Origin of the sequence: Marinomonas rhizomae (genome assembly GCF_003315485.1) — a bacterium.
In the GTDB taxonomy this organism is placed as follows: Bacteria; Pseudomonadota; Gammaproteobacteria; order Pseudomonadales; family Marinomonadaceae; genus Marinomonas; species Marinomonas rhizomae.
Window position 1 is genome coordinate 1 of the sequence record NZ_QNSE01000015.1, and the last position, 92,075, is coordinate 92,075.

General features: G+C 42.7%; 99 protein-coding genes. 54 read left to right on the top strand and 45 right to left on the bottom strand.

All coding sequences use genetic code 11. The features are described from left to right. Positions 1-164: 164 nt before the first annotated feature. The 4 genes from DFP80_RS17445 to DFP80_RS17460 are packed head-to-tail and all read right to left on the bottom strand — an operon-like array spanning position 165 to position 3,015. On the bottom strand, positions 165-467 hold the full coding sequence (locus DFP80_RS17445; RefSeq protein ID WP_113918098.1) for a DsrE family protein: 303 nt from the start codon (positions 465-467) through the stop codon (positions 165-167). A 20-nt stretch (positions 468-487) separates the two neighbouring features. Next, positions 488-1,219 (bottom strand): ABC transporter ATP-binding protein, encoded by a 732-nt coding sequence (locus DFP80_RS17450; protein ID WP_113918099.1) that lies wholly within the window; start codon positions 1,217-1,219, stop codon positions 488-490. After that, positions 1,204-1,986, bottom strand: coding sequence for an ABC transporter permease (locus tag DFP80_RS17455; protein ID WP_113918100.1), 783 nt, complete (start codon positions 1,984-1,986; stop codon positions 1,204-1,206). The genes DFP80_RS17450 and DFP80_RS17455 overlap by 16 nt, the downstream gene beginning before the upstream one ends. A 9-nt stretch (positions 1,987-1,995) precedes the next feature. Continuing rightward, entirely contained in the window at positions 1,996-3,015 is a 1,020-nt protein-coding gene (locus tag DFP80_RS17460) for an ABC transporter substrate-binding protein (RefSeq protein ID WP_113918101.1), read from the bottom strand. A gap of 369 nt (positions 3,016-3,384) precedes the next feature. On the opposite strand from DFP80_RS17460, the gene DFP80_RS17465 reads away from it, so the two are divergent. Beyond that, on the top strand, positions 3,385-3,633 hold the full coding sequence (locus DFP80_RS17465) for a hypothetical protein (protein ID WP_113918102.1): 249 nt from the start codon (positions 3,385-3,387) through the stop codon (positions 3,631-3,633). A gap of 123 nt (positions 3,634-3,756) precedes the next feature. On the opposite strand, the gene cysK is transcribed toward DFP80_RS17465, so the two are convergent. Further along, on the bottom strand, positions 3,757-4,722 hold the full coding sequence (gene cysK / locus DFP80_RS17470) for a cysteine synthase A (RefSeq protein ID WP_113918103.1): 966 nt from the start codon (positions 4,720-4,722) through the stop codon (positions 3,757-3,759). 265 nt (positions 4,723-4,987) lie between these two features. Here cysK and hrpA point away from each other — a divergent pair, with 265 nt between their 5' ends. The 3 genes from hrpA to DFP80_RS17485 all read left to right on the top strand — a co-directional run bounded on the left by hrpA (position 4,988) and on the right by DFP80_RS17485 (position 10,836). Further along, positions 4,988-8,863: an ATP-dependent RNA helicase HrpA gene (hrpA, locus tag DFP80_RS17475; protein ID WP_113918104.1), complete on the top strand. Its 3,876-nt coding sequence runs from the start codon at positions 4,988-4,990 to the stop codon at positions 8,861-8,863. 62 nt (positions 8,864-8,925) lie between these two features. Next, positions 8,926-9,792, top strand: coding sequence for an MlaA family lipoprotein (locus DFP80_RS17480; RefSeq protein ID WP_113918105.1), 867 nt, complete (start codon positions 8,926-8,928; stop codon positions 9,790-9,792). A gap of 18 nt (positions 9,793-9,810) precedes the next feature. Beyond that, positions 9,811-10,836: a GGDEF domain-containing protein gene (locus tag DFP80_RS17485; protein ID WP_241560338.1), complete on the top strand. Its 1,026-nt coding sequence runs from the start codon at positions 9,811-9,813 to the stop codon at positions 10,834-10,836. A 26-nt stretch (positions 10,837-10,862) separates the two neighbouring features. Here the strand turns inward: DFP80_RS17485 and DFP80_RS17490 are convergent, their stop codons facing one another. The 6 genes from DFP80_RS17490 to DFP80_RS17515 all read right to left on the bottom strand — a co-directional run bounded on the left by DFP80_RS17490 (position 10,863) and on the right by DFP80_RS17515 (position 16,122). Then, positions 10,863-11,981 carry a PQQ-dependent sugar dehydrogenase gene (locus DFP80_RS17490; RefSeq protein ID WP_113918106.1) on the bottom strand — a complete coding sequence of 373 codons (1,119 nt, stop codon included), beginning with the start codon at positions 11,979-11,981 and terminating at the stop codon, positions 10,863-10,865. Positions 11,982-12,189: 208 nt separating this feature from the next. After that, a complete protein-coding gene (locus DFP80_RS17495) occupies positions 12,190-12,720 on the bottom strand; it encodes a sugar O-acetyltransferase (RefSeq protein WP_113918107.1) in 531 nt (176 codons plus the stop codon). Positions 12,721-12,835: 115 nt separating this feature from the next. Next, on the bottom strand, positions 12,836-13,786 hold the full coding sequence (gene tal, locus DFP80_RS17500; protein ID WP_113918108.1) for a transaldolase: 951 nt from the start codon (positions 13,784-13,786) through the stop codon (positions 12,836-12,838). Between the two features lie 5 nt (positions 13,787-13,791). Further along, positions 13,792-14,817, bottom strand: coding sequence for a tRNA dihydrouridine(20/20a) synthase DusA (dusA, locus tag DFP80_RS17505; RefSeq protein WP_113918109.1), 1,026 nt, complete (start codon positions 14,815-14,817; stop codon positions 13,792-13,794). Between the two features lie 311 nt (positions 14,818-15,128). Beyond that, positions 15,129-15,326: a carbon storage regulator CsrA gene (csrA, locus tag DFP80_RS17510; RefSeq protein ID WP_100188010.1), complete on the bottom strand. Its 198-nt coding sequence runs from the start codon at positions 15,324-15,326 to the stop codon at positions 15,129-15,131. A 142-nt stretch (positions 15,327-15,468) separates the two neighbouring features. Next, complete coding sequence (locus DFP80_RS17515; protein WP_113918110.1) at positions 15,469-16,122, bottom strand: LexA family protein; 654 nt, start codon at positions 16,120-16,122, stop codon at positions 15,469-15,471. Positions 16,123-16,213: 91 nt separating this feature from the next. Here DFP80_RS17515 and DFP80_RS17520 point away from each other — a divergent pair, with 91 nt between their 5' ends. The 16 genes from DFP80_RS17520 to DFP80_RS17600 all read left to right on the top strand — a co-directional run bounded on the left by DFP80_RS17520 (position 16,214) and on the right by DFP80_RS17600 (position 28,474). Next, a complete protein-coding gene (locus DFP80_RS17520; protein ID WP_113918111.1) occupies positions 16,214-16,393 on the top strand; it encodes a Cro/CI family transcriptional regulator in 180 nt (59 codons plus the stop codon). A gap of 54 nt (positions 16,394-16,447) precedes the next feature. Further along, the gene (locus tag DFP80_RS17525; RefSeq protein WP_113918112.1) at positions 16,448-16,768 is read left to right on the top strand and encodes a hypothetical protein; all 321 of its coding nucleotides are present in this window, start codon (positions 16,448-16,450) and stop codon (positions 16,766-16,768) included. A gap of 104 nt (positions 16,769-16,872) precedes the next feature. Beyond that, positions 16,873-17,412 carry a hypothetical protein gene (locus DFP80_RS17530; RefSeq protein WP_113918113.1) on the top strand — a complete coding sequence of 180 codons (540 nt, stop codon included), beginning with the start codon at positions 16,873-16,875 and terminating at the stop codon, positions 17,410-17,412. 240 nt (positions 17,413-17,652) lie between these two features. Continuing rightward, entirely contained in the window at positions 17,653-17,871 is a 219-nt protein-coding gene (locus DFP80_RS17535; protein ID WP_113918114.1) for a hypothetical protein, read from the top strand. Continuing rightward, on the top strand, positions 17,852-18,436 hold the full coding sequence (locus tag DFP80_RS17540; RefSeq protein ID WP_113918115.1) for a hypothetical protein: 585 nt from the start codon (positions 17,852-17,854) through the stop codon (positions 18,434-18,436). Before DFP80_RS17535 ends, DFP80_RS17540 begins: the two co-directional genes overlap by 20 nt. Positions 18,437-18,528: 92 nt before the next feature. Then, positions 18,529-19,098: a GNAT family N-acetyltransferase gene (locus DFP80_RS17545; RefSeq protein ID WP_113918116.1), complete on the top strand. Its 570-nt coding sequence runs from the start codon at positions 18,529-18,531 to the stop codon at positions 19,096-19,098. A 342-nt stretch (positions 19,099-19,440) separates the two neighbouring features. Further along, a complete protein-coding gene (locus DFP80_RS17550; RefSeq protein ID WP_113918117.1) occupies positions 19,441-20,073 on the top strand; it encodes a Rha family transcriptional regulator in 633 nt (210 codons plus the stop codon). A 145-nt stretch (positions 20,074-20,218) separates the two neighbouring features. Then, the gene (locus tag DFP80_RS17555; RefSeq protein ID WP_113918118.1) at positions 20,219-21,316 is read left to right on the top strand and encodes a hypothetical protein; all 1,098 of its coding nucleotides are present in this window, start codon (positions 20,219-20,221) and stop codon (positions 21,314-21,316) included. Between the two features lie 81 nt (positions 21,317-21,397). Next, positions 21,398-21,790 carry a phage tail protein gene (locus DFP80_RS17560; protein WP_113918119.1) on the top strand — a complete coding sequence of 131 codons (393 nt, stop codon included), beginning with the start codon at positions 21,398-21,400 and terminating at the stop codon, positions 21,788-21,790. Next, complete coding sequence (locus DFP80_RS17565) at positions 21,774-21,983, top strand: tail protein X (protein WP_113918120.1); 210 nt, start codon at positions 21,774-21,776, stop codon at positions 21,981-21,983. The genes DFP80_RS17560 and DFP80_RS17565 overlap by 17 nt, the downstream gene beginning before the upstream one ends. Further along, the gene (locus tag DFP80_RS17570; RefSeq protein WP_241560339.1) at positions 21,974-22,711 is read left to right on the top strand and encodes a contractile injection system protein, VgrG/Pvc8 family; all 738 of its coding nucleotides are present in this window, start codon (positions 21,974-21,976) and stop codon (positions 22,709-22,711) included. The genes DFP80_RS17565 and DFP80_RS17570 overlap by 10 nt, the downstream gene beginning before the upstream one ends. 464 nt (positions 22,712-23,175) lie before the next feature. Next, on the top strand, positions 23,176-23,976 hold the full coding sequence (locus DFP80_RS17575) for a hypothetical protein (RefSeq protein WP_113918121.1): 801 nt from the start codon (positions 23,176-23,178) through the stop codon (positions 23,974-23,976). Positions 23,977-24,361: 385 nt separating this feature from the next. Further along, a complete protein-coding gene (locus tag DFP80_RS17585; RefSeq protein WP_158601378.1) occupies positions 24,362-25,222 on the top strand; it encodes a BRCT domain-containing protein in 861 nt (286 codons plus the stop codon). Positions 25,223-25,261: 39 nt separating this feature from the next. Beyond that, positions 25,262-26,830 (top strand): AAA family ATPase, encoded by a 1,569-nt coding sequence (locus DFP80_RS17590; protein WP_113918123.1) that lies wholly within the window; start codon positions 25,262-25,264, stop codon positions 26,828-26,830. Between the two features lie 41 nt (positions 26,831-26,871). After that, the gene (locus DFP80_RS17595) at positions 26,872-27,597 is read left to right on the top strand and encodes a TIGR02391 family protein (protein WP_113918124.1); all 726 of its coding nucleotides are present in this window, start codon (positions 26,872-26,874) and stop codon (positions 27,595-27,597) included. 277 nt (positions 27,598-27,874) lie between these two features. Continuing rightward, the gene (locus DFP80_RS17600) at positions 27,875-28,474 is read left to right on the top strand and encodes an antA/AntB antirepressor family protein (RefSeq protein WP_206610622.1); all 600 of its coding nucleotides are present in this window, start codon (positions 27,875-27,877) and stop codon (positions 28,472-28,474) included. Positions 28,475-28,607: 133 nt separating this feature from the next. Here the strand turns inward: DFP80_RS17600 and DFP80_RS17605 are convergent, their stop codons facing one another. From DFP80_RS17605 to DFP80_RS17620, 4 genes are read right to left on the bottom strand one after another with little or no spacing between them, the layout of a single operon-like run. Then, positions 28,608-29,387, bottom strand: coding sequence for a LytR/AlgR family response regulator transcription factor (locus tag DFP80_RS17605; RefSeq protein WP_113918125.1), 780 nt, complete (start codon positions 29,385-29,387; stop codon positions 28,608-28,610). Next, the gene (locus DFP80_RS17610; protein WP_113918126.1) at positions 29,374-30,483 is read right to left on the bottom strand and encodes a sensor histidine kinase; all 1,110 of its coding nucleotides are present in this window, start codon (positions 30,481-30,483) and stop codon (positions 29,374-29,376) included. The genes DFP80_RS17605 and DFP80_RS17610 overlap by 14 nt, the downstream gene beginning before the upstream one ends. After that, positions 30,476-31,141, bottom strand: a complete 666-nt coding sequence (locus DFP80_RS17615) for a hypothetical protein (RefSeq protein WP_113918127.1) — start codon at positions 31,139-31,141, stop codon at positions 30,476-30,478. The genes DFP80_RS17610 and DFP80_RS17615 overlap by 8 nt, the downstream gene beginning before the upstream one ends. Before the next feature lie 27 nt (positions 31,142-31,168). Then, positions 31,169-31,918, bottom strand: coding sequence for a MipA/OmpV family protein (locus tag DFP80_RS17620; RefSeq protein ID WP_158601379.1), 750 nt, complete (start codon positions 31,916-31,918; stop codon positions 31,169-31,171). 153 nt (positions 31,919-32,071) lie between these two features. Here DFP80_RS17620 and DFP80_RS17625 point away from each other — a divergent pair, with 153 nt between their 5' ends. From DFP80_RS17625 to proX, 10 genes are all read left to right on the top strand, one after another. Next, the gene (locus tag DFP80_RS17625; RefSeq protein WP_241560311.1) at positions 32,072-32,272 is read left to right on the top strand and encodes a hypothetical protein; all 201 of its coding nucleotides are present in this window, start codon (positions 32,072-32,074) and stop codon (positions 32,270-32,272) included. Between the two features lie 105 nt (positions 32,273-32,377). Next, positions 32,378-32,683 carry a type II toxin-antitoxin system TacA family antitoxin gene (locus DFP80_RS17630; protein ID WP_113918129.1) on the top strand — a complete coding sequence of 102 codons (306 nt, stop codon included), beginning with the start codon at positions 32,378-32,380 and terminating at the stop codon, positions 32,681-32,683. Next, a complete protein-coding gene (locus DFP80_RS20580; RefSeq protein ID WP_147243855.1) occupies positions 32,652-32,915 on the top strand; it encodes a hypothetical protein in 264 nt (87 codons plus the stop codon). The genes DFP80_RS17630 and DFP80_RS20580 overlap by 32 nt, the downstream gene beginning before the upstream one ends. After that, positions 32,916-33,155, top strand: a complete 240-nt coding sequence (locus DFP80_RS20585) for a hypothetical protein (RefSeq protein ID WP_147243856.1) — start codon at positions 32,916-32,918, stop codon at positions 33,153-33,155. It begins immediately after the preceding gene. Then, positions 33,107-33,277, top strand: a complete 171-nt coding sequence (locus tag DFP80_RS21015; RefSeq protein WP_277749272.1) for a type II toxin-antitoxin system RelE/ParE family toxin — start codon at positions 33,107-33,109, stop codon at positions 33,275-33,277. Before DFP80_RS20585 ends, DFP80_RS21015 begins: the two co-directional genes overlap by 49 nt. Next, positions 33,277-33,570 carry a HigA family addiction module antitoxin gene (locus tag DFP80_RS17640; RefSeq protein WP_113918131.1) on the top strand — a complete coding sequence of 98 codons (294 nt, stop codon included), beginning with the start codon at positions 33,277-33,279 and terminating at the stop codon, positions 33,568-33,570. The genes DFP80_RS21015 and DFP80_RS17640 overlap by 1 nt, the downstream gene beginning before the upstream one ends. Before the next feature lie 283 nt (positions 33,571-33,853). Next, positions 33,854-34,219: a VOC family protein gene (locus DFP80_RS17645; protein ID WP_113918132.1), complete on the top strand. Its 366-nt coding sequence runs from the start codon at positions 33,854-33,856 to the stop codon at positions 34,217-34,219. 813 nt (positions 34,220-35,032) lie between these two features. Then, the gene (gene proV, locus DFP80_RS17650; RefSeq protein ID WP_113918133.1) at positions 35,033-36,229 is read left to right on the top strand and encodes a glycine betaine/L-proline ABC transporter ATP-binding protein ProV; all 1,197 of its coding nucleotides are present in this window, start codon (positions 35,033-35,035) and stop codon (positions 36,227-36,229) included. Continuing rightward, the gene (proW, locus tag DFP80_RS17655; RefSeq protein WP_113918134.1) at positions 36,226-37,287 is read left to right on the top strand and encodes a glycine betaine/L-proline ABC transporter permease ProW; all 1,062 of its coding nucleotides are present in this window, start codon (positions 36,226-36,228) and stop codon (positions 37,285-37,287) included. Before proV ends, proW begins: the two co-directional genes overlap by 4 nt. Before the next feature lie 44 nt (positions 37,288-37,331). Then, the gene (gene proX / locus DFP80_RS17660) at positions 37,332-38,318 is read left to right on the top strand and encodes a glycine betaine/L-proline ABC transporter substrate-binding protein ProX (protein ID WP_113918135.1); all 987 of its coding nucleotides are present in this window, start codon (positions 37,332-37,334) and stop codon (positions 38,316-38,318) included. A 428-nt stretch (positions 38,319-38,746) separates the two neighbouring features. On the opposite strand, the gene DFP80_RS17665 is transcribed toward proX, so the two are convergent. The 7 genes from DFP80_RS17665 to DFP80_RS17695 all read right to left on the bottom strand — a co-directional run bounded on the left by DFP80_RS17665 (position 38,747) and on the right by DFP80_RS17695 (position 44,340). Continuing rightward, positions 38,747-39,886 (bottom strand): ABC transporter ATP-binding protein, encoded by a 1,140-nt coding sequence (locus DFP80_RS17665; protein WP_113918136.1) that lies wholly within the window; start codon positions 39,884-39,886, stop codon positions 38,747-38,749. 10 nt (positions 39,887-39,896) lie between these two features. After that, the gene (locus tag DFP80_RS17670; protein WP_113918137.1) at positions 39,897-40,703 is read right to left on the bottom strand and encodes an ABC transporter permease; all 807 of its coding nucleotides are present in this window, start codon (positions 40,701-40,703) and stop codon (positions 39,897-39,899) included. Positions 40,704-40,705: 2 nt separating this feature from the next. Further along, on the bottom strand, positions 40,706-41,557 hold the full coding sequence (locus DFP80_RS17675; RefSeq protein WP_113918138.1) for an ABC transporter permease: 852 nt from the start codon (positions 41,555-41,557) through the stop codon (positions 40,706-40,708). A 79-nt stretch (positions 41,558-41,636) separates the two neighbouring features. Beyond that, a complete protein-coding gene (locus DFP80_RS17680; protein WP_113918139.1) occupies positions 41,637-42,656 on the bottom strand; it encodes an ABC transporter substrate-binding protein in 1,020 nt (339 codons plus the stop codon). A 323-nt stretch (positions 42,657-42,979) separates the two neighbouring features. Then, positions 42,980-43,273: a DUF1330 domain-containing protein gene (locus DFP80_RS17685; RefSeq protein WP_113918140.1), complete on the bottom strand. Its 294-nt coding sequence runs from the start codon at positions 43,271-43,273 to the stop codon at positions 42,980-42,982. A 27-nt stretch (positions 43,274-43,300) separates the two neighbouring features. Then, positions 43,301-43,681: a carboxymuconolactone decarboxylase family protein gene (locus tag DFP80_RS17690; RefSeq protein ID WP_113918141.1), complete on the bottom strand. Its 381-nt coding sequence runs from the start codon at positions 43,679-43,681 to the stop codon at positions 43,301-43,303. Next, on the bottom strand, positions 43,678-44,340 hold the full coding sequence (locus DFP80_RS17695; protein WP_113918142.1) for a GntR family transcriptional regulator: 663 nt from the start codon (positions 44,338-44,340) through the stop codon (positions 43,678-43,680). The genes DFP80_RS17690 and DFP80_RS17695 overlap by 4 nt, the downstream gene beginning before the upstream one ends. 142 nt (positions 44,341-44,482) lie before the next feature. On the opposite strand from DFP80_RS17695, the gene DFP80_RS17700 reads away from it, so the two are divergent. The 8 genes from DFP80_RS17700 to DFP80_RS17735 all read left to right on the top strand — a co-directional run bounded on the left by DFP80_RS17700 (position 44,483) and on the right by DFP80_RS17735 (position 53,656). Then, entirely contained in the window at positions 44,483-45,082 is a 600-nt protein-coding gene (locus DFP80_RS17700) for an amino acid synthesis family protein (protein ID WP_113918143.1), read from the top strand. Then, positions 45,054-45,887 carry an alpha/beta fold hydrolase gene (locus DFP80_RS17705; RefSeq protein ID WP_113918144.1) on the top strand — a complete coding sequence of 278 codons (834 nt, stop codon included), beginning with the start codon at positions 45,054-45,056 and terminating at the stop codon, positions 45,885-45,887. The genes DFP80_RS17700 and DFP80_RS17705 overlap by 29 nt, the downstream gene beginning before the upstream one ends. Further along, entirely contained in the window at positions 45,880-46,788 is a 909-nt protein-coding gene (locus tag DFP80_RS17710; protein ID WP_113918145.1) for a flavin reductase family protein, read from the top strand. The genes DFP80_RS17705 and DFP80_RS17710 overlap by 8 nt, the downstream gene beginning before the upstream one ends. Then, on the top strand, positions 46,785-47,819 hold the full coding sequence (locus DFP80_RS17715) for an LLM class flavin-dependent oxidoreductase (protein ID WP_113918146.1): 1,035 nt from the start codon (positions 46,785-46,787) through the stop codon (positions 47,817-47,819). Before DFP80_RS17710 ends, DFP80_RS17715 begins: the two co-directional genes overlap by 4 nt. Before the next feature lie 11 nt (positions 47,820-47,830). Further along, positions 47,831-49,321, top strand: coding sequence for an aldehyde dehydrogenase (locus DFP80_RS17720; RefSeq protein ID WP_113918147.1), 1,491 nt, complete (start codon positions 47,831-47,833; stop codon positions 49,319-49,321). Between the two features lie 222 nt (positions 49,322-49,543). Then, entirely contained in the window at positions 49,544-51,184 is a 1,641-nt protein-coding gene (locus DFP80_RS17725) for a BCCT family transporter (RefSeq protein WP_113918148.1), read from the top strand. A 35-nt stretch (positions 51,185-51,219) separates the two neighbouring features. Next, positions 51,220-52,683 (top strand): NAD-dependent succinate-semialdehyde dehydrogenase, encoded by a 1,464-nt coding sequence (locus DFP80_RS17730; RefSeq protein WP_113918149.1) that lies wholly within the window; start codon positions 51,220-51,222, stop codon positions 52,681-52,683. A gap of 337 nt (positions 52,684-53,020) precedes the next feature. After that, positions 53,021-53,656 carry an SDR family oxidoreductase gene (locus DFP80_RS17735; RefSeq protein WP_113918150.1) on the top strand — a complete coding sequence of 212 codons (636 nt, stop codon included), beginning with the start codon at positions 53,021-53,023 and terminating at the stop codon, positions 53,654-53,656. A 113-nt stretch (positions 53,657-53,769) separates the two neighbouring features. Here DFP80_RS17735 and csrA (DFP80_RS17740) read toward each other — a convergent pair whose 3' ends face one another. Beyond that, positions 53,770-53,979, bottom strand: coding sequence for a carbon storage regulator CsrA (gene csrA, locus DFP80_RS17740; RefSeq protein ID WP_113918151.1), 210 nt, complete (start codon positions 53,977-53,979; stop codon positions 53,770-53,772). A gap of 133 nt (positions 53,980-54,112) precedes the next feature. After that, positions 54,113-54,754, bottom strand: coding sequence for a LexA family protein (locus tag DFP80_RS17745; protein ID WP_113918152.1), 642 nt, complete (start codon positions 54,752-54,754; stop codon positions 54,113-54,115). An 81-nt stretch (positions 54,755-54,835) separates the two neighbouring features. On the opposite strand from DFP80_RS17745, the gene DFP80_RS17750 reads away from it, so the two are divergent. Together DFP80_RS17750 and DFP80_RS17755 are read left to right on the top strand one after the other, a co-directional pair. Further along, on the top strand, positions 54,836-55,033 hold the full coding sequence (locus tag DFP80_RS17750) for a YdaS family helix-turn-helix protein (protein ID WP_113918153.1): 198 nt from the start codon (positions 54,836-54,838) through the stop codon (positions 55,031-55,033). A 105-nt stretch (positions 55,034-55,138) separates the two neighbouring features. Continuing rightward, entirely contained in the window at positions 55,139-55,576 is a 438-nt protein-coding gene (locus DFP80_RS17755; protein ID WP_113918154.1) for a S24 family peptidase, read from the top strand. A 121-nt stretch (positions 55,577-55,697) separates the two neighbouring features. On the opposite strand, the gene DFP80_RS17760 is transcribed toward DFP80_RS17755, so the two are convergent. Further along, positions 55,698-55,913: a hypothetical protein gene (locus tag DFP80_RS17760; RefSeq protein ID WP_113918155.1), complete on the bottom strand. Its 216-nt coding sequence runs from the start codon at positions 55,911-55,913 to the stop codon at positions 55,698-55,700. A gap of 471 nt (positions 55,914-56,384) precedes the next feature. On the opposite strand from DFP80_RS17760, the gene DFP80_RS17765 reads away from it, so the two are divergent. Then, positions 56,385-56,939 carry a YaeQ family protein gene (locus tag DFP80_RS17765; protein WP_113918156.1) on the top strand — a complete coding sequence of 185 codons (555 nt, stop codon included), beginning with the start codon at positions 56,385-56,387 and terminating at the stop codon, positions 56,937-56,939. 34 nt (positions 56,940-56,973) lie between these two features. Here DFP80_RS17765 and DFP80_RS17770 read toward each other — a convergent pair whose 3' ends face one another. Continuing rightward, on the bottom strand, positions 56,974-57,717 hold the full coding sequence (locus tag DFP80_RS17770) for a dienelactone hydrolase family protein (protein WP_113918157.1): 744 nt from the start codon (positions 57,715-57,717) through the stop codon (positions 56,974-56,976). 141 nt (positions 57,718-57,858) lie between these two features. Between DFP80_RS17770 and DFP80_RS17775 the strand changes: the two genes are divergently transcribed. The 5 genes from DFP80_RS17775 (at position 57,859) to DFP80_RS17800 (ending at position 62,830) form a co-directional block, all read left to right on the top strand. Then, positions 57,859-58,986 (top strand): tRNA-queuosine alpha-mannosyltransferase domain-containing protein, encoded by a 1,128-nt coding sequence (locus tag DFP80_RS17775; RefSeq protein ID WP_113918158.1) that lies wholly within the window; start codon positions 57,859-57,861, stop codon positions 58,984-58,986. A gap of 285 nt (positions 58,987-59,271) precedes the next feature. After that, positions 59,272-60,588, top strand: a complete 1,317-nt coding sequence (locus tag DFP80_RS17785) for a YjiH family protein (RefSeq protein WP_113918160.1) — start codon at positions 59,272-59,274, stop codon at positions 60,586-60,588. A gap of 189 nt (positions 60,589-60,777) precedes the next feature. Then, entirely contained in the window at positions 60,778-61,233 is a 456-nt protein-coding gene (locus DFP80_RS17790) for a carboxymuconolactone decarboxylase family protein (RefSeq protein ID WP_113918161.1), read from the top strand. A 38-nt stretch (positions 61,234-61,271) separates the two neighbouring features. Next, positions 61,272-62,039: a helix-turn-helix domain-containing protein gene (locus tag DFP80_RS17795; protein ID WP_113918162.1), complete on the top strand. Its 768-nt coding sequence runs from the start codon at positions 61,272-61,274 to the stop codon at positions 62,037-62,039. A gap of 56 nt (positions 62,040-62,095) precedes the next feature. Beyond that, entirely contained in the window at positions 62,096-62,830 is a 735-nt protein-coding gene (locus DFP80_RS17800) for a hypothetical protein (protein ID WP_113918163.1), read from the top strand. Between the two features lie 78 nt (positions 62,831-62,908). On the opposite strand, the gene DFP80_RS17805 is transcribed toward DFP80_RS17800, so the two are convergent. After that, on the bottom strand, positions 62,909-63,442 hold the full coding sequence (locus DFP80_RS17805; protein ID WP_113918164.1) for a glutathione peroxidase: 534 nt from the start codon (positions 63,440-63,442) through the stop codon (positions 62,909-62,911). A 97-nt stretch (positions 63,443-63,539) separates the two neighbouring features. Further along, complete coding sequence (locus tag DFP80_RS17810; RefSeq protein WP_113918165.1) at positions 63,540-64,883, bottom strand: alpha/beta fold hydrolase; 1,344 nt, start codon at positions 64,881-64,883, stop codon at positions 63,540-63,542. 273 nt (positions 64,884-65,156) lie between these two features. Between DFP80_RS17810 and DFP80_RS17815 the strand changes: the two genes are divergently transcribed. Beyond that, positions 65,157-65,714, top strand: coding sequence for a CBS domain-containing protein (locus DFP80_RS17815; protein WP_113918166.1), 558 nt, complete (start codon positions 65,157-65,159; stop codon positions 65,712-65,714). A gap of 72 nt (positions 65,715-65,786) precedes the next feature. On the opposite strand, the gene DFP80_RS17820 is transcribed toward DFP80_RS17815, so the two are convergent. The 12 genes from DFP80_RS17820 to DFP80_RS17875 all read right to left on the bottom strand — a co-directional run bounded on the left by DFP80_RS17820 (position 65,787) and on the right by DFP80_RS17875 (position 79,946). Beyond that, positions 65,787-67,178 carry an NAD-dependent succinate-semialdehyde dehydrogenase gene (locus tag DFP80_RS17820; RefSeq protein WP_113918167.1) on the bottom strand — a complete coding sequence of 464 codons (1,392 nt, stop codon included), beginning with the start codon at positions 67,176-67,178 and terminating at the stop codon, positions 65,787-65,789. Positions 67,179-67,190: 12 nt separating this feature from the next. Beyond that, positions 67,191-68,468 (bottom strand): ectoine hydrolase, encoded by a 1,278-nt coding sequence (doeA, locus tag DFP80_RS17825; RefSeq protein WP_113918168.1) that lies wholly within the window; start codon positions 68,466-68,468, stop codon positions 67,191-67,193. Then, positions 68,465-69,724 (bottom strand): aspartate aminotransferase family protein, encoded by a 1,260-nt coding sequence (locus DFP80_RS17830; RefSeq protein ID WP_113918169.1) that lies wholly within the window; start codon positions 69,722-69,724, stop codon positions 68,465-68,467. Before DFP80_RS17830 ends, doeA begins: the two co-directional genes overlap by 4 nt. Before the next feature lie 54 nt (positions 69,725-69,778). Then, positions 69,779-70,951, bottom strand: a complete 1,173-nt coding sequence (doeB2, locus tag DFP80_RS17835) for a N(2)-acetyl-L-2,4-diaminobutanoate deacetylase DoeB2 (protein WP_113918170.1) — start codon at positions 70,949-70,951, stop codon at positions 69,779-69,781. A gap of 561 nt (positions 70,952-71,512) precedes the next feature. After that, on the bottom strand, positions 71,513-72,958 hold the full coding sequence (locus DFP80_RS17840) for an aldehyde dehydrogenase (protein WP_113918171.1): 1,446 nt from the start codon (positions 72,956-72,958) through the stop codon (positions 71,513-71,515). 13 nt (positions 72,959-72,971) lie between these two features. After that, positions 72,972-73,757: a coniferyl-alcohol dehydrogenase gene (locus DFP80_RS17845; RefSeq protein WP_113918172.1), complete on the bottom strand. Its 786-nt coding sequence runs from the start codon at positions 73,755-73,757 to the stop codon at positions 72,972-72,974. A gap of 10 nt (positions 73,758-73,767) precedes the next feature. Beyond that, the gene (locus DFP80_RS17850; protein WP_113918173.1) at positions 73,768-74,772 is read right to left on the bottom strand and encodes a branched-chain amino acid ABC transporter permease; all 1,005 of its coding nucleotides are present in this window, start codon (positions 74,770-74,772) and stop codon (positions 73,768-73,770) included. Further along, positions 74,769-75,674 (bottom strand): branched-chain amino acid ABC transporter permease, encoded by a 906-nt coding sequence (locus tag DFP80_RS17855; protein ID WP_113918174.1) that lies wholly within the window; start codon positions 75,672-75,674, stop codon positions 74,769-74,771. Before DFP80_RS17855 ends, DFP80_RS17850 begins: the two co-directional genes overlap by 4 nt. Beyond that, positions 75,674-76,393: an ABC transporter ATP-binding protein gene (locus DFP80_RS17860; protein WP_113918175.1), complete on the bottom strand. Its 720-nt coding sequence runs from the start codon at positions 76,391-76,393 to the stop codon at positions 75,674-75,676. Before DFP80_RS17860 ends, DFP80_RS17855 begins: the two co-directional genes overlap by 1 nt. Beyond that, the gene (locus tag DFP80_RS17865; protein ID WP_113918176.1) at positions 76,377-77,126 is read right to left on the bottom strand and encodes an ABC transporter ATP-binding protein; all 750 of its coding nucleotides are present in this window, start codon (positions 77,124-77,126) and stop codon (positions 76,377-76,379) included. Before DFP80_RS17865 ends, DFP80_RS17860 begins: the two co-directional genes overlap by 17 nt. Positions 77,127-77,136: 10 nt before the next feature. Next, positions 77,137-78,435 (bottom strand): ABC transporter substrate-binding protein, encoded by a 1,299-nt coding sequence (locus DFP80_RS17870; protein WP_113918177.1) that lies wholly within the window; start codon positions 78,433-78,435, stop codon positions 77,137-77,139. A 47-nt stretch (positions 78,436-78,482) separates the two neighbouring features. Further along, entirely contained in the window at positions 78,483-79,946 is a 1,464-nt protein-coding gene (locus DFP80_RS17875) for an aldehyde dehydrogenase (RefSeq protein WP_241560312.1), read from the bottom strand. A gap of 143 nt (positions 79,947-80,089) precedes the next feature. Here DFP80_RS17875 and DFP80_RS17880 point away from each other — a divergent pair, with 143 nt between their 5' ends. After that, positions 80,090-80,977 (top strand): helix-turn-helix domain-containing protein, encoded by an 888-nt coding sequence (locus DFP80_RS17880; protein ID WP_113918179.1) that lies wholly within the window; start codon positions 80,090-80,092, stop codon positions 80,975-80,977. 21 nt (positions 80,978-80,998) lie between these two features. On the opposite strand, the gene DFP80_RS17885 is transcribed toward DFP80_RS17880, so the two are convergent. Then, the gene (locus tag DFP80_RS17885; RefSeq protein ID WP_113918180.1) at positions 80,999-81,349 is read right to left on the bottom strand and encodes a hypothetical protein; all 351 of its coding nucleotides are present in this window, start codon (positions 81,347-81,349) and stop codon (positions 80,999-81,001) included. 223 nt (positions 81,350-81,572) lie between these two features. Continuing rightward, entirely contained in the window at positions 81,573-82,478 is a 906-nt protein-coding gene (locus tag DFP80_RS17890; RefSeq protein ID WP_113918181.1) for a LysR family transcriptional regulator, read from the bottom strand. A 110-nt stretch (positions 82,479-82,588) separates the two neighbouring features. Here DFP80_RS17890 and fahA point away from each other — a divergent pair, with 110 nt between their 5' ends. From fahA to DFP80_RS17920, 6 genes are all read left to right on the top strand, one after another. Next, a complete protein-coding gene (fahA, locus tag DFP80_RS17895; protein ID WP_113918182.1) occupies positions 82,589-83,848 on the top strand; it encodes a fumarylacetoacetase in 1,260 nt (419 codons plus the stop codon). Positions 83,849-83,858: 10 nt separating this feature from the next. Then, complete coding sequence (maiA, locus tag DFP80_RS17900) at positions 83,859-84,503, top strand: maleylacetoacetate isomerase (RefSeq protein ID WP_206610623.1); 645 nt, start codon at positions 83,859-83,861, stop codon at positions 84,501-84,503. Between the two features lie 17 nt (positions 84,504-84,520). Continuing rightward, entirely contained in the window at positions 84,521-85,081 is a 561-nt protein-coding gene (locus DFP80_RS17905; RefSeq protein WP_113918183.1) for a VOC family protein, read from the top strand. 163 nt (positions 85,082-85,244) lie between these two features. After that, on the top strand, positions 85,245-86,291 hold the full coding sequence (locus DFP80_RS17910) for a TRAP transporter substrate-binding protein (RefSeq protein ID WP_113918184.1): 1,047 nt from the start codon (positions 85,245-85,247) through the stop codon (positions 86,289-86,291). A gap of 47 nt (positions 86,292-86,338) precedes the next feature. Further along, entirely contained in the window at positions 86,339-86,818 is a 480-nt protein-coding gene (locus tag DFP80_RS17915) for a TRAP transporter small permease (protein WP_241560313.1), read from the top strand. Then, complete coding sequence (locus tag DFP80_RS17920) at positions 86,815-88,140, top strand: TRAP transporter large permease (RefSeq protein ID WP_113918186.1); 1,326 nt, start codon at positions 86,815-86,817, stop codon at positions 88,138-88,140. Before DFP80_RS17915 ends, DFP80_RS17920 begins: the two co-directional genes overlap by 4 nt. An 83-nt stretch (positions 88,141-88,223) precedes the next feature. Here DFP80_RS17920 and DFP80_RS17925 read toward each other — a convergent pair whose 3' ends face one another. The 3 genes from DFP80_RS17925 to DFP80_RS17935 all read right to left on the bottom strand — a co-directional run bounded on the left by DFP80_RS17925 (position 88,224) and on the right by DFP80_RS17935 (position 91,881). Further along, on the bottom strand, positions 88,224-88,859 hold the full coding sequence (locus DFP80_RS17925) for an ATP-binding cassette domain-containing protein (RefSeq protein ID WP_113918187.1): 636 nt from the start codon (positions 88,857-88,859) through the stop codon (positions 88,224-88,226). 2 nt (positions 88,860-88,861) lie between these two features. Beyond that, positions 88,862-90,592 (bottom strand): ABC transporter permease, encoded by a 1,731-nt coding sequence (locus tag DFP80_RS17930; protein ID WP_113918188.1) that lies wholly within the window; start codon positions 90,590-90,592, stop codon positions 88,862-88,864. Positions 90,593-90,666: 74 nt separating this feature from the next. After that, the gene (locus DFP80_RS17935) at positions 90,667-91,881 is read right to left on the bottom strand and encodes an ABC transporter substrate-binding protein (RefSeq protein ID WP_113918189.1); all 1,215 of its coding nucleotides are present in this window, start codon (positions 91,879-91,881) and stop codon (positions 90,667-90,669) included. Positions 91,882-92,075 lie beyond the last annotated feature (194 nt).

Below are 92,075 nucleotides of genomic sequence, written 5' to 3' on the forward strand. Positions count from 1 at the left end.
TCTCCCCTACAGCATCAAAGTGCTTGGGCTAGGAACATACTTACCAGACTAGAGTGAATTACTAGCTAAGCAATTCACTTAGAAAGATACAAGGGCTAGGGTGGGGTTATATCTTGCCCTTGTCTGTCGAAATTTATTGCTTATCGATTGATTTAAAAAATAGCTTAGGCGCGAATGTATGACCAGCCTTTTGCTTGTTGATGGGCAAGGTATTGAACCGCTGCGTCGACTTGCTTAACTTGGTCTTGAGCGGAAAGAGTTTGAGCTTGCAGGCTATTTCGGCAAATTACCAGACGACTTAAAATATCTTCATCACTTAATGTGACAGCCAAAGCTGTTGCTGGGCCATTGATGACAATCTCTATTTGGGCATCAGGTTCTAATTTCAGCAAATTGCGTGCATTATTCTGTGCTCGTTTCAGCGCATCAACAGTTGGAGCGTGAATCAATAACTGAGTAATAGCCATGAGTTTATCCTTTTAAAAAATTAAAGTGCGTTGGCAATGTCTTGAGCCAGTTTCTGTAGAGTGTCTGTGCCGCGATGACGAGGGCGTGGCAGCTCAATGCATTGATCAAGTACTATGTTAGCTGGCGAACCAGACAGTACTAGCACACGATCCGCCAAATATACCGCTTCTTCTATGTCATGGGTGATAAACATTACTGCTTTACGTGTTTGTTCCCAAATTGCTAGTAACTGATCTTGTAAATGCTGGCGTGTGATGGCGTCTACTGCACTGAAAGGTTCATCCATTAATAATAAATGGGGCTTGACCGCTAGTGCTCTGGCAATGCCGCCTCGCTGAACTTGACCGCCAGATAATTGGTGGGGCCAACGTTCAGCTAATTCGTCAAGTCGAGCCAATTTTAACACTTCATCTACTCGAACGCGTTTCTCTTCTGCCGTTAATTTAAGTCCTTTTAGTCCATACGCTATATTGCTACGCAAACGACGCCAAGGCATTAAACGACCATCTTGAAATACGACCCCACGAGAGCGTCGTGTGTCATCTTCTTCAACATGAAGAGCAATGTTGCCATGACTTGCTTTAGCCAACCCAGCTACACAGCGTAACAGGGTCGATTTTCCGACGCCAGATCCGCCCACAACGGCAATGAACTCACCGTCTTCCAATCGAAGGTTTAAACCCGCAAAAACAGGGTCAGGGTTGTTGCCATAATGATAGGCTAAATCTTCAATATTTAAGATGGACGCCATGTTAACACTCGCTTTTCAATCAAACCAAATAGGGTATCGCTTAAGGTGTAAACCAGAGAAATAATGAGCATATACACGACAACGACTTCGTAAGCACCGACACCAGCGGCGGAATTCATTTCTTGTCCCATACCTGGAACGCCGAGCAACTCGGCTGCAATCAAGGTCATCCAAGCTTGGCCAATTCCCGTTCTGATGCCAGAAAAAATGCCTGTCGCAGCTCCTGGTAGCGTCACTTGAATCGCCTGACGAAAGTGCCCGTTTTGGCCAAAAGCACGCGCTAGTTCGTAAAAGCGAGTATCCACATTACGTACGGCAGAATACGTGGCAAAGTAATTGACCCAAAACACGCCTATTGCAATCACAAAGGCCGCACCCGCATGGCTTACTTTGAACCAAGCAATAGCAAAGACAACCCAAGCTAAAGGAGGAATGGGGCGTAGAATTCGCGCTAACCAGGCGTGTAAAGCATCTAGTAGTGATGAAGAGGCCGCCAATGTGCCGATTAAGAAACCAAGGGATGTGCCAATAGCTAGCCCCCAAATATAGTGAACCAAACTAGAAAGAACCGCCGGCATTAAGCGCTCTGATGTCCATTCATCGGCCAGTGCTTGTGGCAATCTAAATGGATCTGGTATGGTTCCTGCTGCCGCCCAACCTGCTGATTGAGCGTACTTCCAGAGCATGACAAATGCTGCCACACCGATGATTCCTAATAAGGCACGGCCTAATCGAGAGCCTGTTAAAGTATGGGCCTGTAATGGCATGATTAGAGCTTACTCCTTAACAATATCGTTATAAAAACGAACATCAAACAAAGCATCAAGGTCGACATTGACTTTCAGTGTGCCTTGGCTAGCTTGAAAGTCATGCATAGTACGAGTGCCATCAATAATGGTATTCGGATTTGCTTCAAATTGATTACGTGAGTTTTTCAACGCATTTAATACGATTTTCGTGGCTAAGCGACCACCACCAACATATTTTTTTACGGATTTTACTGCTTTTTCCGGGTTGTTATGCAATTCGTCGGTTGCTGCGATATGTGCTTTTACCAATGCTTTTACTAGCATTGGATCCTCATTGATTAAGGATTCACGTACAACTAATACTGCGCCGGGTTGATGTGGGAACATACCAGAACCCGATGCGACGACTTTTGCATCAGACTTTCGATCTCGAATGATGCTGACGACAGGCTCTAAAATCGCTGCTCCATCTACCGCTTCGGTCATCAATGATTGCTGAACTTGGGCGGCGCCTTGATAGATGATATCGATGTTTTGTTTGATGTCATCATTACTCATACCTAACTGATTTTGCAACCAATACTGCAATACCGTTTCTGGTACAGAGCCTCTTGGAAATGTAGATATAACCGCTTTACGGCCGTTGTCTGCTTTGAAACGAGCAAACGCTGTTTTTGCATCGCCTTTATCAAAGTAGGACGACAAGCTGCCTAATGCAACCATGCTGATTTGCTCTACAATATTGGAGGCGACAACTTTAATATCCGCTCCTTTAGCACGAGCAACCATTGCAGGTCCAATACCAAGATAAGCAACATCTAATTGACCAGCCAATAGTGCTTGTACTATGGCTGGTCCGTTTTGAAATTGAAATAATTTAGGCTCGCTAACACCTGCCTCGTCTAATGTGTCACCTTCCAAAACAATAAACGCTTGGGAGATCGGGATAATAGGCATATAGCCAATTTCAAGGCTTTTGTCGGCTGCCGTAACTAAGCTGCTCCAGCTACCTAAAAGTAAAGCGGTGAGAGTTATCAATAGGCGCATCAGAGCACTCCAAATAATTAAAATTTAGAGCGATTATATATAAACTAAAGGAATATTGAAGTTAATTTAAAGAACTTTTTAAACTAAGTAAATAAGACATTCTTAAATGAAATATCAAATGGGAGGTTTGGTGAACCTAGACTCGGCTGTTGTGCCGAAGGGCAATGTTTATAAGGACAATGTTTATAAGGACAATGTTTATAAGGACAATGTTTATAAGGACAATGTTTAAAGGCTTTTGTTTGTGATGCGACCCGAAAGAAAACGGCAAAAAATGAATTGTATGATTTGGGGTAGGCGTTTCCTGTTTTTCTCTCGTTGCGATAACTGTTATTCTAGCACCATTATTGATGTAACAGAGTAAAACGAATGATTAATGATAATGATGTAATTGAAACCTTAGGTGAGCTTGAAACGTTTTTGCGTTTGGTTGAAATGGGTGGTTTAGGGTTGGATAACGTATCTGGTGTAGCGCTAGCGACAAATAATGCAAACGGTCGCCCGTTTGTGGCTGTGCTGGATGATAACCAGCAGTTGGTGCTGGGACGTTGGGTGACGACTGATGTGTTCGAAAATGGCAAAGACATAGTTCGTTACGGGGCTAAGAAGCCGCATTAATTACGCTTTGCTCTAAGACATGACCCTCCCAACCCTCGCCTTGAAAGGCATAAGAACAAGCAGACTGTTTGCTTCACCCCCTTAGTAAGGGGGTGAACGGGAGGGGTTATCAATGGAAATAAATTACTGAACCAATTCGTTGTCAGTGAATTCACCTTCAAATAAAGCCGTAGATAAGTAACGCTCACCAGAGTCAGGTAGTATCACGACGATTTTCTTGTCTTTAAATTCGTCTAGATTACTCAAACGCTCTGCCGCAACGACAGCGGCTCCACAAGAAATGCCACACAAGATACCTTCTTCACGCATCAGGCGTTTCGCCATGGCAATGGCATCTTCGTTGGATGTTTGTTCAACACGGTCTACAATGGAAAGGTCTAGATTCTTCGGTATGAAACCTGCACCAATACCTTGAATTTTGTGTGGTGAAGGGGTCGGAGCTTCGCCATTAATCGTTTGCGTAATGACAGGCGAAGTGGTTGGTTCAACGGCTACGCTTGTGATGGCTTTGCCTTGGGTATTTTTAATGTAGCGACTTACGCCAGTGATGGTGCCACCAGTGCCAACACCAGCGACGAAAACGTCGATTTCACCATTGGTGTCTTGCCAAATTTCTGGGCCAGTGGTTTTTTCATGGATTTCTGGGTTGGCTGGGTTTTCGAATTGTTGCAGCAATACAAAATTATCGTCTTGAGCGATTTCTTCTGCTTTGGCAATAGCCCCTTTCATTCCTTTCGCTGGTTCAGTAAGAACGATGGTTGCACCTAAGGCTTTCATGACTTGGCGGCGTTCTACACTCATGCTGGATGGCATCGTAATAGTAATTGGGTAGCTTCGAGACGCAGCAACGAAACATAAGGCAATGCCTGTGTTACCACTAGAGGCTTCGACGATGGATTTACCTTTGCTCAGAATGCCTTTCTTTTCTGCATCCCACACCATGTTGGCGCCAATGCGGCATTTTACTGAGAAAGCCGGGTTACGAGATTCGAGTTTTGCCCAAATATTTCCATTCCCGATACGATTTAAACGTACTAGTGGCGTGTTGCCAATGGTAAGAGAGTTATCTTCAAATATTTGATGAGACATACCATTTCCTTTTTGTTGTTGATCTGTAGTTAGTTGATCTTTTAGAGAATAATGACAACATCATATTAGATGCGCCGCGAATGTTGTTCACTATAACCCTTACCTTGGGATTGATGTTAGAATTTACAACTATATAGATAGAGGTTTTCGTACAACAACCTTGCTTGACTGAAAGCTTGGTACTTAAAGCTTCTAATACAAACGGCGCGTTATGTATTACCACTATTTTTTGCGCCAAGTAATCAAGGATACAAGTTTACCTATCATGTCGACAAATGCCGTAATGACGCGCGATCGTCATCTAATTGATCAAAAACAAGTACAGCTTAGTAAGCGTCAAAAGGATGGTTTGCCTTTTGATCGTATGCAGTCTGAATTGAATGTACTCATCGAAAAATCAGAAACCTTATATCAAGCTCGTTTGTCTCGCATGCCAAAAATTACTTACGATGAGAGCTTGCCCGTTGCTAACCGTGCAGATGAAATTATTAAGGCGATTCAAGAAAATCAAGTGGTGATTATTGCCGGGGAAACAGGGTCAGGGAAAACCACGCAATTACCAAAAATGTGCTTGCAAGCCGGTCGAGGCATTGCGGGTTTGATTGGTCATACGCAGCCAAGACGAATTGCCGCTCGTAGCGTCGCTGAACGTATTAGTGATGAGTTGCAAGTTAATCTCGGTGAACAAGTGGGTTTTCAGGTTCGTTTTAATGACGAAAGTAATGAAGAAACCCTGATTAAACTGATGACTGATGGCATATTGTTGGCAGAAATCCAGCAAGATAAGCGACTTTATAAATACGATACCATTATCATCGATGAAGCCCATGAGCGTAGTTTAAACATCGATTTCTTGCTTGGTTATTTGAAACAAGTATTAGCAGCTCGCCCAGACCTAAAAGTCATTGTTACCTCGGCAACCATAGACGTCGAGCGTTTTTCTGAGCACTTTGAAAACGCGCCGATTATCGAGGTATCTGGTCGAACCTATCCTGTTGAAGTGCGATACCAACCATTACTAAGCAAGTCTGACTCGGAAGAGTTAGATGAAGACCAAAGTATGGAACAAGGTGTTTTAGACGCGGTAGAGCTATTAATAGCCGAAGAACGTCAGTCTGGCTATCGTGGTGCCGGAGACATTCTCGTGTTTTTACCAGGTGAAAGGGAGATTCGTGAGACAGCTGAGATCCTACGTCGCGCTGAGTTGCGAGGCACTGAAGTCTTACCCTTGTATGCGCGATTGAGCGCCAGCGAACAACAGCGTATTTTCAAATCTCACTCAGGTCGCCGTATTGTATTATCGACCAACGTGGCAGAAACCTCATTGACTGTGCCGGGTATTCGTTACGTTATTGACCCTGGCTTGGCGCGCATTAGTCGCTACAGCGTGCGTTCCAAAGTGCAACAATTGCCGATTGAAAAAATCAGCCAAGCCAGTGCTAACCAAAGGGCAGGGCGTTGTGGCCGTGTGGCGGACGGTATTTGTATTCGTTTGTATGACGAGGAAGATTTTAACCATCGCTCTGAATTCACCGATCCGGAAATCTTCCGGACTAACTTAGCATCGGTCATTTTGCAGATGGCTAACCTAAAGCTTGGTGCGGTTGAAAAATTCCCTTTCGTTGAAATGCCTGAAAAACGCATGATCAATGATGGTTATCGTGCTTTGACGGAACTGGGCGCATTGAATAAAGAGCGCCTCACTCCTATTGGTCGCCAGTTGGCTAAGTTGCCAATTGACCCTAAATTAGGTCGCATACTTATTGCTGCCGAGCAACATAGTGTTCTTAAAGAAGTCGGGATTATTGTCAGTGCCTTGTCAGTGCCTGACCCCCGTGAGCGTCCGCAGGATAAGAAAACTCAGTCAGACCAAGCGCATGCCGTTGATAAAGACGAAGATTCAGATTTCATCGTGTTCTTGAATTTGTGGGAGCGTTTTGAGGAACAGCGCCAAGCCTTATCGCAAAATCAATTGCGCCAATATTGCCGCAAGCAGTTTTTGAATTTTATGCGCATGCGTGAGTGGCGTGATATTCATCGTCAAATTATGATTGCTTGTAAACAGCTTGGCTTTAAAGAAGTGCAGCATGAAGAGCGTCATTATGAAGCCATTCATCGTTCTTTGTTGGCCGGTATGTTCACGCAAGTCGCGAATAAAATGGAAGACAGCAAAGAAATGCTTGGCTGTCGTTCACGCAAATTGGCGATTTTCCCAGGCTCCATGTTATTTAAGAAGCCTCCGCAATGGATTATGGCCGCTGAGTTGGTCGAAACGACGAAGCTTTATGCACGAGTGACTGCGCGTATTGATTCCACTTGGATCGAAGAATACGCAGCACCATTTGTAAAACGTCAATACTTTGATCCACATTTTGAGCGTAATCAAGGTCGTATTATGGCCAACGAGCAGGTCTCACTGTATGGTCTAATTATTGTGGCGAAGCGTCGTATCGACTATGGTCATGTAAACCCAGAAGAAGCGCGTGAAATTTTCATTCGCTCTGGGCTGGTGGAAGGAGAGCTTCGCACCAAACAGACCTTCTATCGTAAGAATAAAGCTTTAATTGAGTCGTTGGAAACCCAAGAAGCTAAGTTGCGTAAGCGTGATATTTTGGTGGATGACGAAACAGTATTTACGTTCTATGACTCTCGTTTGCCAGATCACGTACGTAATTTAAAAAGCTTAGAGCACTTTGTCAAAACGTCACCAGATGCGTTATTGATGACTCGCGATGATTTGATTAATCAGGATGTGGCAGTCGACGATCATGCTTTTCCTGACTCTTTTGGTTTAAATGGCGTCGCTCTACCGATTGATTACAAATTCGACCCAGGTCAAGAGGCTGATGGTGCGACGTTAAAAGTGCCAGTGGGGTTGTTGCGCCAGCTCAGCTTAGAAGACTTAGGGTGGGCCGTTCCTGGGTTTATCAAAGAACGTTGTGAAGCCTTGTTACGGGCTTTGCCAAAAGCGTTGCGTCGTCGTTTTGTGCCGATTCCACAGTTTGTGGATCGCGTATACCCTAATTTGTCGAAAGACAAAGGCGATTTGCTTGAGCAACTTAGTTTGCAGATTAAGCGTGAAACACTGATTGATATCCCATTAAATGAGTGGAATGCTGAAAAGCTAGATTCTCATTTAACCTTGAATTTGGAAGTGGTGGATGAACGTGGCAAAGTGCTTGGCGTTGGTAAAAACCTAGCACAGCTGCAGACTCAATTTAGCGATTTAGTCGAAGAAAGCTTTGCAAAATTTGGTACCAAACAACATGAACAGGAAGGCTTAACGGCTTGGCCAGATCAGGACATTCCTGAGCGTCAAGAAATCAAGCAAGCGGGTATTAAAGTCACAGCATTTCCTGCGTTAGTTGCTGACGGCGAAAACGTTTCTTTAAAGATGTTTGATGATAGAAATACTGCTGTTGAAACTCACAGAAAAGGTGTGATCACACTGCTTAAGCTAACCTTGAGCAAAGAAATGCGTTACTTACAAAAGAATCTACCGCATCTTAAAGAGTCTATGCTGATTTTTTCTCCATTGGGGCAAAAGGAAGCCTTGCTGAACGATTTACTGAATGCAGTTTTGGACAAGGTTTTTTTGGATGGTCGGGCTTTACCGCGAACAAAAGCAGAATTCGAACACTGTATTTTGAATCATAAGCCGGAATTAGTTAGTGTTGCGAATGATATGGCGGGACAGCTCTATCGCGTACTCTCGTCTTACCAAGGCGTGGCTAAAAGAATGAAAGGCAGCATTCCTTTACCTTGGACGCGAGTTTACGGCGACATTAAAACTCAATTAGAGCAGCTTATTTATCCTGGTTTTATTGGCAACACGCCACTGTTTTGGTTGGGGCAGTTACCGCGTTATTTTAAAGGCATTGAAGTGCGTTTGGAGCGTTTTCAGAATCATTTGAACAAAGAGAATCAATATGTGTCTGAGTTGGAAGGTCTTTGGCTGGCCTATTCTAGACAGAAAAAAGCTCATGACGAGAAAGCCTTGTATGATCCAGAACTGATCAAATATCGATGGATGCTAGAAGAATATCGTATTTCTTTATTTGCACAGTCAGTTGGCACGTTAGAGCCTATTTCAGAAAAACGCTTGTCTAAACAGTGGCAAGAAGTAAAGAAACTAGTTTAGCCAGTCATTACTCTGTTTTTGAATAGACTGACTATAATGTAAGGATATATGGTGAATATAAAATGCTGAATGTAATAGGTTCTTTATTTCTAAGCTTGATTTTCATGTTTTCTCAAGCTGTATCTGCAGCTACGGAAGAAGACCCATGGGAAGGCTTTAACCGTTCTATGTTTATCTTTAATGACACTATTGATGGTGCTGTATTAAAACCAATTGCGAAAGGCTATAAAGCGATAACACCCAATCCCGTGCAAAAAGGTGTGAGCAATTTTTTCTCTAATCTTGGCGAAATTGGAAATATAACCAATAATCTATTTCAGGGGAAATGGGATGAAACTGCGTCATCCACTTTCCGTTTTCTTATCAATAGTACAGCAGGTTGGTTCGGTATTTTTGATGTTGCTAGTGAGCTTGGCTTAAAACAGTACGACGAAGACTTTGGTCAGACGTTAGGCTACTGGGGAGTGTCATCTGGCCCGTATTTAGTATTACCGTTTTTAGGTCCCTCTACCGTCCGTGACGGTTCTGGATTGGTGGTTGAATACACCTATATTGATGAAACAGGCATGCTTGATTTAAATAGTGATGAAAAACTTGGTCTGCTAGGGCTTGATGTTATTGAAACGCGAGCACGTTATTTAAATGCGGAAGGCATGATTGTTGGTGATAGATACAGCTTTATAAGGGATGTCTATCTACAGAGTCGAGCTTATGAAGTTTACGATGGCAATCCACCGCAGAAGAAAAAAGCGGCCGATAAAACCGATTCTGCAGACGATAGCTGGGGTGATGACTCAGGTAGTGACAGCTGGGGCGACGAGACCGCTAGTGACAGCTGGGGTGATGACTCAGGCAGTGACAGCTGGGGCGACGAGACAGCTAGTGACAGTTGGGGTGATGAGCCAACCAGTGACAGTTGGTCTGAATAATTAATTTGATGGAAATAAATGAGAAAGCAATTAGCGACACCACATTGGTTTAATGAAGAGGCATTTAACAACTCGTTATTAAATGCCTTTTTGATTGTGATTGGTAGTTCTTGCCTGTTGCTAATAATGCTTAATATTTATTCAACGCAGTATTCAATTGCCTTTTTTGAATTCTTGCTTTTCATTTTGACAGTATGTGTCTGGTTTTGCCCTAAAGATCGAAACTATTACCAATGGGTTAAATTTATTTATGTCGCTTTTATTTTTGGCTGCATTTTACTGGGTATTGCTTTTTCCTCTTTGTATTCAGGTCGACAAGTCTGGGTGCTGATTTTCCCAATGGGCTCCTATCTTTTACTCGGTAAACGAGCCGGATTTTGGTTGACTGGTGTGTGTTTCTGCCTCACTACTGCCATTCTATTTATACGGTTTTATGAAGATTATGGTATGGGTCTTGTCCGCATTTTTGTGAATTTGGCATTTACCTATTTTGTCGCTTGGGGTTTAACGTCTGGTGCTCATTTCACACATAAAAGAATGCTGAAGGCGTTAAAGAAAATAGCAACAACAGACCCCTTAACTGGATTAGCTAATCGTAGAGGTGTTACGGCAAGCTACCGTGATCAACTCTCTAAGACTGAAGCGTCTGGTGATGGTTTAGCGTTTATTTTAATCGATTTAGATCACTTTAAAAAAATAAACGACGCCTTCGGTCATGATGTCGGTGATGCCGTTCTAGTCGACTTTGCGAACCATTTAAGAAGCTATGTTGATGATAATGGGCAGCTATTTCGTATCGGAGGAGAAGAGTTTTGTGTGTTTATGCCTGCTGCGCAAAGTCAGCATTGGGCAGAGACATTTTGCCTGTTCATTAACAACAATACTTTTGAATCCGAAGGCGTGGAGATTCACTATACTGTCAGTATTGGTGTGGCAGCAAGTCACAAAGAAAGCCGTGATTTTACCCATTTATATGCAGTAGCAGATAAACGTTTATATCAAGCGAAGAGCAATGATCGAAACTGTGTTGTTGCTGAAGGATAAAGGTGCATTAATGAATGCACCTTATTCTATTGCTTTAGTTCGGTATCCATTGCTAGGGTAATCCTCAAAAGTTTCCCTGAGTCTGTGCCAATATATAGGACACCCGTTGAATCCTGAGCAATTGAGCGAAGGCGTTCATCTAAGTGTTGAAGATAACGTGTTTCGGTTGTCTCGCCATTTTTATCTATTTTGATCTTATTCAAATGCCTTAAAGCGAGCGCAGTGGATAGAAAATCACCGCTCCAGTTTGAAAACAACATGCCCTTGTAGCGAATTAAACTGCTTGGCGCGATAGAGGGAATAAACACCTTGGCAGGGTTGTCTATGCCGTCTTTTGTTTGGCCTTCTCCCACATTAATAGGACCCCAATATTCCTTTCCGTAAGATACGATTGGCCAGCCATAGTTAGCACCTGGACGAATAAGATTTATTTCGTCACCGCCTCTTGGGCCATGTTCATTTGACCAAAGAGTATGTGTATCTGTGTCGTAAAAAAGGCCTTGAGGGTTACGATGTCCATAGCTCCAGATTTCATTACGTATATTCGCATGAGTCACAAACGGGTTGTTCGCTGGCACGCTTCCATCTAAATTTAAACGAATCACGCTGCCGGCATGGTTTGTTAAATCTTGCGCATTTTCACGAACGCCTCGATCACCAACCGAGAAAAAGACATGTGCATGATCATCAAAGGCGATACGTCCACCATAATGTTTTGATGTATTGCTCGCAGAATCTGTGGCCAATAAATCTTGCCATTTGGTTAGTGAGTTGCCAATTAGCTTTGCTCTGGCTAATGTGGTCTTTGAACCCTCGTCTGTTGGCTTGGAATAGGTGAAATATAACCAACCCTGTTCATTAAAAAGAGGAGATTTTGCTACATCAAGCAAGCCACCTTGGCCTCGCTTATCAACGTCAGGAAGACCTGTCAGGGCGAGTTTTTTGCCGGTAGTTAAATCCACCTTGTAAGCAGCCCCTTTTTTAATGGTGACGATAGCTTCTTGATCATTAATGATGGAAATCCCCCAAGGAATGCCGTCAAACTGTGTGACAGTCTGCACATCCAAAGAGTTATCTGTGATAGCGTCTGAGGCACTAACATTTAGCGCCATCAGGCTAGCTAAAAATAGAATCCAAGTTTTCATAAAGGCGACCTCTTACCGCGAATTTCAGTGAAGTATATACAAAATAGTCGCAAAATGAGGGCTTGGACAGGTATTTCCTTTGCAATTGCCGATTGCTTACCTAGTTGGATGAAGTGTTCAGTGACGCGCTAATTAAGGCGTCAAATCGTGTTTTTTCGTGTGATAATGCAAGAAGTAACGACCTGAGCTTACTTGTTAGAGTTGCGATCTAACGCGATGGTCCAAAATAACGCTCATTCTCAGTGACATTTCGAGTAACCACTGCGTTGGCTGCGATAATGGCGTTATTTCCAATTTCAATGCCGGGGAGGATTTTGGCTCCACCGCCTATCCAGACGTTGTTACCAATACTAATAGGGCGAGCAAAACATTTGCCAGAAGCACGGCAGTCCGCATCTCTTGGATGATCCACTGTATAAAGATGGACACCTGGGCCGATCAATACATCGTCACCGATATAAATTGTAGCGCTGTCTAAGAAGATGCATTGAAAGTTAATAAAGACACGTTCTCCAAGATGAATTTGCGAACCATAGTCGCATTGAAAACCTGGTTCAATCACTACACTGCCAAACTCTGCAAATAAACGCGTAACATGACGAAGGTTGCCCTTGCTTGGGTGTGCATTGAATTTAGCGCAAGCAAGGCGCGCAGCTTCTCTGCGTAGACGAAGGTCAAGATCGATAGCGTTAAAGGCTTCGCCACGGATCATTTTTGCTAACTCTGTTGTTTCGTTCATCGTTTGTTCTTCTTTTGATACATAAAAAACGCGACCTAGGTCGCGTTTTTAGCATAACTTACTTGCTACTGTTTAATGGTTTATAACCAATAAATGCTAAGCGCAGTCGCTATAATTAAAGCATAGAAGCTAGAGTAACTTCCAACTTACGCTGATCTGCTGCGAAGTTGCGAATGCCTTCAGATAGTTTTTCTGTCGCCATTGCGTCTTCGTTCATCGCCCAACGGAATGCCGCTTCTGTGATAGAAGCTGGAGCAGGTTTTACATCAGTTGTTGGAACCAATTTACGTTCAAGTTTGCCTTCGTCTTTTTTCAACTCTTCCAGTAGGTTAGGGCTGATAGTCAAACGATCACAACCAGCAAGTTGCTCGATTTCGCCAATGTTACGGAAGCTCGCGCCCATAACCACGGTGTTGTAACCATGCTGTTTGTAGTAGTTGTAGATTTCTGTCACAGACACAACACCTGGATCTGTTTCTGCAGTGTATTCTTGGCCAGTGGACTTTTTGTACCAATCAAGGATACGACCAACAAATGGAGAAATCAGATAAACGCCCGCTTCAGCACACGCTTGTGCTTGAGCGAAAGAGAATAGCAACGTCAGGTTACAGTTGATGCCTTCTTTTTCTAGCTCTTCTGCGGCCTTGATGCCTTCCCAAGTAGACGCCGCTTTAATAAGAACGCGGTCACGAGAAACGCCTGCTTCTTCATAGAGTGCAATCAATTTGCGTGCTTTCGCTAGTGTCGCTTCTTTATCAAAAGACAAACGCGCATCAACTTCAGTAGAGATACGGCCTGGAACATATTTAAGAATTTCAGTGCCAACAATAACAGCAAGCTTGTCACCAGCGTCAAGAATTTGTTGGTCTTTATCGTTGCTTTGCGTTTTTGCCCAAGCAACGGCTTGGTCAAGGAAAGGGGCGTATTCTGGAATTTGCGCAGCTTTAAGCATCAAAGATGGGTTAGTTGTGGCATCTTCTGGTAAAAAATCTTTGATCGCCGTGATATCACCGGTGTCGGCTACAATGGTCGTGAACTCTTTTAACTGAGATAACTTGTTGCTCATTGCTCTTATCCTTTGCGTTGATGATGTTTGACCAATTCAATGGCCTCTAATAATACATTTACCTTTGCGTCAGCTTTGTGACCATTTTCAGATAGGTAGCGACGGAACTGTTTGCCGCCGGCTTCACCCTGAAAAATACCCAAAATATGTCGGGTTAGGTGCATCAAGCGTTCGCCTTCTTCTAGCTTACGTTCAACATAGGGAACGAAAGCTTCTAACGCTGCATAGCGATCATGAACTAACGGATGACCGCCAAATAATACTTCGTCGACTTGGCTTAAAATCCAAGGGTTATGGTAAGCCTCACGGCCAACCATCACGCCATCGACGTGCACCAATTGTTCTTGGCATTCTTCTAGTGTTTTTATGCCACCGTTTAAAATGATTTCAAGGTCAGGAAAATCTTTCTTCAACTGATGTACATAATGGTATTTTAACGGTGGTACTTCACGGTTTTCCTTCGGGCTTAAGCCTTCCAAAATTGCATTACGTGCATGGACAATAAAGGTCGTTACGCCCGTTGTTGCCACATCACCGACAAAATCACGTACCACGCTGTAATCTTCTTGGTCATCTAAACCAATGCGGTGTTTGATTGTGACTGGAATGTCGCAGTTGTCCTGCATCGCACGCATGGCGTCTTTTACCTTATCAGGGTAAGCCATCAAACATGCACCGATTAAACTGTTTTGTACTCTGTCGCTTGGGCAGCCCACATTAAGGTTAACCTCGTCAAAGCCCGCTTGCTGAGCCATTTTTGCGCATTTACCCAAGGCAACCGCGTCAGATCCGCCTAACTGCAAGGCAATAGGATGTTCACAATCATCATAACGTAAGAATCTTTCAGGATGATTACCTTGCAGCAAGGCTCCAGTTGTCACCATTTCGGTATAAAGCAGTGTATTTTTACTCAATTTTCTAGCGAAAACTCGGTAATCGGATGTAGTCCAATCCATCATGGGTGCAATGCTAAAGCGACGATCAAGCTTACTGCTTGGGTTTACTGGGGTTACCCCGTTATCTATTGACATGCTTCTACTATCGAATTAATTCAAAAAAGCGCCGCGACATAAGGGAACAACTCCCTGCGACTGATGCACCACATTATGTCATAAAATTACAAGATATCTAAGAGCTTGAGGAAAACATTGAGGTTTATAGAGCAAAAGTGAAATCAAACTCGTCGCAGCCATCAATAAACAAGCCAAGGCAAAGCGAGTTTTCTTCATGACGCAATTACTCCATGGCACCCGAAAAGGCGAAACCACCTTAGCAGAATGGCGGTACTTTTGTTTCTTTGTATTTTCCTAGGTTAGCCATTGTTTCTATTTTAGTAATGCCATCACGGCCAATAAGATTCAGGTTCTACTCTTTGTTTTTCTGCCGCAATGCGTTTATAAATTTCCTCGCGATGTACCGTCACGTCTTTGGGTGCTGTTACACCGATTCGGACTTGTCCGCCTTTTATGCCTAAAACAGTTATTTGAATGTTATCGCCGATATTGATGGTTTCATTAGAGCGTCGAGTCAGGATTAGCACATTATATATCCTTACATAGTTTATTTTTACAAACATAAAGTTTAGTTAAATATATTTAATTTTGTCAATAAAAATATACTATGATTGAAGTAGGCAAAAACATAAATGTTAGAGGCGGGAAGTGAAGCGGGCTGACTGCCCGCTAAAAAAGGTATTTGGCTTCTACAACGACGCCAATAATTTGGCATTCATTATTAAATTCAGTAGGGCGATAATCTGGGTTTAATGGTTTTAAATACGTTTGTCTGGCATCAATCACCAGTTTTTTGAAAGTGATGTCACGGGTATTGTTGAATTTTGCTACGACGAAACTATCGTTTCTAGCAGGGAGCTGTGGATCTACTAAAATTAAATGGCCTTCACCAATACTTGGACCATTTGGAGAGATCATGCTGTCACCAACCACTTCTAGCCAAAATGCTTGCTGGCTTACAGTAGATGGGCCATGTTCCCATAGTACGTCTTTCCCTATGGACGAATAATTACTGTCTTTATCCCATGTAAAAGCCATTTCATGGCTAATAACAGGTATCGGTTTAGTGGTTGGTTGAGTGTTCTCGTGTGAGAGGCTCAACGCATGTGCATATCTTGGTGCAGCGGTGATGCCTGAAAATAACCAGTTTGCATCACAATGTAGCGCCTTTGTGAGAGATACAATGTACTTTCCGCCAGGCGAAGAAATACCATTGAGCCATTGACTGACAGACCCTTTAGTCGCACCCGTCATTCTCGCTATGTCGACGGCTTTTAGATTTTGCTCCGTCATTTTTTGTCTGATTCTATCTGAAATATCCATGTTAAGAATACTAAACTATCTTGAGTTTATTTTTATTTACTTGTAATGTTTATAAAAGTGAACTTTTGGTGGTTTTTCGTAAGGATTGGTTATGTATAAGGAAAAAGTGATTAAACACTTTGGGAGTCAGCGGCGTTTAGCGCAGTCATTAAACATTACTCGAAGCTCTGTTTCTCAATGGGGATCAGTGATTCCAGAGAAGCAAGCTTTGAGAATAGAAAAGCTAACTCGTGGCGTATTGGAATACGATGCCAAGCTTTATTCGCGTTAAGCCTAGTCAACCATTAGAAAAGGTGCCTTTTTTGTGTTTTCAGGAAAGAAGACCGTGAGCGAGCGACTTTTGGGCATTCAGGCCGATCCAAATTTATTGCGAACGGCTAAAGCCTTATCAAGATTAAGTGCTGAATGCTCATCGACTATTCGCCAGCTTTACCGTGCTGGTTTGCAAGAGAAAGCAAACTGCCGGCAGCTTGTTACTACCTTAGAGCTAATAGACACTGCCATGAAAGATATAGACACACTTAAAGCGGTATCTCACATCCTTGATGCTCTCACGGCGGATATCCAATTTCACCATCTTAACTTTGATGTACAGCTTGCCATGCGCGTCCGTGAACAGTTTTTAAAACAGAAGAGCGATGCTTAATAACGAAGAAAGTGCTTTAACGCCTTAGTTGGTAGCGTAAGACAAGACCTTTCCGGCTAAGCGGACGTTTTCGTCTGGGCAAATATGGCCGACTCGCTGGCGGCATGCTAAAAGGCGCGGGGAAACTCTTTCGTCCATTAGACATCTCCCTTCAAGGCGCAGGCCTTGCTTCCACCATATCCCAAGGTAACAGCACGCAAATCGGTGCCACCGCTGGCGACATGGCAGGGGGCTTGGGTGGTGCAGCCGCTGGCGGGTTAGCCGGAGCCGCCATTGGTTCCGTCGTGCCCATTATCGGCACCGCTATTGGGGGAATCGTCGGCTCTATTGCAGGTGGCATGGGCGGTGGTTTCCTAGGGGAGAGTGCAGGGGAATGGATCGGCAGCAAAATTGGCGGATGGTTTGAAGACGACAAAACCGACCAACCCGCACCAGAAGCCATCGCCCAGCAAAGCCAACAGCTCCAAAACAACAACAAAAGCATGACCTTCGCGCCAATCATCCACCTAACGCCAACAGGCAACCCAGCCTACGACCAACAAATCAGCGACCAAGTAATAGAAAGACTCAAGGCCGAATTTGCACAAGGCATGATGGGCAATATGGACGTCGCCACAAGAGCCGATGGGAGCTTTGACGGATAAGCTGGGGAGTTAGGTAAAAGCCTTTGCATGCACAGTGTTAGAGGTGTCAAAAAATAAGAGACCCGCTTAATTGAGTTAATATAAAAAAATGTTGACGACTCCGTCACTTTAGTGCGAAATACACATTGTGTGTAGGTAACTAGTTCCATCGTTTTTGTCTGTTATGTAGCTAGTTACCCTAAGTTTTGCCAGTTTATTTGCCCATATAGTGCATATTAGATTGACCATGGAGTACGTGATATGAGTAATTTCTTAAAAGGAATGGGAAGCATTTTTAACCTTTTCCCTGAAACAGATTACATGGCAATGGTGCCCAAAGAGGGTGAGCTATTAGAGCTTTCTGCTCGTGACGTTAGAGTGACAATGAATGAGGCTTACGAAAGCTTAGCCCAACAATATGGTTATTCTGTAGCACCTTCTAAAAAAGTTGTAGTTCTCAATGAAAGAAAATCCAGATAAAAGCTCTCATACAGAAAGAGATACTAAAGCTGCCTTGCTTGATTTGCTTGAGAAACAAAATCCTGAAATTGGGGAGATGATCGAAAAGGATCCTGCCTTAAAGGGAGATTTGCTAAAGAATGAAGAGTTACTGTCTCGTTTAGCGTTCTCTATTCAGACTCGCAGTACAATGGTTCGATCCGGTCCCTTTCCTCCTGCCGAAGAAATGATTTTGGTAGAGGAAAAGCATGCAGGATATATTGCCCACTTAATGGCTGTTCACAAACAATCCATTGACACAAGGAGTGATTTGTCTAATAAAGCAATGAACTTCAAATTTTACGAGCGAATTGTAAGTCAGTTGTCTGGCCTTACATTAGGCATTTTATCTTTAGTATTGGCTGGATATCTGGGAATTAATGGGCATGATGTGCTGGGAGGTGTTATTGGTGGCACAACTGTAATCGCTTTGGTAACAGTTTTTGTAACAGGTAGGGAATATAAGCCAAAATCATCAAAAAAGAATCAATCTCTAGCTAAAGATAATCAACCGCCAACTGAGAAAGACGATTCGACAGATGTTTAAAGATCACGTAGTCGTTCAGCAGGTGGTTGTAGTTACGGTTTCGCTACCGTAACCCTGCTAGTAGTTACATTTCCTCAAGAACGGAGCCCTGCATGGAATACACCGCTGATTATTTCCTAAATGACATATATGATCTTGAATCTGTGGGTATGCTCTCAGACTTAGCTTTGAGTCCTAGCCTTCTTACATATTTCATTATGTTTGATGAGGGTGACCGTAAAAACGCATTGGCTTATATAGTCTCAGTGCTGGATGAATGCTATAAAGCTGGCCATTTGAGAATTGCAATTTCACATAATGATCAGGAGCTATATGGGTATGCCATGCTCTTCGTGCATCCAGATCCTAAATTTCCAAAGTATCTCCACAAAATATACGTAAAAGAAGAGTTCCGTGGGCATGGTATAGGTGGGCAAATACTAACATCTCTTGCAGAAAATGAACCCATGATCTCTTTGCTCTGTCCTTCGGACAAAGTAGCCTTCTATGAGAAGTACGGTTTTCACTTCACGCAACCCTTTGAGGTTCCAGAGGGTGATAATTTTATCTTGTCTAAAGGACTATATTCAGAGTTGTGTGTCATGAACAACTACAATGAAGCTCTTGGTGCTCCAATCTTTCTCCTCAATGATAAAGATATTAAGAATATTGTTGGTATATAAAATATAACAAGGCACTGTAGCCGCTGCACTGAAATCTTCGTTTTGCTAAGTGCGGCGTTATTTGAAAATTTATCCCATTGACCCGTACCCAATCTTGATCTAACATTCTCCTTGCACTGGCAAATTCCAGTGCTCGGGATTAGTACCCCGTCTTACACAGCGGCCTAAAACACGCAGAGCGTGTTTTTTTGTGGCCAAGATTTGCCTGTTATGGTGGGTCTTTGTTGGGCTAGCTTCGGCTAGGCCGTTCCTGTGGCGGTAGTACTAACCTGATTTAGATCCACCACCTTACTGAGATTAGTACCTCACGAGGTGGCCAACATCATACACAGGAGGCCAAACATGGCTACGGACATTATCTCAAGCATTGATGCACCCGTTGTTCAAATCATCAACGACCAAATCACTACCACCTCGACCGATCTTGCCAAGTGCTTTGGCAAACGTCACTCAGACGTATTACGTCGTGTAGAAAAGCTTGAATGCAGTGCTGAATTCAACGAACGCAATTTTGCGTTGGTTGAATATGAAGATGGAAAAGGCGAATCTCGCCCTATGTATCGCATCACCCGCGACGGCTTCGTCTTCTTGGCCATGGGCTTCACCGGCGCAAAAGCCGCCCAGTTCAAAGAAGCCTACATCAACGCCTTTAATCAAATGGAAAAGCACCAAATAGAAAAACAGCTCAACGAGCAAAAACACCTCCCCGCGACCACCGACAGCACCGCCGTCGCAGAAACCGACAGCTATTCCCTCCAAGGAAGGCAACTGCTCAACAACATCGTCAAATCCATGCAGATACAAAGCGACCCCGTCGTCGTTCCCTCAAAAGAACTCATCGACCTAATCCAAGCCGTCCGTTTGCACCAAACGCAAATAGCCCAACTAACTCTCTCACTCAGACAAGCCTACTGGGTAAACGACAACATCGACCGTATGAAAGACTACGCCCAACGCAGCTTCGTCGACTTTTAAGCAACAAACAACTAAAGCCTACATAAGTGGGCTTTAGTTGTTGTTTTTATTGGGGTAAAGGGATAGATTTTGGGGATTGGTTAGATGGAATTGATTGTCTTTTGAATGTAAATTAGTACTGCTTTACAAAGAATGGAGTCAGGTTATGGATAATTGCAGAAAAGCTTATGTTTCTAGTAAGTTATTGGAACAAATTCTAGAAGGTATTCTTAAGCATAAACGTTTAAATGAACTTCTTCCTTGGTATAAAGAGTTATGGTCTTTACCGGGTAGAGAGATTATTCCGTGTATGGAATGCCCATACTGTTATGATTATATATTTTATAATGAAACGCTGACGGATCTAAGTGGCGAGCGTGAAATTGACCGTGATAGTTTAAGGGAAAAACTTCATGTTTGGAAAAAAACAAAAAAGCGTGATGATGCTTTGTATGCCATAAATAATGGCGAGTCGATTTTTAACTATTCTGAATACGAAGCTGAAAGAGAAGTTATATATTTCGATCAGAATATGCTATCTGATTATGATCAAAAAAAAATAGTTTTTGATCAGGTTAGTGAACTTAAAAAAAAGTATGATTTTTGTTATAGTCCTTCTCATTTAGAAGAAATTAATAAAATAATAAATGAAATGGATGTTGATAGGTTACTTTCAAAAGTATCGAAACTAACTGATAATATATTTGTTCTACCTCGTGTAGATGGTTATTATTTTGTAAAGGAAGAACCTAAATATGGATTTCAACGTGTTAGAGCATATCCGGGTAGCACAGAAGCAATTGAAGCACTTAAAGTAATATCATCATCCGATAGAGAAATATTTTTAGATAAATATAATGATGAAATTCACAAAAAAGATATCGGTAATAGTGTAGATATATTCAACTCGTTAAGCGATGAAGCGTTTCAAGAATTGTTATTTTATACGCATTCAAGCTTTAAAAATAAAAATGATATAAAAGAACATTTTAAGCGTGATGATTTGTTGCATGCGATTTATACGCTTTACAATTCATTAGATTTATTGTCATATAAAGTTGATACAAAGGAACGAACGATTAAAAGTAGTGTTCATGATATAGAACATATTTTATCTGCAACGAAATCAAATTATTTCGTAACTAAAGATAAAAAATTATATCATCGTACAAGGCAAATATATGGATTTTTGGGTATTAAAACAATAGTGCTGAATCATAATGACTACATTGAAGTACTAACATCAAATAAAAATCTCTCTTAACTTCTTAAGAACCAAACACCCCCAAGCCCATCCTTCGATGGGCTTTTTCGTTTCTGTTCCCCACAAAATCAAGGAATCCCTATGCCTCAAATGATGTCTCTCGGTGGCTTTGTCTTTTCGCTCAGCGAGGGCACGCCTTACGAAGGGCTGCAACGCACGAGCGATGGCGGTTGGGTTGCGGTGTCCCGTTATGGGCAAAAGCCGCTCAGCCAGAACACAGGCCAACAGCTCGAAAATATCACCCTAACAGGGACGTGGTTTCACTCCCAAGGTATGAGCCACCTTACCGCCTTGCGCACTTTGCAAAACAAACGTCAACCGCTGGTGCTGGCGGATGGCTACGGTAACAACTTAGGTCAGTGGACCATTAAACGCCTGCAAGAAAAACAAGACAGGATCATCGACGACGGCACGGCCTTTGTCCTTGGTTTCACCATCGAATTAGAGGAATACGCCAATGACGACCCTTCGTAGCCGCGACGGCGACACCATTTCCAACATTCTTTGGATCACCCTAAAACGCAACGACGACGAGGCGGAAGAAGCCCTGTTCGAACTCAACCCCGGCTTAGAACAATACGGGCCAGTGCTGCCCGCTGGCGTCGTGATCGAGATCCCCACATTGCCTGAAAAGGCCGCAGAAAAGGTCATTAACATATGGGACTAGACAATCCATCCAACTACTTACCCCGCGTGCGCGTCAGCGGAGCGGGTGAGGGCATCATCAATGCTCGGCTCACCTCGTGGGAACGCATCGACGCCGCTGGCACACAAAGCGACCAACTCACCTTGCACATCGACACTACAGGGCAAACGGGCTTGCCGAAAGAGGGCGCAGTGCTCACATGGCGAGAAGGCTACGGCGATAACCTGATCGACAAAGGCCAGTTCAAAATCACCCGCATCGTGCCGAAACTGTTTCCGCCCAGCATTACCATCGTCGCCACCGCCGCACCCTTTCAGGTGGAAGACACCACCGGCTTTAAAGAGCGTCGCACTCGCACCTTCGAAAACACCACACTGGCCGCCTTGTTTCGGGAGATCGTCACCGCCCACGGATTCAGCCCACGGGTGGCCAAAGAGTTTGAACACAGCCAGATCGACCACCTAGACCAAATCGACGAGACCGACAGCGCCTTTTTAGCCCGACTCGCAAGAGAACGCGACGCCATCGCCAAACCCGTCAACGACCTGTACGTACTCGCCAAACGGGGCCAAGTCAAAACCATCACAGGGCAAGCCATCCCGCCCGTCGTCGTCGGATTGCCCGTGCAAAACGCCCCAAGCAACCAACACCGCTTTACCAACTGCCAAATGGACAACCCAAGCCGCAGTCGCTTCAATGGCGTGAAAGCCAACTGGACAGATAACAACACAGGCCAGAAGCCACCATAGAAGTAGGCGAAACCCCGTACAAAAAACTCCGCCAAACCTACCAAACCCCAACCGACGCCATCGCCGCCAGCCAAAGCGAACTCACCAAACTAAAACGCCAAGGCGCCAGCGTCACCCTAGACACACTTATTTACTAGGTATGGGCAACCCAGACCTAGTCGCCGAAGGCATCCTCACCCTAAACGACACCTTCCCACCCGAAATGAAAGGCAACTGGTCCATCGACAAAGTCACCGCACGAGGCGATGGGAAAGCAGGGTATAGGTGTGTCGTGGTGGCGAGTGAGGTGGTTTGAGTTAGGGGTGATTGGAAAAAGTGTACTTTGTACTGGTGGTATCAAAGAAAGTCTTTTAGTATCGAGTGATAAGTGTTCATGCTATGGAAATATCCAGCTATGTATAAATATCTAAGCGCGTGAACGCACGATTCAAAGGCTATTTTTCTAATTAAATATTGAGGGTTGTATGGGATGCTATTTTTGTGGTGGAGAAGTAACTGGAGTAGAGCATATTCCACCAAGAAGTTTTTTCCCTAAGGGAAAAAGAAGTGAACTTATAACAGTTGATTCTTGTGATATCCACAATCAAAAAAAATCTAAAGAAGATGAATATATTCGTTCCATTTTATTACATTCAATAAAACTTGACGAAAAAAAAGAAGTAGAAGAGTTAAGAAATACAGAAATAAGAGCGCTTAAAAGATCTGTGGAGCGTGCATTTGAAAGAGGGATAACTAAAGATCAAGCAAAAGAAGTTATGGACATTATTGAAAAATACGAGGATGACCCAATTGCTGGTGCAAAAGCATTTAGCGAGATTGAATCCAAAGGTATTATGAATTTAGGATTGATGGGGCTCTTGAATAAAGATACAAGAGAGGAAATTATTATTGGCAGAGACGGTGAAAATATTGTAACTGCTTCATTTATCTACGATCAAAATCGTCTCAATTCATTTATGGAGTGTTTGGCTAGAGGGATTTTCTTTCATGACCTTGGAAAACGCTGGGAAGGAAGGATTAATATCTTACCACATACATTTTTGAAAGAAGATGCGGCTCAAAGAGATAAAGAATTAAGTAATGAATTTTTACAATATTTTGATTTATCAAAAGCTAAAGGTGCCCAACAAGAGTATTTTTGCTATGAAGGCGCAAATAGAATGAATCCTATGACTTCAAAGGTAGACTGTATATATTATAATTTTAGTCTTTTTAACACTTTTTATTTCACAGCTATATTTCCTTTTTCAGAATTTGGGATCTGATAAAAATTAGCATCTAATCTTCATCGATCCAAAATAACTACGCCAAAGCTACGACAACCCAACCACCGCCCAACAAGCCTGCCAGACGACCTCATCAAAAGCCAAAGACAAGGCACCAGCGTCACCCTCGACGCTCTTATTTACTAGGTATGGGCAACCCAAACCTCGTCGCCGAAGGCATCCTCACCCTAAACGACACCTTCCCACCCGAAATGAAAGGCAACTGGTCCATCGACAAAGTCACCGCACGAGGCGACGGGAAAGCAGGGTACAGGTGTGTAGTTGTTGCTAGTGAGGTTGTTTAGCGGTAAGTGCCAGCCGTTTCTTCTTTTTCTTTCTCTCTCATATGTGTATATTTCTTGTAAAGATACTAAGGAGGGGTTCAATGGATGCGGTTAGTTATTACTGTTTAGACCGAAATAGAAAAAAGGCTGTGATCTCACTAAAAGGAATACTTCAAGGAATAGCAGCAGATCAGCAGCTAAACGAAGTTGAAGTGCTATTTTTAGATGTTTGGCTAAAATCACAAGAGCACTTACGAGACGATCCCGATGCGATTGACCTTATTGATGCTGTTGACGATATTCTTGCCGATGGCATTGTCACTGAAGAAGAAATAGAAGATCTAAAATGCCTAGTGAACGACATTGTTGAGTTTAAGGACTTTCCTAGGCAAAAAGACATTGATCGTGTCAATGAATTCTTAGGTGTTCTATCTGGCGTTGTTGCTGATGATGTTCTGAACTACGAAGAAATGTCATCACTAATCGAATGGCTAAACTCCAACGATGATCTATTCGATTCTTTCCCTATCAACTTAGTTGTGAAGCAACTCGATCAACTTAATAATTCTGTCGCAGAGCAGTCGTCTCCAGATGACTTGTTAAATTTCCTTAAACAAGTATCAGGCGCTAAATTTAGTGAAACAGGCAGCGCCGACGTTCACCCTTTATCTTTCATTGAAGACATGCTAGAAGCCATGACACATCATAATTCAACCATATGTGTGTCTGGAGAGTTCGATTTTGGTAGCCGTGATGATGTTATGGAAGTGGCAACTGCAAGAGGCTATAGAGTTACTGGTTCAATCAGTAAAAAGACAGACTATTTAATTTTTGGCTCCAAGGTTTCTCCTAACTGGGGGTCGTCCAATTTTGGCGGCAAAATTGAAAAAGCAGTAAAGCTTCGTCTTGAAGGTCACCCGATTAAAATTGTATCTGAAAGTCAGTGGTTGGGTTTTCTTTAAATTATCCAAGTGTATTTAATTTTTATATTAAGTTCTATTATGAAGTATAAAGAAAGTAATCTAGATAGAAGTCTAAAAAAATGGTTTATAAATGATAACGACCATAATCTTTTGAGAGTAATAAAATTGACAGAAGGAAATATGAGGGGGCTTTCATCATTTTCAATGTCATTTGATTATCCTATTACAGCAATTTCTGGAAAAAATGGTTCGGGGAAATCGACTATTTTAGCTTTGGTTTGCTGCGCGTTCCATAATTCTAGTAATGGTTTTAAACTTCCTAATAGAAAGCAACCATATTATACTTTTGCAGATTTTTTTGTTCAACATGCAGAAGATATTCCTCCAGAAGGTCTACAGGTTTTTTATGGTATTGCCCATAATAATTGGAAAAAAACGGATATTAATTCGAGTAAAAAAGGGGTTAGGTTTCAAAAAAGAGTGAAAAAAAAAGGTGGAAAATGGAACAATTACGATCAGCGCATTAAAAGAGAAGTTGTCTTTTTAGGCATAGATCGGATAGTTCCTCATAGCGAAAAAAGTCAATCTAAAAGCTATTCGAAGTCCTTTTTAAATCTTGGTGATAACGGATGGGAGAATGATGTAAAAGAAATAGTTGGAAATATAATTGGAAAAAAATATGACGATTTCAAATATGTTTCTTACTCGAAGTATAGACTTCCTTTAGTTACTTCTAATGGGAAACGGTACTCTGGTTTTAATATGGGGGCTGGTGAAAACGCATTGTTTGAAATGTTTTCAGTGATTTTTTCTGTGTCAGAAGGAGCGCTTGTTGTAATTGATGAAATAGAACTTGGACTGCACTCTGAAGCACAAAAGAAATTTATTAGACATTTAAAAGAAGTTTGTAAGAAGCGAAAAATTCAAATCGTTTGTACTACGCATTCTAAAGATATATTTAATGAGCTTCCTGATGAAGCAAGAATGTTTATTGAAAATATAAATGGAAAAACGATAGTGACTGATTCTATTTCATCAGATTTTGCATTTTCAAAATTAAGCGCGGAAAATCAATGTGAAATTAGCTTGTTAGTTGAAGATGTAGTTGCAAAGAAACTATTGCTTAATGTTTTACCAAGTTCAATAAGATCAAGAGTAAGTGTTGAAGTTATTGGTTCTGCCACTTCGCTTTCTCGTCAGCTGGCAGCAAATTATACAAGAGAGAAGAGAGAAAAAATTGTAGTGGTTTTTGATGGTGACCAAGTTAGAAAAGAAAAAAGTAACTTAGAATATGGCCATAAAATGGCTGAAACTAAAGATAAATTAGAAGACGTTAAGGTTTGGATGAGAAGTAATATCGAATATTTGCCTGGTGATACTTGGCCAGAATCTTGGATAATACAAACGTGCTCGGAAACGATAGATATTCTTTCTAGCCATCTTCGTGTAGGTGAGGATGAACTGACGGATATAATTGAACAAGGATTAGGAGCTGGAAAGCATAATGAATTTAATGAAATAGGAAACCTTGTTGGCCTCGATGAACAAGAGGTGTTAAATAGATTTTGTGCAACTATAAGTCAGGCGCATCACTTTCATTTTAGAGATATTATCAATTCGATTGAGAATAAATTAGATGGAAATTAAATTTTTATAATATTATTTAGATCTTTGTTTGTTGGAATTTTATGAATTATAGATTAATTGCTATTGAAGTTGGTGATTTGCTTAAATATGATCAAACGATAAATAAAATTGATCGTGTTGGACAGGCCATTTTTCCTTTTGATAAAGAGTGCTTTCCAAATGACTCAATTACATCGTCGCGGGCTAAAATAGTTTACGATTGGATTCTTTCTTTAGCAAAGTACAGAATAGAAAATGAGAAAAGAAATGAACTTCTTATTTCATTCTGTAGAAAGCTTTGTTCAGGGAGCCATGACTATGAACTTGAAAGAATCCTAGAAAGTAATGGCTTAAATTCAACTTCGGTGAATAGAGAAATAATATCTAACTTTATGTCCCACTCTTTTCATGCTGAAATTGTTTTACATTCCAAAAAATTATTTATACAAGGTCATTATTTTCATGCAGTTTTTGAAGCATGCAAGGTCTACAATAAAAAAGTTCAAGAAAAGGCACAATCAGAGAAAGATGGCCAAAATCTAATGCTAGATGTATGGGGTGCAGATAATGGAGTTTTAAAAATAACTCCTTGTCAAACAGAGACTGATAGAAATACTCAAAATGGCATAAAGTTTCTATCTGCTGGTCTTATGCAAGCTATTCGTAATCCAACAGCTCATGAACCAGCTATTGATTGGCCTGTTAATAAACAGGATTGCTTAGATTTGTTAGGTTTTTTATCCTATTTATTTAGACAATTAGACAAGTCTACTTATTATAAGGCATAAGAGTTGTATTGACCCCATCCGCATCTTGATCTAACATTCTACTTGCACTGGCAAAATCCAGTGCCGGGATTCGAACCCCGTTTATACCGTAGCGGCCTAAAACACGCACCGCGTGTTTTTTTGTGGCCGGAGTCCGCCTGTTATGGTGGGTCTTTGTTGGGCAACCTTCGGGTTGGCCGTTCCTACGGGCGGTAGTTCGAACCTGATTTAGATCCACCACCTTATTGAGATTCGAACCTCACGAGGTGGTCAAAACTTTGACCGTAGGAGGCCAAGTATGGCTATGCAACTGATTCCGCTTCACACTCGCTCTATCAACGAGCAAACCCTCGATACCGTAAATGCCCGTGATCTTCACACCTTTCTTGAGCTAGGTCGCGATTTTTCCAATTGGATAAAAGCTCGCATTGCTCAATATGGCTTTGAAGAAGGTGAAGATTTTACGGTTATTTCCCGCTCGCCAAAATTGGCGAGCGGGAATCGTGGTGCAACGAAAGAGTATTTCGTCACCCTAGACATGGCAAAAGAACTGGCCATGGTTGAACGCAACGAGAAGGGCAAGCAAGCCCGCCGCTACTTCATTGACTGCGAAAAACAACTCCACGAACAAAAACACCTTCCCGCCACCACGCCCAACACAGCAACCCTCGAAACAGGCCTTCACGAGAAAGAAAAATACCAACTCCTCAACGACATGATCAAATCCCTAAAACTCGACAGCAACCCCGTCGTCATCCCCTCCATAGAAATGGTCAACATGATCCATGCCATCCGCATGTACCAACAACAAATAGCCCAACTCCGCACACCAGACTGGGTAAACGACAACGTCGACCGCGTCAAAGACTACGCCCAGCGCAGCTTCACGGATTTCTAAATTTATAGCTCGTTTTCGTTATTTAGTGACAGGTTTGTGGGGCCTTATTGATATATACGTAGTTTTTTAAAGTCGTTTTTGATTTTTGTATGAGCTATCCGAGAAGTCAAAAATAATGGCGTCCCATGCCAACCTACATTTGTTTGAATAAATGCGCGTTATTTCGACTTACTGGTAATACTCTATCAATTCCTTTGAGTAAAACGTTTAAGTAACCGTTTTCGTCTTTGAGCACTTGTTTTATATGACTAACCTGAATGATAACTGAGCGATGAATGCGCCAGAACTCATTAGGGTCTAGTTCTTCTAACAATTGTTTGATCGATTTTTTAATTAAAAAGCTACCTTGCTCAGTCACTACCGTGGTGTATTTATCCTCCGCAATGAAGCAGCTCACATCACTGACTTTAATGACATGGATACCATTTCCCAGAGAAGCATTAATCCATTGCAGTGACTGATGTGTATGTTGGGGGAGTAACTTAGTCAATTGTTTGGCGTCAAGCTCATATTTGACTGTTGTTTGCGAACGTTTCTTTAATCGCTGAATGCACTCTAGTAAACGCTTTTCATCTACAGGCTTTAATAAATAATCCAAAGCTTCATGTTCGAACGCAGCGACCGCATGTTCATCATATGCGGTAACAAATACCAGATTACCACTATAGCCCGATTCACGGAGTGCTTTGGCCGTTTCAATCCCGCTAATTCCGGGCATTTTTATGTCCATAAAAATAGTGTGAATATTAAGTTCATTCGCGACATTCAACGCTTCAACGCCGGAGCCGACCGCGATAGTTTGGTCAATATCTTCCCAAAGCTCTTGCAATAGCTTCTGTAGGTGAAAACGTAATAATGGTTCATCATCTACCACCATAACATGTACCAACTTTTCTGATTTAGTGTCCGGCATTTCCCATTCCTAACATGGCAGAAGGTTGCAAGCTCAATGGCCAACTAAGTTGAACTTGGCAACCTGAAATCTGTTTATGTTCATTTAATACATTATTGATCTCAAAACGAGCGTGCTCCCCATAAATCAAGAGCAGCCTTTGGCGAATATTTTTTAAAGCTATACCATGCTTATTGTCTGTAGTATCGGATTCTTGCCAGTTCGGCTTTAATCCAGCACCCGTATCACGAATGGAGACATAGCAGTTTTCATCATCAATACGCACAGAGACGGCAATGAATCCTCCTTCTAAACTTGGTTCAATGCCGTGGACAATCGCATTTTCAACCAATGGTTGTAGTAAGAATGGAGGGCACTCGGCCTTTTCTATAGCTCCAGGTTTTTGTATTTGAAAATTTAGACGATTCCCCATTCGCACCTTTTGAATAGATAGATACGCGGCGACTAGGTCCAATTCTTCAACTAATTTAATACGCGGCTGTTTTATCTTGCTCATAGAAACTCTTAGCAAGCTGGTTAAATCGTCTAGCATGCGTTTGGCATCATTAGGCCGAATGTCAATTAAGACCAGAATGTTAGCAAGCGTATTGAATAGAAAATGCGGCTCAATTTGAGATTGCAGCATTTGGTAATTAGATTCTGCCAGTTGTTTTTCTTGCATGAGCGCTTTCATTTTCTGCTCTTGCAGCTCTTGCTCTTTTCGACTGAGTCTATGAGCATTATAAAAAATGTAAGTTACCAGCATGCTAAAAAGCACTTTTAAAAGCAGGTCTGACCAAGACGCATTCAGCACAGCATCAACGGAGTCATAAACTTGGTATAGTAAATAGCACATACCAATAATAACGCCGCCTAAGTAGCCTAATATTGTCGCCTTAAGGATAGATAACTTATCTTTTAAATAATAAAGACTCAGCCGAATACAGGAAAAACAGGCTGCACCAAATACCAAAGATATTTGCAAGGTCATCCAGAACTCACCCGCTTTGGTGATCCAGATAACCACGGCAATCAAGGTACAATAAATCAGTACGGTTAAAGTGTCTTTGAGTAATTCATGACGGTGCCAAAACGTCTTAAAAGGAAGTTTATGCATAAGCTATTTCTCGTTTGTATTTTACTAACTTATAACTGCCCATCACGAAAAACCATAGCATGCACCCAACCCCAAAAATGCCTCCCAAATACTCTAACATAGGTGCGGCTGTTAACACTCCTACACAGCCAAACACAAGAGCGATACTTCTTAATAAAGGCGTAAGTGAGCAATGTATATTCAAACTGAGCCCCATTGCAATCAACCAAAGGCCACCAACAATTTCATTACCACCACCCATACCATTAATCAGCATTTGTAGGTTGTACCATTGCGAAATAGCCAGTTCTTGATGTTGACCCATAAGCTCCAGAAGCATATGAGTCCCCACGTTGGCTAACATGCCCGTAACAATGGTAATACCAGCCCAGAGATACCCTAAAATTAAGGCAAAGGACCGAAAAAAACCTGTTACTAGGTGTGTTTTTATACTGATTTGAAAGCCAATTAATGCCAAACCAAATAGAATATAAATAACAAAGTACCATACATAAAGTAAGGTTGAATAAGAGGCTATAAATTCCAACTGAGGTAGGACTGCTTGTGCAGTATCCCCATATGATACATAGGAAAGTAAGGCTACATAAACAATCATACCCACTAGAAAGCTAAGCCCAGCGATCCAACTCGTTGTGCCGGTTAATAAGTTATTTTTCATCTTGGTGCGCCTATTGTTATTCATTGTTTAAAACTGATAAAAAACAGAGAACGCGCCACTCCAGTAATTCGAGCGCTTAACGATTGGACTATCAGCGATTGCTTCTCCTAAATGGTCATACGCTACTCTTGTCGCAAGATGCCATTTAGTTGTAATCGGGTAAACATGCGTTAACGAAAGGTTGGTATTCGTTACGGCTTCACCTTTGTAAGCTGAAAAACGGCTATTGCTTTCTTTGGAACTTACGCCGTAATAATAGTCCACCAATTCATCAGATTGATGTTGTATCGCTGCAGCAGGGATGAATGTTCCTAATCTGGTTTGAAGCTTTTTAGAGAGCATAAGTTTAGCTTCATAGCCTTCGTGAGTATTAGATACATCCGTTGATATAGCCGTTGTTATGTCTACAATGGGAGTGTAATGAGTCCATTGTAGTGCTAATTCGGTCGCGTCATCACGTTTGTCAAAATGTTTTAGAAGGCTGTTATCCTCTTTATCAAAGACCGACTCTCGCATTAGAAATACACTGCTAAATTGATCGTTTGTTCCTATTTTCTTCGTTAAACCTATTCCCTCTGGTCCCACGATGAACATACCGTACTGAACATTCAAATACGGGTGAATTTTGACATCATTGTCTTCGCCAATGACATGATTTTGTTCGCCTAATAATGAAAGCCCAAGGTTGGCATTTAACTCGGTTGCATTGGCAAACAGGCTAACACTTGCTAACAGAATAGGGGCACTCCATTTAGTTGTTGTTACTAAGGTACGCATTTTCATCTCTTTACTCTTTTTTCTTTGTTGATAGGTATTTTTAAAGAATGCACTTCAAAAGTGCGGGCTAAAGATCACATAAAATAAACTGGGCGAAATGATCAGGTGACGAAAGGTCGTATTAAGAGATAAGTGGAAAAATACGGGGATCTAATGGCTAATAGAATTCGGGAGAAGATGAAAAACAGCTTAATTTTCACCTTCCCCCTAATAAATTTTGTAGAAGGCATCCTCACCCTAAACGACATCTTCCCATCGGAAATAAAAGGCAATTGGAGCATAGACAAAGTCAGCGCACGAGGTGTCAGCAAAGCAGGGTGTCGGTGTACTGTGGTGGCAAGCGAGGTGGTTTGAGGTTTTGTTGTGCTACTTTGGTAGTATGTGGTTTTTTTTAATTTATGGTGCCATTATGGCACCTAATATTATAGATTTGGTGTATCACCCGCCAAGGAGAAAGCGATGACGACATCTCATATACAAGAAAATGTGCGGCTCGTTGCCAGAGCGCCTAAAGAGGTTCAAGAGATCATTATTAACGCGGCGGAGCTATCCGGTGCTTCAATGTCTCAGTTTATGATTGATGCCGCCTTAGATAAGGCAAAGGAAGTGGTAGAGCGTAATAGACTATTAAAATTGTCGATGGAAGGAGCGGATCGATTTTTTGAAGCATTAGATAATCCGCCAGAAATTCAACATCTTGATGACGCTTATGAAGCGCTAAAGGGTTATGAGAATGGCGCTGTCACTTTTAAAAGAAAGCCATAATCGAAAACGCTTTAATTGCGGCAATGAGCGAATTAACAAATTTCTAAAAGAGTCTGCGAATAGTGCGGCAAAGCGAAATCTATCTAGGACATTTGTTTTAGAGGGGAGCGATGAAACAGACATTGTGGGCTATTACTCGCTCAGTAATATCGAGGTCAAAGTTCCTGTTCCTCATAAACTGTACAAGAAATACCCCAACCCATTGCCCGGCGTAACATTAGCCAGGATGTGAGTGGATGAAGGTTGCCAAGGGCAGGACATCGCCAAGATAATGGTAGTCGATGCAATGAGGCGAACATTGCTGATAAACGAGAACATGGGCGTCGTTGGACTGTTTGTCGACGCCAAAGACGATGATCTCGTTACATTTTATCAACATTGTGGCTTTATCTTCCTTCAGAAGGAAGAACTCACCGCCAAATTTTGGATGCCGATCGACTCCATTGTAGCCTTCTTCAAAGATCGAAAATAACCGAATTTGGGGAAGGCAGTCGAGATGGGATTTGGTCTATTACTGTGAACGGGAATTGGTGTATTACTTTCGAATTTGTTGATGGTAATGCTTACATTCTCAACTATGAGGATTATCACTAATGAGTATGTACAACCCTCCGCACCCAGGTGAATTTATTTACGATGTTTATCTTGAACCTGCGGGTTTTAGTTGCCGCTTTTTAGCTAAGCAATTGGATGTCGCTTCGTCCACGTTAAGTCGTGTGCTGAAAGGGCAGAGCGCTGTGTCACCTGAAATGGCATTACGTTTGTCTAAAGCGCTTGGTAGAACACCAGAAAGCTGGCTGGCCATGCAAGATGCCTACGATCTTTGGCAGGCTAAGCAACATCTAAATTTAGCCAATGTTCATCCTGTTAATTTTGCAGTGGCTTAGACCAAGCTGTCCGTACTTTCCTAACAAAAAAAGCAACTGCAAATAGCACGACTAGCTTTTTTAATTTAGCTTTCTAATCTGGGGAAGTCAGACTGGGTAAACGACAACATCACCCGCGTCAAAGACTTCGCCCAATGCAACTTTGTCGACTTCTAAGTGGTAAGCAGTTAAGTGGGCTTTGGTTGTTTTTTAGATTGGTAGGAAACGAGAAAGTCTTTTAGTATCAGTTGATGTGTAAACGCGGATGCGTATTATTAAACTGTAGGCCATCAAGGGGAATGATTTGAGTAATCTGAAAACGGTAGAATTAAAGGCGTTTATTCCTTCAAAAGACTTTGACACGTCAAAGAGTTTCTATTCAGAAATAGGTTTTACAAAAGCCTCTGATGAAGGTGGAGTTGCCTATTTTCACTCTGGTAGCTGTAGTTTTTTACTCCAAGATTTTTATGACAAATCTTTAGCCGAAAATCTGATGATGCACCTGCTTGTCGAAGATATCGAATCTTGGCATGATCAGATTACAAAATCGGGTGTGGCAGATAAATATCATGTTAATGTCTCGGATATCACTAAACAGCCGTGGGGTATGCTAGATTTCGTTGTTCATGATCCAAGCGGTGTATTGTGGCGGTTTGGTCAAAATATATAGCCTAACAAACATGTCAACCGGATGACTTTTTGTTCCACTCTTTTGTGAATGTCGCTGGGCTATATTTTTTCATAAAAGCTCTACACAAAAAATTGCGCGGTTACATGGGCGTTAAGTTTAGAGTCTGACAAAAAATAACCCTTAATCCTCCCAAACCCATCCTTCCGATGGGCTTTTTCGTTTCTTTCCTTCCATTTTTATCTAAGTAGTATTCATGCGTCAAATAAGGAAAGCCATAAACTGTCGCACAAAAAGGAACCGACAATGACGAACTCCATACCAATGATTTTACCAAGTAAAACCGTCTCAAAAAATGCTTTTTTACTTTTGGCAGATAATTTGCATTAGTTATCACTAGCAAGCATTAGGCTAATGAAAAAGACAACTACTGCTTGAGTAAAGCAATGGTTCGGCTAAGCAAATTAGTATAAATGACCCGCTTGTTATCCCAATAGAGAGGATGAGTCAAAGCCAGCCATCATCAGCTTTCAGGTGAAATGATTACGGCTCTAATTTTCAACCTTGTCGGTTCATAGTATTAAAAATTTGTTGCTAGGCAGTTAAGGTGCTGAAATTAGCTAAACAGTTCAAAAATATAGTAATTAAATGGGTTAATGAGCAAAAAAGATGCATTTGATAAAGGTTATTTACAGACTTAGATAGTGGCGATTTGATGTGGGTAAGTTTTCAGGATGTTAAGTAAATCGTAAATATTTAGACTTGTAAGTAATAATTTTTATCTTTATGCTAAATAAACGTTAAGTCGTTCTTCAATAACGATTTACGCATTGTGTTTAACAACAGAGAGCCATTATGGTCACAAAACTCGAAGTTAAAAATTTGTACAAAATTTTTGGAGAACATCCCAAGAAAGCATTAAAGATGCTTGAACAAGGTATAAACAAAGACGAAATTTTTAAAAAAACGGGTCAGACAGTCGGTGTTAAGAATGCCAGCTTGGCAATCGAAGAGGGTGAAATATTTGTTGTAATGGGCCTCTCTGGTTCAGGTAAATCTACACTGGTCCGCTTGTTAAATCGCCTTATTGAACCTACCCAAGGCCAGGTGCTAATTGATGGCCATGATATTACTAAAGTAGATGATAAAGCCTTACGCGATGTTCGTCGTAGTAAAATCAGTATGGTTTTCCAGTCCTTTGCTTTAATGCCTCACATGAATGTGCTTGATAATACGGCTTTTGGTTTAGAGCTTTCCGGTGTTGATGTACAAGAACGTCACGAAAAAGCGCGTGATGCATTGGCTCAAGTTGGTTTGGAGTCTCACGCAAACAGTTACCCTGACGAATTGTCTGGTGGTATGCAGCAGCGCGTTGGCCTTGCTAGAGCATTGACCAATAACCCTGATATTCTACTTATGGATGAGGCATTTTCAGCCCTCGATCCACTTATCCGAACGGAAATGCAAGATGAATTAGTTCGTTTGCAGTCTGAGCACCAGCGTACGGTTGTGTTTATTTCACATGACCTTGATGAAGCTATGCGCATTGGTGATCGCATTGCCATCATGCAAGGTGGTGAAGTGGTTCAGGTCGGTACACCGGATGATATTTTGCATAATCCTGCCAATGACTATGTTCGTTCCTTCTTCAAAGGCGTTGATGTCAGTAATGTTTTCTGCGCCAAAGATATTGCTTCTAAGTCAAGTCTTACTCTTATTAAGAAAGACTCTAGTGAGGGGCTAATAAGCGGTTTGAAGTTATTAAACGAGAATGAACGCGATTATGGCTATGTCATTGATAAAAGTAAGCGCTTTTTAGGGGTGGTATCTGCTAGTTCATTGCACGATGTGATTAAGAATAAGCAAACGCTTGCTGAAGCTATTATTGATGAAGTTCAACCCATTGCTGCAGATACTTCTATCGGGGATATTATTTCGATTGTGGCTCATTCTCCGTGTGCTGTGCCAGTTATTGATGATCAGCAGAAGTACGTTGGTGTTATCAGTAAAGCGCGTTTACTAGAAACATTGGATAGGGAGGCTACTGTATGAGTACCGAATCAAATCCTTGGGCAACGGCGTCAGATGATACGGGTGCTGCGGAATCGACAGCTAGCAATCCTTGGGGAGGAGCATCGACACCAAGTTCTGATGCTACTTCTCTGTCTGCCAGCGGGACTCCTGTTGAGCAAACTGATTTTAGTTTACTTCACCCTTTTCAGGAAGTCTGGGTCCCTCTTGATAGCTGGATCGAAACAGGCGTTAATTGGGTAGTGACGCACTTTCGTCCTTTCTTTACTGCAGTCAAAGCTCCTGTAGATGCAACTTTGACAGCGATAGACAGTACATTCAATGCCGCACCGCCGCTTCTGGTTATTGTTCTGTTTGGTTTGATTGCTTGGCAATTGTCTGGACGACGTTTAGCTATTGGGTCTGTTGCTGGTCTGATCACGCTTGGCGCTATTGGTGCTTGGCAAGAATCGATGACGACGTTGGCGTTGGTTATAACATCTGTGTTGTTCTGTATTTTATTGGGGATTCCTACGGGGATTGCGATGGCGCGGAGCGATCGCACAGCAAAAGTGATTCGCCCAGTCTTAGATATTATGCAGACCACACCCGCTTTCGTGTATTTGGTCCCCATTGTTATGCTTTTCGGTATTGGTAATGTGCCAGGGGTTATTGTGACCATTATCTTTGCTGTTGCGCCCGTTATTCGTTTAACCAATCTTGGTATTCGACAAGTTCCTAGTGACTTAATAGAAGCCGCGAACTCGTTTGGTGCGGATAAGAAACAGATGTTGTTCAAAGTTCAGCTACCACTTGCTATGCCGACGATCATGGCGGGGGTTAACCAAACCTTAATGCTTGGTTTGTCTATGGTGGTTATTGCATCGATGATTTCGGTCGGTGGCTTAGGTTTGATGGTGTTACGAGGCATTGGACGTTTAGATATTGGTCTCGCGACCATTGGTGGCATTGGTATTGTTATTCTAGCTGTTATTTTAGATCGCATGACTCAGTCACTGGGACAAGATGCTCGTCAGCGTGGCACACGTCATTGGTATGAAACTGGACCAATTGGCTTACTGCTCGCTTTTAAAAAATGAAAATCAAAACGGTTACACAACATTCATTCAAAGGAGATGTTCCAATGAAAAAGGTAGTTACACTAACTTCACTTGCTGCACTGTTTAGTGGTGCTGTTTTAGCGGATGGCCACTTGCCCGGCGAAGGCGTAAAAGTCACTGCAGTACAAAGCCCAATTGCAGAAGAGACATTTCAAACAGTTGTTGTTAATAAAGCACTAGAAAAATTAGGCTACAATGTACAGCCAATTAAAGAAGTAGACTACAGCGCAGGCTATACTTCTGTAGCCAATGGCGATGCTCAGTACCTCGCGGTGAACTGGTACCCACTTCATAATGCTATGTATAAAAATGCTGGTGGTGACAATAAATTTTACCGTGGTGGCAACTACATACAAGGTGCCGCGCAAGGTTACCTGATTGATAAGAAAACCGCAGACAAGTATAAAATTACCAACATTGCAGATTTCAAAAAGCCAGAAATCGCCGCTTTATTTGATACGAATGGTGATGGTAAAGCTGACTTAACTGGCTGTCAGGCTGGTTGGGGTTGTGAGGGGGTGATTGAGCATCAGCTAGATGCGTTCGGGTTGCGTGATAAAATTACTCATAATCAAGGCCAATACGCGGCGATTATTTCTGACACCATTGCTCGTTTCAATGAAGGTGGATCCATCTTTTATTACACTTGGACGCCTTACTGGGTATCGGGCAAACTTGTTCCAGGTCGTGACGTTGTATGGTTAGAAGTGCCTTATTCGTCTAATCCAAACGGTACTGACACGGCTTTACCGAATGGTAAAAACTACGGTTTTGATATCAATAGTGAGCGAATTGTTGCGAACAAGGCGTTTGCTGAAGCTAACCCTGCCGCTAAAAAATTATTCGAGATCATGAAATTACCGATTAATGCGGTAAGTGCTGAGAACATGCTAATTGCCGATGGTGAGGATTCTCAGCGTGAAATTGCTATTCATGCTGATAATTGGATCAGTGCCAATCAGTCGACGTTTGATGGCTGGATCTCTGAAGCCAAGAAAGCGGCGAAATAAAAACGTTTTGCTAGTCAGGTTTTGACGCTTCTAGGTTATAAAATATGAGCGTCTTAACGCGCTAGTGATAGTAAAAATCCTCGCCACTCGGCGGGGATTTTTTATAATCAGTACTGTTTACAGAAGGATTCCAAAATCAGTTTACTTTAGCGTTCCTTCCATTAATGAATTCTTCTGATTTACAAAGGGCTGCATGGTTTCAGCTAGAGCCTGTAAATTATAAAAGTGATTGGATTGGGTTAAATATAGAATCAGAACAGAAATTCAAAGCATTCTGGACAAGCAATGACATGGCAGAATGGTTTGGAAGAAAGACATAAGGTTCTAAAAAGATAAAACCCCAGAAAAGCTGAGGTTGATCCGTAACCTTAGCCTACATAAAGTAGGCGTCAGGCTGCTATTTAAACATCTTAAACATTCGATGATTATTAGGCGGCATTTTTATTAATGTCACTTTGCTCCCATTTTGAATAGAGAGAGCTAAGCTTGCTGTTCCAACGGATGAATACTGTTGAGCCAGGCGCTAAGTCAGGTTGCTCTGTCGCAATATTTTTACTGACGACTTTTTCACCAGATGGAATGGTGATGCTACAGGTTAGGCTTTCACCAAGAAAGACAGATTCATTCACTGTGCCTGATAGCTGATTAAATCCGGCCATTAATGGTTCTTTCTCGGCTTGTTCTGGAGTAAGTATATGAAGGTTTTCTGGCCTAATCATTAAGACTGCTTTTTGGTCGATTGGCACTTCATGTACATTCTCTACTTCAATGTGCTGCTTATTTAGCATTGCTGAAGCGCTTCCCGTTACACTTACTTTTAAGAAATTTGAATTGCCCAAAAATGAAGCAACAAAGGCATTGGGCGGTTTACGGTATAAATCTTTACCTGTTCCCAAGCCAACGATTTCACCTTCTTTAAAAATGGCAATTCGTTCTGACAATCGCATGGCTTCATCTTGGTCATGGGTGACGTATACGATGGTTATGCCAAGCCTTTTATGCAGTAAGCGAAGTTCATCCTGCAGCTCTTCTCTTAATTTTTTGTCTAGTGCGCCTAAGGGTTCATCCATTAATAGTATCTCTGGCTCGTAAACTAAAGCTCTAGCAATGGCAACTCGTTGCTTTTGCCCGCCAGACAGCATAGATGGGCGACGATCCGCGAAAGCTTCGAGCTGAACGAGTTTTAGTATTTCATCCACTTTTTGGTCGCGCTCATCTTTTGCCACCTTACGAATATCAAGCGGGAAACCGATATTGTCTCTCACTGTCATATGTGGGAACAATGAATAGTGCTGAAAGACCATACCAATACCTCGCTTATGGGAGGGGATGTGGATTAGGGATGCGTCATTCAATAGTATTTCGCCAGATGTTGGCGTTTCAAAACCTGCAATCATGGAAAGCGTAGTGCTTTTTCCTGATCCACTGGAGCCTAGAAAGGTTAAAAACTCGCCTTTTTTTATGTCCAGATTAATGTGATCAACAGCAGTGAATTTCCCATATTCTTTATTTAATTCTCGTAAACAAACTAAAGGGGATTGAGTCATTGAATTTGTCTGTAAGCTCATAAGGTGTCTCCTAACGATGATTACTTTGTTTACGAACAAAGCTGGCAATAATCATGATGAACAATGAAAGTAGAATCAGTAGTGTGGATGCAACGGCAATCACGGGCGTTAGATCTTGTCGAAGGGTTGACCACATTTTGACTGGAAGCGTTTGTAGATTTGGGCTGGCCATCATCACACTAATCACAACCTCATCCCATGAAACCAAAAATGAGAATAAGGCAGCAGAAATTACCCCAGGTTTAATGACCGGAAATGTCACTTTTAGTATTGCTTGAATTCGATGTGCACCGCAGATGACAGCGGCGTCTTCGATGGACTTATCAAACAATCGCAGTGAGTTAATAATTGAAATAATGGCGAAGGGTAGAGCAATGATCACATGGCTCGTCACGAAGGCAAATAAAGTTCCAGTGAGCCCTAAGTTGAGAAAGGTCCCATAGACGGCTACTGCGATAATAACCACTGGAACGACCATTGGCAGCGTGAAGAATGTATATAGATAGTCTCTTCCCCGAAATTTACCTCTAACCAGTGCGAAAGACGCTGGTATGGCGAGCAGTGTCGCTATGATTGAGGTAAGACTTGCTACTTGTAAGCTTGTCCAAGCTGATTCTATCCACTGTGGATTATCGAAAAATCGTTCGTACCATTTTAGCGTCCAAGACGGTGGTGGAAATACGAGCCATTGAGACGATCCGAATGACAAAGCCATAATGAAGAAAATAGGCAGTGCTAAAAATGCGGCAATAACCCCCGTAATGACGTAAAGAGAAGATTTAAGTTTCCAACCAAGTGAACCATGGGAAAGTAACATAGCTAGGCTCCAGTATTCGAAGAAACGGGTGAATCTGTTTGAACTTTTAAATAGAGATAAAACAGGACGAGTGTGATCAGAATTAGAAACACAGCGGATGCACTTGCCATGCCCCAGTTCAAGAAGTTTTGTATTTGTTGAACGATGAATTCGGGCAGCATCATATCGCTCACTCCTCCAAGCAATGCTGGCGTAACGTAGTAGCCTAATGACATCACAAAAACCATTAACGCCCCGGAGAAAAGTCCTGGTTTACACAATGGTAAGAAAACACGGAAAAACACGGTTCGAGCAGAAGCACCGCAAATAGAGGCTGCTTGTAACACCATAGGATCAATTGCCGACATACAGGCTTGCAAAGGCAAAACAATAAAAGGAACCATGATATAGCTCATGCCAATAATGACGCCTGTGAGGTTGTGAACCATTTCTAGCGGCTGATCGATGATGCCAATCGCCATCAATGTTTTATTAATAATGCCTGATGACTGTAGTAGAACCAGCCAGGAGTAGGTTCTTGCCAATAAACTCGTCCACATGGAAAGTAGGATAATGCTAATTAAAAATCGTCCCCAGCCTTTTGGCATTAAGGTAATACACCAAGACAAAGGAAACCCAATGAGCAAAGAGATTACCGTCACGAGAGTGCCAACAAGAAAGGTGTTAAATAGCACTTGCATGTATGTAGATGTGGCTAATAATTGCGCATAGTTTTGTAGCCCAAACGTTGGCTCGGTTAAGCTGCGAAGTAGCAGGCTTGCCAAAGGCATTAGAAAAAACAGAAACAAGAATAGAATGATTGGAAATAACAATGTGATGTTGTTCCATTTCTTTCTTGAAGAAATTATAAGCATCGTGAAAATCCCCTAAAGTTAGAGGATGGTGGGTGAGCACCATCCAGAAGAAGGTTAAATTAGAGTGAGGATTTATCTGTTATTGTAATAACCAATTATTCCAGCGTTGGGCAATTTGAGGGCCATTCTTTGCCCAGTATTGATAGTTTAGGGAGACCTGATCTGCTGTGTAGTTTGTTGGCAGGTAAGCCGATAAGCCTTTATCTAATAATGCTTCACTTTTTGTATTGATAGGCGAATAGGCTGTGATGGTTGCAAAATCCGCTTGTCCTTGAGGGCTAGATGAATACGCTAGGAATTTCATTGCGGCCTCTTTATTTTTCGCGCCTTTTGGAACGACTAGAAAATCAGACATGACTAAATTTTGCTTCCAGCTGTTGCCTATCGGTAAACCGTCAGCTTGCAGTGAGAATATACGCCCGTTCCAGAATTGACCCATTGAAACTTCACCAGATGCGATAAGCTGCTGAGACTGAGCCCCGCCTCCCCACCAAACGATATCTTTTTTAATGGTATCGAGTTTTTTAAAGGCACGATCTAGATCAAGAGGATATAAGTTGGTTGCTGAAACGCCATCAGCTAATAACGCTAACTCTAATACGCCTGGGCTTGGCCATTTATATAATGCTCGCTTACCCGGGTAGGTTTTTGTGTCAAAGAGGGCGTTCCAGTCTTGGGGTTCTTCAGATGAAATCTTGTTCTTGTTGTAGGCTAAAATAAATGAGAAATAGAAAGAGCCGATGCCATAATCTGAGACGAAGCGAGGGTCAATATTCGATTTATCAATGACTGAAAAATCTAACGGCTCCAGAAGCCCCTCCGCTGCTGCGCGATAAGCAAAGTCAGCTTCAACATCGACGATGTCCCACTGAACATTACCACTTTCAACCATGGCTTTTAGTTTTCCATAATCTGTTGGACCATCTTGAATAACTTTAATACCCGTTTTACCTGTGAAGGGAAGTGCCCAAGCTTCGGTTTGGGCATCTTGCGTAGAGCCTCCCCAGCTCACAAAGTTGATGGACTCCTGAGCATAAACATTGGCAATGCTAGTACTGCATAACGCTGCGATAGCTAAGTTTTTTAGGTTGGATCTCATTGTAGGTATTCCTCTTATTATTTTTTTGCTACTGATTTATGGCGGTAGGATTGCGTATTGTCATTGAACAAAAAACAATCTCATAATTACGATAATATGGTATACCATATTATATGCAAGTATATTTTTGCCTTTTTAAAGATTTAATGGGAATGAAAATACGGATGTAGCCAATATAGAAGGGCTCTAGGATTTTATGGCTGGATTATGGCGTTCTAATAAGAACTGGTAATTGACTATCGATGTAATAAATAGAAAGGTTTGGTAGACATTTATTGATAAAGTTCTACCAAACAAGAGAGAAGAGTTTAAGAAGCTAGGGTTTATTTGAGTCCATTCATGATAAGTATGTTTGCACTTGCGCAATCGCTTCGATGTTTTTTAGCTTCTTGATATTCTGGTGAATGGTAGCACTCTAGCGCTTTATCATAGCTTTCGAATTCAAATACTACCGCTCTATCTGGCGGAGTATTAAACCCTTCGATAATGGTAATATCTTCACCTCGGGAAAGTAGCTTAGCGCCATATTTCTGCAGCGCAGCAGGGGCGAGAGCTAAGTAATCTTGATACTTCGCTTTATCATTGATGTTTACAAATGCAACCCAGTACCCCTTCATATTTTATTCTCCTGCTGTTACTAAATGTTAAAGTAAACCTTGTTCTGTTAATACGGTCCGCGCAATCCGGAAACATTCCACACCTTGTGGTACGCCACAATAAATCGCAATCGCATGAATGATGGCGCGTATTTCTTCAACGCTGACACCATTATTTATGGCACCTTTCAGATGCAGTTCCCATTCATCCATTTTGCCTAGCGCAGCGATCATCGACAGATTCATCATAGAGCGTGTTTTTGGTTCTATGGCGTCGTCACCCCAGCCAAACCCCCAACACCACTCAGTCATGGCTTCTTGAAAGGGGCGGTTAAATTCGTCAGCTTTTGCTAAATTGTTTTCAACGTATTCTGACCCCAATGTTTCTTTGCGCTTGCTTATTCCTAGTTCAAATAATTCTTTATTCATTTTTCGGCCCCTTTTTCAGTTTGCATGGCAATATCATAAGCTTCTTGCAAATGGCGTATGCAGATTTCACCTGCTTTTTCGGCATTTTTTTCTTCCATTGCTTTAACGATATCAAATAGGTCTTTTGGGCCTGATGTTTTGCGCCCTGTTGAGCTAAGTGTTAGAGCTCTTAATCTTGAAATTCGTGAATTTAACTGTTCTACGAGGTCCCATGACACGTGTTTCTCCGCCGTTTTGAAGATAAGCTCGTAAAAGTCTTTTGTCATTTTTAAGCCTGTTTTTACATCATTGTTTAGCAAGTAGTTGGCAATATCATCATGTAGTAAATATAGCTTTTTAATTATTTCGGGCGTGGCTTTTTGGCTACACGCCTTTACGGCTGAGCATTCAAGTAAGGTCCGGATTTCATAAATTTCTTTTACTTCAGCGTTACTAATTGAAGCCACAATAAAGCCAGAATTTGGTACTCCAACTACAAGTCTTTCACTTTCTAAATGACGAATACATTCCCTAACGATGGTTCTGCTAACCCCCATGCTTTCGCACAGCGTTCGTTCTACTAGCCTATCGCCAGGTTTTAATAGGTTATTTGTAATGGCTTCTCTCAAAGACTCCAGCGCATTTTCCTTTAGTGTTTTAGGGCGCTCAACTTTTTGCATCCAGTGTTCCTCTAATAATGACCTAACCAATTATTTCACAATAGTAGCACATTTATTGTTGCACCTAATAAGATAGTATGTTTAATATTGTGTCATATGGTATACCATATGACAAATTAAAAATTGCATTGTAGGAATGGGTATGACTTTAGAAATCCGCAAAATTGTTAGTTTTGAAGAAGAGACATTGGTTGAAGGCTTCAAAGAAGCAGGCAAGCCTTTACGTATGTTTGCCGTTGCCGCTGTCATTAATAATCCATGGGCTGGAAGGTATGTTGAAGATTTAAAACCGATTGTTTTGGAATACGGCCCACAGCTTGGAAAGCTATTAACCGATAGGATTTGCGAATTAGCAGGTGGCGCAGACAAAATAGAAGCTTTTGGTAAAGCGGCTCTTGTTGGTTTAAATGGCGAGATAGAGCATGCTTCTGCTCTGATTCATACCTTGCACTTTGGGAATTTTTATCGAGAAGCAGTAGAGGCGAAATCCTTCTTGTCTTTCACGAATACTCGAGGCCCAGCAAATGCCGCTATTTCTGTTCCCATGATGGACAAAAACGATGGTGGCAAGCGATCTCATTACTTGACACTTCAATTCAATATTAATGATGCCCCAAGCGCAGATGAAATCGTGATTGTGTTAGGTGGTGCAACAGGCGGTAGACCACATCACCGTATTGGAGATCGTTATCAGGAACTGAAGGAGCTAGGGCATGATATTGAAAACCCTGCAGCGGTTTAAATCTCCGACGGGGCTTTCCTATGTGAAATTAGGACAAGGCCCTTCTCTTGTCCTAATTCATGGAGTAGGGCTTAGGCTAGAAGCTTGGGTTAATCAATTTGAAGCTTTGTCTAAAAACTATACCGTCTATGCTGTCGATATGCCTGGTCATGGAGAGAGTCGCCTGATGAAAGAATGTACTGATATCTCTAAATATACAGATGTAATCGCGCGCTGGATAAAAATAGAGTTAAAGTCACCTGTTGTGATTGCAGGGCACTCTATGGGGTCGATGATTGCGTTGAACTTCGCTATTCGTTATTCAGAGCTTTGTAATGGCGTGATCGCGCTTAACTCCGTTTATCGTCGATCTGTAGAGGCAAAAAAAGCCGTTCTAGCGAGAGTTCAGCAAATCAAGAGCGATATTACTGCTCAGAATGTAACTGGTCCAGTTGCTCGTTGGTTTGACTACCCGGCTCAAGGTAACGATGTGGTTTATGCGGATTTGTGCTGCCAGTGGTTGAGTCAAGCACCATTAGATGGTTATCGACAGGCCTATGAAGTGTTTTGTCTGAATGATGGCCCAGAAGAAAATAATTTAAAGCAGCTTAATGTGCCTGCGATGTTTATTACTAGTCGTGATGATCCAAATTCACTTCCTTCGATGTCGGAGGAGATGGCTAATATTTGTCCTCAGGGTCAGTCGTATATCGTTGAAAACGCACGGCACATGGCACCTTTGACTCACTCAAATGAAATAAACCCCAAGATGATTGATTTTGCGTCTCGCTGTTTTAGTCAATCAAAGGAGATGTCTTATGAGTAATTTTGACGTACGTGAACTACGAAATGCTTTTGGTTCTTTTATGACTGGAGTAACCATTGTTACGGCAGTCAGTAAAACTGGGGAAAAGGTTGGTTTTACGGCCAATTCATTTACTTCTGTATCTATGGATCCGCCTTTGTTATTGGTTTGCCCTGCGGTGCGTTTGTCGAGTTATGACATATTTGAGTCGTGTGATCACTTCGCTGTTAGTGTGTTAGCGGAAGATCAGCAACATGCTTCTAATACTTTTGCAGGCTCTAAAGATGATAGGTTTGCTGAAGTTGAGTGGCACGTAGATGAATTCGGAACGCCTCTTATTGATGGGGCAGTAGCGCATTTTTCTTGCTCTTCTTTTCAAAAAGTTGAAGCGGGAGATCATTTATTGTTAATGGGCAAGGTAGAGCAGTTCTCAAGCAATGAAAAGTTTGGGCTCGGTTATGCAAAGGGCGGTTATTTTAGCTTAGGCATGGAGCATAAAGCGGAAGAAATAGCACACGATCAATGTGCACAAGTCGGGGCTTTACTTGAATGCAATGGCAAGTTGCTACTTAGGAAATCTGACGAAGGGTTTAGTTTGCCGCAAGGTAAAATGCAGCCGGACATGTCTTCTCTTCAAACCTTAAAGAGCATGCTTACTTCTTTAGACCTAACTGCAGAAGTAGGCCAGGTTTTTTCTGTGTATGAAAAGTCCACTTCTGGTAATTTTGTAGCCTTTTATCGTGCAGAAAGCACGATAGAAAAAGATATCGAAGGGTATGAATACGTTGCAATAGAGGCGTTGTCTGATGTGGTTTTTGCTTCTTCAGATATAACGTCTATGGTCAATCGATTTGTTCATGAAAAAAGTAATGGTGTATTCCGTTTATATGTCGGTAATGAATTAGAAGGAGATGTACGATGAAGTTTTCACTTTTTGCTCATATGGAGCGTGTTGACGAACATCAACATCAGAAAGATCTTTATGATGAATTTATGTCACTTTGTAAAATGGCTGACGAAGGCGGGATGACAACGGTTTGGACGGGAGAGCATCATGGAATGGACTTTACCATAGCGCCTAATCCCTTTTTGAACTTGATTGATATTTCTCACCAAACCCAGAATATTCGCTTGGGTACAGGTACTGTCGTAGCGCCATATTGGCACCCAATTAAACTGGCGGGTGAAGCGGCAATGACCGATATCATTACGAAAGGTCGCCTTGAATTAGGTATTGCTCGCGGCGCTTACTCTTTCGAATATGAACGTATGGTTCCCGGTGGTATGGATGCTTGGAGTGCTGGCGAATGTTTACGAGAAATAGTGCCGGCTATTAAGGGCTTATGGAAAGGGAATCACACACAAGAAAGCAAACATTTTAACTTTCCTAAAACCACATCGTCACCAAAACCACTTACAGAAGATGGTCCTCCAATTTGGATCGCTGCGCGTGATATCAATAGCCATGAGTTTGCCATTAGTCATGATTGCAATGTGCAAGTGACTCCCTTATGGCAAGGTTTAGAAGAGGTTGAAGGATTAATCGAGAAATACAACGAAGCTTGCGCCAAATTTGATCGTCGCACCAAAATCATGATTTTGCAGCATGCTTATGTCGCAAAAGATGAGGTTGAAGCAGACAAGGCAGCGGCTAAACTGCATGAATTTTATTGCTACTTTGGCGCTTGGTTTAAGAATGAACGCCCAATCAATCAAGGTTTAATACAGCCTCTTACTCAAGAAGAAATTGATAACCACCCGTTTTACAAAAAAGAAACGATTAAAAACGATCTTATGATAGGCACATCAGAACAGATTATTGAGCGTTTAAAGCACTATGAGTCGCTTGGTTATGATGAGTTTGCATACTGGTCTGATTCCGGTATGAGTCGTGAGGAAAAAGAAACCTCACTGCGCCGCTTTATTGATGAAGTAATGCCCGCTTTTAATTAAGGAACAGTTCCATGTCTAATAATACATTACCGCATTATAAGTTGCTTATTGACGGTGTCTGGACTGATGGTGCCAGTGCTCGTTCAATGACAACGATAAACCCTGCAACAGGTGAAGCGTGGGCCAGTTTTGCTATGGCTGAGGCCGAAGACGTTGATCGTGCCGTTAAAGCGGCACGTCACGCGCTTTCTAAGAAAGAATGGGGAGGGTTAACGCCAACACAACGCGGCGTTTTAATGCATAAATTGGCCGATCTGTTAGAGCAAAATTCGGAAGCATTAGGTGAAATAGAAACCACGGACAGTGGTAAATTGGCTGCAGAAACCAAAAGCCAAGCCAAATACGTCGCTAGCTATTACCGTTACTACGCAGGTTTAGCTGATAAAATAGAAGGGCATACTTTACCGATCGATAAGCCGGACATGCATGTCTTTACCAAGCCTGAACCAATTGGTGTTGTAGCCGCCGTTGTGCCTTGGAATGCCCAAATGTTTTTAACCGCGACCAAGCTTGCCCCCGCTTTAGCGGCAGGTTGCAGTGTGATTATCAAGGCTTCCGAAATTGCTCCAATTGCTATTTTAGAATTTGCGAAGTTGATTGAAAAAGCTGGTTTTCCAAGTGGTGTTGTGTCAGTCATTACCGGTGATGCTGAGGGGTGTGCGATTCCGTTGACATCTCATCCTGATATTGATCGTCTTGCTTTTACTGGTGGTCCAGAAACAGCAAAACATGTGATCAGAAACACAGCAAATAACTTTGCCGTGACGTCATTAGAGTTAGGTGGCAAGTCGCCAATTCTAGTGTTTGATGATGCTAATATTGAAAGTGCTGCTAATGGCATTATTGCTGGTAATTTTGGCGCGTCTGGCCAGTCTTGTGTTGCTGGTTCTAGAGTCTATATTCAGCGAGAAATTTACTCAGAAGTCATCGCTCGCTTGTTGGAAAAAACAGCGGCTATTGTGGTGGGAAATCCATTAGATGCTTCGAGTCACATTGGTCCTTTGTGCACATTGGCACAAGTTGAAGGTATTGAGCGAGCTTTAGAAAAAGCCAAAAAGCAAGGCGGTAAGATTTTAGCTGGTGGAGTGCGCCTGAACGATCTTGGGTCTGATTATTACTTTGCTCCAACGATTGTGGAGTGCCCAGTGCACGATGTTGAAACATTGCACGTCGAACTTTTTGGCCCTGTATTATCGATAGCCTGCTTTGATACAGAAGGCGAAGCTATTGCATTAGCTAATGATTCTGAGTTTGGACTTGGGTCCGGTGTCTTTACTGAAAATTTAGCGCGTGCAATGCGTGTCTCACAGCAAATTCAGTCTGGTATCTGTTGGGTTAATACGTATCGAGCAGTATCTCCAATGGCTCCTTTTGGTGGTGTTAACCAATCAGGTTATGGTCGTGAAGCGGGTATTCAAGCCATTCAAGATTACATCAGGGTACGAACTACTTGGATTAGTACATCAAGCGAACCTATGGGAAATCCCTTTGTAATGCGATAAATAATACAGGTTACCTGTGCCTTTTAATTATCTTTCATTTGCATTTTTTAGTATGTGAGTGGGAACGTTAATTTGCTTCCCTCAGCAGGAAGTGAGTGTTTTTTTAACCAAAATTTAAAGTAATTGGTTAGGGAAGATTTTTAAAGAAAAGCGCTGTAACAGCCTAAACCAATAAAAATAAACTCAAATAATATATTTGAAGGCTTATGCTTAGGAGTTGTAATGAAACCAAGCAGTACAGAACACGAAACGAGTCATCATAAAATGTATAACATCATGTCCTACGGCTCCATTTTCATGGTCGGGGCATTCGTACTTTTTTCAATTTTAAATGTAGAGTTATCTAATAATATAGCGAATGGAATCAATCTTTGGATCCAAACTAATATGAGTTGGTATTACATTGCGGTTGTCTGCTTTGTGCTATTTTTCTCAATTTGGGTCGCTTTTAGCCGCTATGGAAATATTCGCCTTGGCAAAGATGACGAGAAACCTGAGTTTGGTTTTACCACCTGGTTCTCAATGTTATTCAGTTGTGCCATTGGTACTGGGTTATTGTTCTGGAGTATTGCTGAGCCTATTACCTATTTACAGGGTAATCCGTTTTTGGATATGGAACAGATACAGCCTGATACGCTAGAAGCAGCACGAGTTGCATTGCGTATAACCATGTTTCATTGGGGGCTTCACGGTTGGGCTGTTTATATTTTAGTGGGACTTTGTTTGGCGTATTTTTGCTATCGAAGAGGACTGCCACTTACTGTTCGATCTGGATTATATCCGTTATTGGGCGATAGAATTTATGGACCTATTGGGCATGCTGTCGACTTTCTAGCCATATTCAGCACGCTTTTTGGAACGGCTACGACGTTAGGTCTTGGTGTGTCACAAATGAACGCCGGACTAAACTACCTTTTTGGTATCGAAATTTCTTCTACATCTCAGGTGATATTAATTGTCATAGTATCGATTATAGCGACTATTTCCGCTATTTCAGGGGTCGGTAGAGGCATTCGAATATTGAGTATTTGGAATATTCGATTAAGCGTTCTTGTCATTGCGTTTTTCGTTCTCGCTGGGCCAACCGTATTTTTGTTAAAAATGACGGTTTCAGGTCTAGGTGACTACTTTTCCAACTTTATTCCTATGGGGTTTTGGGTTGATACCGATCCTAATCGCCAATGGCAGAGCTGGTGGACAATGTTCTATTGGGGCTGGTGGTTGTCTTGGGGCCCATTAGTAGGGATGTTTATTGCGCGTATTTCACGTGGCCGCACTATCCGTCAGTTCCTATTAACGGCTTTAGTTATTCCGCCATTAGGTGGTTTTATTTGGATTATTGTATTTGGTGGAACGGCTCTTCATATTCAAGTGCTTGGTGATGGTTCTTTAGCCAGCGTTGTGAATGACAATATGACGTTAGCTCTGTACAGCACTATTGAAGCGATCAATGTGCCATCTTTAACGAATTTGGTGGCAGGTCTTACGACCTTCTTGATTGTTACTTGGTTTGTTACGTCTGCAGATTCTGGAACCTTGGTGATTTGTACGATTATTTCATTGGGTGATAAAAATCCACCAAGGTTATTGCGTGTGGTCTGGGGGCTTGGATTAGGTGCTGTGTCTGCTATTTTGCTAATAGCGGGAGGGCTTGACTCATTAAAGACTGCATCAATTATCGCGGCATTACCTTTTTCTGTCGTTTTGTTATTTATGTGTTGGGCGCTGGTAAAAGGTTTGCGCGATGAAGCAAATGGCATTTGTTATAACCAACAAGATCTTGCTGGTGGTGAACCTAAAAACAGTGGACATCAATACAAACCAAACTCTGTTTCTTCAAACGAAGCAACCGCTTTGAATTAAGTAATAGGTTGGGAAAGTTTCTAAGTGGAGCAAATATGTTAGAGCAAAAATTAAATGACCCTTCGTTACTTAAACAGGCAGGGTTTATAAATGGTCAGTGGGTGAATGCTAAGGATGGGAAAACTTTTGAGGTGTTTAACCCGGCAGTCGGAGAGGTTATTGCGAATGTTGCTGATTTAGGGACTAAAGAAACATTGCAAGCTATTGAAGCGGCGCAAGTGGCTTTTGACGATTGGAAAGTGGTGCCAGCAAAGCAGCGTTCTTCTCTTTTGCGTCGTTGGTTTGAACTGGTTCTGGACCATCAGGAAGATCTCGCTGTAATCATGACATTCGAGCAAGGGAAAGTGATTGCAGAGTCCCGAGGTGAGATCGCTTATGGTGCTTCTTATATTGAGTGGTTTGCCGAAGAAGCAAAACGTATTTATGGTGATGTTCTTCCTAGTACTTCGGCGGATAGACGTTCGTTGGTGATAAAGCAGCCAGTGGGTGTTGTGGGGGCGATTACACCTTGGAATTTCCCCAATGCCATGATCACTCGTAAAGTTGCTCCAGCGCTTGCTGCTGGTTGTACTATTGTATTGAAACCTGCGGCTGAAACGCCTTTGTCGGCATTAGCTTTAGCCGAATTAGGGCGTCGAGCAGGCATCCCAGCTGGGGTTTTTAATGTGGTTGTTGGAACGGATGCGAAAGCTATTGGTGCGGAACTGACCTCCAGTTCAATAGTGAAAAAAATCACCTTCACCGGCTCTACCGCGGTAGGTAAATTGTTAATGGAGCAATCTGCCAAAACAGTCAAAAAAACGTCGATGGAGCTTGGTGGTAATGCACCAGTCTTAATATTTGAAGACGCAGACTTGGACAAAGCGGTCGAAGGTGCCTTGGTTGCAAAGTTCCGTAATGCTGGTCAAACTTGCATTTGTGCTAATCGTATATTGGTACAGGACTCTATTTATGAAGAGTTTATAAGTCGTTTTACTGCCCGTGTGTCAGAGTTCGTATTAGGTGATGGCGTATCTTCTACAAGTACAATGGGGCCTTTAATTTCTAGGAAGGCGGTGGCTGGAGTCACCTCTTTAGTGGATGATGCCGTGAGTCAGGGAGCGAAAATTTGTATTGGCGGAAGTGCATCGAATAATGGCGATCATTTTTTTCAGCCAACTGTGCTTAGGGACCTGAATACGTCCATGCGATTGGCTAAGGAAGAGGTGTTTGGTCCTGTCGCCCCGGTGTTTATGTTCAGTTCAGAAAAAGAAGCGGTCGATATGGCCAATGATACTGAGTTTGGGCTTGCTGCTTATATGTACACAAAAGACCACTCACGTATTTGGCGAGTAGGGGAAGCGCTAGAGTACGGAATGGTGGGCATTAATGAAACCGCTATCAGCTCTGAGATGATCCCATTCGGTGGAGTAAAGGAATCGGGGCAAGGGCGCGAAGGCTCGAAATATGGCCTAGAAGATTATTTAGAGGTTAAATATTTTTGTCTAGGTGACATCTAGTTAGTACTATCGGCATCTCTGGAGGGTTGTCAGGGATGCCGATTTTTAGCTGGCTCATTACATCGGAGTTGACAGCAAATTTAGTGACAAAAATGAATCATAATGCGGTCAAATTTAATCCATGCACTCGCCGTGTAACCCTGTCTTTGTTAGATCAAAATGATTTTACCTATTCTCGTGCGCCACTCTTTCCCCCAAAAATAACCATCTAATATCCAGTAAATATGCAAACTTAACATTTAGGGTTTTATCCTAGCGTCATGTCCTTATTGTTATAAGTAACATGCTAAGAGGAGGTTTGGTATTCATGCCATCCTTGGATTAAAAGGAGCACATTATGAGTAAGACATTAATTATTGGAGCAAGCGGTCAAATTGGTCAGTTGGTAACAAAAACACTTGTTGAGACAGAAGAGTCTGCTCGTGCTTTGGTGAGAGATAAAAATAAGCTAGACTGTTCTGATAACAGTGAATTGGAGGTTATTGAGGCGAACTTAGAAGGGGATTTTAGCCAGGCTTTTGATGGTGTTGATAATGTTATTTTTGTGGCTGGTTCAGGTGGTTCAACAGGTGCAGATAAAACCTTGTTAATTGATTTATGGGCGGCAAAAAAAGCTGTGGATTACGCAAAGGCTGCCAATATTAAGAAATTTATTATGGTAAGCAGCATTGGTGCAGATGATCCTGAAGCGATAGAGTCTGACATCAAACCCTATTTAGTTGCTAAGCACATGGCCGATCAATATTTAATAGCATCTGGCGTGCCTTTTACCATTGTTCGCCCTGGTCCCTTAACGAATGATCAAGGCCAAGGGAAAATAACCATTAAACGACCAAGTAGCCGAGAAGAAATGGCGATTCCCCGAGCGGATGTTGCCAAATCGATTCTATTTATCCTGAGTAAGGATGATTTGAACGGTAAGGTATTCGAGTTATTTGGTGGTACATACGATGTAGATAACGTTCTCGTCTAAAAAAGCGGTTAATGAATCTATAGTGAAGCGAGCCTCAATGTTTTTATGCATTGAGGCGCTTTTAGTTTGTCTATTTTATTAAGTAAGTAGTAAAGTTTCTCGGTTTAGAAGCGCTAAAAGGGCTGAGCTTCTTTATCTTGCTTGTTTGGCGTTTTTTGTTGTTCGGCTTGAATACGTTTGTAGATTTCTTCTCGATGAACGGTTATTTTTTGCGGGGCTTTAATGCCAATGCGAACTTGAGTTCCTTGTACGCCTAAGACGGTGATTTCCGTCTCATCTCCAATATTAATAGTTTCACCAGGGTGTCGAGTAATGACTAGCATAATTCCCATCCTTTGGTTGTTGCCGACATTGCTAAAATACAGTTTATATTGTTTATTTGTCAACAACTTAAATTGTTTTATTTTTGGAAGGGGGTAGCATAGCAATTTTGTGAAAAATGCATATTGTGAAAGCCTAAAATACTATCTGGGCTTGGGTGACAACACCGATAATAGTAAGGTTATTAGGAGCTTCAATTGGCCGATAGTTTGGATTAAGTGGCGTTAGGTAAGTGCAGCCTGCGTCTATGACTAATTGTTTGAATGTCACGTCTTGGCTGTCTGGTAGTTTAGTAATGATCAAATCACCATTCTTTGCGGTTAAACAGGGTTCCACAAGAATGAAATAGCCTTCTGGTACGCTTAACCCAGAAGCTGACATCATGCTATTCCCCACAACATTTAGCCAAAATGATGACGCTGAAGCGGATTCCGGGACTTCTAAATAGTCTAAATTTTGTTTTTCTAGCTCAGATAAAGTCGGCCATTGGGCTGCTTGCTGAGAGCTAATAATAGGGCGAAAATTTGCTGTTGATGCGCTCTTCTTGTTGGTATACGTAGAAGCGCTTTCTCTCACTTCACTCGTTACTCCTAGTAAAAGCCATTCCGCATCACAGTGTAATGTTTTGGCTAAGTTGAGTAGCTTGCGCGGATTTTGCGTTCTGCCGTCTTCAATCTTTTGCAGCGATTGTTGCGAAATACCAATACGCTTGGCTAACTCCGCTTGAGTTAGGCTTAGCTCGATTCTTTTTTGTTTAACGCGTTCAGCAATGGTCATAAATGAATAATTACAACTTTATCTGTATTTGACAAACAGTAAAAGCTGTCAATAAATACAACAAAAACTGTTAAATAGGGAGTGTCAGCTATTGCAAAAGCAGTCGAAATTGTAGGGAGCCATACTGCAATCGCACAAATTTTAGGGGTGAAACAGGCTCATGTCTGCAATTGGATAAATACCCACCAACATTCACCGGCAAACTATATACGACGTATTTGTTTAGCAACAAAAGGGCGGTGTAGTGAAACAGGTTTGCTTAAAGACCATGAGCTCTAGCCTGAGGTTTGTTGTCGCGGTTGATCTCTCACTTTTACAAAAATGCACTAGTTTATTTGTGCTCTTTGAACCATACTGTACAAATATACAGCATGGTGCTTTTTTATGCGTGTTTCTTATCTTGGTACTTCTGAGTCTGCTGCTTTCATTGCGGCCAATAGTGTTCGAATCCCATTATATCCTGAGTCCGCGATCCTTTCTGATGTCAGTGGGCCAAAGGGTGATCAGGCTATAGATTTGCATACTTTGTGCGCTTCCAATCCTGCGGCTATTTTTTTTGTGCGCGCACAAGGTGAGCCGATGGAAAGAGAAGGAATACAAGCTGGTGATGTACTGGAGGTTAATCGATCATTGACGGCGCGTCATGGGGATACAGTTCTTGCGTTTGTGCAAGGGAAAATGGCGATAGTAACGTTGGAATTAAACCCAGATGTTCTACTTCAGCCAAAAAATAAAGCCTATGCAGCAACAGCAATGTCTCTCCCCGAAGAGAAAACATCTGCCTTAGAAGTTTTTGGTGTTGTTACGAGTGTTGTACGTTAATTAGAGCGAAGTTAACTAGAATAAAAAAAACGCCTTTTATTACTTAATAATGAAAGGCGTTATTGGCCATCCGGCCTAGTATTTTACCGTCACCTCAGAGCCTTCTGAGATGACGGTCTGGTCACCCGTCGCTCGGTTGTTCTCCCGGCGGTATTTGAGTTTTGTCTTCTAGGTTACTGTCTAGACTTTTGTTGCCAGCCAAAGGGCGAATGTGCCCATTGTCGCGATAGAAGCCGATGTCTTTTAAATAGTGATCGTCAAGATGACGAAATACTTGGTTGGTGCGACGAGCTTCAAAGTACTCTTTAGCGGCGTTGAATAGGGCGATGATACTCATAATTGTTCTCCAAAATATACATTTGATAGTGTGTTTTGGCGGAACTTACGGGGTGATTTCTTACAGAGGTGACCGCGTAAATTCCGCGGTCAATGGTGTATTACACAGACATTGAACGCGTGGACAAAGTTTTTCGTACTCGATTATTACAGCGAGTAGCCATGGAGGAAGTAGAATGATTTAGCGTATAAGTTGTCATTTTGCTTCTCCTTAACTTTGAGGTTTATCGATTGCGTATATGAATTGTGTAATATTTGCTCTTTTTTAAGAGCTCTTTTATTAGGACTTTTTTCATGACTTATGTCAATCGCTTATATTGAAATAACTTTTCTTTTTTTGAAATTACAAATACCTTTTCTCAGGTTTTTAAAAACAGTTTGTTTATATCGGTATTGTAGGTACTTTTTACTGTACAATTCCTCGCGATTTTCCAGTCCTCTTTTTGTAGTTAATTAAGTAGTAAGTGAGCTCATGGCGACGAAAGCAACAGTGTATAAAGCATCGGTTCAAGTGTCTGATATGGACAGGAACCATTATCAAAGTTATGAATTAACCTTGGCATTACATCCTTCTGAAACTGAAGAACGCATGATGGTGCGTTTAGCGGCGTTTGCTTTATTGGCTGATGAAAAAGAAGGCGGTGAGCAGTTAAGCTTCACCAAAGGTATTAGTACAGAAGACGAGCCAGATCTTTGGCAAAAAAATTACTCAGATGAAATTTTGCTTTGGGTAGAGCTAGGTCAACCAGATGAGAAGCGTTTACGCAAAGCTTGTGGCCGAGCTAAGGAAGTAATTGTCGTTAATTACAATGACAAGTCGGATATTTGGTGGGAGCAAAACAAAGGCAAAAATAGCCGTTTTGATAACATGCGAGTATTACGCTTTCCAGAAGCACAAGTCGAGGCGTTGGCTAAGATTTGTACTCGATCTATGCAATTGAACGTGACAATTCAAGATAGCGAAATGTGGATTTCTGGTGAGTTAGGTGAATGCGCGATGACACCAATGTGGCGAGGCGAGCAATAAGCTCACCTCGCTTGAGATCATCGAGTTTGTTTTACTAGGCTTTATGCAAGGTGCGTTGAAATAATGCTACGGCTTTACTATAGCATTCTAAGGCGAGAGCTGGATCGTAACGATCGCCTTCATCACGCATAAAAGCATGCTGACCGTTGAATTCATGCCAAGTGAATAGACGGTCAGTATCAATTAATTGCTGGTAAATCTTCTGACGGCCTTCCGTTGATACATGTGGGTCTTGTTTGCCCCACACCATTGTTAGCTCCCCTTGAATGTCTTTTGTGCGAGTGAAGGAATCATTACCTTCGTCACACGGAATTGTATTCGAATGAATGTCGGTGGCATACAAACAGAAAGACGCTTGGATACGAGGGTTTAGTGCTGCACGATATGCCAAATGACCGCCTAAGCAAACGCCCATGGTGCCAAATTGCCCAGTGCAATAATCTTGCTGCTCGAAATATTCCAGCATGGCTACCGTATCGCTGTCGTGAGCTTCTAAGGTTTTGGTGAATTTATCTGCGTTACCTTTGTCTTTGCCTTCATCGTCATAGCCTAGCACTGTGCCGATCGGGTTAAGTTCATGAAACACTTCTGGCACAATAACCACAAAGCCATGTCCTGCCATAATGGCGGCTGAGCGAGCAATTGGCGTGGTTTGTTGGAATATTTCAGAATAAAAAAAGATGCAAGGAAAGCGACCCTCTGCTTGGGGGCGATAAACCGTGCAGCGCATAAGGCCAGTTGGCGTGTTAATATCTTGATCGTGACGTTGAATGATCATGGTTTTCCTTAAAGCGATGTGTCATTTTCCTACATGATATTCGACCCAACCGCGATGAGCCAGCCGCAAAGCTCCTAAATAGACATAAAAACTTTCAAATATAGGCAAAAGCCAAACTTAACCAACGAGTAGAAAAAATCCGTGCGAATTTTATTGATTAGTGCATACGAAGCCAGTAGCCACAAAGCTTGGGCAAATACTTTAATGAATGGTTTGGGTCATCATGAATGGACCTATTTGTCTTTGCCTGCTCGGCATTTTGCGTGGCGGATTCGTGGTAATGCCATGAGCTTTGCGTTTGATCCAAAATTCAAGCCGATACTGGAAAAGCCCTATGATTTGGTCATTGCCACATCGATGACAGACTGTGTTGGCTTGAAAGCCTTTTGTCCAGATCTACAGCATGTACCTTGGTTGTTGTATTTCCATGAAAATCAATTCGCCTATCCTGCGAGTGATAAACAGCAGGGCTTGATCGAAATGCAGATGGTAACTTTGTATAGCGCTTTGGCGGCTGATATGTGTGTCTTTAATAGCCAATTCAATCAGGCAACCTTCTTTTCTGGTGCTCGGGCCTTATTAAAAAAACTGCCTGATTATGTCTCGCCAGACTGGTTAAATGACACACAAGCTAAAGCCTTAGTGCTTCCTGTTCCTTTGGATATGCCTGTCCTTGATGAGTTTCTGGTTTCTACTGAAAAGAGTGCTAACTTAAATATACAAGATGAACCAGTGAAGTTAGTTTGGTCTGCACGTTGGGAATTCGATAAAGGACCAGATCGACTGTTGGCTATTTTAGAGGAGTTGGAATCTCGTCAGCTAAATTATGAAATTGCAATTCTTGGTGAACAATTTCGCTCCACTCCAAAAGAATTTGATCAAATCCAAGCCAAATTCTCTCACCGAATTACGCAGTTTGGCTTTGCTCCAAGTCGGGCAGATTATCTGGGCTTTCTTGCTTCATCGGATGTTGTGCTTTCTACCGCCTTGCATGAATTTCAAGGTCTTGCTGTATTAGAAGCCGTTGCTTTGGGGTGTGTGCCTGTGCTGCCAGATAGACAGGTTTACCCGCAGTTGTTCGCTAATCAGCAAAATAAAGACCAATATCTTTATCAAGGTGATTTGGACAGTATTCAACAGGAGGCAAAACGGGCGGTGGACTTAATTCAATTTGTGGTTGCCAACGATGTTAAAGCGCCAGATGTTAGTCAGTACCATGTTAGGAATTTACTAACAAAGTATGATGAGCTGATTGAACAATACTCTTAATCACTTCTTTTATGTATAGACAACTCGATTTCCCTTATACACCGTTAGGCGCTTCTGCCTTCCGTTAATTTATAGCTTTCTTTTGATCCATAAAAGCGCAAAATACTTTATGTTGCGCTTATTTTGTGCGATATTCTCGCTGTTGGTGTTTAAAAATAAAAACAAATTAACTTTAATCCTGAGTGATAAGGGCCACTTTACGTTACTTTTATATGTATATACATGTTGGTACGTATGTTGCTTTTTAATCTTATGATTAATAACCCTCTCATAGGAAGTCTTCATATGAATGTTACAGATTCAAAGCCCGGAGTTGTGTCTCCGCTGTCTCTTCTTAAGCTCATTGCTTATAGCTGCATTGGTCTTTTTGTTTTTTTTATTCCGATAAATATTGGTGGAAAAGAAACCATCCCGCTCGATCATATAGTGTCTTGGCTTCGTAATGATCACGGTCAAATGGCTGAGGTTTATGCTATTTTAGTTGTCTTGGCTGGTGGCGCTTATCCTTTTATTTCCGGTAACTGGAGAACAAGTAAAACGCAAACAGTGCTGTCCCTTTTTAAGGTGTTGGGTGTTGTGACTGCCGTAATGGCGTTCTTCTCAGTTGGGCCTGCTTTTTTGTTCGAAAAAGACATGTTGCCTTTCTTGTTTAGCAAGTTAGTGGTGCCAGTTGGTTTAATTGTACCTATTGGTGCGGTGTTTCTTGCGTTTTTAATTGGTTACGGCTTGCTTGAATTTGCGGGTGTGCTGTTGCAGCCTATTATGAAGCCTTTGTTTAAAACGCCAGGTAAGTCAGCAATTGATGCGGTTGCGTCTTTTGTGGGGAGTTACTCTATTGGCCTGCTGATTACCAATCGAGTTTATAAATCCGGCCAATATTCCGCAAAAGAAGCAGCGATTATTGCGACTGGCTTCTCCACTGTTTCTGCGACTTTTATGGTCATTGTGGCGAAGACATTGGGTTTGATGGAGGTTTGGAACGTATTTTTCTGGGCAACCTTGTTGATCACTTTTGTGGTTACAGCGATTACTGTTCGAATTTTCCCACTTAGCAAAATGGATGATACGGCAGTCAGTCGAGAAGTGGAGGAGTTCAAGCATTCTCGCGTCAAACAAGCCGCATTAGAAGGGTTGGAAGTTGCGAACAACGCGGCACCTATCGGGCGTAATATCCTACAAAACATCAAAGAAGGCATGTTAATGGCAATGAGTATCTTGCCTTCTATCATGTCTGTCGGTTTGTGTGGTTTGTTATTGGCGAAATACACACCAGTGTTTGAATGGATTGGTTACCTGTTTTACCCATTCGCGTGGATCGCACAATTGCCTGATCCAATGATGGTTGCCACCGCATCTGCGACAGGTTTGGCAGAAATGTTCTTGCCTGCCTTGATCGCAGCGAAAAGCGTATTTGTTGTTAAGTTTGTGGTTGGTGTAGTGTCTATTTCATCCATACTGTTTTTCTCTGCGTCGATTCCTTGTATCTTGTCGACCGAGATCCCATTGAACATCAAGCAAATGCTGATTGTTTGGTATCAACGTGTGGCCCTTACTATTCTGATTGCCTCGCCAGTGGCATTTTGGGCTGAGCAGTTTGTTTAGCAAGCAATAAAACGTCTTTCTATTAGCACCAAGTTGCTATGAAAAAATGAAATCAAACACGCTGATTTGGTGCTTTTTATCCAATCTAGCGTGTTTGATTTTTCCGTTCAAATGTCGATTTTCTTCAATTAATGCCGATTCTCACTCGCTAACATTAAGCTTCAAATTTATTTTTTTGGAGCCTTTCTGATGTTAAAACGTATCAATTATTTTGCCGCAGCACCACAGGCTATAGAGCTATTACTAAAACAAGAAGAGATCTTAGGCAAGCAATTCGAAGAGATACCAAGCCTAGGTAAAACTATCTTGGAGTTAGTAAAGCTTCGAGTGTCTCAGATAAACCAATGTGCTTTTTGCTTGGATATGCATAGCACGCAAGCATTAGAGATGGGTGAAACGCACGAGCGAATGATAGCTTTGAATGCATGGCGAGATTCGCCACTGTTTTCTCAGCAAGAACGTCAGGCTTTGGCTTTATCAGAACATCTTATTGCTGGCTATTCTGTGGAAGATGAATATTATGAAGAAATGCTGGCCAGTTTTGGTGAATCTGGACTGACCTATTTAACCATTGCAATTAATGCTATTTCTAGCTGGAATAGGGTTGTAAAAGTCTTTAAACCTGAGGTTGGAAGTTTTCGCTGAAAAATTGTGTTTGTTCACTAATCAGTTAGAGGATTAATATGCCATCGCCCTTGTTGTTTGATATCCATTTTCCTCAAGGGCCACTTTCTCTATGGGTGCAGGCTATTTGGTCAGCCCAAGTTCCAGTGAATCAACAAACTGTTAAGCGTCGTTTATTTGCCGATGCGGGCAGTGGAATTTTGTTCAATCTTGGAGAGCCATTACTTGTTGATAATGAGGTTTGGCATGACCCTGTGGTGTTTCAATCAACCAATAAACAGGCCCATTTTATTCATTTACCAGCTGGCGCAGATTTAGCTGGTGTGCGTTTTCAGCCAGGAATGGGGAGCGTCTTTCAAACGGAGTTGGCAAAGCTTGAGAGTACTGTTAGGCCATTACAGACATCTGAATTTATTCAATCTTTAATGGTGTTGTTAGAAAATGGTCTGACTGTTCAAGACCGTATTAGCTTACTGTCTAACGCCTTTGATCAAGTGGTTTCTAATATGGTCCATATACACGACCCTGTTGTTAAGGCCATAGAGCTGCTGCAGCAATCTTCCCGAGTGGATTTGTTGGAGACGCTGCCTCTTAGTCAGCGGCAGATAGAGCGTCAGTTTCAGCGTCGCCTGAGCATGTCACCGAAATACTTTCAGAGGTTAAGGAGAGTGCGGGCGGTTTTGTTAGCCTTGAGGGAAGAAAAAAATCATTTTAGGCTGGCCGAGCTGGCTATTGAATATGGTTTCTCCGACCAAGCGCACATGACACGTGAGTGCCAATTAATTGCAGGCATTACCCCAAAACGTTATATGAAAAGTAAGCAATAGCCTTAGCTTGTTGATTTTTGATGGTGCCAATCGCTAAGTTTACTTATCATTAGTAAATGATAAGTAAACTCCAATATAAATCCATCTACCTTCCTGTATTCCTTATACTATGGCTGGGACTTTTTCTTGACAGCACGGCTTTGGCTGAGCAGGTTCAATATAATCAATGGATCACCAATGGCTTGGTGTTGTTGGTTTTCGCGTGGGTGTATTCTCGCGTCACGAGCAAAATCAAAAAATTGATGCAGTACGGCATTGTGCTGGCGCTTCTGGGTGAGGTGGTGTTTTCTATCTTGCTTGGAATGTATGAGTATCGTCTTGAAAATGTTCCGGTTTACGTGCCTCTTGGACATAGCCTTATTTATGCCGCTGTGTTTTATATCCAAAAAGAAAAGATTATTCAGCGTAATAAAGCGCGTGTCATTTCGATTTTGTATTGGGCAATGATTGGCTATTCAAGCCTTTGGTTGTTGTTCGATCAGGATGTATTTGGCTTTTTTTGTATGTTGGTGATTGTACTGCTGCTAAGAAAGAAAACTGGTAATGAGCTGTTTTTTCTTATCATGTTTTTCATGGTGGTGTATTTGGAATTGCTGGGAACCTATTATCAATGCTGGTTTTGGCCTGATACTTGGTTCGGTAAGGTGCCTTTCATTGCGAGCAGCAATCCGCCGAGTGGCATTAGCGTATTCTACTTTGGTTTTGATGTCGGTTGTTTGTGGATGTATAAAAAGCTTAATCGCCAAAAATGGAACCGAATGAAGATATTTAGACAAATCAGGTCTTCATAGACAAATCAGGTATTCATAGACAAAAAAGAGTCACGTTATTGGCGTGACTCTTTTTTTGTCTATGCTTTGCTTTAACGCTTATAGGTCGGCTTCAATGACAGCCACAAGCGCGTCATCTTTAGGTGTCACATCAGGTGAGAAACGCACAACCTTGCCTGCTTTGGTAATAAGGAATTTCTCGAAGTTCCAGACCACTTCCGGAGCTTTGGTCGCTTCGATTTTATGACCAGCCAACATAGTTTCCATAGCGTCACGGTTTGGTGTAACTGGGGCCGCTTTGATCAGACCTTGGTATAAAGGATGCTTATTTTCACCAGTAACCACAATCTTGCTAAACATCGGGAAAGTTACATCGTAAGTTAGGCTACAAAACTGTTGAATCTCCTCATTGCTACCAGGTTCTTGCCCCGCGAAATCGTTGGCAGGGAAACCAAGAATCTCCAAACCTCGCTCATTGTATTTTTTGTACAAGGCTTCAAGACCTTCGTACTGTGGTGTTAAGCCACATTTGGAAGCCACGTTAACGACCAAGACCGTTTTGCCTTGGTAAACAGATAGGTCAACGTTTTCCCCTTGGATGTTATTAACAGTTAAATCTAATACGTGACTCATGGAAACCTCTCATAGATGATAAAAACCAATTTGAAAATCGATTTAAGCGTAGCGTTTAATGCTTGGTTGAAATGTGAAGCAATTGCATAAATTTATGTTATGCCTGGTTTGGGCTTTTTAAAGGGCCGCCTTGGTCTAATAATAATTCACGTAATTTGCAGAACACCTCTGGCGATTGACGAACTCCGTCGTGTTCGTAGCTATTGGTAAGCCAGACTTGTGTGTTAGCAACTTGTTGGGCGGTTTTTAATGACAGCTCACGAGGCACGTACATGTCGTTGTGATACACAGCGGCGACAACGGGCACTTTGTTCTCGGCAAGCTTAGCCAGATCGTAAAGTGGTGCGTAGTCTTGGTAACCAGCTAGCGCATTAGCGGCTTCAGCAAAAGAGCGCAGCGACGTTATTTGCTCGAACATCCATGGATAAATCATTTCGCCTGTTAGCATCAAAGGCGAATGGGGCTTGTCGAGCTCACTAAATTGCTCACGCAGTTGTTGTGCTGCCCAACTGGTGCTTTCGTTGGGGCGGCCATAAATACTTTCATGAATCACCGCGAAAAGAGGACCTTCGTGATAACTGGTGATGTTCATGACTTGCTCTAAAAATACATCGCTAAGTCGAGTTTTATCACTGCCAGCAAAGGCTTCATCCACTAACCAATGTACTTGATCAATACCTGGCCCCATTCCCAATAGAATTCCGATGCTTTGGAAACGTTCTAGAGTAAGTTGGTCACCATCAGGTAAAAATATTTTTTCATCGGTTAAGCATTTTGCAATCTTTGCCATAACCTTGGCATCTTCTGGGTAGCGAGCATAATAGACTTGGTTTTTTTCGATCACCCGTTGATACGTTAGCTGATAAACTTCCTGCGCCGATTCTTCCAATCCAGCCAGTCCACCCGTTATATAGCACGCCGCTAGCCCTTCTGGTGCTTGAGACAAATAAGTCAGAGTGATAAAGCCACCGTAGCTTTGTCCTAATGTTTCGAATAAACGGCCACCATAAATCGTCTTACGTAAGTACTCACAGTCGGCTACTATGCTGTCGGCACGGAATTTAAGTAGGTAATCACGGCCTTCTTCGGCAGACAATTTACTGATTAGATTGGTATCAATTCGACTGCTGCGACCTGTACCACGTTGATCGATCAAAATAATACGGTGTGTTTTTAATGCTTCTGCCATCCAAGGCGGTGAAGATGGCATTGGGCGAGGGGACTTGCCACCAGGGCCACCTTGTAGAAAAAGCAACAAAGGCAATTCATCATCGGCGCGGTTTATGTCAACCACCTCACGGGCAAATAGCGTAATCATTGAGCTGTTATCAATATTTTCATTAGAGTGCTTGTTTGCGGGACGCCAATCCAATGGAACTTCTAGTTCGTGATTAGTAACGAGCATCCCTTTCATTTTGTACTCTTGACTGACTGCGTTCATATTTCCTCGTCACCTTAGCGTAGCGATTTTAAGTACTGGTCACTTTAGCACTGCCAGACATTTGAATTCGAACATTTTATCCATGGGGGTTGATTATTAAGGTGTTTTAGAATCTTTGAAAACAATACAGGCCCTCTTGTCGTATTGTTTCCTAGACTTGTAATTGTTATTTTTAGTGGCAATCTATTACTTTAAGCAAAATGATTAGATATGCTTATGGATGACACGGTCCATATTAGATTTACGACAAGACAGCCTACGGAGTGCCTTTATATGAAAACACTAGATTTTTACCCTACAACAGAAATTGATGAATTGGCTTGGCCTGAAGAAAACTACGACCTTACAATCGATTCTCCTGCGTTGCTTTTTTTCACGGATTTTCAAAACAACAAACCTTTGGTCGTTGAGTCCACATCATCAGTATTGAATGTCAAAGAGCTTATGCAAAAAGAGCATGTGAGATTGAAATTTGTCATTGATGATAAAAAGCATTTTATTGGTGTGGTGAGTGCTGATGATCTAATCGAACGAAAAATCGTTCAAAAAGTATCGGAAGGTTTAGAAAGAGCTGAGATTGTTGTCGCTGAACTCATGACAGCTAAAAAGAACCTAAAAGCATTAGATTGGCAAGATATCTCCACGGCTACCATTTCTGATGTAATCCGCGCTCTAAAAAATGACGGTGAACGTCACTGCCTTGTTATTGATCGTGAAAATCACAAAATCCGAGGCATTTTCTCAGCCAGTGATATTTCACGCAGACTTCGTCTTAACATCGATATTCAAGAAAAAACCAGCTTCTCTAAAGTATTTACCGCAACACTGTAAAAACAAATTAAGACAGTTTTTTTTATTTAGTGATAAGAAGAGCCTCAAGTGAGGCTCTTCTTATATGTAATGCTAAGCAATCCAAATCTGTTGCACGTTGACAAACTCGCGGATGCCTTGCGGGCCAAGTTCGCGGCCATAACCGGATTTACCTATTCCTCCTGACGGTAACCTAGGATCACTTTTTACAATGCCATTGACGGCAATTTGACCAGACTCAAGGGTTAGAATCGCTTGATCTATGGCGGTTTGGCTGCGAGTCCAAATACTCGCACCTAAGCCGTATTCTGTGTCGTTTGCCAGTTCCAGCGCTTGATCAATCGTATCAATTGGCGTCACGCTGAGAACGGGTCCAAAGGTCTCTTCTTCAAATACTGTCATGCCCGGTTTTACATCGACCAATAACGTTGGTGGATAAAAGAAGCCTGAGCGAGAGGGCAAATCGCCGCCTGTTAAACAGCGAGCACCCGCGTTGATGCTTTGGGATACTTGGCGATGCAGTTGATCTCGTAAGTCTTCTCTTGCTAGTGGCCCTAGATTATTACTCTCGTCTCTTGGATCGCCACATTTAAGATTACTAAAGCGCTCTCGTAGGGCATTACAGACTTCGTTATAAACCGACCTTTCGACAAACAAGCGTTTTACTGAGATACACGATTGTCCCGCATTGACCATACGTGACAGAGTAATTATATCGAGTGCTTTTTCCAAATCTGCATCGGCCATCAAAATACAAGGATCGGAACCACCCAGTTCTAATACCGCTGGTTTTAATCCCGCTGCTGCTTGTGAGGCAATGAATTGTCCTGCCTTACTGGAGCCAGTAAAAGACACCGCTTTCACTTTTGGGTGATCGATCATTTTACTCGCCACTGCGTTTGTTACTGCCAAGTTGGTGACCACGTTTTCAGGTACGCCAGCTTGATAAAAACATTCGACCAATGTATTTGCTGTAGCAGGTACATTGGGGTCGGCTTTTAGTACACAAGTGTTGCCCGCCATTAATGCCGGTGCCAGAAAACGCAATGCCAACCAAACCGGTGCGTTCCAAGGCAAGATACCTAGAACTGTGCCTAGAGGAGGGTATTGTACATAACTGTGACTTGCGTCTGATTCTAGCGTTTCAGGTGTCAGGAATGCTTCGCCGTTGTCGGCGTAATACTCAGCACACCACGCGCTTTTCTCGACTTCGGCAATGCCTTCTTTAACCGGCTTTCCCATTTCCAGTGCCATTAAATCGGCGAGCTCGTTTTTGTTCTCTCGTAGTGAAGCTGCAACGGCTTTCAATATGGCAGCGCGTTTTTGGAAGCTTGTGGCTTTCCAGCCAGCAAAACCTGCTGCCACCTTATCAATGGCGGAGTGCGCTTCGTCTAGCGTCAAAGCGGTACAAGGAGGTAAGGCTTGCCCAGTCGTTGGATTAATGCATTCAAGCCTTGCTGTTTCTAATTTGGCTGCTGTAAACATAGTCACCTCCTATTAGCTGGCCGCTTTTTCGGCTTGCTTGGTGTTCGGTTTTGTTTTCTTGACTTCCTCTTTAACTGGTACGCTGCTGGGCAGCTCGATCGCTTTCTTTTCCTGAGGTTTAGTCTCTGCAAATTTAATCGTGAAGTCACGGTCCATGCTGAAGAAAGATCGGCAGCCGTCTTCGGTAATTTCGATGGTATCGGAAATACCACAGGTTTTATCGCCTTCAATGCCCCACATCCATGGAATCATGTGGAAGGTCATGCCCGGTTTTAATACCGCAGAATTGCCTTGTTTCAAGCTGATGATATAGCCTTCATCCCAGCTTGGAGGGAAAGCAATGCCGATCGAATAGCCTGAACGGGTAATCAAACTTGCCCCCACTTGGTTGTCCATAATGATATTACGCACCATATTATCTACGTCTGACACTGTCATTCCCGGTTGTACCACACGGTGAATTTCATTGAGCGCGCGTTTCATGATTTCCTGAGATTGATACATGGCATCGGATAACTCGCCAAGAATCACGGTGCGCATCATGGCGGTGTGATAACGGCGATAACAACCACCGACTTCTAAGAAGACATGCTCGCCAGCTTGTACTGTGCGCCCTTCGAAGGTGGCGTGACCAATCATGGTTCTTGGGCCTGATGTGACATATGGCATCACGGCTGGTGTTTCACCACCAGCACGGAACATAGCCGCGGCGATTTCCGCACCTATCTCATTCTCTGTAATGCCGGGACGACAAATCTCGATGCCAGCTTTCATGCCAGCTTCTGTGGCGAGCGCCGCTCGACGCATCACCATAATTTCTTCTTGAGATTTGCAGATTCGACCTTCTTCGACAATGCCAAAACAGTCCATCAATTTGGCATCTCGCAAGGTGGTGTGAATGCAATCCTGCTGATAAGCGGGGAAAAAGTAACTATTACGCTCATAACCAATGCGTTTATTGCCTAAACCAAATTCACGTAACGCATCCACCAGCATTTGAATCGCATCGCCCGTATCAGGGTAAGGTCGAGTGACCTCTACCCAAGTGCGAGCAAAGATATTGGATTCTTCCAATGCACGAGTGATCATAAATGGCTCTTTTTCGAGCGGAATTACCAACGCCTGAAAAAAGGAATAGCCGGTCGTTTGGTAATCCGTTAAATAAGCAATATTTTCCGGATCGGTGATGACAATCGCATCCAAACGCCGTTCGGCAATGCGAGCTCGTAATTCACCTAAACGACGCTGATACTCAGCGAAAGTAAATGTCATATCATCGCGTTCAATCATGCGGCTTCCTCCATTACAAAACGTACAGCGCTTTTTAAAATATCTAAGCCTTCAGCTAGATCGGCTTCTGGAATGGTCAAGGGTGGAATAATCTTTAATACTCGACCGCCACTGCCGCAAGCACCAAGCATCAGGCCCTTATGGAAACAACGTTGTACGACTTTCGCTGCCACTTCGCCACTGCCCATATCCAAACCAAGAATTAAACCTTTGCCGCGCAGTTCTTTGGCGCTGTTCTCGCTTACTAAGGGTTCTAATGCGTTACGTACGGTTTTGACTTTATCGATGACTTCTTTCATCAGTTTATCGTCTTCAAAGTAGCTCAAGGCAACTTCACCCGCGACAAACGACAAATTCTGTCCACGGAAGGTGCCAGTGTGTTCGCCTGGTGACCAATGTTTGTCCAAATCGGGATGCACTAAGTTCATTGCCATCGGAGTACCTGCGCCACCAATACCTTTTGCCAAGGTAATAATGTCTGGCGTAATGCCCATATCATCAAAACTGAAATACGACCCAGTACGGCCACAGCCCACTTGAATATCATCGACGATCAGTACAGAGCCAAATTCTTTGGCGAGCTTCTCTAATTTCTGCATCCACTCTTTGCTGGCGACATTAACACCGCCTTCCGCTTGAATCGTTTCAACCATGAAAGCCGCTGGTGGTTTGATGCCACTGGATGGATCACGATACTGATTCGCCAATGCATCTAATGCCGTCAGTGACGATTCTTGGTCGTGTTCTTGATCGAATAATTCGTGGCTGACATGCAGTAAGGGAACGCCGGAAGCTTGACGGAAATATTCGTTTGCAGTCGCCGCTAAGGCGCCAAGCGTCATGCCGTGAAAGCCTTGGCTAAAGGCAACAATGTTGTGTCTGCCTGTCGCGTTACGTGCCAGCTTCATTGCTGCTTCTACTGCGTTGGTACCTGTTGGTCCCATGAATTGCATGTGATGAGGCATGTTTCTAGGAACAAGAATGACATCGGTAAACTTCTGCATAAAATTGGCTTTGGCTTGAGTTTGCATATCCAAACTGTGAAGCACGCCATCTTTTTGCATGTAATCGATCATCGCTTCTTTCATGTGTGGGTTGTTATGACCAAAGTTAAGCACCCCAGCGCCAGCGAAGAAATCAATATATTCCTTACCATCTTCGTCAATCTGACGAGAGTTTTTTGCCGTAACAAAAACCGTAGGGTACGTGCGAGCGTAAGCTCGAATGTTGGATTCTCGTTGTTCGAAAATACTCATATCGTCTCCTTATGAATTAACTATTCATTTGCTGTTTTGGTTGTGCTGTTTGGTTTATTGCTTTGGTAGTGATTCATCGCTAAGGCCTGCGAGTTGGCAAAACCAACGGCAGACATCGGCAATCAATCGATCATTGAAATCGTAATGTGGACTGTGGCAAGCCACGTTGTGTCCTTCGCCATCGTCGCTGCCAATCAGGGCAAATGCACCGGGAATGGCTTGCAAATAGTAGCTAAAGTCTTCCGACGCCATGATGGGGAGAGCTTGTCTGTGATTGAAGGATTCCTCTCCATAAAGCGACTGCCACAGCTGACGAGCGTTGGTTGCTTGATCTTTGTGGTTAATAGTCGCTTGATAGCGCATGTCATGTTGTACCACCGATTCCACGCCATAAGCTGCTGCAGTATGCGTCGCTATATCGGTAATCTGTTGGTTAATTAGCTTGCGGGTTGCTTCGTCAGGCACACGAATACTGCCGCTTAACATCGCTGTTTCAGGAATCACTGTTGGCGCGGTTCCCCCATGGATTTGCGTCACGCTGATCACCGCTGTTGCTTGTGGTGCAATGCGTCGACTGACAATTTGCTGTAACGCCACATTTACCGCGCTGGCGGCTAACAAAGGATCAGCGCACAATTCGGGTTGACTGGCGTGACCACCACGACCTTTGAAAGTGATACTAAAGGTGCCGTTTCCGCACATTACAATATCATCAGGGCAAGCTATCGTGCCGTAAGGAAGGGCAGGCCAGTTGTGCCAACCGTAAATCGCACCAATGTTTTCCAATGCGCCATCTTTGATCATTTCTCGAGCGCCATGAAAACCTTCTTCAGCAGGTTGAAAGATCAATACCACAGGTTGAGGGAGTTCAGCTTCAAACTGTTTCAACCAGCGTGCAGTTGCCAACAAAGTGGCAGTATGACCATCGTGACCGCAAGCGTGCATGCAGCCGTGATTAACTGATTGCCATTCTTTGCCTGTTTGCTCGTCAATGGGTAAAGCATCCATATCACCACGCAAGCCAATTGCCGAGCCTTCGGCGTCTTTGTTCAACCATGCGATAGTGCCGGTATCAGCGCAAGCCCGCCATGGGATGCCCAATTCATCGAGTTGACTTCGTACTAATTGTGCTGTGTTTTTCTCTTGCCAGCTGAGCTCGGGATGAGCGTGTAATTTTTTACGTAATTTTTCAGCGAAGAGAATATTTTCTTGCCATCGTTTTTTCATCTGCGCCTCCCTGAAAAGAGCTGTTTAAACTTTTTAAATAAGAAATCTTCATACAGTAGTAATTAAATATTTATAGGGTTGCAAGTGGTAGAAATTAAAAAAATGTCAAGAAAAAGAAAAATAAGCAGGGAAATAAGCGTAAATAAATCAAAAAAAACGCTCAAAACAAACACATAGGGAAATATGAAAATAAAATCAAAAAAACTAAAATTCACATTTCAATCAATGAAATAGATGCTTTATTTGTGCTCTAAAAATGTGCCTAATCGCCCTAAAAATAAGCGTTTAGCTGTCAAATTAATTGTTTTTAATAGATGTCATGTCTAATGATTAGTAATGTAAGTTAATTAGTTTAAAATAATTACATATCTAATTATTTATGTTGAAAGGTTATTTTATAGTTATGTTTTCTGTGAAAAATAACTGGTTTTCGAGTGGGTTGTTATTGAATTTAAAATTGAAGATGAGGTTGTGATTTAATCGCTATAGAAATGCCAGCCTATTTATTAATAGGCTGGCACGGTTTTATATATTGGATTAGGTTTTATATTTTATAACTATTTAAAATGGGTAATGCTGTTTTGGGTCTTCTACCGTAATCCAACGCGAATCGGTAAATTCTGCTATCCCTGCTTTCCCACCAAAACGACCATACCCAGAATCACTAACGCCACCAAATGGCATCTGAGGCTCATCGCCTACGGTGGGTCCATTGATATGGCAAATACCACTGTTTATAGCATTCGCACAGGCGAGCGCACGATTGATATCCTGTGAAAATACCGCCGCTGATAATCCATACTCACTGTCATTGGCGACCTTAATCGCTTCTTCATCCCCATTGACGCGAATGATGGATTTCACCGGCCCAAAACTTTCTTCTGTATAAATGCGCATCGATTGATTAACACCATCCAATAGGGTTGCAGAGAACATGGCGCCATCGTTTTCACCGCCACACACCAACTTAGCCCCTTTTGAAACCGCATCATCGATTAATGCCTGCATTTTATCTGACACTTCAGGATTGACGAGAGAACCTAACACCACGGCTTCTCTGGGGTTTCCCCATGGTAATGTCGATGCACGAGCCACTAATTTCGCGACAAAATCATCAGCAATGCTGGCATCGACAATAACACGCTCGGTAGACATACAGATTTGCCCTTGGTTCATGAACGCACCAAAAATAGCGGCATTGACCGCCCCCTCTATGTCCGCATCCGATAAGACGAGAAGAGGCGCTTTACCACCGAGCTCTAGCAAAGCGGGTTTCAAGTTTTCACCAGCAAGACGGCCAATAATACGACCAACCGGACTCGACCCAGTGAAATTAACATGGCGTACTTCTGGTGCCTCAATTAACGCTTTAACAATGCTTGCCGCCTCACTTGGGTCATTCGAAAGAAGATTGACAACACCAGCAGGAAATCCAGCTTCTAAGAAGCAGTCGATAATCAAACGATGGGTAAGAGGACAAAATTCTGAACTTTTTAGAATGACGGTATTACCGCATGCCAAAGGAGTCGCAATGGCTCTAGCCCCTAGAATAATAGGGGCATTCCATGGAGCGATGGCCAAGCAAACACCTTTCGGTTTATTTACCGACATGGCTAACGTGCCAGGTTTATTAGATGGGATGACTTCTCCGCCCATTTGTGTGGTCAAGGCGGCCGCTTCACGAATGTGCCCTGCAGCTAGCATGACGTTAAAACCAGCCCAAGGCCCTGTCGCTCCCGTTTCAGTGATCATAGCGGCAATAAATTCATCTTGCTTAGCCTCCATAATATCGGCGGCTTTATTCAGTAGATTACGGCGTTCTGTCGGTCCTGTTTGCGCCCACGCAGGGAAAGCCTTGTTGGCAGCATTGGTAATCGCATTGACATCATCAATCGTCGCGGCGGCGGAGGTAGAAGCGATGGCTCCCGTCACTGGGTCTAAACGGTTATATTCTTTGTGGTCACTGGATGCTTGATCATTACCGCCAATGCTTAATAAAACAGTCATAGTCTTTTCCTTTTTATAAGTTCAATTCTTCAATGGTAACGGAGGCTTCTAGCCCTCCATCAGTAGCAATGTTATTTCCATTTACCCAACGAGCGGCATCTGAGCAAAGGAACAAGATAACCGGTGCGATATCCGCCGCTGTGCCAGCACGACCAACCCGATCAACGTCAGAATTAACACGTTGATCACCGAGTACTTGACGGAACTGTGTCAAAATAGGCGTTTCTACAGGGCCTGGTGACACGGCATTAACACGAATATGGCGAGATTTAAAAATAGGTTGGTGCGCCGCCAGCATGGTCCAAACCAAGAGTATTTCCTTGGAAATCGGGTAGCCAAGCTCATTGGGAATAGAAAAGTCTTGTAACAATTGTGTTGAATCTGGGAAGCCATCTAACTTGGCGATTGCGGAGGCCCGCTGGGTGTTTTGCCTCCAACCAAATCCGGCCATTGAAGCAACGTTAATAATGCTTCCGCCACTGCGAATTTTTGTTGCCAGACCTTCTGATAAGGCTTTCAAACCAAAAAAATTAATCGCGAGTGTAATCGCTGCGCCACCTGTTCCAGAAACACCTGCTACATTACAAAGCGCGTCTATGCTGTCAGGCAGCGCACTGATAATTTGGTCGACACCGGCTTGGTTTGAAATATCGCCTTGTAAAAAAGTCCCTATGTTGTGAGTAGGTTTCACAACATCAATGCCGATAACGTCTGCGCCCATTTGGGCGGCCAGCTCTGCCGTACGTTGACCGATTCCACTGGCGACACCAGTCACTACGATGGTTTTACCGAATAACATAACGATCTCCTTATTTGTTTTTGGAATGAGAATCAGGTATCAAGCCAGTCACTTGATAGCCCACCGGTACCAAGGTGATACCTAAACGAGTTTCAATGGCCTCCCAAATGCCTTTGGGAAGAAATAACGAACACAACATCGCCACCGCGCCTAAGCCAACGAGGTACCAAACACCAGTCGCGGCAAACCATGTTTCCACCGAAAAAAACAGTAAGGCCCCTAGAATGGCCCCTTCAAATCGACCTAATCCGCCCACTAACACCATGAAGATCATGTAAGCTGTCCATTGCACTGAGAAATAGGTTTTGGGTTGGAAAGAGGAAGCTTGGGCTAACCATAAAGCGCCAGCGAGTGCCGTGCCGAATGCGGCAAAAATGAAGAACCATTTTTTTACCTTCTCTGCATCAACGCCGATTGAGTCGGCCGCTTCTTCATTGTCTCGTATGGCTTGCATTGCAATACCGGCTTTTGAGCGCAACAAGTAGAACAAGCCCAGTAATAGGCCAGACATACTCACCAATGCCGCGAAGTAAATGAGGAGTCGACGGTTTCCGATGGTGTACTGATTGAGTGCTATCAATGAAATGCCCGTTTCGCCTTGAATTAACGGATCGAGATTCACCAATAGATGCCCAATGGAAGCGAGCACCCACATGCCTATTGCAAATTCACCGGCTTTAAGGCGTAGCATAAAAGTCGAAATGGGCCAGCTAAGCAAGCCAACCAAACACGCGGCGGCTAGCAGAGCAACAAACGGGGATATGCCCATGTTGGTGATGCGGATCGTGGCATACGCACCTAAGCCAAAAAACAGTTGCTGGCCAATCGATATCAAACCACCAAATCCGGCCAACGTATTCCACATGGCCGCCATAATGATGTAAATGAACAGCACGGTCAGGCGTTCCATGACATTATTAGAGGCAAACGATGGCAATAGAATGAGTGCAATGAAGACAGCAGCCACAACATAAAGCGTCATTTTTGAATAAGCGTTAGAACGTTTTATCTTCATGCTGCGTTTTCCCCTTTGTTGCGTTTCGCGAACCAGTGCTTGAGAGAAAAAACATCACGATTGAAATAAATCCGAGCAAACAAAAAGATCAAGAACATAAAATGCCCCCCCAGCAAAAAGCCCTGAGGATGGATAAGGGCACCGATACTTTGTGCGATCGCAAGAATAATCCCACCTAAAAACACGCCCCATAGTGAGCTTGCTCCGCCAATGATGGTGGCTTCAAAGGCAAACAAGAGTTGCGGGCCGCCAGCGTAAGCATCAAAGGTGCCTCTCAGCCCAAGCGCCGTTCCTGAGATCGCTACCGTCATCATGGCGATGGCGGCAGAAATAGCTGCGATTTTTCGCGCATCAATGCCCACCAGCCCAGCTGTATCTGGGTCAAACGCTGTGGCCCTTATTTGACGGCCAAGTGGTGTAAATCTCAGGACAAGGTCTAGGCCACCAATGACGACAATAGCGGTTATCAAAACAATAACGGGCAGTTTACCGATCCATAAACCGAATATTTCGTAAGATTCCCAACTTAAATCCCCAAGGTAAGGAGACAAAGAGCGAGTATTGGCCCCAAATTGTTGGAACAACAGGTTATCAATCACAATGGCCAGACCAAACGTGGTTAGTACGGGCAAGAGCTCACCGCCTTTTGTCGCTCGCTCCAAAATTACGCGTTGTAGCAAGAGTCCGATGATTGCCATGATAGGAAGAATCATCAGTACACTGATAAAGGGGGAAAGAGCCAATGCATCGGTGATTTCCCACACTAGGTAAGCACTCAAAATAGCCAAGGATCCATGCGCTAAATTGATGATGCGCATTACTTGAAACATAAACGCAAGCCCACAAGCGACTAAAGCATAATAGCCTCCGAGTAAAATGGCTTGAACAAGACTATTCATCATTATGACGCCTCCTGTTTGCTTGATGGATGCAGCCCAAAATAAGCTTGAGTAATTTCTTCTTTGTTTGTATCGCTGGTGAGTTTGTCGAGAACGACTCGGCCTTCTAGCATGCAAATCGTCCGCTTCGAAAAACGCATGGCTCGCTCTAAATCTTGCTCGACAAGTAAAATGGTGGTGCCCGCGTCTTTGAGACTTTCCATCGAGTCGTAGACTTGATCCACCACCAGAGGTGATAACCCCAGACTGACTTCGTCCAAAATCAGAAAATCAGGGTTTGACATGAGTGCACGCCCAATGGCTGTCGCTTGTTGTTCACCACCCGATAAATTCCCCGTTTCGGCATGGCGACGCTTGACCAGATTTGGAAACGTCGAAAAGATACGCTCGATATTCCAATCGCCTGAGCGTTTAACCGTGGAACCCAGTAACAAATTTTCTTCCACCGTCATATCGGAAAACAAACGACGCCCTTCTGGCACCAATGACAAACCTTGTTGTACACGACGACTGGATGAGGTATTCGTAATCTCTTGTTGCTTGAAGAGCAAACGGCCAGAGTGAATTGGCAACGCGCCTGCGATGGCTCTTAGCAAGGTGGATTTTCCAGCACCATTGGCACCGATAAGTGACACTATATCCCCTTTAGCAATCTCCATAGACACGCCTTGCACGGCGCGAAACTGTCCGTAGCGTACATCTAAATTACTCACCGACAGCATGATCTGTTCCTCCCATATAGGCTTTCATTACCTGTTTATTGGACATCACGTCATCAGGGTGGCCTTGAGCAATGATCTGGCCACTGTCCATACAGATGAGCGTCTTCGCAACCCGAAGTAAAATGTGAACAATGTGCTCTATCCAGACAATGCCAATGCCGCGCTCACGCAACGTTAAAATGGTATCAACGAGCTGCAAGGCTTCGGCATCGGTTAAACCGCCACCAATTTCATCAAGAAAAAGTAACTTTGGTTGGGTGGCTAACGCTCGAGCGAGCTCTAGTCGTTTACGGTCTAGCAAACCAATACTGTCGGCTTCGCGGTTGGCTAATGACAACATACCGCACAGTTTTATGGATTCGAGTGCAATGTCATAGGCTGTCTCGCGGCTACTTGTGGCCGAATGAATCGCCGCCACGAAGACATTTTCAAAGACAGTGATTCCAGAAAAGGGTTTTGGAATTTGGTGTGTTCTCACCAGTCCTTGCTTTGCTCTTTCTCGAGCGGGTATTCGGGTAATGTCTTCATTATTAAGTGTAATCTGGCCGCTAGTTGGAGCCTGAGCGCCAGATAACACGCTGAGTAAGGTCGACTTTCCTGCGCCATTAGGCCCAACGATGCCAATGGCATCGTTGGTATCCATAGAAAAATCAATCCCATTCAACACTTGCACGCTTCCGAAAGACTTATGAATCCCCGTTGCCTGTAATTGTGAATATGGCGTTAATATCACGTTTTTGCTCCTATTTAGTGTTGTATTGAAGCAAGTTGTGAGTGACAGGAACGTTTGGATCGGTGACGTTTTCGGTGATCACATAATCAAGCTTGAATTGCCCTGTGCCTTTGACCCATTGCGCGCCAACAATCGGACCGGATGCGACGTTCGGAACAGGACCAGAGGTGAAATCCACTTGGCCACCAATCGTTGTGACATTGAGTTGACTGATAGCATCACGAACGGCTGTACGAGAAAGTGGATCATTAGCCTGTTTTAATGCTTCGGTTCCCGCGTCAAGCAGCGATAATGTGGCCCCCAGTTGTTGCGTCCATTGCTCGCCGGTTTCTGTTTCCCACATGTCGGCTAATTGCTCGCCGTTTAACCCTGTTAATGGGGATGTATATGGGAAGGTTTTATGCCAATAAGCGGCTGACGCAATTTTCGGCCCCAGCGAACCTAACACTTCAATATCAGAGGGGAATAAGCCTGTTTTAGCGATTTGAATGATTTTGATTTGGCGATGTAAACCTTGCTGCGCAGATTGTCGCCAAAACGCCGCAAAGTCAGGCGGAATCGGAAAAGAGTTAATAATTTCAACGCCTTCTCGTTTAAATAAAGCTATTTGGCTAGAAAAGTCAGAGGTGCCCGTTTCATATGCACCTGGGTCGATGACGGTGTACCCTGCTTTTGCAAGGCGTGGGGCAAGAACAGCACGAATGGCATTGCCATCCGCATCATTAGGATACATAACGCCCACTTTTTTATTGGTATCGATGAGAGACCACTGAGAAATATACGTTTTATAAAACTCACCAGCGCCAAAACCAAAATGGTATGTCCATTCGAATGGACTTTCTTCACCTGGTTTGGCCCCTCGACCGTAATACCAAGCCTCCCAAGGCATCACGGTGGACATAAATGGAATGCCTGCGGCTTCACTGGCATCAGCAACAGGGTTGATAACTTCAGGAGTCGAGATTGCCAACATTAAGTCGACATCTTGGTTAATTAATTCCTTTGCTAATTGCGAGGCGCGGGCTGGGTCAGATTGACTATCACGGTCAATAATTTCAACTTGATAGTGTTTGCCCTCTACGGTCATGCCATTTGCTAAGGCTTGACGAGCTTGTTTTAAAACAAAGCCGTCCGTTTTACCGAAACTGGCTAATGGGCCAGTTCTAGGGCTGATGAAACCAATGCGAATAGTGTCATCACCTGCGGCCGCATAGACCTGACCAGACATCATGACGCCACCTGCAATGGCTGTACAAAACACTAATTTGGCCAAATTTGGCGCGAACGGGGCTAGTAGACGTACTTTCATAAGAACCTCTTGTTATTTTTGTGGTTTTCATTGGTAGGAGTTGAGTACTAGGGTGGTGCGACAGTGATCCAGCGAACTTCGGTAAATTCATCAACGCAAGCGTCGCTACCAAAGCGACCATAGCCACTCGACTTTAATCCGCCAAAAGGCATCGCTGGGTCGTCTTTTACGGTGGATGAGTTGATATGACACATACCAGATTCCAGCTGATTAGCTAGGCTTCTAGCGAGTGTTAAGTCACGGGTAAAAATGGCAGAAGCCAGACCATATTCGCAATTATTGGCGACGGTAATGGCCTCTTGTGGAGAATCTACCCGATAAATTCCGGCAATGGGTCCAAAGCACTCTTCTGAATAAATTCGCATCATAGGAGTGATATGGTCTAGCAAAGTCGCGTCAATAAATTGGCCTCTGCGCTGTGTACCTGATATGAGCGTCGCCCCCTTGTCGAGAGCATCTTCAATCAGTGCGGATAACCGTGACGCGATAGAAGGGCTTGCTACGGGCCCAAGTTTAACGCCTTTTCGACGAGGGTCTCCTGACACTAGGTCAGCAACCATCTCTTTTAGTATGCCAATAAACTCGTCTGCAATAACTTGTTCAACAATAATTCGATCCGTCGCCATACAGATTTGGCCTTGATTTAAAAAAGCGCCGTAAACCGCTTCGCGTGCAGCCTGCTGTAAGTCGGCGTCTTTTAAAACAATTAGCGGCGATTTACCGCCCAACTCCAAAAGACAGCGTTTGAGGTGTTGTGCTGCTAGACCTGCAATGATTTTCCCAATACGTGTTGAGCCAGTGAAATTCACCCGTCGTATTGACGGGTTAGCAATGAGGCTCGCGATGACTTCTTCAGAATGTTCTGGCGCATTCGTCATGACAGAAATCACGCCTTTTGGAACGCCGGCTTCGTGTAGCACTTCCGCTATTAGAGAATGTGTTGCTGGCGAGAGTTCAGACGCTTTCAGAATAACACTGTTACCAAAGGCCAGCGGAAAGACCACGGAGCGCATGGCCAACACAATGGGAGCATTCCAAGGTGCAATGGCCAGACACACTCCAACAGGTTGACGAACAGTATAGGAATCGGATGTTTCATCTATGGGCGAGTTAGAAGGGTATTTCAGTGCCAGAGCAACTGCGGCTTCAATCGCCTCTCCTGCTACTTTGATATTGAAATCCACCCAGTCACCCACCGCACCAATCTCTTTAAGCATCAACTGTGCAAAACGATCTCGGTATTTAGGCATCAGTCGTTTCGCACGGCGTAAAATTTCGGCGCGCTCTGTGACCTCGGTGGTAGACCATTTTGAAAAATTAGCAGCGGCGACAGCCGCCATGTGTTCCGCATCTTCTAAGCGACCGGAGGCGGCACGAGACGCCACTAGATCCGTGCTTGGGTCTAACCTTTCAAAATAGTCACCCGCCATCGCGGGCGTATATTCACCGCCAATGAATAAATTCACTTTTGGCGTTATTGATAGGTCTATGTTGTTGTAATTGATGCTCAAAATTTCACCTTGCCGTATTGGTTTTGTTATCGGTCGATGAGTAACGTTTAAAAGATTAACAGCTATGTTTTCTATAAACATGTTAAATTATGGCTTAATGTTGTTAAAATATGGCTTATTTTGTGGTTTTTTGAGGAAAAGCGATGCTGACAAATATAATTGGCTCGATGGTTCGGTTTGAGTCTATTCAGCCTGGTTTGCAATCTAGGATTTTTAGTACCGGAAATGATAACTTTTCTGATTTTAATTTAATCGGCATCGTTCAGCGTGGCGACGCCACAGTATCGATGGAAGAAATGCACCAGGTCACAGAGTCGTCTATTTTTTGTATTCCTCACAAAAAACAGGCCAAGGTATTGGTTCCTGCAGGGAGTCAGGTTTGGCTGTTAGGCTATCGTGATGAGCTTATTTCTTTGGTCACTGGCTCTGATCTAGACAGTACAAAGCTCGAAACCTTGATGCGGCAGTTTACCATCACCGCTTGCTCAAAAGATGACATCGACAACGAGTTTTTACCGCTTTTACGCTTATTGAAGACGGAAATATCTACCTCGACTAAACGTTCTAGAACCGTGATTTGTTCGATCATTCGTATTTTACTGATCGGCATATATCGCCTCAGTAATATCGAGTCTATTCGACTAACGCACTCCCCCGATGAATTAGTATTACAACAATTTCGACAGCTCGTAGAAGTCGAGTATCGCAATAGAAGAGCGGTTTCTTATTATTGTCAGGAATTGATTATGACCTACGATCGACTGCATGCCATCTGCCAACGCAATCTGAAAAAATCTCCGTTACAGCTGATTAATCACCGCGTTTTAATTGAAGCCACGTCAAGATTAAAAAAATCCACAGGGTCCATACAAGCCATCGCAAATGATTTGGGCTACAACGACGGGAGTCAGTTCAGTCACTTCTTTAAAAAGGAAACGGGAATTTCACCCAGTCAATTTAAGCGTCATTACACAGAAAAAGGTGTCGTTAATAGAGACGCAAACACGCCTGATTTTTCGGATTGGCCTTAAGGGCCATATGCATTGTTATTGTTAGCGCACACTTGATTCATTTATGTACCAAGTGCCATCTTTATAATGAATACCAATGGTGATCAGCGCTTCGCGTTTTTCATAAATGCCTTTCCACACGAATCGATAGCAGTTGTCATAGTTACCATTATGGTAGCCTTTTAACGTACCAAAATACTCGTAACCCATATGCTTGCCATTTCTGGCGTGCATCTGTTTGATATCCTGCTCAAAACGTTCGGGAGAGAAATCGATCAGATCTTCTCTTTCGTAATGTTTTATAAATAGCTCATAGTTGCCAGTATCATCGGCTTTCAGCATTTCCTTGAGGAATTTTTCTGCGATGGCTCTTTCTGCTTTGAGTTCTGGCACATTGGAGTCCTTATGGTTTGTGTGACGCTTTAATGTTCTAACGGCTGACATATCTATCTTAAAAGCTTGTTCAAAGAACAGTTGAAAACGTATATAAAGCCGTTATTTACAGTTGTTGATAGTAAATCATGTTGTACGTAAATGCAGCATCTCAGACGCTCCTAGGTCGCTTGATTGTTTATAAGTAGGTAATTCACTTACTGGGGAAGTAATCATCGCATGGTTATTCCCAAGTATTGTTAAACGTCATATTTTTCAAAAATACATCAATGAATTTCTGTACAGCGGGCAGTTTTTCCCTGTTCTTGCAGCTGTAAAGGTAAAAGTTGCGGTAAATAATAGGATCGCAAATCGGTATTATTACCAGCCCGTTTTGTTTCACCGATTCTATGGCGTAAGGCAAGCAAATGGTAACGCCTAAACCATTTGCAACCATACTTAAGGCTGTTGACATGAAGTTAACCTGATGTTTTGGGCTAATGACATATTCAGAAGGCTCACGCAACAAATTATCAATGATAAGCTCAGTGAAAGACCCGCGAAGAGTTATTAAATCTAGGCTGGCAAGGTCTTGCCATCTAATATTGGTTTCTTGCGCGATTGGATGATCTGGCGGCAGTGCCAAATGAAAAGGATGTGAGAATATTAGCTGTTTATTAAGGTTAGAGAGTAATTTTCTTTCTGGCCCAATACCTATATCGGCCTCACCTAAGTTGACAATTTCTTGTACGCTTTCCACACCACAATCAATTAGACTCACTTCAACCTGAGGAAACATTTTGCTATACAAAGCAATAATCCTAGGCAGTTCTGCCGATGCTAATTGCTGAACAACGGCTATTCTGACTTTGCCATAGTGAAGTTTTTTTAGCCCCCTTACTTCATTGGTCAAGGCATCCATTTCATCTAGCATACGGATAACGGCAGGAAGAATATTTCTACCGGCTTCGGACGTTTCTAATTTTCTGGTCGATCGATCAAACAAGCCTAATTCTAAGTTGAGCTCTAGTTCTTTGATGATACTACTTAGCGCTGATTGAGTGATGTGCAGATTTTCTGCCGCCTTAGTAAAGCTTCCTTCTTGATGAACGGCTAAAAATGCTCGTAATTGTCTGAGTGTCACATTCATTAGATTATCCTATATATTTATTAATATAATCTGTTTGCCTAATAAATGGATACATTTTAGTATTTTTTTCATCAAGATAACCATATCCAAAATAAAAAATAGAAGGGTTTATGAGCTCCAAAAAGACATTTTTATCCGTTGACAGTCGTAGCGACTTTTCAATTCACAACCTACCTTACGGCGTTTTCAGTAGCGATACATTGAACCCTAGGGTAGGGGTTGCTATAGGCCACCAAATTTTAGATTTGAGCCAGCTTGAAGAAGCAGGGCTTCTTCCTACTTCAGATAACTCTGTTTTTAATAGTGACACACTTAACCCGTTTATTTCTCTCGGAAAAGAGGTCTGGCATGCAACACGAATTCGCCTTCAAGACCTTTTAGATTTGGATAATCCAGAATTACGCGATAATAGAGTGCTGCGTGATAACGCAATAGTTAACCAAGCGGATGTACAAATGCATTTGCCGATTCATGTTGCTTCTTATACCGATTTTTATTCTTCTCGTGAGCATGCCTTTAATGTGGGCAGTATGTTTAGAGACCCTGAAAATGCCTTAATGCCTAATTGGAGTGAGTTGCCTGTTGGCTATAACGGCCGTGCAAGTTCTGTTGTCGTTAGTGGTACAGATATAGTGCGCCCAAGTGGGCAAATTAAAGTGCCTGATTCAGAACGCCCCATTTTTTCTAGCTCTCGGAAATTAGACTTTGAGCTAGAAACCGCATTTATTATCGGGCGTCCAAATGCTATGGGTAAGCCTGTTTCTGTTGAGAACGCTCACGAGCACATATTTGGCATGGTGCTTCTTAATGATTGGTCAGCACGCGATATCCAACAATGGGAATACGTTCCACTTGGCCCGTTTAATTCAAAGACATTTGCTTCTTCAATTTCTCCTTGGGTGGTGACGCTTGAAGCTTTAGAGCCATTCCGCTGTTCCGCACCTAAGCAAGAACCTCTTCCGCTGCCTTATTTACGCGAGAAGCGTAATAACAATTTTGATATCAACCTTGAAGTGTCTTTTGATATTGCAGGCCATGAAACGGTTATTAGTAAAACTAATTTCAAATACATGTATTGGACAATGCCCCAGCAATTGGCACACCACACTGTCAGTGGCTGCAATATGCAAGTCGGCGATTTATTAGGCTCAGGCACTATTTCAGGGAAAGAGAAAGATAGCCGTGGCAGCTTGTTGGAGCTGACTTGGAATATGACGGAACCTCTTACCTTGAGCAATGGTGAGTCACGATGCTTTATTGAAGATGGAGATGGCATCGTCATGCGAGGATACGCTCAAAAAGATGAGGTGCGAGTAGGGTTTGGTGAAGTGCGTGGAAAAGTTCTCCCCGCTAACGAGTTTCATTTTTAAGGCGAATATTATGATTAAACTTTATAGCTATTTTAGAAGCTCAGCAGCATATCGGGTGCGTATCGCTTTAAACCTTAAAGCACTGCCATACGAGTCTATTCCTGTTCATTTGTTAAATAATGGAGGGGAGCAACACTCTGCTCATTATGAATCAATAAACCCAATAAAACTGGTGCCGTCTCTAGTGGATAGCGAGCAAATTTTTACGCAATCGCTTGCCATAATGGAGTACCTTGAAGAAGCCTACCCTGATACAACATCGCTTCTGCCTGAGGAGGTTAATGTACGAGCTAATATTCGTGCTATTAGCCAAATGATTGCGTGTGATATTCATCCGGTAAATAATTTAAGAGTACTTCAATACTTAAATAAGCAATTAGACATCGATGAAACGCATCGTAATGATTGGTACAGGCATTGGATTACTGTGGGTTTTGATGCATTGGAAAAAGTCTTAGCGAAGCAGCCTGGAAAGTTCTGTATTGGTGATACGCCAACCATGGCGGATTGTTGCCTCATTCCTCAAATTTATAATGCCAAACGTTTTAATGTTCATCTTGATGACTATCCGCATATTCTGTCGGTTGAGGCCTCTTGTAAAGAGCTCCCAGCGTTTATTCAGGCTGAACCAGAAAAACAACCCGATATGGCTTAATAATAAAGGACAATCTTATGACATTTAAAATAGAGCAAATCCACCATGTTGCCTATCGTTGCAATGATGCAAAAGAAACGGTGGAGTGGTATACGAAAAACCTAAATATGGATTTTATTTTAGCGTTTGCTGAAAACCAAGTTCCTTCAACCAAAGCGCCAGATCCTTATATGCATATTTTTTTAGATGCAGGTAATGGCAATGTATTGGCCTTTTTTGAACTTCCTACCCAGCCTAAAATGGGGCGGGATGAAAATACCCCAACATGGGTGCAGCATATTGCTCTACGTGTTCATGATCGAGACGCGCTTTTAGCTGCCAAAATACATCTTGAAGAAAACAATATTGATGTACTGGGCGTTACTAATCACGGGATATTTCATTCGATTTATTTTTTTGACCCAAATGGCCATCGAATTGAACTGACATACGACGATGCCGGCGCTAAAGCAAAAATTGCCCAAATTACAGAACAAACAAAATACGAAATGCTTGATGAATGGACGAAAACGAAACGTGCTCCTAAGCATACCGCTTTTCTTCATGCTGAAGAGTTCGAAGCTAACAAAGCGAATTAAAGTATTGTCACTAAATCATCAATTAGTACAACAAGATAAATGATATAACAATGGTTGTTAAAGGCCATGGTAACTAGGCTCCAAAATAAAATAGGAAAGATATTTCCTGCTATTTCTTAGTAGTGGAAATAATAAAAACAAAAACGTCATTGAGGAAAGAGTTATGTTTAAAACTATGCGCTCCATCTTATTAGCCGGTACCGCAGCGGCTGTCATTAATACACCCGTTTCAGCACAGACAGTGCTAAATGTAAGTACTTGGTTATCCCCTACACATGTACAAAATACCGTAGTGTGGCCAACTTGGGGGAAGTGGGTTGAAGAAGCTACCGAAGGGCGAGTTACCGTTAATATTGAGTACAGTTCCAACAATCCAGCCCAACTTTTTGAGGTTGTTGAAGACAGTGTTGCGGATGCCTCTTTTAGTTTTAATGGTTTTGTTCCTGGTCGCTTTGAGATGCAACAAATCGCTGAACTTCCTGGACTTGGTGCTAATGCAGAAGCGGCTTCTTTAGCTTACTGGCGCACTTATCAAAAATACCTCAAAGCGGCGAATGAATTTGATGGCCTAGAGGTCATTGGTTTATTTACTCATGGGCCTGGTGTGATGCATACCCGCTTTCCTGTCAGTAGCTTAGACGACTTAAAAGGCAAAAAAATCCGTATCGGAGGAGGAGTGCAAGCCGAAATTGGTAAACGACTTGAGGTGATTCCTGTCGCTGCGCCTGGAAACAAAGTTTACGAGCTTTTGCAAACAGGAGTTGTTGATGGTGTGTTTATGCCAATGGTTGAACAACAAGGTATGCGTTTAGTTGAAATTGCTCCTTATGTCACAGTACTACCTACAGGTATGTACATGGGAGCCTTCTCTATGTTTATTAGTCCTGACTTTATGGATTCCATAGATGAAAAGGATGCCGAGGCAATTCGCAAAGTATCAGGAGAACGTTTGTCTTTAATGGCCGGCGCGGCTTGGGATAAAGCAGATATTAGAGCGAAGACGTTTTCAGAAGAAAATGGAGGCAAAGTTAATTTGCTCAGTTACGGTGATCAAATGTCATTAGACTACCTAAAAGTGACAGATGGTATTGATCAAACCTGGTTGAATGACGTAAAAGATAAGGGAATTGATGCACAAGCAGCATTGGATTTTCTTCGAATAGAAGCTCAAATGTACACAGCTAAACAAAAAGAGACCGGAGCTAATTAATGTCTTTTATCTCATGGTTGAACGCAAACTATGAGGAGAGAGGGCCAATGAAATGGTTGGCCTTCTTTTTTGAGCTAATAGCGGCAGCCACTCTATTTGCTCTTATGATCCTCACGTGTGTTGATGTAGTTGGTCGTTATTTTTTTAATCACCCCGTAATCGGAGCCACAGAATTAACGGAGGTTGGCTTAGCCATTGTTATTTTTTCTGTTATGCCTGTTGTTACATGGCAAGGTTCGCACATAGTCGTCGATTTGATTGATGCGTTTATCAAGAAAACGTACTTACGGGTGTTGGCATTCGTTTCATCTATGGTTATTTTATCTTCATTATATTTTATATCTTTTAGAATATGGGATGTTGGATCTCGTATGTTAAGACGTAATATCACTACTGAATTTTTAAGTATTGAAACGGGTCTTATTGTTAAATATATTGCGGTACTAAGCTTTTTGACCGGAATAAGTGCTCTCCTTTATTTTTTATTTTTAGTCTTTACATCAAAAAATTCAGGAGAAGATAAATGACTTTAATTCTAATAAGTTTTGCCGTTCTCTTAATAATGATAATGCTGTTAAGGATTCCAATTGCCTTCGCTATGGCTTTAGTGGGTTTCTTTGGTTTTGCCATTTTAAGTGGCCTAACGTGGGAAAATATAGGGAATTTTAGGTGGAGTATTCCACTTTCAATGGCTTCTAATCGTATTATTGATACAGCGCAAGATTATGGTCTTTCAATCATTCCATTGTTCATTTTAATGGGGAACTTGATTACAAGATCTGGCCTTTCAAAACAGCTATATACTGCTTCGTATGCATTTCTTTGTCATAAAAAAGGTGGCTTAGCAATGGCAACTATTGCTGCCTGTGGTGGTTTTTCCGCTGTTAGCGGCTCTAGTCTTGCTACTGCGGCAACCATGGCAAAAGTCGCGATGCCGCCTATGCGAAAATATGGCTATAGTGATGCATTAGCAACAGCCTCTATTGCTTCTGGTGGCACATTAGGCATCTTAATACCGCCAAGTGTCATGTTGATTGTGTACGGATTATTAACCGAAACGAGTATTCGTGAATTGTTCGCAGCGGGTCTTATTCCAGGTATATTAGGGGTTTTTCTATATCTTGGCGCGGTTAAGTATGTTGTTTGGCGTGATCCAAATGCAGGACCTTCTGCTGAAGCAATGAGCTGGTCTGAAAGATTGCATGCTCTAAAAGGCGTGCGTGATATTTTGGGCTTGTTCATACTGGTGATGGGTGGGATTTATCTAGGTATATTTACGCCGACAGAAGCGGCAGGAATTGGCGCTGGTGGAGCTCTGGTTATTGCATTATTACGTCGCAGTCTGAGTTTATCTTCTTTGTTCAAAACACTGGCGGATAGCGCTCGAACATCGGCAACATTATTTGTGATTATTATAGGCGCATTAATATTTTCAGATTTTATTAACCGTGCAGGATTACCAGCAATGATGGTGGATTTTGTCCTATCACTAAATATTGCTCCTATTTTAGTAATCTTCGTTATTTTAATGATTTACATTATTTTAGGTATGGTATTAGAGAGTTTTTCCATGCTCCTTCTTACAATACCTGTCTTTTTCCCCATCGTTTCTGAGCTAGGCTATAGTTTGGTTTGGTTTGGTATTGTTGCTGTTATCGTCGTTGAGATTAGCTTAATAACGCCGCCTGTCGGGATGAATGTTTTTGTATTAAGTAGCATCATTAAAGATGTTAAAACGGGGACTATTTTTAAAGGTATATTGCCTTTTTGGACCGCAGATATTATTCGCTTACTTCTCGTGGTGTTGATCGTTCAGCTCTCAACATGGCTACCAAATATGATTTATTAAGTAAATGTTCTTTTCAAATATCTAACTCTCACTATAAAGTCAGCACGGCTTCATGCTGACTTTCGTTAGTTGAAACAAAGTACTTATTTCACGATGCCCAATTCCAAACATTTCCCTTCCATAGCTTTTGCGTCTTCTGAATCGTGAGTGACAAGCAGTGCGGGTATATTGGCTTGCCGTATTTCATTGAGCACAAAGGCTCTCACATCGCGTCTTAGAGCTGGATCAAGTTTGCTGAAAGGTTCGTCTAGCAGTAGGTAGTCGGGCCTGGCAAGTAAGGTGCGAAGCAGGGCGACGCGAGCCTGTTGGCCGCCAGAGAGCTCTTTTGGCAGTGCACTGGCTTTGTCGGGAATGTCGAGCTTTTTCAGCGCGCTTTCTGCCATGGCTATGCGCTCTAGTTTGTTGATATCAGTAGGAATCGCGAAGAGCAGGTTTTCAATAATGCTCATATGCGGGAACAGCAAGGGCATTTGCTGTAACAAGCCGACTTTACGTTCCTGAATGGATTTCGTATGCAAAGTCTCATTGTTCAAAAAGGCCTCGCCAGAGGTGAGTAGATTAGGTGATAAAGAGCCGCTTAAAAAATGCAGCAGGCTTGATTTGCCAATACCGCTTGGCCCCATGATAGACAAGACTTGTCCATTGTCGATTTTAAAGCTTAAATCTTTGATAAGTATCTTGTTTTTTGAAGACAAGGTAAACGCATTGACACTGAGCACTTTTAACTCCTTCTACTTATTTTGCTTAATAGATTACCCAAAGCGAATCGCCATTTTGTCCAGCGTGGAGGGATAAATTGCGCGAGCCAAAATACCAAGATGGGAAACAAGGCTTGCAACATTGCCATGCTACCCACTTGTTTTCTGTTGCCCGAGGCGGCTTGTGCTACTGCTTCAGTGGTTAAGGTGCTGTAACGTCCTTCGCCGGCAATGAGTGTGGGTAAATACTGGGCGATACTGACGGAAAAGCCAATGGCAAAAGCGGTGAATAATGCAGGTTTCAGCATGGCAATTTTTACTCGGATATAATTTTGCCAAGGTCGATGATTCAGTCGATTTGCTTGTCGCAAATATTCCTCCTCATAGGCCAAATACGGGCCTTTCAATGTTAAGTAAACATAAGGCAAAACATACATTAGGTGCAGGGCAACAATAGCGCAGAGATCACCGTTGAGATCCAGGTAAATAAGTAGCACATGTAGGCCAAATAAAAAGCCAATTTGTGGTAATAAAATGGGGATGTAAATCAGCCAGTCGAAAACATGCGTTTTGTCGGTTTGGGACGATCTCGCGATATCGTGGCGTTTGGTTTCCAGCATGACAACACTAATCACGCCAGCTAAGAGCGTAGTAATGAATGCAATTGTTAGAGTGTTTAAAGTGAGCTCAATCAGCAAGGGTGTTGCACGATCGAGGTTATCCCATGTCCACTGAGTGGGGAGGGCGTCAGGGAAGCGCCAGCGTCTAGCAAGCGACCAAATAGGTAGCAGGGCTAGAGCAATAAAAGCATTCAGTAGGGTGAGCAAGCCCAACAACACGCCCATTCGAAGCATGCTGTCTGTTAAACCACAGCGTTTACCATTGCTACGCTCTGCGCGAGTTAGCTTGCTGAGCAGGAGGTGTGATATTTCCCAGCCAACTAATACAAAAACAATGACTAACATGAGCGAAATTGCACCAGCACTCGCCATCAAACGCATGGATAAATCCGGATCATTGAACCAGCGCAGCAAGGTCACCGCCAGAGTAGATGGCGTATTAGGACCAATCACCAAGGCCAAATCGACTACCGTCAAACTAAAGGCAATAACAATAAAAATAGGTAGGCGAATGATAGGGTAAAGCTGTGGAATTAGCACCTTGCGCCATAGGGTAAAACGGCAATATCCAAGAGCTTGGCCGACTTGTAAGCTTTCTCGTGCTTTAATGCTTTTCATCGTAGCGAGCATGACAAACAAGAGGTAAGGCATCTCTTTGATAACTAGAGCGATAATCAAGGATATGCCATAAGGGTCTTGCACGGTAATCCAGTTGGGCGGCCGGTCAAACCCTGTCAACCAAGGGCTAAATAACCGCACTAGCCAACCAGACGGACTTAATAGAAACAATAATCCAATGGCTATCGCAGCATGAGGGATCGCTAGGATTGGCGATAATAGAGCTTCGATTTTGTGAAAAAAAGGTCGTTGATAACCCCAAGCCAGCAGTGATAGTGAAAACCATAGGGCAAGTACAGGTGCTACGATGCCTGTTATCAGAGTGAGTTTTAAGCTGGCGTAGAATTCCCCTTGGGCAAATAAATTGCGCCAAGGGATTAGAGAAATATTGTATTCACCAAGAGGTGGAAAGTACTGAAAGGCAGGAAGCAAAGTGCCGACCAAGCCAATGACAATAGGGAAGACCAGTAGTAGGGTGATGATTCCCGTGATCCATTTAGCGTGTTTTAACGGCATCTTACTTCTTATTAAGTTATAAATGATCGCTTGAGTCTACTTTTTACAAAGTGTTGGCGAGCGCAGTAGTGTGATTATTGCGCGTAACGCTTACGCCACTCAGTTTCCAATGCACCCACCCAACTACTGTGTGGCTCTGGTAAGGTTTGCCCTAGTTCTTCAATGCTTAATGTGGCGATACCACGTGGTAAGGCATCGAACTTAGCTTGCTCCGCCACAGGTAGTTTTGCGTAAGATAAAACACTTAAGTCACCCCAAATAGTTGGTGTTTGCTTTTTGATTTGCGCTTCTGGTGACAACATAAAGTTGGCAACCACTTGTGCGCCCGCTGTTGCGCCGCTGTTGTAGGGAATCGCCAGAAAATGTGTATTACCAATGGTGCCGTTCGTGAAAACATAAGAGCGCACCGTGTCTGGCAAATTGCCTTTGTCTATTTGAACGGATGCTGCGGAAATATCAAAACTTAATGCCACGTCAATTTCTTGGTCATCTAACAAACGCATCATTTCTTCCGAGCTAGATGGGAAGGTTTGGCCGTTGCGCCAGGCTACTTTGTGTAGTTGATCTAAATATGACCACAAAGGCGCAGTGATCTTTTCGAAATCTACATTGTCAGCAGGTTGCGAAAGCGCTTTTCGATCAGCAGTTAATTCGTACAAAGCTTGTTTTAAAAAGGTTGAGCCAAGGTATTGTGGTGGTTCAGGGTACGTAATTCGACCTGGATTGGCTTTGGCGTAAGTAAGTAAATCGGGAATAGATTTAGGTGGGTTGGTTAAGGTTGCTTTGTCATGCATAAAGATGACTTGTGCCATGCCCCAAGGCGATTCCATGCCATCGACTGATGTACCGAAATCTTGAGTTAAGCTTTGGCGAGCCTTTTCGTCCACGTAAGTTATGTAGTTTGGTAGCGCTTGGCTGAATGGACCAAATAACAAATTGTTGTCTTTCATAGCGCGAAAGTTTTCACCATTGAGCCAAATGAGATCGATTGAACCATTGGTGTTTTTGCCTGCGGCTTTTTCAGCCAATACTCGGTTCACCGCATCAGAAGTGTCAGTCAATTTCACTTGTTTAAGTGTTACATCGTACTCTTGCTTGATTCGATCGGCTGCCCATTGAATATAATCGTTAATGTTGTTGGCGCCACCCCAAGCGTTGAAGTAGACGGTTTGTCCTTTTGCTTGTTGAAGCGTGTCTTGCCAGTGTTGCGGGACTGAGTCGGCGGCCGCTGAAAAATTTGATAAAGCTAGGGTGGCCGCGATGGAAGCGGCAACAAACGATTTTCTCATTCCTTTCTCCTGATGTTTTTGTTTTCAATTAATCACTCTCTGTCTCTCCCCTTGTCAGGGGGGAGAGCTAAGTACAACTTTCCCTCCTCTTCTGCCTTTCAAGGGGAGATACCATCTTTCAAAGCAAGCCTTTTTTAGTCATTTAGACTATTTGAGGCTTGTATTCGCTTTGATGTTTCACAACACCAAAACAA

Bases quoted from the DNA above. Each gene is read 5' to 3' on its own strand.
- DFP80_RS17640 (WP_113918131.1), top strand. From the start codon at position 33,277: ATGAGTATGTACAACCCTCCGCACCCAGGTGAATTTATTTACGATGTT.
- DFP80_RS17715 (WP_113918146.1), top strand. From the start codon at position 46,785: ATGAAGTTTTCACTTTTTGCTCATATGGAGCGTGTTGACGAACATCAA.
- DFP80_RS17550 (WP_113918117.1), top strand. From the start codon at position 19,441: ATGGCTACGGACATTATCTCAAGCATTGATGCACCCGTTGTTCAAATC.
- DFP80_RS17585 (WP_158601378.1), top strand. From the start codon at position 24,362: ATGGATGCGGTTAGTTATTACTGTTTAGACCGAAATAGAAAAAAGGCT.
- DFP80_RS17490 (WP_113918106.1), bottom strand. From the start codon at position 11,981: ATGAAAACTTGGATTCTATTTTTAGCTAGCCTGATGGCGCTAAATGTT.
- DFP80_RS17815 (WP_113918166.1), top strand. From the start codon at position 65,157: ATGAAAACACTAGATTTTTACCCTACAACAGAAATTGATGAATTGGCT.
- DFP80_RS17520 (WP_113918111.1), top strand. From the start codon at position 16,214: ATGTATAAGGAAAAAGTGATTAAACACTTTGGGAGTCAGCGGCGTTTA.
- DFP80_RS17565 (WP_113918120.1), top strand. From the start codon at position 21,774: ATGACGACCCTTCGTAGCCGCGACGGCGACACCATTTCCAACATTCTT.
- DFP80_RS17755 (WP_113918154.1), top strand. From the start codon at position 55,139: ATGCGTGTTTCTTATCTTGGTACTTCTGAGTCTGCTGCTTTCATTGCG.
- DFP80_RS17730 (WP_113918149.1), top strand. From the start codon at position 51,220: ATGTTAGAGCAAAAATTAAATGACCCTTCGTTACTTAAACAGGCAGGG.
- hrpA (WP_113918104.1), top strand. From the start codon at position 4,988: ATGTCGACAAATGCCGTAATGACGCGCGATCGTCATCTAATTGATCAA.
- DFP80_RS17845 (WP_113918172.1), bottom strand. From the start codon at position 73,757: ATGTTATTCGGTAAAACCATCGTAGTGACTGGTGTCGCCAGTGGAATC.
- DFP80_RS17600 (WP_206610622.1), top strand. From the start codon at position 27,875: ATGGCTATGCAACTGATTCCGCTTCACACTCGCTCTATCAACGAGCAA.
- DFP80_RS17785 (WP_113918160.1), top strand. From the start codon at position 59,272: ATGAATGTTACAGATTCAAAGCCCGGAGTTGTGTCTCCGCTGTCTCTT.
- DFP80_RS17445 (WP_113918098.1), bottom strand. From the start codon at position 467: ATGGCTATTACTCAGTTATTGATTCACGCTCCAACTGTTGATGCGCTG.
- DFP80_RS17620 (WP_158601379.1), bottom strand. From the start codon at position 31,918: ATGCGTACCTTAGTAACAACAACTAAATGGAGTGCCCCTATTCTGTTA.
- DFP80_RS17540 (WP_113918115.1), top strand. From the start codon at position 17,852: ATGAAAGAAAATCCAGATAAAAGCTCTCATACAGAAAGAGATACTAAA.
- DFP80_RS17770 (WP_113918157.1), bottom strand. From the start codon at position 57,717: ATGATCATTCAACGTCACGATCAAGATATTAACACGCCAACTGGCCTT.
- DFP80_RS17610 (WP_113918126.1), bottom strand. From the start codon at position 30,483: ATGCATAAACTTCCTTTTAAGACGTTTTGGCACCGTCATGAATTACTC.
- DFP80_RS17630 (WP_113918129.1), top strand. From the start codon at position 32,378: ATGACGACATCTCATATACAAGAAAATGTGCGGCTCGTTGCCAGAGCG.
- DFP80_RS17920 (WP_113918186.1), top strand. From the start codon at position 86,815: ATGACTTTAATTCTAATAAGTTTTGCCGTTCTCTTAATAATGATAATG.
- proV (WP_113918133.1), top strand. From the start codon at position 35,033: ATGGTCACAAAACTCGAAGTTAAAAATTTGTACAAAATTTTTGGAGAA.
- DFP80_RS17665 (WP_113918136.1), bottom strand. From the start codon at position 39,886: ATGAGCTTACAGACAAATTCAATGACTCAATCCCCTTTAGTTTGTTTA.
- DFP80_RS17515 (WP_113918110.1), bottom strand. From the start codon at position 16,122: ATGGATATTTCAGATAGAATCAGACAAAAAATGACGGAGCAAAATCTA.
- proX (WP_113918135.1), top strand. From the start codon at position 37,332: ATGAAAAAGGTAGTTACACTAACTTCACTTGCTGCACTGTTTAGTGGT.
- DFP80_RS17760 (WP_113918155.1), bottom strand. From the start codon at position 55,913: ATGAGTATCATCGCCCTATTCAACGCCGCTAAAGAGTACTTTGAAGCT.
- DFP80_RS17710 (WP_113918145.1), top strand. From the start codon at position 45,880: ATGAGTAATTTTGACGTACGTGAACTACGAAATGCTTTTGGTTCTTTT.
- DFP80_RS20580 (WP_147243855.1), top strand. From the start codon at position 32,652: ATGGCGCTGTCACTTTTAAAAGAAAGCCATAATCGAAAACGCTTTAAT.
- DFP80_RS17720 (WP_113918147.1), top strand. From the start codon at position 47,831: ATGTCTAATAATACATTACCGCATTATAAGTTGCTTATTGACGGTGTC.
- DFP80_RS17790 (WP_113918161.1), top strand. From the start codon at position 60,778: ATGTTAAAACGTATCAATTATTTTGCCGCAGCACCACAGGCTATAGAG.
- DFP80_RS17855 (WP_113918174.1), bottom strand. From the start codon at position 75,674: ATGATGAATAGTCTTGTTCAAGCCATTTTACTCGGAGGCTATTATGCT.
- DFP80_RS17455 (WP_113918100.1), bottom strand. From the start codon at position 1,986: ATGCCATTACAGGCCCATACTTTAACAGGCTCTCGATTAGGCCGTGCC.
- DFP80_RS17625 (WP_241560311.1), top strand. From the start codon at position 32,072: ATGGCTAATAGAATTCGGGAGAAGATGAAAAACAGCTTAATTTTCACC.
- proW (WP_113918134.1), top strand. From the start codon at position 36,226: ATGAGTACCGAATCAAATCCTTGGGCAACGGCGTCAGATGATACGGGT.
- fahA (WP_113918182.1), top strand. From the start codon at position 82,589: ATGAGCTCCAAAAAGACATTTTTATCCGTTGACAGTCGTAGCGACTTT.
- DFP80_RS17465 (WP_113918102.1), top strand. From the start codon at position 3,385: ATGATTAATGATAATGATGTAATTGAAACCTTAGGTGAGCTTGAAACG.
- DFP80_RS17905 (WP_113918183.1), top strand. From the start codon at position 84,521: ATGACATTTAAAATAGAGCAAATCCACCATGTTGCCTATCGTTGCAAT.
- DFP80_RS17450 (WP_113918099.1), bottom strand. From the start codon at position 1,219: ATGGCGTCCATCTTAAATATTGAAGATTTAGCCTATCATTATGGCAAC.
- DFP80_RS17595 (WP_113918124.1), top strand. From the start codon at position 26,872: ATGAATTATAGATTAATTGCTATTGAAGTTGGTGATTTGCTTAAATAT.
- DFP80_RS17860 (WP_113918175.1), bottom strand. From the start codon at position 76,393: ATGCTGTCGGTGAGTAATTTAGATGTACGCTACGGACAGTTTCGCGCC.
- DFP80_RS17680 (WP_113918139.1), bottom strand. From the start codon at position 42,656: ATGAGATCCAACCTAAAAAACTTAGCTATCGCAGCGTTATGCAGTACT.
- dusA (WP_113918109.1), bottom strand. From the start codon at position 14,817: ATGTCAATAGATAACGGGGTAACCCCAGTAAACCCAAGCAGTAAGCTT.
- tal (WP_113918108.1), bottom strand. From the start codon at position 13,786: ATGAGCAACAAGTTATCTCAGTTAAAAGAGTTCACGACCATTGTAGCC.
- DFP80_RS17915 (WP_241560313.1), top strand. From the start codon at position 86,339: ATGAAATGGTTGGCCTTCTTTTTTGAGCTAATAGCGGCAGCCACTCTA.
- DFP80_RS17615 (WP_113918127.1), bottom strand. From the start codon at position 31,141: ATGAAAAATAACTTATTAACCGGCACAACGAGTTGGATCGCTGGGCTT.
- DFP80_RS17570 (WP_241560339.1), top strand. From the start codon at position 21,974: ATGGGACTAGACAATCCATCCAACTACTTACCCCGCGTGCGCGTCAGC.
- DFP80_RS17705 (WP_113918144.1), top strand. From the start codon at position 45,054: ATGATATTGAAAACCCTGCAGCGGTTTAAATCTCCGACGGGGCTTTCC.
- cysK (WP_113918103.1), bottom strand. From the start codon at position 4,722: ATGTCTCATCAAATATTTGAAGATAACTCTCTTACCATTGGCAACACG.
- DFP80_RS17605 (WP_113918125.1), bottom strand. From the start codon at position 29,387: ATGCCGGACACTAAATCAGAAAAGTTGGTACATGTTATGGTGGTAGAT.
- csrA (WP_113918151.1), bottom strand. From the start codon at position 53,979: ATGCTAGTCATTACTCGACACCCTGGTGAAACTATTAATATTGGAGAT.
- DFP80_RS17830 (WP_113918169.1), bottom strand. From the start codon at position 69,724: ATGAGTATTTTCGAACAACGAGAATCCAACATTCGAGCTTACGCTCGC.
- DFP80_RS17590 (WP_113918123.1), top strand. From the start codon at position 25,262: ATGAAGTATAAAGAAAGTAATCTAGATAGAAGTCTAAAAAAATGGTTT.
- DFP80_RS17695 (WP_113918142.1), bottom strand. From the start codon at position 44,340: ATGCAAAAAGTTGAGCGCCCTAAAACACTAAAGGAAAATGCGCTGGAG.
- DFP80_RS17535 (WP_113918114.1), top strand. From the start codon at position 17,653: ATGAGTAATTTCTTAAAAGGAATGGGAAGCATTTTTAACCTTTTCCCT.
- DFP80_RS17810 (WP_113918165.1), bottom strand. From the start codon at position 64,883: ATGAACGCAGTCAGTCAAGAGTACAAAATGAAAGGGATGCTCGTTACT.
- DFP80_RS17795 (WP_113918162.1), top strand. From the start codon at position 61,272: ATGCCATCGCCCTTGTTGTTTGATATCCATTTTCCTCAAGGGCCACTT.
- DFP80_RS17870 (WP_113918177.1), bottom strand. From the start codon at position 78,435: ATGAAAGTACGTCTACTAGCCCCGTTCGCGCCAAATTTGGCCAAATTA.
- DFP80_RS17495 (WP_113918107.1), bottom strand. From the start codon at position 12,720: ATGAACGAAACAACAGAGTTAGCAAAAATGATCCGTGGCGAAGCCTTT.
- DFP80_RS17880 (WP_113918179.1), top strand. From the start codon at position 80,090: ATGCTGACAAATATAATTGGCTCGATGGTTCGGTTTGAGTCTATTCAG.
- DFP80_RS17685 (WP_113918140.1), bottom strand. From the start codon at position 43,273: ATGAAGGGGTACTGGGTTGCATTTGTAAACATCAATGATAAAGCGAAG.
- DFP80_RS17690 (WP_113918141.1), bottom strand. From the start codon at position 43,681: ATGAATAAAGAATTATTTGAACTAGGAATAAGCAAGCGCAAAGAAACA.
- DFP80_RS17460 (WP_113918101.1), bottom strand. From the start codon at position 3,015: ATGCGCCTATTGATAACTCTCACCGCTTTACTTTTAGGTAGCTGGAGC.
- DFP80_RS17480 (WP_113918105.1), top strand. From the start codon at position 8,926: ATGCTGAATGTAATAGGTTCTTTATTTCTAAGCTTGATTTTCATGTTT.
- DFP80_RS17555 (WP_113918118.1), top strand. From the start codon at position 20,219: ATGGATAATTGCAGAAAAGCTTATGTTTCTAGTAAGTTATTGGAACAA.
- DFP80_RS17675 (WP_113918138.1), bottom strand. From the start codon at position 41,557: ATGCTTATAATTTCTTCAAGAAAGAAATGGAACAACATCACATTGTTA.
- DFP80_RS17485 (WP_241560338.1), top strand. From the start codon at position 9,811: ATGAGAAAGCAATTAGCGACACCACATTGGTTTAATGAAGAGGCATTT.
- doeB2 (WP_113918170.1), bottom strand. From the start codon at position 70,951: ATGAAAAAACGATGGCAAGAAAATATTCTCTTCGCTGAAAAATTACGT.
- DFP80_RS17575 (WP_113918121.1), top strand. From the start codon at position 23,176: ATGGGATGCTATTTTTGTGGTGGAGAAGTAACTGGAGTAGAGCATATT.
- DFP80_RS17910 (WP_113918184.1), top strand. From the start codon at position 85,245: ATGTTTAAAACTATGCGCTCCATCTTATTAGCCGGTACCGCAGCGGCT.
- DFP80_RS17820 (WP_113918167.1), bottom strand. From the start codon at position 67,178: ATGTTTACAGCAGCCAAATTAGAAACAGCAAGGCTTGAATGCATTAAT.
- DFP80_RS17800 (WP_113918163.1), top strand. From the start codon at position 62,096: ATGATAAGTAAACTCCAATATAAATCCATCTACCTTCCTGTATTCCTT.
- DFP80_RS17935 (WP_113918189.1), bottom strand. From the start codon at position 91,881: ATGAGAAAATCGTTTGTTGCCGCTTCCATCGCGGCCACCCTAGCTTTA.
- DFP80_RS17545 (WP_113918116.1), top strand. From the start codon at position 18,529: ATGGAATACACCGCTGATTATTTCCTAAATGACATATATGATCTTGAA.
- DFP80_RS17805 (WP_113918164.1), bottom strand. From the start codon at position 63,442: ATGAGTCACGTATTAGATTTAACTGTTAATAACATCCAAGGGGAAAAC.
- DFP80_RS17725 (WP_113918148.1), top strand. From the start codon at position 49,544: ATGAAACCAAGCAGTACAGAACACGAAACGAGTCATCATAAAATGTAT.
- DFP80_RS17930 (WP_113918188.1), bottom strand. From the start codon at position 90,592: ATGCCGTTAAAACACGCTAAATGGATCACGGGAATCATCACCCTACTA.
- DFP80_RS17840 (WP_113918171.1), bottom strand. From the start codon at position 72,958: ATGACTGTTTTATTAAGCATTGGCGGTAATGATCAAGCATCCAGTGAC.
- maiA (WP_206610623.1), top strand. From the start codon at position 83,859: ATGATTAAACTTTATAGCTATTTTAGAAGCTCAGCAGCATATCGGGTG.
- DFP80_RS17890 (WP_113918181.1), bottom strand. From the start codon at position 82,478: ATGAATGTGACACTCAGACAATTACGAGCATTTTTAGCCGTTCATCAA.
- DFP80_RS17530 (WP_113918113.1), top strand. From the start codon at position 16,873: ATGCTAAAAGGCGCGGGGAAACTCTTTCGTCCATTAGACATCTCCCTT.
- DFP80_RS17700 (WP_113918143.1), top strand. From the start codon at position 44,483: ATGACTTTAGAAATCCGCAAAATTGTTAGTTTTGAAGAAGAGACATTG.
- doeA (WP_113918168.1), bottom strand. From the start codon at position 68,468: ATGATTGAACGCGATGATATGACATTTACTTTCGCTGAGTATCAGCGT.
- DFP80_RS17670 (WP_113918137.1), bottom strand. From the start codon at position 40,703: ATGTTACTTTCCCATGGTTCACTTGGTTGGAAACTTAAATCTTCTCTT.
- DFP80_RS17560 (WP_113918119.1), top strand. From the start codon at position 21,398: ATGCCTCAAATGATGTCTCTCGGTGGCTTTGTCTTTTCGCTCAGCGAG.
- DFP80_RS17745 (WP_113918152.1), bottom strand. From the start codon at position 54,754: ATGACCATTGCTGAACGCGTTAAACAAAAAAGAATCGAGCTAAGCCTA.
- DFP80_RS17765 (WP_113918156.1), top strand. From the start codon at position 56,385: ATGGCGACGAAAGCAACAGTGTATAAAGCATCGGTTCAAGTGTCTGAT.
- DFP80_RS17850 (WP_113918173.1), bottom strand. From the start codon at position 74,772: ATGAAGATAAAACGTTCTAACGCTTATTCAAAAATGACGCTTTATGTT.
- DFP80_RS17735 (WP_113918150.1), top strand. From the start codon at position 53,021: ATGAGTAAGACATTAATTATTGGAGCAAGCGGTCAAATTGGTCAGTTG.